Below are 111,419 nucleotides of genomic sequence, written 5' to 3' on the forward strand. Positions count from 1 at the left end.
ACGACGGCGTTCCTGAAGGGCCTGAAGCAGGTCGACGGGTGGCAGGACATGCCGCTGACCGAGGCCGCGCAGACGGTGCAGGTGTCGGCGTACCCCGACCACTACGCCCAGTGGGAGCAGCAGGCCGCCGACCTGGTGGCCGAGCACTGGAACAGCTGACACACCGACATTCACCACAAGGGGGATCGCTGGCCGGCACCCGACACGGGCGCCGGCCAGCGGCACATCTCCACCCGACATCGCCCCGCCCCCTGAGCCGATCCGGCTCGGGGGCGGCGCTGTCTGCGTACGCCAGTGGCGACGTCGCGGGCGCGGACGGTGACCGTCGGGTGGTGATCGGGGGCTCGGGTCGCGGCCGGGGTGCGGGCTGGCCTAGTGTGCGAGGGGTCGACGGTGTTCGGGCCGGGGGAGGGGGTGTCGCGGGTGGGTCTGCGGACCTTCATCGAGGGCTGGCCGGTCTACCGGCAGCTCACCGGCACCGACCCGCTGGGCCGGGGCGCCGCCGCGCAGTCGGCGCGCTCGGCCGGGCTGACGGCGCGCACCGAGACCGCCGACCGGATGGCCCGCTCGGTCTGCCCCTACTGCGCGGTCGGCTGCGGGCAGCGCGTGTACGTCAAGGACGAGCAGGTCACCCAGATCGAGGGCGACCCGGACAGCCCGATCTCCCGGGGCCGCCTCTGCCCGAAGGGCTCGGCCAGCAGGAGCCTGGTCACCAGCCCGCTGCGGCAGACGAAGGTCCGCTACCGGCGCCCCTACGGCACCGAGTGGGAGGACCTGGATCTCGACGTCGCGGTCGACATGATCGCCGACCGGATCCTCGCCGCCCGCGCCGAGACGTGGGAGGACGTCGACCCCCAGGGCCGGCCACTCAACCGCACGCTGGGGATCTCCAGCCTGGGCGGGGCGACGCTGGACAACGAGGAGAACTACCTCATCAAGAAGCTGTTCACGGCGATGGGGGCGCTCCAGATCGAGAACCAGGCGCGCATTTGACACTCCGCCACCGTCCCCGGTCTGGGGGCCAGCTTCGGTCGCGGTGGCGCGACGGACTTCCAGCAGGACGTCGCCAACGCTGACGTCATCGTCATCCAGGGCTCGAACATGGCCGAGGCCCACCCGGTGGGCTTCCAGTGGGTGATGGAGGCCAAGCGGCGCGGCGCCAGGGTGTTCCACGTCGACCCGCGGTTCACCCGCACCAGCGCGCTGGCCGACACCTACCTGCCGATCCGCGCGGGCTCCGACATCGCGCTGCTCGGCGGGGTGGTGCGGTACATCCTGGAGAACGAGCTGGACTTCCGGGAGTACGTGCTGGCCTACACGAACGCCGCGACGATCGTCAGCGACCAGTTCGTCGACGCCGAGGACGGCGACGGTTTCTTCTCCGGCTTCGACCCGGAGACCGGCAGCTACGTGCAGGACTCCTGGCAGTACGCGGGCCACGAGACCGACTCCGGCAGCGGGCACACCGCCAAGGATCGGGACAGCGCGGCCGGGCTGCTCCACGAGTCGCACGGCGCGCAGGTGAGCGGCCGGGTGGAGCGGGACGAGACGTTGCAGCATCCGCGCTGCGTTTACCAGATCCTCAGGCGGCACTTCGCCCGCTACACGCCGGAGATGGTGGAGCGGGTCTGCGGCATCCCGCAGGAGAGGTTCCTGGAGCTGGCCCGGGCGTGGGCGGAGAACTCCGGCCGCGAGCGCACCGGCGTGCTGATCTACTCGGTCGGGTGGACGCAGCACAGCGTCGGCGTGCAGTACATCCGCACCGGCGCGATCATCCAGCTGCTGCTGGGCAACATGGGCCGCCCCGGCGGGGGGATCCTGGCCCTGCGCGGGCACGCCAGCATCCAGGGCTCCACCGACATCCCGACGCTGTACAACCTGCTCCCCGGCTACCTGCCGATGCCGCGCGCCGAGCACACCACCTTCCCGCGGTGGGTGGACAGCTTCCGCCGCCCCGGCCAGAAGGGCTCCTGGGGCGACGCCGGCGCGTACGCGGCCAGCCTGCTCAAGGCGTACTGGGGGGACGCGGCGACGCCGGAGAACGACTTCTGCTATGGGTACCTGCCCCGGATGACGGGCGATCACGGGACGTACCAGCAGGTGCTGAACATGATCGACGGGAAGGTGAGGGGCTACTTCCTGCTCGGGCAGAACCCGGCGGTCGGCTCGGCGCACGGCCGCGCCCAGCGGCTGGGCATGGCGAACCTGGACTGGCTGGTGGTCCGCGACCTGTTCATGATCGAGAGCGCCACGTTCTGGCGCAACGGCCCGGAGGTGGCCGCGGGCGAGATCGTGCCGACCGAGTGCAGGACGGAGGTGTTCTTCCTGCCGGCCGCGTCGCACGTGGAGAAGGAGGGCACCTTCACCCAGACCCAGCGGCTGCTGCAGTGGCGGGAGAAGGCCGTCGACCCGCCGGGCGACGCCCGCTCCGAGCTGTGGTTCTTCTACCACCTGGGGCGCCGGCTGCGGGAGAAGCTGGCCGGCTCCGACCTGCCGCGTGACCGGGCGCTGCTCGACCTGGCCTGGGACTATCCCACGCACGGTCCGCACGCCGAGCCGAGCGCCGAGGCGGTGCTGCGCGAGATCAACGGGTACGACGTGGCGACGGGCCGTCCGCTGTCCACGTTCACCGAGGCCCGCGCCGACGGTTCGACCGCCGTCGGCTGCTGGATCTACTCCGGCGTGTACGCCGACGGCGTCAACCAGGCGGCCCGGCGCAAGCCTCGGCACGAGCAGGACTGGGTGGCCGCCGAGTGGGGCTGGGCCTGGCCGGCCAACCGGCGCACCCTCTACAACCGCGCCTCCGCCGACCCGCAGGGCCGGCCGTGGAGCGAGCGGAAGAAGTATGTCTGGTGGGACCCGGACGCCGGGGAGTGGACCGGCTACGACGTGCCGGACTTCGAGAAGACGAAGCCGCCGACGTACCGGCCGCCGGAGGGCGCGGCCGGCCCGGAGGGGATCGCCGGCGACGACCCGTTCGTCATGCAGGGCGACGGGAAGGGCTGGCTGTACGCGCCCAGCGGGGTGCTCGACGGTCCGCTGCCGACGCACTACGAGCCGGCCGAGTCGCCGGTGCGCAACCCGCTCTACCGCCAGCAGGCCAACCCCACCCGCAAGGTGTACGCGCACCCCGTGAACTCGGTGAACCCGAGCCCGCCGCAGGAGCACAGCGGAGTCTTCCCGTACGTGTTCACGGTCAGCCGGCTCACCGAGCACCACACGGCGGGCGGGATGAGCCGTACGGTGCGGACCCTGGCGGAGCTGCAACCGGAGATGTTCGTGGAGGTGTCGCCGGAGGTGGCGGCCGAGCGGGGCCTGGCGCACCTGGGTTGGGCGCACCTGGTCAGTGGGCGGGCGGTGATCGAGGCGAAGGTTCTGGTCACCGACCGGCTGGCCCCGCTGCGGGTGGACGGCCGGGTGATCCACCAGGTGTGGCTGCCGTACCACTTCGGGTTCGAGGGCCTGGTGACGGGCGACTCGGCCAACGACCTGTTCGGGATCACGCTGGACCCGAACGTGCTCATCCAGGAGAGCAAGGTCGGCACCTGCGACGTGCGCCCGGGGCGGCGGCCCACTGGGGCGGCCCTGCGGGATCTGGTGGCGGACTACCGGCGGCGGGCGGGTATCGTCCCCGGCCATCCGCCCTCGACCCTCACGCCGGGGGCGTTTCCGGCGCCGGCTCCCACCGACGGCGCCGGGGAGGACCGTGATGCTTCCTGACCCGAACAGCCTGTCCGGGCCGCTCGATCCCGCCCCGGACGCGGGCTGGGTCGACGCCCCGCCCCGGATGGGCTTCTTCACCGACACCAGCGTCTGCATCGGCTGCAAGGCGTGCGAGGTGGCCTGCAAGGAGTGGAACGACGTTCCCGGTTCGGGGCTGGACCTGCTCGGCATGTCGTACGACAACACCGGCGCGCTGACCGCGAACTCGTGGCGGCACGTGGCGTTCGTCGAGCAGCCCCGCCCGGCCGGGCACCGCGGGCCGCCGTTCGCCGGTGCGGCGACGGCCGGTCGGAGCGCCGGGCCGGAGTTCCTGGGCATGCCCGGGGCGCAGCCGCCGGGGCGGGCCGGTGGCGCGGAGGGGCGCAGCGATTTCCGCTGGCTGATGATGTCCGACGTCTGCAAGCACTGCACCCACGCGGCCTGCCTGGATGTCTGCCCCACCGGGGCGCTGTTCCGCACCGAGTTCGGCACGGTGGTGGTGCAGGAGGACATCTGCAACGGCTGCGGCTACTGCATCTCCGCCTGCCCCTACGGCGTCATCGACCAGCGCAAGGGCGACGGCCGGGCGTGGAAGTGCACGTTGTGCTACGACCGGATCGGCGCCGGGAAGATTCCCGCCTGCGCGCAGGCGTGCCCGACGGAGTCCATCCAGTACGGTCCCCTCGACGAGCTGCGGGAGCGGGCCGCCGCCCGGGTGGCGACCCTGCACGAGCGCGGCGTCACCGAGGCGCGGCTCTACGGGCACGACCCCGACGACGGGGTCGGCGGCGACGGCGCGTTCTTCCTGCTGCTCGACGAGCCCGAGGTGTACGGCCTGCCCCCGGACCCGGTGGTCACCACCCGGGACCTGCCGAGGATGTGGAAGCGGGCCGGCCTGGCGGCCCTGGCCATGGCGGCGGCGGCCGTCGCCGCGTTCGTCGGAGGTTCCTCTTGAGTCCGGACCGCCCGGTGGGCGACCTGTTCCGTCGCTTCCGCGATCGCCTCGACGCCGGCGTTCCCGGCGGACCGGCCGGCCCCGGCGATGTCGCTGGCGGCTCGGCAGGGGCGCCACCCGGCGGGTCCGGCGCGCCGGCGTCGACCCGTGCGCCCGGACGGAACCGGCGGCGGGGCGGCGGCCGGCGCGGCGGCGAGGAGCTGACCGTCCCGGAGGCCGAGTTCACCTCCTACTACGGCCGGCCGATCCTCAAGGCGCCGGTCTGGAAGTGGGACATCGCGGCGTACCTGTTCACCGGCGGGCTGGCCGCCGGCTCGTCGCTGCTCGCGGCGGGTGGGCAGCTCACCGGCCGTCCCGCGCTGCGGCGGGCCGGCCGGGTCACGTCGCTGGTGGCGGTGACCGCCAGCGCCGTCTTCCTGGTCAAGGACCTGGGGCGGCCGGCCCGGTTCCACCACATGCTGCGGGTGGCCAAGCCGACCTCGCCGATGTCCGTGGGCACCTGGATCCTCAGCGCGTTCGGCCCGGCCGCCGGGATCGCGGCGGTCGCCGAGGGCGCGGCGTGGCTGCCCGAGCGGGGGCCGCTCGGGCTCGCCCGTCGGCTGCTGCCGCCGGTGGGGCACGCCGCCGGGCTGGCCGCCGCGGCGACCGCGCCGGCGCTGGCCACGTACACCGGTGTGTTGCTGGCCGACACGGCCGTGCCGTCCTGGCACGAGGCGTATCCGGAGCTGCCGACCGTCTTCGCGGGCAGCGCGCTGGCCAGCGGCGCCGGCGTGGGGCTGATCGCCGCGCCGACCGCGCAGGCCGGCCCCGCCCGCCGGATGGCGGTGGCGGGCGCCGCCCTGGAACTGTTCGGCGCGCACCGGGTGGAGACCCGGCTCGGGCTGCTCAGCGAGCCCTACCGCACCGGGCGGCCCGGCCGGCTGCTGCGCGCCGGGCGGGCCCTGACCGCGGCCGGGGTGGCCGGCGCGCTGCTCGGCCGGCGCAGCTGGGCGGTCTCCGCCCTGTCCGGGGCGGCCCTGCTGGCCGCGTCGGTGGCCACCCGGTTCGGCATCTTCTACGGCGGCGTCGCCTCGGCGAAGGATCCGAAGTACACGGTGGTGCCGCAGCGGGAACGCCTCGACCGGCGGCGCGCCGCCGAGGGCTGACGCCCCACCGTTCACGCCCACCCGGCCTGTGGTTCACTGCTGCGTGGAGGCGTTCAGGCGGCTGGTGCCCCTCCCGGTCTTCAAAACCGGTGTGGCCCGGGACCCGGGTCAGGCGGGTTCGATTCCCGTCCGTCTCCGCCAAACTGCCGGAAGAGGGGGCATGGGGGACGTCGCAGCCGATCCGCGCCGGCGGGTGCCGCGCACCGACGCGCTGCTCGCCGACCCCCGGCTGACCGCGGCGGCGCAGACCCTCGGGCGGGACCGCGTCAAGGCCGCCGTGCGGCGGGCGCAGGAGCGGGCCCGCCGCGGCGAGATCACCCCCGATGCCGTATGCGACGCCGCGCTGGCCGCCCTGCCGGCGCCCGCGCCCCGGGCCGTGCTCAACGCCACCGGGGTGGTGCTGCACACCAACCTGGGCCGGGCCGCGCTGTCGCCCGCCGCCGTCGCGGCGGTCACCGCCGCCGCCGGACACACCGACGTCGAACTGGACCTGCGCACCGGCCGGCGGACCCGGCGCGGCCGCGACGCCCTCGACGCCCTCGCCGCCGCGGTGCCCGCCGCCGGCGCGGTGCACGTGGTCAACAACGGCGCCGCCGCGCTGGTGCTCGCCGCCACCGCGCTCGCCGCCGACGCCGAGATCGTGGTCAGCCGGGGCGAGCTGGTGGAGATCGGCGACGGGTTCCGCCTGCCCGAGCTGCTGGAGAGCACCGGCGCGCGGCTGCGTGAGGTGGGCACCACCAACCGCACCACGCTCGACGACTACGCCGCCGCGCTCGGCCCGCGGACCGGCTTCGTGTTGAAGGTGCACCCGTCGAACTTCCGGGTCACCGGCTTCACCTCGGCGGTGCCGGTGCGGCGGCTGGCCTCCCTCGGCGTGCCGGTGGTCGCCGACATCGGCTCGGGGCTGCTCGCCCCCGACCCGCTGCTGCCCGACGAGCCCGACGCGGCCGGCACCCTGCGGGCCGGGGCGGCCCTGGTCACCGCCAGCGGCGACAAGCTGCTCGGCGGGCCGCAGGCGGGGCTGCTGCTCGGTGCCGCCGACCTGGTCGAACGGCTGCGCCGGCACCCCCTCGCCCGGGCGCTGCGGGTGGACAAGCTGACCCTGGCCGCGCTCGCGGCCACCCTCGCCGACCCGGTCACGCCCACGCAGGCCGCGTTGCACGCCGACCCCGGCGCGCTGCGGGAGCGTACCGAGCGGCTGCGTGACGCCCTCGCGGCCGACGGGTGCAAGGCGGAGGTTGTGCCGGCCGGCGCGGTCGTCGGCGGCGGCGGCGCGCCGGGCGTGGAGCTGGACTCGTGGGCGCTGAGCCTGCCCGAGCGGTACGCGGAGCCGCTGCGCGTGGGTGACCCGCCCGTGCTCGGCCGGGTCGTCCGCGGGCGGCTGCTGCTGGACCTGCGCTGTGTGCCCGCCGACGCCGACGCCGCCGTCCGGGCCGCCGTGCTGCGGGTGTCGGGGGACGGCTGAGACGTGTTCGTGGTGGCCACCGCCGGGCACGTCGACCACGGCAAGTCGACCCTGGTCCGGGCGCTGACGGGGATGGAACCCGACCGGTGGGCGGAGGAGCGCCGCCGGGGCCTGACCATCGACCTCGGCTTCGCCTGGAGCACCATGCCGTCGGGCGGGACGGTCGCGTTCGTCGACGTGCCGGGGCACGAGCGCTTCGTGCCGAACATGCTCGCCGGCGTCGGCCCGGTGCCCGCCGCGCTGGTCGTGGTCGCCGCCGACGAGGGCTGGATGCCGCAGTCGGCCGAGCACCTGGCCGCGCTGCACGCGCTCGGAGTGTCGTACGGCCTGCTGGTGGTGACCCGCGCGGACCTGGCGGACCCGGGGCCGGCGGCGGCCCGGGCCCGGGCCGAGCTGGCGGCCACCTCCCTCGGCGCGGTCGACACGGTGGCGGTCAGCGCGGTGACCGGCGCCGGCCTGCCGGAGCTGCGCGCGGCTCTGGACCGGCTCGCTGCCCGGCTGCCCGCCCCGGCGGCGGACGCCCCGGTGCGGTTGTGGGTGGACCGCGCGTTCACCGTGCGCGGCGCCGGCACGGTGGTCACCGGCACCCTCGGCGCCGGCCGGCTACGGGTGGGCGACGAGCTGGAACTCGCCGCCACCGGCGAGCCGGTGCGGGTGCGTGGCCTGCACCGCCTCGGCGAGGCCCGGTCGGAGGTCACCGCGGTCGCCCGGGTGGCGGTGAACCTGCGCGGTACGCCCCGGGGCCGGGTCGGCCGCGGCGACGCCCTGCTCACCCCGGGCCGGTTCCACCGCACCGACCTGCTGGACGTCCGGCTGGCCGGCGACCCCGCGGCGGAGCTGCCCGCCACCCTGACCCTGCACGTCGGCGCGGCGGCGGTGCCCGCCCGGGTGCGGCCGCTGGGCGCGGACACCGTCCGGCTGCGGCTGGCCCGGCCGCTGCCGCTGCTGGTCGGCGACCGGGCGCTGCTGCGCGACCCGGGCCGGCACCACGTGGCCGGCGGCGTGACCGTGCTGGACGTCGCGCCGCCGCCACTGACCCGCCGGGGCGCGGCGGCTGCCCGCGCGGCCGTGCTGGCGACCGTGGACGGCCGGCCCGACCTGGCCGGCGAGCTGCGCCGCCGGGGCCTGGCCCGCGCCGCCGACCTGGTCCGCACCGGCGTCGAGGTGACCGGGCGGCCCGTCGTGGGGGACTGGCTGGCCGACCCGGAGCACTGGCGGCGGCTCGGCGCCCGGCTGGGCGGGGAGGTGGCCCGGCACGCCCGGGAGCACCCGCTGGAGCCGGGCGCCCCGGTGGAGCTGCTGCGGCAGCGCCTCGACCTGCCCGACCGGGCGCTGGTCGAGGCGCTGGTCCGGCCGCCGCTGCGGCTGCACGCCGGCCGGGTCACCGCGGCCGCCGCCGACGCGCTGCCGGAGCCGGTGGCCCGCGCCGTCGCCCGGCTCCGCGCCGAGTACGCCCACCGCCCGTTCCGGGCCCCCGAGGCCGAACGCCTGGCGGACCTGGGGCTGGGGCCCCGGGAGATCGGCGCGGCGGTGCGGGCCGGTGCACTGCTGCGGCTCGCCGAGAACGTGGTGCTGCTGCCCGGCGCGGTCGACGAGGCCGTGCGGGTGCTGGCCGGGCTGCCGCAGCCGTTCACGCTCAGCGCCGCCCGGCAGGCGTTGGACACGACCCGCCGCGTCGCCGTGCCGCTGCTGGAGCTGCTGGACCGCCGGGGCGCCACCCGGCGGCTGCCCGACGACGCCCGGGTCGTGGTCGCGGCCCCGTCCTGAAGCCGCCCCGGCGGGGCGGGCGGTCGCCTAGCGTGGCGCCATGGACCCTTCCGCGGTCTGGCGGGACAAGCAGCACAAATGGCGGATCGAGGCGTACCGGGCCCCGGACCTGCGCTTCGCGATCTTCGCGACGAACGGCACCACCGAGTCGGCGCCGCTGTGGCTGTTCGGGATGTCGGCGCTGGCGCGGTGGCTGATGACGCACAAGATCTCCCTCGACGACCTGGAGGTCGACTGACATGGGGGCACCGCTCGGGCAGCTCGCGCTGGTAGCCGTGCTGGTGCTCGTCAACGCGGCCCTGTCGGGCAGCGAGATGGCGCTCGTGACGCTGCGCGAGGGGCAGGTGCGGCAGCTGGGTCGGCGTAGCCGTTCCGGGGAGCGGCTGGCGCGGCTGGTCCGCGACCCCAACCGCTACCTGGCCACCATCCAGCTCGGCATCACCCTCGCCGGGTTCCTCGCCTCCGCCGCCGCCGCGGTCTCGCTGGCCGAGCCGCTGGTCGGGCCGCTGGGCTTCCTCGGCGAAGCCGCGCGGGGCGCCGCGGTCGTCCTGGTCACCGTGCTGCTCACCTTCGTCACCCTGGTCGTCGGCGAGCTGGCCCCGAAGCGGCTGGCGATGCAGCGCGCGGAGCGGTGGGGGCTGCTCAGCGCCGGCCCGCTGGACCTGCTGGCCCGGGTGTCCCGACCGGCGGTCTGGTTGCTGAGCAAGGCCACCGACGTGGTGGTGCGGCTCGCCGGCGGGGACCCGCGGGCCAGCCGTACGGAGATGACCGAGGAGGAGCTGCGGGAAATCGTGGTCAGCCAGCGGGGCCTGTCCGCGCAGCAGCGGGAGATCCTCACCGGCGCGTTCGACATCGCCGGCCGGACGCTGCGGGAGATCCTCGTCCCCCGGTTGGACGTGACCGTGCTCCCCGCGACCCTGCCCGCCGACGAGGGGCTGCGCCGGCTCGCCGCCGCCGGCCGGTCCCGTGCCCCCGTCGTCGGGCCCGGGGGGCTGGACGAGGTGCGCGGCGTGGTGCACATCCGGGACCTCGTCGCGGCGGGCGCGGCGGCGGTCGGCGACCGGGCGCGCCCGCCGCTGCTGCTGCCCGGCACCCTGCCGGTGTCCGACGCGCTGCGCCGGCTGCGGCTGTGCCACCAGCAGCTCGCCCTGGTCGTCGACGAGCACGGCGGGGTCGACGGCCTGGTGACCCTGGAGGACCTGCTGGCGGAGGTGGTGGGGGAGCTGTACGACGAGACCGACCGGGACGTGACCGGGGTGGCCCGGGAGCCGGACGGCTCGCTGCTGCTGCCCGGCGACTTCCCGTTGCACGACCTGGCCGATGTCGGGGTGCGGCTGCACTTCCGGCCGTCGCGGGAGTACACGACGGTGGCCGGGCTGGTGCTGGCCGGGCTGGGGCACCTGCCGACCGGGCCCGGGGAGACGGTGCATCTGCCGGGGCTGACCGTCGAGGTGGTGGAGGTGTCCGGCCGGACGATCCGCCGGGTCCGGCTGCGGGGCGTCGCCACCGGGGCGTGACCCGGGGCCGCCACGGTCGGGTGAACCCGGACGAACCGGCCACGCCGGGCGTGGGGCGGGCGTACCGTCCGGTACGTGAAGGACCGAGGGATGCGGACGTTCGTCACCGTGCTGGCCGGGCTCGCGGTGATCTACTTCGGCACCACCGGCCGCAGCGAGGAGGACGGTCGGGGCGTGTCGGGCGGGCTCGTGGTGCTCGCGCTGCTGGCGGCGCTGCTGGTGTGGAACCTGACGAAGCCGGGCGACAAGCCGGTCAAGTGAGCCTGCCTCACCGCCCGGCGGCGCGAGTGACCTCGCCGGCGGACTCCTCGCCGAGCGACACCCGCACCAGCGCCGAGGCGAGCCTGCCGAAGTCGGCCGGCTCGACCAGCCCGGCCAGCTTGTCCGGCGAGCGGGGCAGGCCGAGCCGCTCCGCGCCGGACAGGGCGCGGCGGTCGGCGTACGGGCGCAGGTCCGGCCAGACCACCTGTGCCTCGCGCAGGAAGATGTCGGCGCCGGTCGGGCCGATGCCGGGGAACTCGGTCAGCAGCCGGCGCAGCGCGGGCGGCTCGCCGTCGGCCTCGCGGTGCAGCCGGCGCAGGTCGCCCCGCCAGCGGTCCAGGCACAGCCGGGCGCCGGTGCCGAGCATCGTCGAGGTCCGCTCGTCGTAGCGGCGGTAGTGGCCCCGGCCCAGCGCGTCGACGCGGTCCTGCCAGCTTGCCGCCTCCATCGCCTGCGGGGTCCGGTAGCCGGCGGCGAACAGCTCCCGGGCGGCCGACACCGCGACGCAGGCCCGGATCCGGGTGCTCAGCAGCGTGGCGAGCACCAGCAACTGGTAGAGCGGGGCGGGCCGGTCGGCGAGCCGGATGCCCGCCTCCTCGGCGTACGTGGTGCCCCGCCGGTCCAGCAGGACCCGCGCCATCCTCCGGTCGTCGCCCATCCTCGGGGTGTACCCGCTGGGTGCCGGGTCAGCCCTGCGACCGTCCGCCCGGGCCGGCATGCCACCCACGGCGCCGGGTAACCGAGGTGGGACACGGTCGAACCCCGGAAGGAGAAGACCCGTGGTGAATCCGCAGCAGGAGGAACTGCGCCGCAACGACAAGGGCGCCACCAGCCAGTACAGCAAGGTCCCGAGCCCTGGCGGCCATCCGCGCAACCGAGGCTCGTCCGGCGGCGACGAGGGCCGGCCGGTGCCCCGGGGGCAGGTCTCCCCGTACGGCCCGGCGATGGAGCCGGTCGCCGACGACGAGAGCGCCCGGGGCTAACGACCGAGGCCCGACACGGGCGGCCGCAGCCGGTTCCAGGTGGCTGCGGCCGCCATGCCGTACGCGACGTGCGGCACGATGTCGGCGATCCAGTCCGACCGGCGCCAGCGGCGCGGGTCGGTCACCCCCAGCAGGGCCATCGACCCGTCGGACATCGTCATCACGCCGCCGCCGAGCACCCCGGTGGCCAGGGCCAGCGGCATCCGACGGCCTCGGGCCAGCACGGCGTAGCCGACGCCGGCCGCGATGCCCATCCCGTAGCCGAGCAGGGGCCCGAGGCCCGAGCGGCGATTCACCGCCCGGTCCTCGGGCCCCAGATCCACGTGCGCCGCCCCGGCCAGCCGCCCGGCGGTGGTCTCCGGGGTGCTGCTCGCCGGCCTCGCGCGCAGCACCATGTCCAGGTAGCTGACCACGTTCAGGGCGGCGCTGCCGACGGCGCCGGCGATCGCCCCATCGGCCAGGTGCGACGCCCTCACTTCGGGTCGCCCGGTTCACGCTCGCCCTTGGGACCGTAGACCCGCTCACCGCGGACGACGCCCCGCTGCCCGCGATCGGACTGCAGGATCCGGTTCGCCACGTCGTTCGCCTTGCGGTCCGACACCCGCCGTCCCGAATCGTCGATCACGTCACGGATGCGCGCCCGCTGCTTGTCGTACGCGTTGCTGCCCGGCCGTGGTCCTGGCATCACTGCCTCCTCCGGTCGTCCTCGCCGTTGGCGTACCGCGGTCGTCTACCCGCCTGCGGCGGGGCCAACCCGGCTCAGCGGGGCGCGTGGACGACGGCGACCGGGCAGTCGGCGTGGTGCAGCACGGACTGGCTCACCGAGCCGAGCAGCAGCCCCGTCAGTTCGCCGCGGCCCTGCCGGCCCACCACGAGCAGCTGGGCCCGCCGGGACGCCTCGGCGAGCACGGTGGTGGGGCGGCCCCGCACGGTCTCCCGGCTGACCGGCACGTCCGGCCACCGCTCGGTCAGCCCGGACAGCGACTCGGCCACCACCCGCTCCTCCTCGGAGCGCAGCTCGGTGTCGTCGTACACCAGGGGTTGCATGTCGCCCGGCGCGGTGGACGTCGGGTGCCGGTAGGCGTGCAGCGCGACCAGCGGGGCGTCGCGGACCGACGCCTCCTCGACGGCGAACTCCACGGCGAGCCGGGACGTCTCGGAGCCGTCGACCCCGACCACGACGGGGCCGTCCGGGCGGTCGGTGCCCCGGGCGACGAGCACGGGGCAGTCGGCGTGCGAGGCGACCTGCACCGCGACGGAGCCGACCACCAGGGCGGAGAACCCGCCGAGCCCCCGGTCGCCCAGCACGATCATCGCGGCGGCCGGCGACTCGCCGAGCAGCACCGCGGCGGCCTCCCCGTCGATGATCTCGCCGGAGACGCGTAGCCCGGGCACCGTCGCCTCGGCCTCGGTGGTCGCGGCGGCGACGAGCTGCTCCGCCTGGTGTCGCAGGCCGGCGCCGGGCGGGGCGGCGGCGGGCGCGTCCACCGGCACGCGCAGCAGCGGCCAGATGAACCCGTGCACGATCCGCAGCGGCCGGTTCCGGCGGGCCGCCTCGACGGCGGCCAGCCGTACGGCGCGCAGCGCCGCCTCCGAGCCGTCCACGCCGACGACCACCGCCGCGCCGTTCGCCGAGTTCACCGCCCACCTCCCGCCGGTTCCCGGCCAGTATCGCGGCCGGTGCCCGGTCGGCGAGGCGATACCGCCCAGGACGGCCGGTGGGTACGCTGTCGACGACCGCCGGGGAGGGAGCGTCGTCGATGGTGGAGCCGGACCAGCCGAGCACCGCGCGAATGATCGATTTCTGGCTCGGCGGGGAGCACCACTTCCCGGTCGACGTGGCGGCGGCCCGCGCCTTCGAGCAGGCGTACGGGCCCTGCGCGCCGGTCTTCCGGGAGCTGCGGGCCTTCCTGGGCCGGGCGGTCCGGGCGATGGTCGCGGAGGGCGTGGACAGCTTCCTGGTCTTCGGCGCGGGGGTGCCCACCATGGGCAACGTGCACGAGGTCGCCCCCGACGCCACCGTGCTCTACACCGACGTCGACCCGGTCACCATCCGCCTCGGCCAGCGGCTGCTCGCCGGCAGCGACCGGGCCGGCTACGGCTACGGCGACGCCACCGACATCGGCACGGTGGACCGCGCCCAGCTGCACCGGTTCGTGCCGGGGTGGGGGAGGAGGCCCGTCGGGGTGGTGTTCCTCGGCCTGGCCGCGTTCCTCGACGACGAGACCCTCGCGCGCACCCTCGACGAGCTCTACGAGGCGACGGCGCCGGGCAGCCTGCTGGCGGTCGACTTCGACACCGAGGAGCTGGCCGGCTACCCGGAGGCCCTCGCGATGATGGGTCCGGCGTTCCGGATGCGCCCGCCGGCCGCGTTCGCGCCGCTGCTCGGCCGCTGGACGCCCACCGCCGACGGCGTCGTGCCGATCACCCGGTGGCGTCCCGACGGCCCGCCGGCGCAGGTTCCGGACGCCTTCCACGGCGCGGTCGCCGTCCGCTCGGCCGGCTGACCGGCCCCGCCCGCCGTCCGCGCCGCCGCGAGGCCGCGCAGGGGCGGCAGCGTGCCGTCGGGTCGTCCGCCCGGGGCGGGTACGCCGCCCCCGCCGGCGTCGGGCCGCCCGGCCGCCCGGCGGCCGACGACACCTCCGTATGATGCTTGCCCTGCGGCAAGTATTTCCGGAGGATGATCGATGGTGGAGGCACCGGCCCAGGTCTCGCGTGCGTTGCGTGCGGCGCCGCCCGACCAGGTGGTGGAGGCGGCGGACCGGGCCATCCGGGCCGGCCTCGGCGCGTCCCGGACGGACGTGTTCATCGCCGACTACCGGATCAGCGGGCTGTGGCCGGTGCTGGACCCGGAGCTGCCCGACGGGGGCTTCCTCGCCTGCCGCAGCATGGCGCAGCGCTGCTTCAGCAGCCAGCAGCCGGTGACCGACGCCGACGACGAGGGGCGGTGCCGGCTCTACCTGCCGCTGTCGGTGTGGGGGGAGCGCCTCGGCGTGCTCCTGGTCGAGCTGCCGGCCCCGCTCGGCCCGGACACCGTCGACCGCGTCGCGGACATCGCCGGCGAGCTGGCGGTCGTCCTGCGGGCGGCGGACCGGGAGACCGACCGGTACCGCCGGGTGCGCCGGCGGGAGCGGCTCAGCATGGCCGCCGAGATGCAGTGGGAGCTGCTGCCGGGACGCAGCGTCAGCCACGGCGCGTTCGAGCTGGCCGGCCAGCTGGAGCCGGCGTACACGGTCGGCGGGGACCACTTCGACTGGTCGGTGGACGGTGACCGGCTCACGGCGACGGTGTTGAACGGCGCCGGCATCGGCCTCGCGGCGGCGCTGCTCACGGCGGTGACCGTGAACGCGCTGCGCAACGCCCGGCGCTCCGGGGGCAGCCTCGTCGAGCAGGCCGAGCTGGCCTCCGACACGGTCTTCTACCAGCATCGCGGGCGAAGGTACGTGGCCACGCTGCTGCTGGAACTGGACACCGTGACCGGTCGGGTGAGGGCGGTGGACGCCGGCTCCCCGCGCCTGCTGCGGCTGCGCGGCGGCACCGTCACGCCGATCACGCTGGAGCAGCAGCTGCCGCTGGGCATGTTCGCCGAGGCCCGCTACGACGTCCAGGAGTTCGACCTGGCGCCCGGGGACCGGATCTTCGTGGTCAGTGACGGCGTGTGGGCCGCCGATCCCGGCGACCGGGGGGCGTACGGCGAGCGGGCGATGGCGCGGGCGATGCGCGCCACGCGGCTGCAACCGCCGGCCGAGGCGGTTGGTACGGTGATGCGCGAACTGCACGCCTGGCATGCGGACGCGGATCTCCGCGACGACGCGGTCGTGGTCTGCCTGGACTGGCGTGGCACGGGTGGCCGGGGCGACGGGTGAGGCTCCTCGCCGCACCGGCCGGGCACGAGCGGGACGATCGCAGGGGACACCTGGTGGAGCGACCTCCGAATCTCGCCGCGGCGATCGACGCCGCCGCCGAGGCGCTCGTCGGTGTGCTCGACTCCGCCGCGTCCCGGCACCAGATGGCCGTCTCGCCGACGCAGTTGCGCGTGTTGTCGCTGATCAGCAGCCGGCCGGAGACCAACGTCAACGGCCTGGCCGAGTTGTTGGACGTCGTGCCGTCGTCGGCGAGCCGGCTCTGCGACCGGCTGGAGGCCACCGGCTTGCTGCGCCGGGTGGCCGACCCCCGGGACCGGCGGGAGGTGCGGCTGGTGCCGACCGCCGCCGCCGAGACGCTGCTGCGCGAGTTGAAGGAGCGCCGGCACCGGGCGGTGCAGGTGGTGCTGGACCGGATGCCGGGCCGGGTACAGCACGACCTGCTGCTGGCCCTGCGGGCGTTCGAGCAGGCCGCGACGGCGGAGCCGCAGTCGGACTCCTCGGTCCGTACCGCCTGACGACCTTCCCCGCGCGCCGCCCGTCCCGCCACCCAGCCGTCCGCTTCCCGCTAGTGTCCTAGGACGCCTTAGGGGTGGTGACTGCCCCGACGACACCCGGACAGCGTCGCCGGAACCGGATGCCTGAAACCCGGGAGGCGGCGACGGGCCCGATATAGTGGCAGCGCAGTCAGCCGGCCCGCGATCACGTTGATCGCGGGCCGAGTCAGGCGGCGGTCCCGTACGGGGATCGCAGGGGGTGCCGGCGCCAGCCGGCCCGACAGCGCGCACGGAACTCCGCGGTGCCCGTCCTCGGCCGGGCGGTCGGAGCGTGTGGCGGAGGAGGTTCGGTGTCGCGTCGGCCGGCTCGCTCGGAACACGCGGAGGCCAGCGCCGACACGAGCGCACCGGCAGCGGGCGACCGTGTCCTGACGCTGCCGAACCTGATCAGCTTCGTCCGGCTGCTGGGCGTCCCGCTCTTCCTCTATCTCCTGCTCGTCGCGCACGCCGACGTGGCCGCGATCGTGGTGCTGGCCGTCGGCGGCACGACGGACTGGGTGGACGGGTGGGTCGCGCGCCGGATGCGCCAGGTCAGCCGGCTGGGGGAGCTGCTCGACCCGGCCGCCGACCGCCTCTACATCCTCGCCACCCTGGTCGGGTTCACCGCCCGGGGCGTGGTGCCCTGGCAGTTCACCGCGGCGCTGCTGGCCCGGGAGCTGCTCCTGCTGGGGTCGCTGGCGGTGCTGCGGCGGTACGGGTACGGCCCGCCGCCGGTGCACTACGTCGGCAAGACCGCGACGTTCCTGTTGCTGGCCGCCTTCCCGGTCCTGCTGCTCGCCGCGGCGGTTCCCGGTGCCGAGGCGGTGGCCGGGCCGATCGGTTGGGGGCTGGCCTGGTGGGGCCTGGTGCTCTACTGGGTGGCCGGCGCGATGTACGTGGTGCAGGCGAGCCGGCTGGTCAGGGCCGTGCGCGCCGAGGGAGCGTCGGCATGACGACGCCGGGCGAGGGGCGGGGACGGTCCGACCGGGTGTACGCCCCGGACTTCCTCACCGAGTTGTTCCGCAACCCGTTGGATCCGGGGTATGCCGACGCGGCGGCCCGGCGCCGGGAGCGGCAGGCCCCGCCGGCGGGGTGGCGGCACTGGTCGGCGCGGTCGGTGAGCCTGGTCCTGGCGGTGGTGCTGGGGTTCCTGTTCGCGGTCGCATACCGGCAGACGTTGGAGGCCGAGCCGGGGCGCAGCCAGGCCCGCTCCGGCCTGGTGGCGCAGATCAAGCAGCGGGAGAGCGAGACCGACCGGTTGTCGGAGCGGGCGGACCAGTTGCGGGCGGAGGTGGCGCGGCAGCGGGCCGCGGCGCTGGGCGGCTCGGAGGCGGCGCGGCTGCGCACCCTGGAGGCGGGCACGGGCCTGGGGCGGGTGCGGGGTGACGGCGTGGTGGTGCGGTTGGCGGACGCGCCGCAGAATCCGGACGCGGTGACGGGCGCGGACGTCGGTCCGTCCCGGGTGATCTACAGCGATCTGCAGGGGGTCGCCAACGACCTGTGGGCCGCCGGCGCGGAGGCGATCTCGATCAACGGGCAGCGGTTGACGGCGACGTCGACGATCCGGTCGGCGGGGCAGGCGATCCTGGTGGACTTCCGGCCGGTGACGGGGCCGTACGAGGTGTCGGCGATCGGGCCGGGGTCGATGCGGGACCGGTACGAGGACAGTCGCAGCGCGTTGACGATGCGGAAGGTGGCGGAGGACACCGGGTTGTCGTTCGCGGTGCGGGAGGCGGAGGACCTCACCCTGCCGGCCGCTCCGGAGCCGCGGCTACGCTACGCGGAGCCTCCGGCGAGCGCGAGTCCGTCGCCGTCGGGGGCGGACCGTTCCGCCAGTTCTCAGCCGTCCGGTTCGAGGACGTCTCCCAGCCCCTCCGGAGGTGGTCGATGATCGCGGTGCTGGCGTTGCTCGCCGGTGTGGTCCTCGGGGTCTGGCTCGACCCCACGGTTCCCGCGGGTTTGCAGCCGTATCTGCCGATCGCGGTGGTGGCGGCGTTGGACGCGGTGTTCGGTGGGGTGCGGGCGAAGCTCGACCGGATCTTCGACGACAAGCAGTTCGTGGTGTCGTTCATCTCCAACGTGCTGGTGGCGGGTCTGATCGTGTATCTGGGTGACCAGCTCGGGGTGGGTGGTCAGTTGTCCACGGGTGTGGTTGTCGTGCTCGGGGTGCGGATCTTCGGGAACGTGGCGGCGATCCGCCGGCACCTGTTCCGGGCGTAGGTTTGTGGCGATGAGCAGCGAGGAGCACACGGAGACGGGCACGGGTTGGCCGCAGCCGGCGGGGCCGGGGCGGCCGTCGGGTCCGGCGGGGGAGCCGGATCCGCGGCCGGACGCGCCGGATCCGGACGAGTTGAGTCCGTTGGCGCCGGAGCGGGCGGAGCCGCCCGTGGCGGAGCCGGACCGGTTCGACGAGGGCGCGACGGTGGACCTGAGCCGGGCTGGCGGTGAGGGGTCGGGCGGGTCGTCGCCGGAGGCGCCGGCGGCCGCAGGGTCGCCGTGGCGGCGGGTGAGTTCGGCCGGGGTGATGATCGCGGTGCTGCTGGCTTTGCTGGGGTTCACGCTGGTGGTGCAGTTGAAGACGACGTCGACGGATCCGACGGTGGCGGCGACGCGGCAGGAGGACCTGGTCCGGATCCTGTACGACCTGAATTCGCGGGAGGTCCGGCTGCGGCAGGACATCGCGGCGCTGGAGGAGAGTCAGCGGCAGTTGCGTTCGGGTGAGCAGGGGCGGCAGGCGGCGTTGGACGAGGCGACGCGGCGGGCCGACGAGTTGGGCATTCTGGCGGGGACGTTGCCGGCGACGGGTCCGGGGTTGGCGGTGCGGTTCGAGGCTGGTGAGAAGCCGATCTCGGCGTCGCGGGTGTTGGACGCGGTGCAGGAGTTGCGGGGCGCCGGCGCGGAGGCGATGCAGATTTCCGGCGGTGACCGGGCGTCGGTGCGGATCATCGCGTCGACGTACTTTCTGGACGGGGAGAACGGGTCGTTGGTGGTGGACGGGCGTCGGTTGACGGGTCCGTTCACGATCACGGTGATCGGTGATCCGGCGACGATGCGTACGGCGTTGAACATTCCTGGCGGGGTGGTGGCGTCGGTGACGGGCGACGGCGGTAAGTTGATCGTTGAGGATCGTGAGGCTGCCGAGGTTTCGGCGCTGCACGCGCCGATCAAGCTGGAACACGCCCGTCCGGTCTCCTGACCGGCGCGGCTCGCACCGGTGGTGTCCGGTGCGTCGATGGTGAAGGACGCGTCTGGTGATTCCTGAGGATCTGCGGTATTCCGCCGAGCACGAGTGGGTGGCGGGTGACGGCGGCGGCCCGGTGCGGGTCGGCATCACCCACTTTGCGCAGGACGCCCTGGGTGACATCGTGTATGTCCAGCTGCCCGATGTCGGTGCGGTGGTGGCGGCGGGTGAGTCGTTGGGTGAGATCGAGTCGACGAAGAGTGTGTCGGAGATCTACGCCCCGCTCGGCGGTACGGTGGCGGCGCGCAACGAGGCGCTCGGCGACACCCCTGAGGTGATCAACACGGACCCGTACGGTGCGGGTTGGTTGGTGGAGATCACCCCGGACGATCCGGCGGCGGTCGAAGGGCTGCTGTCCGCGGACGCGTATCGTGAGCTCACCGAGAGCTGAGTGCGTCCCCTCCGGGCGTGGTGGTTGTGTCCGCGCGTCCGGTTGCCCTGCATTTCGGCGCTGGCTAGGCTCGCCCAGTCGACCGAGAACCCAATAGTTGAGCGTTGCGGAATTGCCTTTCCGGGCACGGGGAGCCAGCCGCCGGGTGTTCGAGTGCCCGGCGGCCAGACCCGCCATTACCCGACGCCGACCGAACAGATCCGTGAGGTGGTCCCATGACGCGCCCAGACGACGAGTTCCCCCCGCTCGACGTCACTTCGACGCTCAATCTCGGTTCGCTCGACGAAGTGCTGGAGGGGCCGGACACCGATGTGGTGCCGAGCCGGATGTCCGGTTCGTTGCCGCCGGGGATGGCGCTGCTGGTGGTTCGCCGGGGTCCGAACGCGGGTGCCCGGTTCCTTTTGGATCATGATGTGACGACGAGTGGCCGGCATCCGGACAGTGACATTTTCCTGGACGACGTGACGGTGTCGCGGCGGCACGCCGAGTTCCATCGTGACGGTGGGACGTTCACTGTGCGGGACGTGGGAAGCCTGAACGGCACGTACGTGAACCGGGAGCGGGTCGAGGCGGCCACGTTGAGCAACGGTGACGAGGTGCAGATCGGTAAGTTCCGGGTGGTGTTCATCGCCGGTCCGCGCCCGGAGGAGGAGGCCGGCCGGGGGTGAACGAGCCTGCGGCCTCCTCGCCGCCCGGGGCGGCGCGTGCCCGACCGTTGATGAGCATCGGTGAGGTGCTGGGTCAGCTGCGGGTGGATTTTCCGGACGTGACGATTTCGAAGTTGCGGTTTCTCGAGGCCGAGGGCCTGGTGGAGCCGCAGCGGACGGCGGCGGGTTACCGGAAGTACAGCTGGGACGATGTGGCGCGGTTGCGGTTCGTGCTGACCGCGCAGCGGGACCAGTATCTGCCTCTGCGGGTGATCCGTGATCAGTTGGCGCAGTGGGACGCGTCCGGGGAGTCGCCGGGTCGGCAGCGGCCGACGTTGGTGGCGGTGGGCCCGGGTGGCGAGGTGCCGGGGCGGGTGTCGGAGGAGCCGGCCGGGTCGCCGCAGGTGCGGCTCGGCCGTGCGGATCTGGTGGCGCGTAGTGGGATCGACGAGTCGACGTTGGGTGAGTTGGAGCGGCTCGGTGTGGTGGTGTCGGATCCGCCGGGTTGGTACGACGACGATGCGTTGATCATCGCGCGGGCGGTGGCGGGTCTGGCGGCGTACGGGTTGGAGCCGCGGCATCTGCGGGGTTACCGGACGGCGGCTGACCGGGAGGTCGGTTTGTTCGCGCAGTTGGTGGCGCCGTTGGCGCGGCAGAGCGATCCGGCGGCGCGGGCGCGGGCGGCGGAGACGGCGCGGGAGTTGGTGGCGTTGTCGCAGCAGTTGCACGCGGCGTTGGTGCGGGTGGGGTTGCGGTCGACGTTGGGTCGGTGATCCGGCCGGGGTCGTGGGGAAAGATCTGCCCCGGGAAGCGTGTCGTAGGCTTGCCGGGGTAACCCCTTTCTGGCGCGGGCGTGGTGCGGGTAGCGCATGGGACGGCCGTGTCGCGGTCCGTGTACCGTGCAGGGAAGGGCACGGTGCGGCGTAGGTGACAACGACACGGAGGCGGCGGTGCGCGAGCTGAGCGTGGTCGGAGTTCGGGTGGAGCTGCCCAGCAACCAGCCGATCGTCCTGCTCAGGGAGGTCGAGGGGGACCGCTATCTGCCGATCTGGATCGGCGCGGTCGAGGCGACGGCGATCGCTTACGAGCAGCAGGGGGTCAAGCCGGCCCGGCCGCTGACCCACGATCTTCTGCGGGACGTGTTGGCGGCGTTGAAGGCGCCGTTGCGGGCGGTGGAGATCACCGAGCTGAAGGAGAACGTCTTCTTCGCCGATCTGTTGATCGGTGACGGGGTGCGGGTGTCGGCCCGGCCGAGTGATTCCATCGCGTTGGCGTTGCGGGTCGGTGCGCCGATTCGTTGTGCGGAGGAGGTCCTCAGCGAGGCGGGGATCGTGATTCCCGACGAGCAGGAGGACGAGGTGGAGAAGTTCCGCGAGTTCCTGGAGCAGGTGCGTCCGGAGGACTTCGCCGGCTGAGTCCCGTGTCTTTCCGGGCGTCACGTTCGGTGATGTTCCGGCGCGGTGGGTGATCTTCGTTGTCGTGGCGCGGCGTGTCGCGCCGGTTCCTCCGGGGCAATCTCTGAAGGCGGCTATAGGGTTGCCGTGTCGAGGGGTGCACGTCCCGGAAACGACGTGTCACCGCACTGGCGGGGAGGTTGTCCGGATGCACGAGCCGCGAGATCCCGATCCGGGTACGGAGCTGGACGAGCCGGGTGTGACGTCGCCAGGGTTGGCGACTGAGGGTGACGACACCGTTGGTTATCGAGGTGTGACGGCCTGCCATGCGGTGGGGATCAGCTACCGCCAGTTGGATTACTGGGCGCGCACCGGGTTGGTGGTGCCGAGCGTGCGGGACGCGTCGGGGTCGGGCACGCAGCGGTTGTATTCGTTCCGGGACCTGGTGGTCCTGAAGGTGGTGAAGCGGCTGCTGGACGCCGGGGTGTCGTTGCAGAACATCCGGAAGGCGATCGAGGCGCTGCGGTCCCGTGGGGTGGCGGATCTGGCGGGCATCACGTTGATCTCCGACGGGACGACGGTGTATGAGTGCCGGTCGCCGGAGGAGGTGGTCGACCTGTTGCAGGGCGGCCAGGGGGTGTTCGGCATCGCGATCGGTGGGGCGTTCAAGGAAATCCAGGGTTCGCTGTCGCATCTGCCGGCGGAGCCCGCGACGTCGGTGCCGCCGTCGGCGCCGGCGGGGGATTCGGTGGGTGACGAGTTGGCGGCGCGCCGGGCCCGGCGCCGGGCGGGCTGAGCGCGGCGTCGGGGCGCATGCCGCTGACCTCTGGTCGGGTGGTGGCGTGCTCACGTGGCGATGTCCAGAGTGGCGTGCTTGCGGGGGCAAGCGTCGATTGTGGACGTTTTCGGCGTGAGTCGGACTGTTGACAGTCTTTGCGTGGCCGGGAATCCTATGTGCGGCGCGCGGCTTGCCGCGCGCATGTCACTGTCCGTGACATGCGCGGCGGCGGGTCGGTGAACCGTGCCAAGGGACGACGCAGAAGGCGACGACCGCGCCTGCCCGACGATCGGATTTGAACAAAGTGCAGACTGACTATCATGCCGCCGCGGTGTTGGTGGATGCCGATGGGCGTGTCGTGGACGGCGAGGGGTCGGGCTGCCCGGTGGCGCATGCTCCCCGGCCGCAGGCGCCGGTGGAGGACGTGACGGCGGAGGCCGTCGAGTTCCTGGGTCTCTACCACGCGGAGCGGCGGCTGCCGGACGTGGCCGCGCGGATCGCGGAGGTGCGGGAGGAAATCGCGCTGACCGGCACGTACCGGCACACCTCCGAGGAGCTGTCGTACGGGGCGAAGGTGGCGTGGCGGCAGTCGGTGCGCTGTGTGGGGCGGGTCCGGTGGGCCGGGTTGAAGGTCCGGGACCGGCGTGACGTGACGACGGTGGCGGGGATCGCGCAGGAGTTGGCGCAGCACCTTTCGGTGGCTGACAACGGTGGGCGGATCCAGTCGGTGATGACGGTGTTCGCGCCGGACCGGCCCGGGGTGGGTCCGCGGGCGCGGATCTGGAACGACCAGTTGATCCGCTACTGCGGTCATCGGACGGACGACGGGTCGGTGCTGGGTGATCCGGCGCAGGTGGCGATGACGGAGGCGGCGCGGCGTCTGGGGTGGCGTGCGCCGGCGGTGCCGGGGCGGTTCGACCTGCTGCCGTGGGTGATCGAGACGGCGTACGAGGATCCGACGCTGGTGGAGGTGCCGCGGGACCTGGTCCGCGAGGTTGCCCTGACGCATCCGGCGTACCCGTGGTTCGAGGAGTTGAGGCTGCGTTGGCACGCCCTGCCGGTGATCAGCAACATGCGCCTGCGGGTCGGTGGGGTGGACTACAGCTGTGCCCCGTTCAACGGGCACTACCTGAGTGACGAGATCGGCACCCGGAACATGGGTGACCGGGACCGGTACGACCAGTTGCTGCCGGTGGCGCGGGAGTTGGGGTTGGACACCTCGCGGGAGGACACCCTGTGGCGGGAGCACGCCGTGTTGGTGATCAACCAGGCGGTGTTGCACTCGTTCCGGGCGGCGGGGGTGCGGGTGTCCGATCCGCACACCGAGTCGGAGCTGTTCATGAAGTTCTGCGCGCAGGAGGAGCGGGCGGGCCGGCCGGTGCACGGTGACTGGTCGTGGCTCAACGGCAGTGTGGGGTGGGCGGCGTTGCACGCCGTGCACCACCGCTACTACGACACGCGGGTGCCGGATCCGAACCTGTGGCAGGGTGACCGCGCGTACGGGACGTCGGGTGTGGTGGGGCTGACCCTGCGGGAGCGTCACGACGCCGCCCGCCGGCAGGAGGGCTGAGGCATGGACGTCGCGGCGTTACGCCAGAGTTGGGCGCAGTTCTGCGTGGCTGGTCCGGAGGCGGCGAAGTACTTCTACGCCACGTTGTTCGTGATCGCGCCCGAGGCCCGCACGATGTTTCCGACGAACATGCAGTACCAGCAGGACAAGTTGCTCTCGGCGTTGGGGCACATCATCACCCACGTCGACGACGAGCGGGAGCTGACGGCGTTCGCGCAGCGGTTGGGGGCCGACCACCGCCGGTTCCGCGGCGAGGACCAGCAGGGTCGGGCGGTGCCGTTGGCGGAGTGGCACTACATCTGGGTCGGGCAGGCATTGCTGGCGACGCTGGAACGCTTCCTCGGGCCACGGTGGACGCCGGCCCTGCGTGCGGAGTGGGCCGCGGCGTACGAGCTGGTGGCGCGGTTGATGCTGACGGGGGCGGCGGAGGCGGAGCGGACGTCGCCGCCGTACTGGGAGGCGGAGGTGCAGCGGGTGCAGCGGCGGCGGGCCGACGTGTGCGTGTTCACGGTCCGCCCGAACTACCTGTGCGACTATCTGCCGGGGCAGTCGCTGCCGGTGCAGGTGCCGCAGTTGCGCATGTGGCGGTACCTGTCGCCGGCGAACGCGCCGCGCGCCGACGGGACGATCGAGTTCCACGTCCGGGCCGCGGGTCGGTTCTCCACGCATCTGGTGCGGAAGCTGCGCGAGGGCGACCAGTTGCTGTTGGGGTTGCCGGTAGGGGTTGCGTTGTCGTCGTACGACCGGTCGCCGCAGCTGCCGTTGCTGCTGGTGGCGGGCGGCACCGGGTTGGCGCCGTTGCGGGCGGTGGCGGAGGCGTTGCAGCAGGGGTCGGGGCGTACGACGACGCTGGTGGTGGGCGGTAAGACCCCCGACGACCTGTACGACGACCGGGCGTTGCGGGAGTTGGCGGCGACGCCGCCGGCGGGGTCGTGGGGCTCCGGTGCGGGCGGCGGGTGGTTGCGGTACGTGCCGACGGTGGAGAGCGGCTGGCAGTGGCAGGGTGAGGTGGGTACGGCCGGTCAGACCGCGGTGCGGTTGGGTCCGTGGCGGGACACCGACGTGTTGGTCTGCGGCAGTCCGGAGATGACCCGGGAGACGATCACCGCCCTGACGGTGTCCGGTGTGCCGCCGGAGCGGATCCTGGTGGAGAGTTACGACCAGTCTCTTTATCCACCTCTCGCGAGCGCGGCGGCCGCCGCGCCGCAGGACTTCAGTTGGACAGGTGTCCGATGAGCATCGATCATGGCGACCGGGTCTCCGCCGTCCCGACCGGCGAGCTAACGCGGGCGTTGGGCGCGCTGGAGGCCCGCCGCTTCCGGGGCAGCCAGTGGTTGTCCGCCGACGAGGTCGCCGGCCTGGCCCGGTCGGTCGACGAGCGGATGGCGTTGCTCGACGGTGAGGTGGATCGGCTGCGGCGGGAGAACGACGGGCTGGTGCGGCAGGTCGAGATGCTGCGTCACGGCGCGCTGCCCAGCACCGCCCCGCAGGGCCCGGACCCGCTGGTGGTCGAGTTGGCGGTACGGGCGCAGGACGAGGCGAACCGGACGATCAGCGAGGCCAGCACGGAGGGCGCGGAGATCATCGCCGATGCTCGGCGACAGGCCGACGAGATCCTCGCCGAGGCGCACCGGCGGGCGGGGTCGCTCGCCCCTCCGGGGGAGCCTCGGGGTGACGACCTGCGGGGGCGGGTGCGGGAGCTGGAGGACCGGCACGCGGCGTTGGTGGCGGCGGTGACGACGGCGCAGCAGCAGCTGAGCCAGTGGCAGGAGCACCTGTCGGCGCAGTCGGAGCAGTTGCGGGCCGACGCCTACGCCGCCGGGGCGGCCGGTGCGCGGCTGCGGGCGGTGCTCGACGGCTGACGCCGCGGCGGGCGGAGTGCGCCCGCGCCGGGTGGGGGTGCGTCGCGGCGGGCGTGCCGGGCGGGGGCGTGGCGGTCGGCGCCCCGATTTCGGCGCGCCGACCGGGTCCGGCGCGCCATCCGATTTCGGCCGGCGGGGCCCTGCGGCCGGTCAGCCGGCGGCGGAGGCGACGGCGTCGGCGATCGGGGTTTCCCCGCCGACCAGCTCCAGAATCTGCCCGGCGGTGCGGGGCTCGTAGAGCAGGGCGAGCAGCACGCGGGCGACGTCGGCGCGGGTGACCGCGCCCGGAGGCACGTGCCGGGCCAGGGTGATCCGCCCGGTGGGTTGGTCGTCGGTGAGTCGGCCGGGTCGCAGCACGGTCCAGTCGAGGTCGCGGCCGGTCAGGTCGTCCTCGGCAGCTTTCTTCGCCCGCAGGTACGCCGCGAACACCTCGTCGGTGCCGGCGGGCGGCTCGCCGTCCACGCCCATCGAGGAGACCAGCAGGTAGCGGCGGACGCCGGCGCGTTCGGCGGCGTCGGCGAGCAGCACGGCGGCGGCCCGGTCGACGGTGTCCTTGCGGGCGGCGCCGCTGCCGGGGCCGGCGCCGGCGGCGAAGACCACCGCGTCGGCGCCGGCGAGGTGGCCGGCGAGGTCCTCGACGCCGACGTGCTCGAGGTCGGCGACGACGGGGTGGGCGCCGGCGGCGGTCAGCGCGGCGGCGTGGTCGGGGTTGCGGATCAGACCGACGGCGGTGTCGCCGCGTCCGGCGAGTTCCCGGTGGGTCAGTTTGGCGATCTTGCCGTGGCCTCCGGCGATGACGACGCGCATACCTGCCAACCTAGTCGCCGCCCCGGCACGCCGCGGCGGGGTCGCGGGGTGTTCGCCGGGGCGCGGGTCGCTGAGGCAGCATGGACGGGTGACGGAGACGATCGACGCGCTGGCCGGCCTGGTGGCGGGCGGTGGTGTCGTGGTGTTGAGCGGGGCGGGCCTGTCGACCGAGTCGGGCATCCCGGACTACCGGGGGCCCAGTGGGGCGGCCCGTCGGCACACCCCGATGACCTATCAGGTGTTCACCCGGGACGCGCAGGCGCGGCGGCGTTACTGGGCGCGCAGCCACCTGGGGTGGCGGGTGATCGCGCGGGCGGCCCCGAACGACGGGCACCGGGCGGTGGCCCGGTTGCAGCGCGGCGGCCTGGTCGACGGGGTGATCACGCAGAACGTCGACGGGTTGCACACGGCGGCGGGCAGCCCGCGGGTGGTGGAGTTGCACGGTCGTCTCGACGAGGTGGTGTGCCTGGGGTGCGGCAACCAGACGTCCCGGGAGGAGCTGGACCGGCGGCTGCGGGAGGCGAACCCGGGGTTCGACGCGCGGGTCGCGGCGGTCAACCCGGACGGTGACGTGGATCTCGCCGACGACGAGGTGGCGCGGTTCCGGACGGTCGACTGCACGTTCTGCGGCACCGGGGTGCTCAAGCCCGACGTGGTGTTCTTCGGTGAGACGGTGCCGGCGCCGCGGGTGGCCCGCTGTTTCGACATGGTGCAGCGGGCGCGGCTGCTGCTGGTGCTGGGGTCGTCGTTGACGGTGATGTCGGGCCGCCGGTTCGTGCTGCGGGCGGCGAAGCTGGGCATCCCGGTGGTGATCGTCAACCAGGGGCCGACGCGGGGCGACGGGTATGCGGCGTTGACCCTCGACGCGCCGCTGGGCCGGTTGTTGCCGGCGCTGGCCGATCGGACGGTGGGGGTGCCTGCTGCCGGTGACGGGGGCGTGGCGCCGACCGGGTTGACCGCGGTGCGGTAGCCGACGGGTGCCCCGGTGACGGCGAAGGGCGCGGCGGCTACGCGTCCGGCGAGAGATGGGTGCGGGAGCGCGTCTTTGTGGGACGACCGGGCTCAGTCGAGCAGGCCGGCTTGATGGGCGAGGATCGCCGCCTGCACCCGGTTCGTGAGGCCCAGCTTCGTGAGGATCCGGCTGACGTGGGTCTTCGCCGTCGCCTCGCTCATGTAGAGCGTGGCGGCGATATCGATGTTCGACAGGCCGCCGCCGACGGCGACCAACACCTCTCGTTCCTTGTCCGTGAGCACGGTGAGCCGCCGCTCGGCGTCGCTGCGCCGGTCCGGTGCCGGCCCGGCGAACGTCCGCAGCAGTCTGCGGGTGACGCGTGGGGAGATCATCGCGTCGCCGCGCGCCGCACTGCGGACCGCGGCGAGCATGTCGCCGGCCGACGCATCCTTCAGCAGGAACCCGACGGCGCCGTTGCGGAGTGCGGTACGCACGTACTCGTCGAGGTCGAAGGTGGTGAGCACGACGACGTGTGGCGGCGGGTCGAGCCGTGCCATTCGCTCGGTCGCGGTCAGCCCGTCGCCTCGTGGCATCCGGATGTCCATGAGTACGACGTCGGGCCGCAGCATCCGTGCGACGTCGACGGCCTCGACGCCGTCGGACGCCTCGCCCGTCACCGTGATGTCGGGTGCCGCCTCCAGGATGGTGCGCAGCGTCGAACGCACCATCCACTCGTCGTCGACGATCAGCGTTCTGATCGGGGCGGTGTGGGTCGTCATCGCTGCTCGCTTCGGCAGGTCGGCACCTCGGCGGTCACCTCGAAGCCGCCGTCGGAGGTGGGGCCCGCGGTGAACTCGCCGCCGACGAGCCGCACCCGCTCTGCGAGCCCGAGCAGCCCGTGGCCGCCGACCGGCAGCGACGCATCCGTGACCGGCCGCCCCCGGCCGTTGCGGACCGACAGTCGCAGCAGGTGCGCAGTCTGCTGGACGCGTACGCGGGTCGGTGCTCCCGGCGCGTGTTTGTGCACGTTGGTGAGCGCCTCCTGGACGAATCGGTAGGCCGTGTGTTCCACGAGCAGCGGGGGCCGCTGCCCGGTCGGGTTCGCCACGTCGAGAGTCACGGGGGTGCCGATGCGCCGGGACTCCTCGATCAGGACGTCCAGGTCGGCGAGCCCCGGCTGTGGGGTGAGCGGGGCATCGTCGTCGTTGTGCAGGACCGCCACCAGGGCACGGAGTTCGGCGAGCGCGTCGCGCCCGGTCGCTCCGATCTGTTGTCCGATGGTGACCGCGTCCTCGCCGCCGGCCACCTGCAGGGCTGTGGCCTGCAGCACCATCAACGAGACCCGGTGGGTGACGACGTCGTGCATGTCACGGGCGATGTGGGCCCGTTCGTCGCTTCGGGCCCGGGCGATGCGCTGCTGCTGCTCGCGTTCGAGGCGTTCCGTCCGCTCCCGGATGCGTTGCACCAGCTCGTGCCGGGTGCCGACGTACATGCCCAGGAGCACCGGCGCGACACACACCGCCATGCTGATCGGAATCGCGCCGTCGGCGCCGGCGTGCCGCCAGATCGGCACGCCCACCAGGACGGTGGACGCCAGCGTGGCGGCGGCGACCCTGGGCCACGCGGTGATGCGTTCACCCAGCGTGTACAGCGCGACCACGACGGCCGTGTGGGCCGACACGAGAGCGTTGGCCAGCAGTGATCCCGCCAGCAGGATCAGCGGCAGCCTGCGCCGCCACCTGGTCAGCAGCCCCACTCCCACGGCGAGCGGGACGCCGAGCCACGGCGGTGGGATGCGGTCGTCGAGCCCGGCGAGCGTCGGGCCGAAGAAGTCGTTGGTGCCGAACCCGCCGGTCGCCGTGAACACCGCGACGAGGAGCGCCCCTGCCGTGTCGGTCACGGGACGGCGGCGGTACCAGGGCGTCGCCGGGTGCGGGTCGCGCGTACTCATCGTGCTGACAGGCTAGGCGCCGGCACCGGTGTGCGCGTCAGCAGAAAGTTGTACGCCACGCCGGCGAAACACCGCCGGTCCATCGATCGACTTTCCCGGATCGGCCGACGCCTCGCCACGGCACCGTTGGCGACGCTGGTCGCATGGTCATCCACGAACGGCTCGGCCGGTGGCTCAGCCCCACGAACCTGCAGTTCGCCTTCGGGATCTTCGCGCTCGTCGCGGGGGCCCTGGTCGCGCTGCGGCAGGACGCTCATCACCCTCTGTTCCAGACCGCCGGGACGGTCGGGTACGCGGTTGCCGCGGTGCTCTCCTTCGGGAGCTGGTTCGCGCTGCGCCGCGCCGCGACCGCCGCGGGCGCCCGACGGCTCCTGATCGTCTTCCACCTGCTCTTCATCCCCGCGCAGTTCCTGTTCCTGCTCGCCCACCAGATGCCGTGGCTGGGCATGCTGCTGTCGACGATGATCACGGTCGGGCTGAGACCGCGCTTCCCGCGGCTCGGGCGGACGTCTCGCAAGGTGTGGCTGACGCTGCACATCGGCATCGGCGTGGGCTGGCTGGGCGTCTCCCTCGGGATGCTCGCCCTGTCCGTGGTGGGGGTGACCACGGACCGGCACGAGGTACGGCATGGCGCCTACGTGCTCATGGACACGTTCAACGTCGCCCTGGCGATCCCGAGCGTCTTCCTGGCGATCATCACCGGCGCGGTGGTGTCGCTCGGCACGCCCTGGGGGCTGATCAAGCACCGGTGGGTCCTGGCCAAGCTGATCATCGCGCTCAGCCTTCCGGTCCTCGCCACGTTCGAGGGCCCGTGGATCGACGAACTGACGGCGCGCACCAAGGACCCCGCCGCCGAGCCCGGCCAGACCGGGATCCTGCTGGTCGGCGCCATGGCGTTGTTCCTCGCCCTGCTCTGGACCGCGACGATCCTGTCCGTCTTCAAGCCCGGCGGCAGGACACGCTGGGGGCGCAGGGAGAACACGAGAGGGCGGGACGCGCAGGCCGCGGTGACGGTGGGCAGTATTCCCTGCGCGGTGACCCGGACGTCACGAGGTCACCCCGTTCGTACCCATGATCGAGCTGACGGCCGAGGGGGCACACCGGCACCCGGTCCCACGCCGTGATCTACCCGTGCGTCTCGTGGGCTCGGGGCGCCCGGATCGTCCTCGACCTCTGACGCTCGTAGAGGGCGACCAGGCCGTCGATGTCGCCGGCGTTGGCGTGGGCGACGAAGAATCGGCCGAGGTCCTCCGGGTGGGTCGGGGGCTCGGGCATCGAAATCACACCTCCACAGCTCACCGTGATCATGCCGAGGGGGTACGACATCCATCGGCCGACCGGGCGCTGGTAGCGTTGACCATGCCGGTAGCACCCACGTGGGAGAGACCGCCCAGAGAGCACCTCGGGCGGCGCCGAAGGGGCAAATCCTCCCCGGAACCTCTCAGGCAAAAGGACCTCGTGGGCAGGCACTGTGGAGCGCTGTGCGGGCGTGACAGAGGGGGAGGCCGACCTGTCGACCTCGCCTCAGGAGAGCGCCACCCATGACCGCAGAGCAGTTCGCCGCCCGCCACATCGGCCCGGATCCGGCCGACGAGCGCCGGATGCTGGAGGCCGTCGGCTACGGCTCGATCGACGAGCTGATGGACGCGGCGATCCCCGAGGTGATCCGCTGGCACGGCACCCTGGACCTGCCGGAGCCGGCCACCGAGCACGACGCGCTCGCCGAGCTGCGGGCCCTCGCCGCCCGCAACACCGTGGCCGTGTCCATGATCGGCCTGGGCTACCACGGCACGCACACCCCGGCGGTGATCCGCCGCAACGTGCTGGAGAACCCGGCCTGGTACACGGCGTACACGCCGTACCAGCCGGAGATCAGCCAGGGTCGGCTGGAGGCGCTGCTGAACTTCCAGACGATGGTCACGGACCTGACGGGGCTGGCCACCGCGAACGCGTCGATGCTCGACGAGGGCACCGCGGCGGCGGAGGCGATGACCCTCGCCCGCCGCGCGTCGAAGAGCAGGAGCCCGGTGTACGTCGTCGACGCCGACACCCTGCCGCAGACCATCGCGGTGATCACCAGCCGGGCCGAGCCGCTCGGCATCGACGTGCGGGTGCTCGACGTCGAGCGCGAGGAGCTGCCGGCGGAGTTCTTCGGTCTGCACCTGCAGTACCCGGGGGCGTCCGGGGCGGTGCGCGACCAGGCGGGCCTGGTCGAGGCGGCGCACGCGGCCGGCGCGCTGGTCACCGTGGCGGCGGACCTGCTGGCCCTGGCGCTGCTGCGCCCGCCGGGGGAGATCGGCGCCGACATCGCCGCCGGCACCACCCAGCGGTTCGGCGTGCCGATGGGCTTCGGTGGGCCGCACGCCGGCTACCTGGCCGTGCGGGCGGGTCTGGAGCGGATGCTGCCCGGCCGCCTGGTCGGGGTGTCCCGCGACGCGGACGGCAACCCGGCGTACCGGCTGGCGTTGCAGACCCGCGAGCAGCACATCCGGCGGGAGAAGGCCACCAGCAACATCTGCACCGCGCAGGTGCTCCTCGCCGTGATGGCCGGCATGTATGCCGTGTACCACGGCCCGGACGGGCTGCGCGCGATCGCGGCGCGTACGCACCGGATGGCCGCGCGGCTCGCGGCCGGGCTGCGTGCCGGCGGGGTGAGCGTCGCGGACGTCGCGTTCTTCGACACCGTGACCGCGACCGTGCCCGGCCGGGCCGCCGAGGTCGTGGCGGCCGCGGCGGCGCGGGGGGTGAACCTGCGGCTGGTCGACGCCGACCGGGTCGGCGTGTCCTGCGACGAGACGACGACGCCGGCGCACCTGGCGGCGGTGTGGGCCGCGTTCGGCGTCGACACCGTCGCCGGCGACGTGGCCGCGGCGCTGCCCGCCGGGCTGGCCCGCACGTCGGACTTCCTCACCCACCCGGTGTTCCGCAGCCACCACTCCGAGACGGCGATGCTGCGCTACCTGCGGCGCCTGTCGGACTTCGACTACGCCCTGGACCGGGGGATGATCCCGCTCGGGTCGTGCACGATGAAGCTCAACGCCACCACCGAGATGGAGCCGGTGAGCTGGCCGGAGTTCGCGCACGTGCACCCGTTCGCGCCGCAGGCGCAGACGGCCGGCTACCGGGAGATGATCGCCCAGCTGGAGGCGTGGCTGGCGGAGGTGACCGGCTACGACGCGGTCAGCGTGCAGCCCAACGCCGGCTCGCAGGGTGAGCTGGCGGGTCTGCTGGCCATCCGGGCCTGGCACCGCAGCCGGGGGGAGGGCCACCGGGACGTGTGCCTGATTCCGTCGTCGGCGCACGGCACGAACGCGGCCAGCGCGGTGATGGCCGGGATGCGGGTCGTCGTGGTGGGCTGCGACGACGGCGGCAACGTCGACCTGGTCGACCTGGACGCGAAGATCGACAAGCACCGCGACGCGCTCGCCGCGATCATGGTGACGTACCCGTCGACGCACGGGGTGTACGAGACGGGCATCGCGTCGCTGTGCGCGAAGGTCCACGACGCCGGCGGTCAGGTGTACGTCGACGGGGCGAACCTCAACGCGTTGGTCGGGTTCGCCAAGCCGGGCCGGTTCGGGGCGGACGTGTCGCACCTGAACCTGCACAAGACGTTCTGCATCCCGCACGGCGGCGGTGGTCCCGGGGTGGGGCCGGTGGCGGTGCGGGCGCACCTGGCGCCGTTCCTGCCGGGCGACCCGCTGGGCGCGCACGTCGACGGCCGGCCCGCGATCTCGGCGGCGCGGTACGGGTCGGCGGGGATCCTGCCGATCCCGTGGGCGTACCTGCGGATGATGGGCGCGGCGGGGCTGGCGCGGGCGACCGGGGTGGCGGTGCTGGCGGCGAACTACGTGGCGGCACGGCTGCGCGGGCACTTCCCGGTGCTGTACACCGGCAACAAGGGCCTGGTGGCGCACGAGTGCATCCTCGACCTGCGGCCGCTGACGAAGGCGACCGGGGTGAGCGTGGACGACGTGGCGAAGCGGTTGATCGACTACGGGTTCCACGCGCCGACGATGTCGTTCCCGGTGGCGGGGACGCTGATGGTGGAGCCCACCGAGAGCGAGGACCTGGCCGAGCTGGACCGGTTCTGCGACGCGATGGTCGCCATCCGGGCGGAGATCGACAAGGTGGGTGCCGGGCAGTGGCCGGCGGGCGACAACCCCCTGGCGAACGCGCCGCACACGGCGGCGATGGTGGCCGGGGACGAGTGGCCGCACGCGTACCCGCGGTCGGTGGGGGCGTACCCGGCCGGGGTGGACCGGGCCGGGAAGTACTGGCCGCCGGTGCGGCGCATCGACGGCGCGTTCGGCGACCGGAACCTGGTGTGTTCCTGCCCGTCACCGGAAGCGTTCGAGAGCTGATGTCGCGGCGCGCCGGGGCGGTCGAGGTGCCGCCCCGGCGGATACGCCGACCTGGGCCGCGGCTGTCCCGACCGGGGGACTAGCCTGGGTCGACGCCACAAGACTGCGTGACGGAGAGTGACAGGTCAGGCGACGAGGGCGTGTCGGGCCGGGCCGCGGTGCGGGGCGATGGTCCTGCCGTCGGGGAGTAGTTCGCCGGTGTCCTCGAAGACGATGACACCGTTGCAGAGCAGGCTCCAGCCCTGCTCAGGGAAGCAGGCGAGGACGCGGGCGGCTTCCCGGTCGGTCGCTTCGGCGGAGGGGCAGGTGGGTTGGTGCTGGCACATCGGGTTCTCCGGACTGTGGGGGCACTGTGTCATGGTTCACATGACCAGTGACGCACAGTACCAAGCGAAAGTGGACGGCATCGAGCAGGTATGCGCGTCGTTTCCGGGAAATCCACTGAACGGATGAGGGAGGATAGGCCGGACGGCGTGGAAACGCTTTCACGGGCAGGGGTCGATGTGCCGGCGGCGCCGGTCGCCTGCCGCCGTACGCTCGTCGAGCGGGCCCGCTGGCAGTGGCGGCCCGCCGACGGCGGCGACCCGGCCGCGCTGGCGCAGGAGTTCCTGGCCGCGCACGGCCTGCCGCTGCACGACCTGGCCCGCCCCGCCGCCGGCCACGACCCCGCCGGCGCCTGCGGGGCCGCCCTCTACCTCTCCGCCGACGCCGGCGCGGTCCTCGCCGGCGCGCCGCCCGGCGCCGCCAGCCCCGCCCCCGCGCTGCCGGAGGTCGCCGTGGTCGTCTACGGCCACGGCCCGCCCGCCCCGCCGCCCGCCGCGGCGCCAGCCGCCGGCTGGTGGCTGGGCGACTGGGCGGAGAGCTGGACCCCGCGGCAGCACGCCGAGGCGGTGACCGCGGTCCGGGCCGCCATCGGCCGGGGCGACGTCTACCAGGTCAACCTCGTCGGGCACGCCGCCGCCCGGTACGCCGGCGACCCGCTGCCCGCCCTGGGCCGGCTCGCCGGGCTGCCCGGCGCCCGCTACGGCGGCACCCTCACCGGGGCGGGCTGGGCGATCGGCTGCGCGAGCCCGGAAACCCTGGTCGAGCTGACCGACGGGCGGCTGGTCACCCGACCGATCAAGGGCACCCGGCCCGCCTCCGCCGTCGGCCGCGCCGAGCTGCTCGCCTCGGCCAAGGAACGCGCCGAGCACGTGATGATCGTCGACCTGGAGCGCAACGACCTGGCGCGGGTCGCCCGCACCGGCAGCGTGCGGGTCGACGAGTTGTTCGCCGTACGCCGCTGGTGCGACCTGTGGCAGGCCGAGTCGACGGTGTCGGCGGCGGTCGCCGACGGGCTCGGCCTGGCCGACCTGCTGCGCGCGGTCTGCCCGGGCGGCTCGGTCACCGGCGCCCCGAAGCTCGCCGCGCTGGGCCGCGTCGCCGCCCTCGAGCCGGTCGGGCGGGGCGCGAGCATGGGGGCTCTCGGCTGGGTCGCCCCCGGGCGGATCGACCTGGGGTTGACCATCCGCACCGCCGCCGTCGACGCCGACCGCGTGCACGTCTGGGCGGGCGGGGGCATCACCTGGGGCAGCGACCCGGACGCCGAGGTCGCCGAGGCCGCCGCCAAGACCGGCCCCGTCCGCGCCGCGCTCGCCGGCGGCTGACCGCCGCCCGGCGCGCGCAGCGCCGGCCCGGAGGTCTCCTGACCTGACCGGTGGGGCGGGGTGTCAGCGGCGGTCGGCGAAGCCGTCCAGCGCCGCGACGACCCGCTCCGCCATGCCGTTCCTGCTGCCGTGCCCGGCGCGCTCCAGCAACTCCAGGCGCGCGTCCGGCCAGGACTGCGCCAGCAGCCACGGGATGTCCGCCGGGCTGCTGATGTCGAGTCGGCCGTGCAGCAGCACCCCGGGAAGGCCGGCCAGCCGCCCCACCTCGCGCAGCACCTGCTCCTCCGGCAGGAAGCAGTCGTGCCGCCAGTAGTGGGTGACCAGCCGGACCATCGCCATCCGGAACACCGGGTCGGCGTAGCGGGGGTCGGGCCGGTGACCGGGGGCGGTGGCGACGTGGCTGTCCTCCCAGGCGCACCAGTCGCGGGCGGCCCGGTCCCGCACCGCCGGGTCCGGGTCGGCCAGCAGCCGGGCGTACGCGTCGGCCAGGTCGCCGTCGCGGTCGGCCGGCGGCACGCCGTCGCGGAACCGGGCCCACTCGGCGGGGAACACCCGCCCCATGTCCCGGGTGATCCAGTCGATCTCCCGGCGGGTGCCGGCGGTGACGCTGAACAGCACCAGCTCGCTGACCCGCTCCGGGTGCCGCTGGGCGTACGCCAGGCCGAGGCAGGAACCCCAGGACGAGCCCAGCACCAGCCAGCGGTCCACCCCGACATGCTCGCGCAGCCGTTCGACGTCGGCGATCAGGTGGTCGGTGGTGTTGGTGGACAGGTCCACGGTGGGGTCGGCGGCGTGCGGGAGGCTGCGTCCGCAGCCGCGCTGGTCGAACAGGGTCACCCGGTAGCGGGCCGGGTCGAAGAAGGTCCGCCAGCTGGGCGAGCAGCCGGAGCCGGGACCGCCGTGCAGCACCACCGCGGGCTTGCCGTCGGGGTTGCCGCAGGTTTCCCAGTACACGAGCTGGCCGTCGCCGACGTCGAGCATCCCGTGCGCGTACGGCTCCGTCAGGGCATACCGCTGCGTCATCGCCTGTCCTCCCTCGTCCCACCAGATACAACAGCGCTGTTACATTAGCGGAGTGACTGACGTACCGGACCGGGAGGCCGTGGGCACGCTGCTGCGGCACGTCCTCGACGTGATCGACGGCGACGTCGCCGCGGTGTACGCCGAGCGGGGCCTGGCCGACTACCGGCCCCGGTTCTCGCCGCCGCTGCGGGTGCTGGTGGCCGACGGGCCGCTGCCCATCCGCGACCTGGCCCGCCGGGTGGGCGTCACCCATTCGGCGACCAGCCAGACCGTGGCCCAGATGGCCCGCGCCGGCCTGGTGGAGCTGACCCCGGGCGCGGACGCCCGGCAGCGCATCGTGCACCTGACCGACCGGGCCCGCGAGCTGCTGCCGGTGATCGAGGCGGAGTGGGCGGCGACGACCGCCGCGATGCGCGGGCTGGACGCCGAGCTGCCCGTGCCGCTGGCCGACCTGCTGCACGAGGTCCTCGCCGCGGTGCGCCGGCGGCCGATGCGGCAGCGCATCGCCGACGCGGGCCTGCCGCCGCCGGCCTGACCAGCCACCTCGCTCCCACCGCCGGTATGCCGGCACCGCTGCACGAGGAACTGCGGCAGTCTCCGCGCCGCCGACGGCACCCGGGCCGGGGCGGGCGGTCAGCGCTGCCGCAGCAGTGCCGTCGCCCGCTCGGCGGCCACCGCCACGAGGTGGCGCAACGCGTCGACGTCGACGTCCGGGCCGGGCGGCAGCAACGGCAGCGTCGGCGCTCCCACCGGCCCCGGTGGCGGCGGCAGGGGTGGCGTCGGGCGGGCGTACGCCTCGACGGCCGCCGTCCCCGCCGCGTCGGGACGCCCGGCGGGTGGCTCCGGCGCGACACGGGCCTGACCGGGTGACCCGGACGGCGGCGTCGACTCCGGCCGCGGCACGGTGCGGCCGGGAGCCGGCGCGGCGGCGAGCAGCTGCCGGGCGTCGCGGCCCCGGATCAGCAGCAGCAGGGCGGGGTCGGCGTCCAGCAGCCAGGACACCTGGTGGCACAGCGCGGCGGCGTGCCGGCACGGGTGGTCCCACTCCGGGCAGTCGCACTCCGGGGTGACCTCGCCCAGCGCGGGCAGCAGCCGCACCCCGGCCAGGTCCGCCAGGTCGCGGGGCAGCTGCCCCGCCAGCAGCGCCGCCTGGTGCCCGGCCCGGGCGGCCACCTCACCGGCCAGCAGGTCCCAGTCGTCTTCGGCCAGCGGCGCGACGCGCACCCGGGTGGCGTACGCCTGCTCGGTGTCGCCGTCGTGCACGGCGGCGGCGAGCCGACCGGGGCTGACGGTGATCGGGCCGACGTGCCCGGCGGCGGCCAGCCGGCGCCCGGCGCGCAGCGGCCCGACGTCGAGGGCGTCGGCCTCCCACGCCCGGTTCCACGCCGAGCCCCACCACGTGCGGGGGCGGCGGGCCCGGCCGGGCGGGAACGCGGTGAAGCCGCGCGGGGTCATCGGTTGCCGCCGAGGGTCACGAGTTCGGCCAGTTCGGTGTCGCTGAGCGCGGCCAGGGCCGCCGGCCCGGCGTCGAGGACGGCCTCGGCGAGTTCCCGCTTTCCGGCGAGCAGCGCGGCGATGCGGTCCTCGACGGTGCCCTCGGCGACGAGCCGGTGCACCTGCACGGGCCGGGTCTGCCCGATCCGGTACGCCCGGTCGGTGGCCTGGTCCTCCACGGCCGGGTTCCACCAGCGGTCGTAGTGCACGACGTGGTCGGCGCGGGTGAGGTTCAGGCCGGTGCCGGCGGCGCGCAGCGACAGCAGAAACACCGGGGCCTCGCCGGCGTCGAAGCGGCGGACCAGGTCGTCGCGGGTGGCGACGGGCAGCCCGCCGTGCAGCAGCAGCGCGCCGGCGCCCCGGTCGGTCAGGTGCCGGTGCAGCAGCCGGGCCATCGCCACGTACTGGGTGAACACGAGCACCGCGCCGCCGGCGGGCAGGATCGTGTCGAGCAGTTCGTCGAGCAGGTCGAGCTTGCCGGAGCGGCCGGCCAGCGGCGGCGCGGTCTGGCGCAGGTACTGGGCGGGGTGGTTGCAGATCTGCTTGAGCGCGGTGAGCAGCTTGACCACCAGCCCGTGCCGGGCGAAGCCGTCGGTGCCGGCGATCAGGTCGAGCAGTTCGGCGACGCACGCCTGGTAGAGGGCGGCCTGTTCGGCGGTGAGCGCGACGGGCTGGTCGGTCTCGGTCTTGCCGGGCAGCTCCGGGGCGATGCCGGGGTCGCTCTTGCGGCGGCGCAGCAGGAACGGCCCGACCAGCCGGGCCAGGTCCCGCCCGGCGTCGGGGTCGCGGTCGGTCTGCACCGGCTTGACCCAGCGGGCGCGGAACTCGGTGAGGGTGCCGAGCAGCCCGGGGGTGGTCCAGTCCAGGATCGCCCACAGGTCGGTGAGGTCGTTCTCCACGGGGGTGCCGGTCAGGGCGACCCGGGCGGCGGCGGGGATCGCGCGCAGCGCCGTCGCGGTCTCCGAGTGGGGGTTCTTCACGTGCTGTGCCTCGTCGGCGACGAGCAGCGGCCACCGCCGGGCGGCCAGCCGGGCCGCGTCGCGGCGCAGGGTGGCCCAGGTGGTGAGAACGAACCCGCCGTCGAGGTCGTCGAGGTGGCGGTCGGGGCCGTGGAAGCGGCGTACGGGGGTGTCGGGGGCGAAGCGCCGGATCTCCCGTTCCCAGTTGCCGAGCAGCGACGCGGGACACAGCACCAGGGTCGGGCCGGCGGTGGCGGGGTCGGCCTGCCGGTGCAGGTGCAGGGCGATGAGGGTGACGGTCTTGCCCAGCCCCATGTCGTCGGCGAGGCAGCCGCCGAGGCCGAGCGCGGTCAGCCGGGCCAGCCAGCGCAGCCCGTGCCGCTGGTAGTCGCGCAGGGTCGCGGCCAGCCCGGGCGGTGCGGGCACCGGGGGAGCGGTCCCGCCGTCGGCGAGCCGTCGCGCGGCGTCGGCCAGCCAGCCCTCGGTGGTCACGTCGACGCGTTGGCCGTCGACGTGTGTGGCGCCGGTCAGCGCGGCGCGCAGCGCGGGCATCGCGGCCAGTGTCCCGGCGTGCGGGTCGCGGGCGCGGCGGGCCAGCTCCGGGGGCACCAGCACCCACCGCTCGCGCAGCCGCACCACCGGCCGGTGCGCGTCGGCGAGCCGGGCCAGCTCGGCCGGGGTGAGCGGCGCGCCGTGCAGGCTCAGTCGCCAGTGCAGCGCCAGGTCGCCGGGCCCGGCGAGCAGCCCGGTTCCGGCGGCGCGGCGGGCCGGGGCGCGCAGCACGGCCGAGGCGGTGAGGTCGCGGTCGAGCCCCGCCGGCCAGTGCACGTCGATCCCGTCGCCGGCGAGGCGGGCGGCCGCGCCGGTGGCCAGGTCGACGACGTGGGCGTCGGTCAGCGCCAACGCGTCGGGCACGGCCGTGTCCAGCAGCCCGGCCAGGGGCGGCCACACCCGCGCGGCGTGTCGCAGGGCCAGCAGCGCGGCGTCGCGGGCGCCGGGCGGGAACCCGGGGACCGTGGCGTGCCACAGCGCGGCGGCGTCGGTGAGCAGCCCCGGCGCGGCGGCGCGGTGCACCTGCGCCACGAGCCGCCACGGTTCGTCGGGGGTGTCGTGGTGTTCCAGGCGCAGCGACAGCCGTACCGCCGCGTCGGCGTGGGCGGCGACCCGGGCGGCCCAGTCGCGCAGCCGCCCGACGGGTGTGGGTGTCGGCGCGGCCCACGCCCCGGTGGCGCCGTCGGCGCGGGGCAGGGTGTCGGCGACGGCGTCGAGGAAGTCACGCAGCAGCCGCGCCGGGTCGGGCAGCCAGGCGGGGGTGCGTCCGGGCACCGGCACCGCGCGGGCGGTGGCGGGCATCGCGGCGGCGAGCCGCGCCTGCCGGGCCTCGTCGTCGTCGGTGAGCGGCCCGACGCGCCAGGTGTCGTGCCCGGCGGGGGTCACCGCGGGCAGCAGCAGGCCGTGGGCGGCCAGGTGCAGGGCCTCCCGGGTGGCGGCGGCCCAGAACGCGGCCGCCGGGTCCGTGGCCCGCGCGGCGAGCAGCAGCGGTACGCCGGCCGCCAGCGACGCCCGTCGGGCGGGCACCGGGGTGGGGTGGCCGTGCGGGGGCGTCGCCAGGGTCACCCGGGCGGGTTCGCCGATCCCGTCGGGCGGTGGGCCGCCGTCGGGCGACCAGACGAGCAACGTCCCGGCGCGGGGCGGGTCGGCGGGGGTGAACGTGACGGCGTGGGAGCCGATCGTCACGGGCGTCCTTCCGGGTGCGGGTCGGCGGTCAGGTCCTCGGCGCGGCGCAGGTCGTCGCGGACGCGTTCGGCGGGGGTGAGGGGCACCACCGTGGCGGCGTCCAGTGCCTCGCGCGCCCGGCCGGCGTGGATCGGGATGGTCCGTTCGGTCACCGGCTGAGCGTGCGGTAGCGGTGCACCGCGAGGGGCAGGAACACGGCGATCAGCAGCAGCGGCCAGGCGACGGCGAGGGCGACGGCGTGCTGCGCGGCGAAGGACTCGCCGCCCCAGCCGGGGTTGCCGAACAGCTCCCGGCAGGCCGCGACGGTCGCCGACAGCGGGTTCCACTGCGCGACCGCCGCCAGCGGGCCGGGCATGGTGTCGGGGGCGACGAACGCGTTGGAGGTGAACCCGACGGGCCAGACCAGGATCTGCAGCACCACCACCGACTCGGGTCGGCGCAGCACCAGCGCCAGGTGGATGCCGACCCAGATCAGGGCGAAGCGCAGCAGCAGGAGCAGCCCGACGGCGGCCAGGGCCGCGGCGGTGCCGGCGCGCCACTGCCAGCCGACGGCGAGGCCGCAGGCCAGCATGACGGCCAGGCCGGCGGCGGAGTGCAGCAGGTCGGCGGCGGCCCGGCCGGTGACCACCGCCGAGGGCGCCATCGGCAGGGACCGGAACCGGTCGGTGACGCCGCGGGCGGTGTCGGTGGCCACGGCCGCGTACGTCGACTCGATGCCGAAGGCCATCGTCATGGCGAACATGCCGGGCAGCAGGAACTCCCGGTAGTCGCCGCCGCCGGGCACGCTCATCGCGCCGCCGAAGAGGTAGCCGAACATCAGCACCAGCAGTACGGGGAACAGCAGCCCGACGATCGCCTGCGCGGGTTGCCGGACCCAGTGCGCCAGCGCGCGGCCGGTGAGGGTGACGCCGTCGGCGACGGCCCAGCGCAGGCGGTTCGGCAGCGGGTGGACGGTCACGCTCATGCGGTCACCTTCTCCTCGGCGGGGCGGGCGGCGGGGGAGTCCTCACCGGTGAGCTTCAGGAACACCTCGTCGAGGGTGGGGCGGCGTACCGCGATGTCGGCGGCGGTCAGGCCGGCGTCGTCGAGCGCCCGCAGCACGGCGGCCAGCGCGGCGACGCGCCCGGAGACGGGCACGCTGACCCGCAGGGCCGCCGGGTCGACGTGCGGCCTCGCCGCGACGGCGGCACCGACGGCCCGCGCCGCCCGGTCCAGTTCGTCGGCGCGGGACAGCACCACGTCGACCCGGTCGCCGCCGAGCGCGGCCTTCAGCTCGTCGGGGGTGCCGTCGGCGATCACCCGGCCGGCGTCGACGACCCGGACGCTGTCGGCGAGCTGGTCGGCCTCCTCCAGGTACTGGGTGGTCAGCAGCACGGTGGTGCCGTCGGCGACGAGGCCCCGCACGGCGTCCCACACCTGCGCCCGGGCGCGCGGGTCGAGGCCGGTGGTGGGCTCGTCGAGGAACAGCACCGGCGGGTCGAGGACCAGGCTGGCCGCGAGGTCGAGGCGGCGGCGCATCCCGCCGGAGTACGTGCCGGCGGGCCGGTCGGCGGCGTCGGTCAGGTCGAAGCGGGCGAGCAGCTCGGTGGCCCGGACGCGGGCCCGCGCGCCACCGAGGTGGTGCAGCCGGCCGAAGAGCACCAGGTTCTGCCGGCCGCTGAGTACCTCGTCCACGGCGGCGTGCTGACCGACCAGCCCGATGCGGGCGCGCACCCGGTCGGGGTGTCGCCGCACGTCGGCGCCGGCCACCCGGGCGGTGCCGGCGTCGGGCCGCAGCAGGGTGGTCAGCACCCGCACCGCGGTGGTCTTGCCCGCGCCGTTGCGCCCGAGCAGCCCGCAGACCGTGCCGGCGGGCACCGTCAGGTCGAGGCCGGCGAGGGCCTCGGTGTCGCCGTAGCGCTTGCGTAGTCCCTCGGCCTCGATGGCCGGTCCGTCCCGGTGCATCCGTGCCCCCGTCCGCTCGTTCCGTACGCCGTACCGTACACCATACGGTACGGCGCACGGTAGAGTTCCGGGGCATGACGACCGAGTACAGCGGCACCGGCGACCCCGCGCGCAGCCTCGCCCTGCTCTGGCGCACCCGCGAACGCGCCAGCCGCAAGGGCCGGCCCGACCTGTCCGTGGACCGGATCGTCCGCGCCGCCATCGAGGTCGCCGACGCCGACGGGCTGGCCGCCCTGTCCATGCGCCGGGTCGCCGAACGCCTCGGCGTCGGCACCATGAGCCTCTACACGTACGTCCCCGGCAAGGGCGAGCTGCTCGACGTCATGCTCGACACCGTCTACGGCGAGACCGCCCGCCCCGACGACGTGCCCGGCGGCTGGCGCGGCCGCCTCGCACACATCGCCCGCGAGACCTGGGCGCTCTACCTGCGTCACCCCTGGCTGCTGCAGGTCGCCACCACCCGCCCCCCGCTCGGCCCCAACGTCATCGCCCGCTACGAGTACGAGCTGCGCGCCGTCGACGGCATCGGCCTGACCGACCTGGAGATGGACGCCGTCGTCACCCTCGTCTCCGGGTACGTCCACGGGGCCGTGCGCAGCGCCGTGGAGGCCGCCCAGGCCGCCGCGCACACCGGTATGACCGAGGAACAGTGGTGGCAGGCCCACGCCCCCTACCTGGAGAAGGCCCTCGACCCGCGCCGCTACCCCCTCGCGGCGCGGGTCGGCAGCGCCGCCGGTCAGGAGTACCAGGCCGCCGGCGACCCCGCCCGCGCGTTCGAGTTCGGCCTGGCCCGCATCCTCGACGGCGTCGAGGTGCTCGTGGCCGCCCGCCCGGGCGCCGCCGCCGGGGGCGACGACGGATAGCCTTGCCGGCATGACGATGCGACCCATCAGGATCATCGGCGACCCCGTGCTGCGCACCCCGAGCGAGCCGGTGACCAGCTTCGACGCCGAACTACGCGCCCTGGTCACCGACCTGATGGACACCCTGCTCGGCGCTCCTGGCCGCGCCGGCGTCGCCGCGCCCCAGATCGGCGTCAACGCGCAGGTGTTCGTCTACGACGCCGACGGCCACCGCGGCCACCTGGTCAACCCGACGCTGGAACTGTCGGAGGAGTTGCAGGACGACGACGAGGGCTGCCTGTCCGTCCCCGGGCTCTACTTCCCGACCCCCCGGGCGATGCACGCCACCGCCCACGGCTTCGACCAGCACGGCGAGCCGCTGACGATCTCCGGTAGTGGGTTCCTCGCCCGGGCCCTGCAGCACGAGACCGACCACCTGGCCGGCCGCCTGTACGTCGACACGCTGCGCGGGGACACCCGCCGCCGGGCGCTGCGCGAGATGCGCGCCGGCCGCTTCGACTCGCCCAGCCGCCGCAGCTGAACCGTTCAGACGCGGCGACCCGCCGCGCCTGAACGGCGTGGGCGTCCGCGACCCGGCGCGTACGCGAACGGCCGCCGGACCCCGACGGGGCCCGGCGGCCGGGACGTCACCCGCGGGGCACGACCCCGCGCGCGGCGGTCGTCACTTCGGCGGGGGAGCCACCAGGCACACCGCCGGCGACGAGGCGTTGCCCGCGTCGTCCACGCCGACGATCAGCGCGTCGCCGCGCAACGTCACCTTGTAGTCGATGTCGCCGGTGCCGTCCTTCACCCGCGACTGCGCACCCGGCGCCTGCACCAGCTTGATCTTCGTACCGGCCGGGAACGGCCCGAACCGCACGCTCGGGTCCGCCGCGTCACCGATGAACACCTGCACGGCCGTGTCCACCACGTCCGTCGACGTCAGCTCGTAGAACCCGTCCGGGTTGTACGAGCCGGGGATGGTGCCGCCGCTCGGGTTGTTCGTCGGCACGCACGCCGTCGCCGGCGCGGTGGTGTCCACCACCCGCATCACGGCGGTGTCGCCGCCGGTGTTGCCGGCCGCGTCGGTGGCCGTGCACGTCACCGTCGTCGCGCCCAGCGGGAACGTCGAGCCGGGCGGCGGCACGCAGGTCGGGGTCAGCGGACCGTCGACGTTGTCGGTCGCCGTCGCCGGGTAGTCGATCACCGCGCCGGCCGGGCTGGTCGCCTCCACCGTCCGGTCGTCGACGACGACGGTCGGCGGGGTGACGTCGTTGACCCGCACGCGGATCTGCTGCGTGAACGCCGGCCCGCCGGACAGGCCGTTGAGCAGGAAGTCCACCGTGCAGGTCAGCTCGGCGCCCTGCGCGGCGTCCGCCGCCACCGTGATCGTCTCGGCGAACGGCACGTCGGTGCCCGACTGCTGCGTCCGCGACGCCGCGTCGAAGCCCACCGACAGGCCCGCGTCGCACGACGTCACCGTCGGGGTGACCGTGACGTCCAGGTCCCGCAGGCCCGCCAGGATCGCGGCGGTCACCGTGTCGGGGGAGCTGCCCACCAGCTGCCCGCCGGTGGCCGACACCACCGCCGTGGCCTGCCCGGTCGCGTCCAGGCCGCCACCGCCACCGCTGACGTTCACCGCCAGCAGCCGCGCCTCGTCGGCCTGCAACGCAGCCGTCGCCTGCGCCAGGCTGCGCCCGTTGCTCGGGTCGTGGCTCGGCGCGTCACCCACCAGCACCACGATCCGGCTGCTGCCCGAACGGTAGCCGATCGCCCCCTCGGACACCTCGACCAGCGCGTTCACCCACGCCTCGGGGGTGTCCCCGCCGCCGCCGGCGGCCAGCCCGTTCACCGCGTTCTGCAGGGCCGTCGCGTCGTCGGTCAGGTCCTGCCGCACCTGGAACAGCTCCGCGCCGTCCCCGGTGTCCCGGTAGGAGGCCACCGCGAACTGCGCCGACGGCTGCGCCGCGCGCACGTCGGTGACGACCTGCTGCAGGTTGGTCCGTACGTTGGCGATCGCCCCGCCCATGCTGCCGGTCGTGTCGACCAGCAGCACCACGTCGGGCTTCGGCGGGATCGGCGGGGTGGACACCACCTTGCTGACGCCGATCGACGTGCCGGGGTCGGCGTCGCGGTCCACGAGGGCCGGGTTCACCCCGGGCGCCGCCGCCGCGGGTGTCGCCAGCGCGGTCACCACCGCCGTCACGCCGGCGAGCAGGCTCACCGTCCGTGTTCGCCGCCAGGGCACTGCTGCTGTTGCCATGCGTTGCTCCTTCAGCTCCGCCGCGCGTCGCACGCGCGACCTCTGCCGGGAGACGCTAGGGCCGGGACGGGCCCCCGCCGGTCCGACACCAGCAGCGCCCAGCGTCGGGTTCCCGACCCCCCTGGGCGGCCGAACATGCAGGTGAAAGACTTCTCACGTCGACCCTCGGCCGGTCGTCCGGGCCGCCGCGCCGGACGGTCGCACCGCCGCGCCGGCCGGCGCTCGCGCCGGGCCGCGCGGCCGGCGGTCGCCGGACGACCGGCCGTCACCGCCCGTGCGCGGTCAACGCGTACTCGCCGTAGTCGGCGACGCGGGTGAAGCCCAGGCGCTCGTAGAGCCGCACGGCCGGCCCGTTGTCCGCCTTCACGTTGAGCGTGACGTGCGTGACGCTGGTCAGCAGCCGCTCGCACAGCGCGGCCACCGCCGCCGCGGCCAGCCCGCGCCCCCGGGCCCGGGGATGGGTGGTCACGTTGCCCAACGCCGCCACCCGGTACGCCGTCGAGAACACGTGCACCCCGGCGACGGCCACCACCTCGCCGCCCTCGCGGATGCCCACGTACTGGCCGGTGTCCAGCATCCGCGGGTCGAACCAGTTGCCCGGGTAGGCGTCCGCGTACAGCCGGTGCAGCGCCGGCAGGTCCGTGGCGTCCAGCACCACCCCGGCGGGCGGGGTCGCGGCCAGCCGGGCCGGGTCGGTCAGCGCCATCTTGTGGTGCGGGCCGGCCGGCTCCATCCGGTACGCCCCGGCCAGCGCCGGCTCCAGGCCCGGGGACAGGTGCGCCCACAGCCGGGCCGGCAGCACCGGCGCCAGCTCCCGCAGCAGCGCCCCCAGCTCCGCGACCTGCGGCGGCGCCGCGAACGCCAGCAGGGTGGGCGGGTCGGCCCCGTGGTACAGCAACGCCACCTCCTCGCCCCGGCGGAACCAGGAGGTGTACGGCCAGAAGAAGTCGTCGAGGTCGCCGAGCTGGTAGGCGTGCAGCACCGGGTCGCGTCCCAGCAGCCCGGCGAGGACGGCCCGGTCGTGTTCGGCGCGCACCGGCATCCGCTGATGATCACACATCCGCTCGGGCGGTCCCACGGCCGGTGAGCCCCGTGGGGGCGGGGGCGCGGGTCAGCAGCCCGTGGGAGGCACGGCGGGGAGGTTCTCGTCCGCCCAGCGGGCCAGCGCGTCGAGGGCCGGCACCAGCGCGGCGCCCCGCTCGGTCAGCTCGTAGCTCACCCCCAGCGGCGGACCCTGCCGCACCGTCCGGCTGACCAGCCCGACCCGGACCAGCTCACCCAGCCGGTCGGACAGGACGGACTCGCTGATCCCGGGCAGGGCGCGACCCAGCTCGGCGAACCCGGCGGGGCCGTCGGCGAGGGTGCCCAGGAGCATGCCGTTCCACCGCTTGCCGAGGAACGCGAAGGCCCGGGTGATGCCCCCGTGGCACGCCCGACGCGCGCCGTCGACCTCCCGCTCGACCGTCATGGTCCCAGGATACGGCGGGGACCGACAGAACCAGGGACTACTAAAAAGCTAGCTGCTACTGTCGTCGTAGCCATCCAGTCCGTTTGCATGGAGACAACCCGATGACCGACGTCTTTTCGCCCCTGATCACCCTGGACCCCGAGGCCCAGGCGCAGCTGTTCACCGACGCCCGGACCGCCAACGCCTTCACCGACGAACCCGTCACCGACGAGCAGCTCCAGGCGATCTTCGAACTCGCCAAGTTCCCGCCCACCGCCGTCAACGCCCAGCCCCTGCGCATCCTCTTCGTCGGCCCGGGCGAGGCCCGCACGCGCCTGGTCACCCACATGAGCGAGGGCAACCAGGCCAAGACCAGCACCGCGCCCATGGTCGCCGTGCTCGCCGCCGACACCGACTTCCACGAGTTCATCCCGCAGGTGTTCCCGATCCGGCCGCAGCTTCGCGACGACCTCGCCGGCAATCCCGAGTCCCGCGAGCAGATGGCCCGCTTCAACGCCACCCTGCAGATCGGCTACTTCCTGCTCGCCGTCCGCGCCGCCGGCCTCGCCGCCGGCCCCATGGCCGGATTCGACGCCGCCGGCGTCGACCGGGAGTTCTTCACCGACTCCACCTGGAAGAGCCTGCTCGTGGTCAACATCGGCCGGCCCGCCGAGAACGCCTGGTTCCCGCGCCTGCCCCGCCTCGGCTACACCGACGTCGTCCGGCACGCCTGACACCACCCACCGGCGCCGAGGCCGGCCGTCGCACCCCCGGGATCCGCAGAAACTGGGGGCCGGCCTCGCACCGGGGGAGCGGTCAGGTCGACGCCACCCACTGGTCGTAACCGAGCTTGCCCACCAGCGCCAGCACCACCACCAACAACACGATCCGCACGAAGCCGGAGCCGCGCCGCAGCGCCATCCGCGCCCCGAGCGCGGCTCCGGCGATGTTGCACACCGCCATCGCCGCACCCAGCAGCCACCACACATGCCCGGTCGCCGCGAACACCACCAACGCCCCCAGGTTCGTGCCCGCGTTCACGATCTTCGCCATCGCCGAACCGTGCACGAAGTCCGCACCCACCAACGCGGTGAACGCCAACACCAGAAACGTCCCCGTACCCGGCCCGATCAACCCGTCGTACAGGGCGATCCCCACACCCGCCACCGCGACCACCGTGGCCACCCGCCACCGCGTCCGCCGCTCCGGCTGCGCCACCACCCCCAACCGGGGCCGCAGCACCACGAACACCGCCACCGACACCAGCACCGCCAACACCACCGGCCGGTACGCCGACGCCGGCACCGCCCCCGCCAGAGCCGCACCCAACCCGGCGCAACACACCGCCAACCCCGCCGACGGCCCCGCCACCGCCCAGTCGATCTTCGTACGCCGCGCGTACGTCACCGCCGCCGTCGTCGTACCCGCGATCGCCGCCAGCTTGTTCGTCCCCAACGCCGACGCCACCGGCATCCCCGGCGCCGCCACCAACAACGCCGGCAACAGCAACAACCCCCCACCCCCCACCACGGCATCGACCCAACCGGCCATGGCGGCCGCAGCGAGCAGGGTGGTCAGCGACAGGGGGTCCACGGGCCGCCATTCTTCCCACCGCCGCCCGCCCCACGAGACCCCTTGTGGCCAGCCTCACCAGCAGTCACGGCACAAAAGCCCGAGAACCTCCGCCGCCACCCCACACCCTCCGCGGAAGCGATCGCCGAGCTCACCAGCCTCCTCGCTCCCGGGACAAGCCGCAGCTGAGAACGGGGGTGGTGAACAGCGAAATGCCGCTTCACCACCCCCGGCTGCGACGGGCAAGGCTCAGGCCAGCATGTCCTCGATGAGGTCGGCGGCGCGCGCGGTGCCGCCCTCGGCCTGCGCGCCGACGCGCAGCAGTGCCGAACGGCGGGCGACCTGCGCGTCGGTGACCAGGCCGTTCAGGGCCGCCCGTAGGGTCTCGGCGGTGGCTTCGGGGGTGTCGATGCGGCGGGCCACGCCCAGTTCCACGAGCCGGTCGGCGTTCATGAACTGTTCGACGGCCTGCGGCACGGCGATCATGGGGACACCCGCCAGTAGTCCTTCGCCACAGCCGCCCATGCCAGCATGGGTGACGAAAGCGTCCGCCTGCTCCAGGATCGCACGCTGCGGAACCCAGGAGTGCACCTCGACGTTGGGCGGGATGTCGCCGAGTTCCCGCGGGTCGGTGTACTTGCCGATCTGAAGGACGACGTGCCAGCCGGGCAGGTTGCCGTAGGCCGCCAGGCACTGGCGGTAGAACTCCGGCTGACGGGTGTACGCCGACCCCAGGGAGATCAACAGCACGCGCTCCGCGCCCGCCGGGCGCGTCCAGCCGTCCGCGCCCGCACGTACGTCGAAGCAGGGCCCGACGAAGGTCACCCTGTCGGTGTCGACCCGGTCGCCGTGTGGCTGCATCGCCCGGGTGATCAGCGCAAGGACCCGCGGGGGGCGACCGGAGAAGGCGTCCACGTCGGTGGTGGACGCCCCGCAGTCGGCGAGCCACCGGGCGAACCTCGCCCGGTACGCGTCGGCACCCGGCAGTTGCCGCAGGTGTGCCACGACGTCCTGTTCGTAGCCGTCCCACGCCACGAACGTCGGAGACAGCTGCAGGACGGGCCGGTCCTGCGACTCGGCGAGGGCGCGCGCGGCGTAGGCGCCGATGTCGTACAGGTACAGGTCCGCCGGGTCGGGATCGTAGGCGGCGCGCAACTGGGGGAGCGCCTGGATGGCGTCGTCGAGGAAGAGACCCATCGCGGCAACGGGGTCGTCGGGCCAGTCGTTGTCGGCGACCGGCAGTTCGGACGTGCAGGGGACGAGTTCGGCGCCGGTGGCCGCGATCAGATCGGCCACCGCCGGGTCGTTGGCGTAGGTCACGCGGTGGCCCCGAGCCACGAGCTCGCGGATGACCTCAAGGCTTGGCAGGACGTGGCTGACGGCGGGGATGCCGACCATCGCGATGTGGGCGCGGCGACGGTACACGGAAGACACGGAAGCTCACTCATTTCAGGTCTACGGCGAAGAGGACACCGCAAGCCAGCGCGCCGACGTCTCCGGGAAAGGCCGGTCGTAGGGCGCACCTGGACATGCGAGCGGGAGCCGGGGCGCTGCCCCGACCCTGTCAGCCGTAGATCTGATGGAAGTACATGTCCGCCACCCTAGCCGCGCGTCACACGTGCGGAGTGTCCGGGGCGGCGACCTCCAGATCGGCGATGCTGCCCGACATGATCGTCCGCACGTGCGCGGTGATGTGCTCCGCGGGCCAGTCCCACCAGGCCACCGCCAGCAGCCGGGCGACGTCCTGGTCGTTGTAACGGGTGCGGATGAGGCGGGCCGGGTTACCGCCGACGATGCCGTAATCGGGTACGTCGCTGGTGACCACGGCGCCCGCGCCGACGATCGCGCCGTGTCCGATCCGTACGCCGGGCATGACCGTCGCGCCGTAACCGAACCAGACATCGTTGCCGACGACGGTGTCCCCTCGGCTCGGCAACCCGGTGAGCAGGTCGAAGTGTTCTGACCACGAGCCGCCCACGGTAGGGAAGGGGAAGGTCGAGGGGCCGTCCATCCGGTGGTTGGCACCGTTCATGATGAACCGGACTCCCGTGCCCAGCGCGCAGAACTTGCCGATGATCAGCTTCTCCGGCCCGTAGTGGTAGAGCACGTTGCGCGTCTCGAACGCGGTCGCATCATCCGGGTCGTCGTAGTAGGAGTACTCCCCGACCTCGATCAGCGGGGACCTCACCAGCGGCCGGAGCAGCACCACCCGCGGCTGCTCAGGCATCGGATGGAGGACCGTCGGGTCGGCAGGCACAGGCACGGGAAGCGACTCCCATCGGTTACGGGTCCGTGTCCGCTCCATGATCGCGGCACCACGCCGTCCCAGGACATCATTTACGCCGCGGCGTCCCCGAAGAAGAACACTCCAACTCGGCGTGCACCGATGCCTCTCGATGCATACGGCGCGGCTCGGCGCATCCGCCAAAACTCGACCGGCACCCCCAACCCCGCCGGACGCACCACCGTCACCGGCCCCGACGCCGACGCCGACGCAACCACACACCCACCGCACCCACCGCCACGAACAGCACCACCGAACACCACAGCACCTTCAACACCCGGCAACCCTCCCACGGCCACGTAGTGTGCAAACGTGCGCCTGGCCACCTTCAACCTGCTGCACGGCCGGTCCCTCACCGACGGCCTCGTCGACCCCGACCGGCTCACCGCCGCCGTCACCGCCCTCGACGCCGACGTCCTCGCCCTTCAGGAAGTCGACCGCGACCAGAGCCGCAGCGGCAAACTCGACCTCACCGCCATCGCCGCCCGCGCCCTCGGCGCCGACGAACACCGCTTCGCCGCCGCCGTCGTCGGCACCCCCGGCGAACAGTTCCGCCCCCTGCGCCACGACGACGACGGACACGGCGAACCCTGCTACGGCGTCGGCCTCGTCACCCGCCACCGCGTCCGCAGCTGGCAGGTCACCCGCCTGCGCCCCGCCCCCGTACGCTCACCCGTCTACGTCCCCGGGCCCGGCGGCGGCCTCACCCTCCTGCACGACGAACCCCGCGTCGTCCTCGCCGCCGTCCTCGACACCCCACACGGCCACCTCACCGTCGCCGCCACCCACCTGTCCTTCGTCCCCGGCTGGAACGCCCACCAACTCCGCCAGACCGTCCGCGCCCTACGCACCCTGCCCGCGCCCCGCATCCTCCTCGGCGACCTGAACCTCCCCGCCGGCCCCGCCCGACTCCTCACCGGCTGGCGCCCCCTGGGCCGCCGCCCCACCTACCCCGCCGGGCAACCCCGCGTGCAACTCGACCACATCCTCGCCGACCGCCACGGCATCGACCGGCTCCCGCCCGTCACCGCCGTACACACCCCCCTGTCCGCCATCTCCGACCACCGCCCCCTCCTGGTCGACCTCGGCTGACCACCTGTGGCAAGCTGAACCCGACGCGACTGGCGGCCAGGGGATGGCAACAACCATCGGGGAGCTCCACGAGCAGAGGTCGACCGCCTGGGCCTCCGCTGGCAGAGGAGCACCATGCCCACCGCCCGACTCCTGCCCGGCGCCCCCGTCGCCGAGCGCATCCTCACCGACGTCGCCGCCGGCGTGACCGCCCTACGCGCCGCCGGCATCACCCCCAGCCTCGCCACCATCCTCGTCGGCGACGACGACGCCAGCGCCGGCTACATCCGCATCAAACAGCGCCAGGCCGCCGAACTCGGCTTCGACTCACCCCACATCCACCTGCCCGCCACCGTCACCCAGGCCGACCTGCACCGCGCCATCGCCGACTTCAACACCGCACCCGACGTCCACGGCCTGCTCATCCAACACCCCATCCCCAGCCACCTCGACTACGACCGGGCCCTGCAGACCATGGACCCCGACCTCGACGTCGACGGCATGCACCCGCTCAACATGGGACGACTCGCCCTCGGCCTGCCCGGCCCGCTGCCCTGCACCCCCGCCGGCATCGAAGCCCTGCTCGCCTTCCACGACATCCCCGTCGCCGGCCGCGACGTCGTCATCCTCGGCCGCGGCGCCACCCTCGGCCGCCCCCTCGCCCTGCTGCTCACCCAGAAACGCCCCACCGCCAACGCCGCCGTCACCGTCGTCCACACCGGCGTCCCCGACTGGGCCACCCACACCCGCCGCGCCGACATCCTCATCGCCGCCGCCGGCGTCCCCGGCATCATCCAGCCCGAACACGTCCGCCCCGGCGCCACCGTCATCGGCGGCGGCGTCCGCTACGAAGGACGCCGCCTGCTGCCCGACGTCGACGAGACCTGCGCCGACGTCGCCGGCGCCATCACCCCCCGCGTCGGGGGAGTAGGCCCCACCACCGTCGCGATGCTCTTCCGTAACGCCCTCGACGCCGCCCGCCGCGCCACCGGCCAGGCCTGATGCCGTCCGGCCCGGCGACGAACGCCCTCGACGCCGGCCACCTCTGACATCGTCCGGCCCGGCGACGAACGCCCTCGACGCCGGGCCGGACACGACGGACCCCGGGTGGACCGGCCGCCGTAACCCCGGCCACCCGACCACCTCGGGCCGCACCCGGCACCGGCAGCCCGGTTCCCGGATCAGAACGCCGGGGGAGCGAAACGCTCGTCCCGCTCCACGCGGGCCGCGAACACCAGCTCGATGACCCCGCCGAGACCGGCGACCGCCCGCACGTGCCGGACGGTCACGCCCCCTCCCGCGCCGACGGAAGGACGAACCCGGCGAGGACCGCCGCACCCACGCAGGCAAGGGCATTCACCCACACCGCGACCCCGACCCCCTGCAGCACCACACCCGACGCACCGGCGGCGACCGCCGTCACCACCGACGACATCACCGGCACACCAAGAGTGATCCCGACCTGCTGACTCATCGTCGCCAGCCCGGTCGCCAAACCCTGCTCCTCGGGCGGCACCCCCGAGGTGGCCGTAACCATGAAACCGACGATCGCCACCAGATTCGCCACCCCACCGACGAACGTCGCCGCCAGCAACACCACCAGCCACACCCGATCGGCACCCAGGAACGCCAACGGCAACGTCGCCGCGGCCTGCACCGCGAACCCCACGACGATGGCCCGCTTGCCGCCGATCCGGGCGAGCAACCGAGGCGCCACCATTCCCCCCAACACGGTCCCGACCCCCAGCACCGCGAACGACAACCCCGCCGCGAGCGGCGAATAGCCCAGCACGTCCTGCAGGTAAAGGGTGAGCAGGAACACCAGCGACGTCTCCGTCGCGAACGCGAGCATCCCCGCCACGTTCCCCCAACCCACACCGCGGCGGGTCAGGACACGCACCGGAACGAGCGGCTCCGCCACCCGCCGCTCCACCATCCAGAACACCGCCAGCAACACCACCGCCGCCAGCAGCGACCCCCACGCCCGCGGATCACCCCACGACCGCCGCCCAGCCTCGGTGAGCCCGTACACCAGCGCCAGAAGACCACCGGTCACCGCCACCGCACCCGGCACGTCCAGCCGCGGCCGCCGCTGCGGCCGGCTCTCCGCGAGCACCGCCGGCGCGACCGCCAGCACCGCCACCGCGACCACGACGTTGATGAAGAACGTCCACCGCCAACTCCACAGATCCGTCAGCACACCGCCGAGGACGGCACCGGCGGTGAACCCGGCAGCCATCACCGCACCGTTGAGCCCGAGCGCCCGCTCACGCGCCGGCCCCTCCGGAAACGACGTCGTCAACAGCGACAGCGCCGCCGGCGTCACCGCCGCCGTCGCCAGACCCTGCACCACCCGCGCCGCCAACAACACCCCCGCGTCATTCGCCAGCCCACCGACCAGCGACGACACCCCGAGCGCCGCCACCCCCACCAGGAACAGCCGCCGCCGACCGAACAGGTCCGCAACCCGACCGAACAGCAGCGTGAACCCCGCCGCGCACAACGCGAACGCCGTCACCACCCACTGCAGCGCCCCCAACGACAGGCCCACGTCCCGACCGATCGCCGGCAACGCCACGTTCAGGATCGAGAAATCGACCGCCAACGTGAAACTCGCCGTCAACAACACCAGCAGCGCGAGCCGCTGCCGGCCCGCCCCACCCTCCTCGACCCGCACCGCATCGGCGACCGACGCCGCCTCGACATTCACCATGACCAGGCTTCCCTCTCCCCGGGCCGGCCCCATGCCGCCCGTCACCCGGACACGCTCGCCGACCACCCGGAAGCCAGCCAGACCCCTGACCCACGCAGCACCACGCCGCCTAGCACTCCCAGGGCCAGGCACGCCCCTGGCCGGGCCACCACGCCACCGGCAACAATGCAGGTATGAACACAGGGCGACCCTCCGGCGACCTCCCCGCATTCCTCCGGTCCCGCCGAGCCCGACTCACCCCCGAGGACGTCGGCATCACCTCCTACGGCCTCCGCCGCGTCCCCGGACTACGACGCGAAGAACTCGCCCAACTCGCCGGCATCAGCCCCACCTACTACATGCGCCTCGAGCAGGGCCAGAGCACCAACGCCTCCGACGCCGTCATCGACGCCCTCGCCCGCGCGCTGCGGCTCACCGCCGACGAACGCGCCCACCTCACCGACCTCGCCCGCCCGACCCGGGCCCGCCGCCGCCGTCCACCCCGCCCCGAACACGCCCGCGGCACCACCATCCGCCTGCTCGACGCCATGCCGACCGTCCCCGCCGTCGTCATGGGACGACGCACCGAGGTACTCGCCTGGAACCCGCTCGGGCACGCCCTGCTCGCCGGCCACCTCGACCCCACCGCACCCGCCCGACCCGCCGACCGACCCAACCTCACCCGCATGCTCTTCCTCGACCCGCACACCCGCGAACTCCACCGCGACTGGCACGAGGAAGCCTGCCGCGCCGTCGCATCCCTGCGCCTGGTCGCCGGCCGCCACGTCGACGACCCCACCCTCAACGAACTCGTCGGCGACCTCTGCGTCCGCAGCGACGAGTTCGCCGCCCTCTGGGCCAGCCATCCCGTCCACGGCTGCAGCACCGGACGCAAGCACCTGCACCACCCCGTCGTCGGCGACGTCGACGTCGACTTCGAGGTCCTCCACACCGCCGACGACACCGGGCAACGCCTCATCGCCCACGTCGCCGCCGACCCCCGCTCCGCCGCCGCACTGAGCCTGCTCGCCACCATCGAGGGCGGCGACCAACCCCGCCCCGGCCAGGACGACCGACACCACAGCGCCACCCGCTGACCCGCCTGTGGCGCTCACCGGCCCACGATCTGCTCCACCGTCGCCCACCACCCCGGCAGGAACGCCAACACCTCGTCCGCCCGCCGCCGCCGATCCGCCGCGGACGACACCCCCAGATCCGCCACCGCCGCCTCGAACGCCGGCGCCAACTCCACCCCCCGCTCCGGCGCGTCCACCGCCAGTACCGCATGACACCGCGCGTACGTCGCCACGATCCAGAACATCGCCTCCCGGTGACACCCCGCCGCCACCAACGCCGCACTGCCGTCCACCGCCACCACCCGCCCCGCCGGCGTGATGTCCGCACTGAAGAAGAACCGCGTCCGCGCCACCTGCGCCGCCACGTCGAACGTGCGCGCCAACCCCGCCAGATGCCCCGCCACGCGGTCCGCCGACACCCCACCGCCGTCCAAGAGGTCCAGCACCGCCACATGCCGGTCCACCAGGCCGTACGCCGCCAACACCTCCCGCGCCACCACGTACCGCCGCCGCACCGTCGGCTCCACCAACCCCGCCACCAGCGGCAATACCGCCGTCAACGACGTCGGGAACAACCACCCCGTCACCTGCTCGTGCAACGCCCCCGAGTCGCCCACGCCCCGCAACCCGGCCTCGATCCGCGCCCGCACCCCCGCACACCGCCGCCGCACCCACACCGCGTCGGCGAACCCCGCCGACACCCGCGCCCGCAACCACGCCAGCCGCCCCGTCGGATCCAGCAGCACCCCGTCGCCCCGGAAACACCCCGCGAACACGAACGAACCCAACACGTCCTCCGGCGACCCCAGGTCCTCCCACGTCACGAACGTGACCTCCAGCAGCACCCCACCCCAGCGGAACTTCCCCAACTTCTCCGCCGGCTCCGACCGCACCACCAGCACGTCCACGTCCGACCACGGCGGCACCACCTCGCCCGCCGCCATCCCCAGCACCGACCCGCTGAGCAGCGCGCCCTCCACACCGGGCTCCCGCGCCGCGTACGCCCGCACCCATGCCGCCGCGACCGCGCGCGCCGCACCCGCCCTCACGACCCCGCCCCCCGCTCCGCCGGGGCCAGCGCCGCCAACGCCCGGTTGGTACGGTTGGACCGCACCGCCTCCCGCTGCTGCCCGGCCGTCACCTCGATGTAGGTCTGTGACGACGCCAGCGACGCGTGCCCCAGCAGCCGCATGATCTCCGCCGCGCTCGCCCCGTCCTCCGCCAACCGCGTCGCGAACGTGTGCCGCAACGCGTGCAACCGCGCCCCGCGCGGCACCCGGTCGGTGATGCCGGCCCGCCGGTAGCAGGACTCCACCAGATACTGCAGTCCGCCCCGGCGCAGCGGCTCACCCCGGCGGTCCACCAGCAGCGGCGCGTCCGGCCGCACCGTCCGCGACCCGAACCGGCGGGCGCGGCTGTCCAGGTAGTCCACCAGCACCCGGTCCAGCTCCGGCTCGACCGGCACCACGCGTGGTCGCCCGCCCTTGCCGGCGACGTCGACGCGCCGCTCACCCGGGCGACCCGCCAGCGAACCCACCCGCAACGCCAGCAGTTCCGACAGCCGCAGCCCCGCGCACAGCGCCAACGCCAGCACCGCCACGTCCCGCTCCGGCCACGGGTCGCGCTGCCAGCCCTCCTGCCGCGCCACCGAGGCCAGCAGTTGCTCCGGGGTGTCCGCCCCACGCAGGGGCTTGGGCTGGGGGAGCGGCGCCCGGGGCCGCCCGACCGCCGGCATCGGGTTGCCGGCGACGACGCCGTCGGCGACCAGGAAGGAGAAGAAGCTGTTCCAGGTGGACCAGGCCCGGTGTACCGAGGCGGCCGCCCGGGGAGCGGCGAATCGGGCGAAGGCCGCCCGCATGACCCGGGGAGTGAGGGCGGTGAGCGGCAACTCGTCGAGGGGGAGGGGAGGGGCGGTCTCCTCGGCCGCCAACGCGGCGACAGTGCGCAGGTCCCGCCGGTACGCCTCCAGCGTGTGGGGGGAGGGCTTGCGGGTGGCGCGGGCGGTCAGGAACTCCTCGATCAATCGCAGTACCGATTCGTCCTGTTCGTCATGCATAAGGACCATTATGCATGAATTTCGTGTTCGCCGGCAACGGCGGGAAGAAGGGGGAGAGCGTGCAACGCTACGTGCTCACCGGCGCGCCCGGGGCGGGAAAGACGACGCTCGCCGACGCGCTACGACGTCGTGGGTGGAGCGTCGTCGCCGAGGCGGCCACCGACGTCATCGCCGCGGGGCAGGCGCGCGGCGATGACGAACCGTGGCGCGGGGTGGGCTTCGTCGACGCCGTGGCGCGGTTGCAGCGCGAACGGCGGGAGGCGGCCGGGTCGCGGGGGCCGGTGCAGGTCCACGACAGGTCTCCGCTGTGCACCCTGGCGCTCGCCCGGCACCTGGGCTGCCCCGTCGGGCCGACGCTCGCCGCCGAGGTGGAGCGGGTGCTCTGGGAGGGGGCCTACCAGCGTCCGGTGTTCCTCGTCGAGCCGCTCGGCTTCGTGACCCGCACCGCCGCCCGCCGGATCGACTACGCCGAGTCGCTGGCGTTCGCCCGTGTCCACGAGCAGGTCTACCGGGAGCACGGCCACGAACTCATCGCCGTCCCGCCCGCCCCGGTGGCGGCGCGGGTCGCGCTGGTGGAGGCGCACCTGCGGCGGCTCGCCGGCCTCCCGCAGGGTCCCGGCTGACGGGGGGCGGGGTCTCCGCGCGGCGCGCTCGTGTGCCCGATCGGTGGAAGGGGGTGGATTATGCAGGCGGATACCTGCATAATCGGCGAGGTGAGCGCAGAGGCGGGAGAGATGGACCAGGTCTTCAAGGCACTGGCCGACCCCACCCGACGGCTTCTGCTCGACCGCCTGCGGGAACACAACGGGCAGACGTTGCGGGAGCTCTGCGAGCGCCTCGACATGGCGCGCCAGTCGGCGACCCAGCACCTCGACGTCCTCGTCCGGGCCAATCTCGTCACCGTCGTACGGCGCGGACGCGAGCGGCTGCACTACCTGAACCCGACGCCGATCCACGAGATCGAGGAGCGCTGGATCTCGGGCTTCGAGAGGCGCCGCCTGCAAGTAATCAGTGCCATCAGGAACCAGGCAGAGGAGCACACCATGACCAACACGGCCACGGCCCCGCCGACCTACGTCTACGTCACGTACATCCGCGCCAGCGCCGAACAGGTGTGGCAGGCCCTGACAGACGCGGACCTGACGGCCTCCTACTGGGGACACGCCAACGTCTCCGACTGGCAGCCGGGGTCCACCTGGGAGCACCGGCGCGCCGACGGGTCAGGCGACCTCGACGCCGTCGGGCGAGTCGTCGAGGCCGAGGCGCCGGCACGCCTGGTGATCACCTTCGCGGCGCCGGGCGACGAGCCGCCCGCGGGCCCGTCGGTCGTCACGTTCCTCGTCGAGCCGCACCAGGACTTCGTCCGCCTCACCGTGACCCACGAGAATCTCACCGACCAGGAGATGCACACCGGGATCTCGCAGGGCTGGCCCGCCATCCTCGCGAATCTCAAGTCGCTGCTCGAGACCGGAGAGGCCCTTTCCTCGGCACCGTGGGAGATGTCGACGGACGCCTGAGACATCCTGGCCACGCCACCCCCGCCACCCGTTGCCGAAGGAGACCCTCGTGACCGCATCACCCCCGACCCCGCTCGTCGACAGTGTCGCGCTGTTCCAGCGGTCCGCCGACTACGCGCTCGGAGCCCTGTCGGCCGTCGGCGATGCCGACCTCGACCGGCCGACGCCGTGCGCCGGCTGGGACCTGCGGACGTTGGTGCTGCATCTCGCCGACGCCGCCGACGCCCTCACCGACTTCGCCGCCACGGGAGAACTGGTTCTTCCGGCGTCACCCCGAGCGGGCGGGGCCGACCCGGTGGCCGTCGCGCGGGAGCGCACCCAGCGCCTGCTCGACGCCGTGCGTGCGGCGGTGCACGGCGACGCGCAGCACCCCGCCCAGGCCGCGTGGGCGGGCGGTGCCGCGCGCGGCGGCGCGATCGAGTTCGCGGCGCACGGGTGGGACATTGCCACCGCCTGCGGCGCGGACCGGGAGATCCCCGCCGGGCTGGCCACCGAGCTTCTCGCGTTGTCCGCGTCGCTGGTCGGCGAGCAGGCCCGCCAGTCTCGGTTCGGCCCGCCCGTGTTGGTCCCGTCCGGCGCGGCCCCGGGCGACCGCCTCGTCGCCTTCCTCGGCCGGGATCCCGCCACACGTCCGTGAGGTTGCCCCCTGTGCCATGAGGGCGGGGCGTCGGGGAGGAGCGATATTCGGTCTACTTGACATAATGTGCATTATCGAACCAGGCTGTATCGGCGCGTGACCTCGTTGTTCTTCTCATTCCGTGTGCTGCGGCCAGTGGCCGTCCGGCCGCGCGTCTGGCCTACGCGTTGCCGGAGATTAGAGCGCAGCTCGCTGATCGCGGCGTGTTACATCTCGCCGGCCGTACCGTCGCGGGCCAAACCGAACATCGTCAGGCTCGCCTGTCACCGGTGCATGGGCTTCCAGCGAGAAGGGCGCGGCTGGGTCGCAGCGGCGCGGACCACGGTCGAGGAGATCGTCGCCAGTTCGGGCCGAGCCGGCATGAACAGGGTCGTGATGCCCAGCGTCTCGTTCATGGCCGCCAGCTGATACTCGCGCTCCGCGTCGACGGCGTTCCGTACGCCACGGATGATCACTCCGGCTCCGTGTTGCTGGCAGTAGGCCACGGTCAACCCGCTCCAGGCTGCGACTGTCACGTTCTCCCAGCCCGCCGGGAGAACGGCACGGATCTCCAGCGCGCGTTCCGCACCGGTCTTGGTAGGCCGCTTCTCATCGTTGACCGCGACCAGCACCGTTACCTGGTCGAACAAGCGCCGCGCCCGATCAACGAGATCCCGATGACCGTCAGTGAAGGGGTCGAACGTTCCGGGATAGACAGCTCGGGAGCTTCGGGGATCGCCCACAGGCATGTGAAGCACCGACACATGCTATCTGCCGTCCGGGTGGCTCACCTCGGCCGCACGGAACCGGGTGCTCCTGGTCCGGCGGTCGGACAGCGGCGAGTGGGCTTTCACGATCGGGCGCCTGGAGCCCGGCGAGCAGCCTCCCAGCGCTACCGATGCCGCGATCCGCTAGAAGTGGATCGATGCGCAGGTGGGCACCGCTCCCCCGTGTCCCAGCCCCGTACAGTCGGCTTCGCGTTGTCGTTGCGTCGTCGGCTGCGCCAACCAGGGCGAATGGGAGCGGTCAGAGTCCCGCCGCCCGACGATCGAGCGGTCGGAGTGGGTGATCACGATTCTGATGCGGGCCCGGCGCTGCGGAAGGTGCGACGGTAGGCGTCCGGCGGTACGCCGACGGTGCGGTTGAAGTGTCGGCGTAGCGTCGTGGCGGTTCCCATGCCAGCCGCCTCGGCGATGGCGTCGATGCTGTTGTCGGTGTTCTCCAGCAGCTCCTGGGCCCGACGGATCCGCTGTGTCGACAGCCACTGCAGCGGGGTGGTGCCTGTTGCCGACTTGAAGTGGCGGGCCAGGTTGCGCGAGCTCATGTTCGCCTGGCGGGCCAGGTCCTCCACGGTCAGCGGACGGTTCAGCCGTTCCATCGCCCAGGGGAAAAGGTCGGCGAGGGGGTGTCGGTCAGCTGCCGACGTAGGCCGCCAGGTGCTCGCCGGTGAGCGTGGTGCGGGCGGCGACGAGGGCGGCGGGTGTGCCCTCGAAGACGATCCGGCCGCCGTCGTGGCCGGCGCCGGGGCCGAGATCGATGATCCAGTCGGCGTGCGCCATGACCGCCTGGTGGTGCTCGACGACGATGACCGACTTGCCGGCGTCGACGAGCCGGTCGAGCAGGCCGAGCAGTTGCTCGACGTCGGCGAGGTGTAGACCGGTGGTCGGCTCGTCGAGGACGTAGACGTCACCCTTCTCGGCCATCTGCGTGGCCAGCTTGAGCCGCTGCCGCTCGCCGCCGGACAGCGTGGTGAGCGGCTGGCCGAGGGTGAGGTAGCCGAGCCCGACGTCCGCGAGCCGGTCGAGGATCTTGTGTGCGGCCGGCGTGCGCGCCGCGCCGTCGGAGAAGAACTCCTCGGCCTCGGTCACCGACATGGCGAGCACCTCGGCGATGTTCCGGCCGCCCAGCGTGTACTCCAGCACCGACGCCTGGAACCGCTTGCCCTCGCACTCCTCGCAGGTGGATTCGACGGTGGCCATGACGCCCAGGTCGGTGTAGATGACGCCGGCGCCGTTGCAGGCTGGGCAGGCGCCCTCGGAGTTGGAGCTGAACAGCGCCGGCTTCACGCCGTTGGCCTTCGCGAACGCCTTGCGGATCGGCTCGAGCGCTCCGGTGTACGTCGCCGGGTTGCTCCGTCGCGAGCCGCGGATCGCGCCCTGGTCGATCACGACCACGCCGTCGCGGCCGGCGACCGAGCCGTGGATCAGCGAGCTCTTGCCGGAGCCGGCGACGCCCGTGAGTACGCAGAGCACCCCGAGGGGGATGTCGACGTCCACGTCCTGGAGGTTGTGCGTCGATGCGCCGCGGATCTCCAGCGCGCCGGAGGACGGACGCACCGACTCCTTGAGGGTGGCCCGGTCGTCGAGGTGTCGCCCGGTGAGGGTGTCGCTGGCCCGCAGCCCTTCGACGGTGCCCTCGAACACCACCTCGCCGCCCTCGGTGCCGGCACGCGGGCCCAGGTCGACGACGTGGTCGGCGATTGCGATCACTTCCGGCTTGTGCTCCACGACCAGCACGGTGTTGCCCTTGTTGCGTAGCCGCAGCAGCAGGTCGTTCATCCGCTGGATGTCGTGGGGGTGCAGGCCGACGGTGGGCTCGTCGAAGACGTAGGTGACGTCGGTGAGCGATGAGCCGAGGTGTCGGATCATCTTGGTGCGCTGTGCCTCTCCCCCGGACAGGGTGCCCGACGGCCGGTCGAGCGAGAGGTATCCCAACCCGATTTCCGTGAAGGAGTCGAGGAGGTGTTGCAGTCCGGTGAGCAGCGGGACCACTGACGGTTCGTCGAGGTTCCGGACCCAGTCGGCGAGGTCGCTGATCTGCATGGAGCAGACGTCGGCGATGTTCTTTCCCTTGATTTTCGACGACCTGGCCTCCTGGCTGAGTCGGGTGCCGTCGCACTCGGGACAGGTCGTGAACGTCACTGCCCGCTCCACGAAGGCGCGGATGTGCGGCTGCAGCGCGTCGACGTCCTTGGCCAGGAACGATTTCTGGATCTTCGGGATCAGTCCCTCGTACGTCAGGTTGATCCCTTCGACCTTGATCTTGGTCGGCTCCTTGTAGAGGAGGTCGTGCAGTTCCTTCTTGGTGTACTTGCGGATCGGCTTGTCGGGGTCGAAGAAGCCGCAGCCGCGGAAGATGCGGCCGTACCAGCCGTCCATGGTGTAGCCGGGGATGGTGAGCGCGCCCTCGTTGAGCGACAGGCTGTCGTCGTACAGCGCCGTCAGGTCGAAGTCGGTGACCGAGCCCATGCCCTCGCAGCGCGGACACATGCCGCCGAGTCGGGTGAAGGTCGCCTTCTCGGTCTTCGTCTTGCCGGCACCGCGCTCGACGGTGATCGCACCGCTGGCCTTCACCGAGGGGACGTTGAACGAGTACGCGTTGGGCGAGCCGATGTGCGGCTTCCCGAGCCTGCTGAACAGGATGCGCAGCATCGCGTTGGCGTCCGTGGCGGTGCCGACGGTGGAGCGGGGGTTGGCGCCCATCCGCTCCTGGTCGACGATGATCGCGGTCGTCAGCCCGTCAAGTAGGTCGACCTCGGGCCGCGCCAGCGTCGGCATGAAGCCCTGTAGGAAGGCGCTGTAGGTCTCGTTGATCAGCCGCTGCGACTCGGCGGCGATCGTGTCGAACACGAGGGAGCTCTTGCCCGAGCCGGAGACGCCGGTGAACACCGTGAGCCGGCGCTTCGGGATCTCGACGGTGACGTCCTTGAGGTTGTTCACGCGCGCGCCGTGCACACGGATCAGGTCGTGGTTGTCGGCAACGTGCGGCGGTGTGTCCGTCCTCGGGGCCCTGCTCATCGTTACTCCATTTGTGGGGCGGGGCCGCCTTCGCGGTCTCCGTCGGCGTGGCTTGGCTCGATCTGGCCAGCTTCGGGGCAGTGTGTCTGGTTTTTCATCGTCGGCGCGGTCGCGGCGACGGTCCTTGTCTACCTGGTCGGCGGTGGCGGTCGGGGGTGGGGCGACGCCTGTCCGGTCGACGCTGGCGGGTTGCCCTCGGCGCAGGGGTCAAGCCTGCCACGCCGCTTCGGCCCGTGGCGGCTCCGGGTTCCGGCGCGGCGGTCGCGTCTGGCCGGGGCGTCGGACCTACCGGCGTCGGTCGCGCTGCGCGGGTGGCGGCTTGCGTTCGCCGGACGGCTCAGCGCACCTCGTTGATGCGGATCAGGTTGCCCGTGGGGTCGCGGAAGGCGCAGTCGCGGACGCCGTACGGCTGTGCGGTCGGCTCCTGGACGACGTCGGCGCCGCTGGCCTGCAGCCGCTCGAAGACGTCGTCGAGGTCGTCGGTGGCCAGGGTGATGGCGGTGTAGCTGCCCTTGGCGATCAGTTCGAGGATGGTGCGGCGCTCGTCGTCGGTGATGCCGGGGTCGGCGGCCGGCGGGTGCAGGACGATGGACGTGCCCGGCTGGTTGGCGGGACCGACCGTGATCCAGCGCATCCCGTCGTATCCGACGTCGTTGCGGACCTCGAAGCCGAGGGTGTCGCGGTAGAAGGCCAGGGCGGCGTCCGCGTCGGTGTGCGGAAGGAAGGCGTAGTGGATGGTGATGTTCATGGCGGTCAGGCTAGTTGCGGCTGCGTGACCTGCGCTTCTCGATTCCTGATCGGTCTGGTCACCTGTTTCGCGATGCACGGCGGCATCTCCGCGCTCGCGGGCGCTGTCCGGGCGCGATAGGTGCTGGGCGGCACGCCGACCAACTCGGTGAAGCGGGTGCTGAAGGTGCCCAGTGAGGAGCAGCCGACCGCGAAGCAGACCTCGGTGACGCTGAGGTCGCCACGACGCAGCAGCGCCATCGCGCGCTCGATGCGCCGCGTCATCAGATAGGCGTACGGCGACTCGCCGTACGCGGCGCGGAACTGGCGGCTGAGGTGTCCGGCCGACATGTTGACGCCGCGGGCGAGCGCCTCGACGTCCAGCGGCTGCGCGTACTCCCGGTCGATCCGGTCGCGGACGCGGCGCAGCCGCGTGAGGTCGCGCAGGCGCTGCTCCAGGTCCGGTCTGCTGGTCACATGCGGATCGTACGTCGCGGTCGACACGAGGTCCGTTGGGTGGGCGCGGTCGGTGCCGGGTTGTGGCAGGCGGGCGCGCCCGGGGGCGACGGCCGACGCCACGGGTGGGCGGTATGTGCCGATTGTGGCGGCCGCTCCCCTGCCGCCGTGTCGGTTTCCACCAAAGATCCGGCGGGGATGCGCCTCGATGTTGACCGCTTGGGATAGCGTGTCGTCGCTCTGTCTGGGGAGATCTCCAGAGTCCTTCGGGGGAAAGAAGCTGTCACGTGTCACTTTGGAAGAAGACCACTGTTCTGGCGGTCTCCGCGCTCACGGCACTCGCGGTGACTGCCTGCGGCTCGAAGCCCGGCTCGGACGCGCCGGCGCAGCCCAGCGTGCTGGAGCTGCTCGCCAGTGATCTCAAGGGTTCGTTGCAGAAGACGATCGATGCCACCGACAAGAGCGAGTCGGTGACGGTGACGATGCAGGGCACGGCGGGCGGCGAGAAGATCTCGGTGCAGGGCGTGGTCGATCTGGGAGACCCGGTCAAGGCCGAGATGACGACGGCGGGCCCGGACGGCAGCCCGACGGTCGTCCGGATGATCGGCAGCGTGGTCTACGTCGAGATCCCGGCGAAGGACCGCGCGAGCATCGGCGGGAAGCGCTGGATGAAGCTGGACCTGGCCGCGGCCGGCGAGCAGGCGGGGATGGACTTCACCAAGCAGTTCGAGGACATCGACCCGACCAAGCAGGTCAAGACGCTGCTCGCCACCGAGGGTGTCACGGTCGTCGGCGAGGAGACGGTGAACGGGGCGCGCACGGTCCACTACACCGTCACTGCTCCGGTGGCGACCTACCTGGGGCAGCTCGACGCCGAGCTGCGGTCGGGCGTCGAGCAGCAGTACGCCAAGCAGGGCGTCAAGGAGCTCACGATCGACCTCTGGGTCGACGAGCAGTACCGGCCGCGCCGGGCGAGCCTGGACATGGGCAAGATGGGCGACATGACGGTCGACTACACCGACTACGGCAAGGCGGCGAACGTCGAGACGCCGCCTGCGGCGGAGACCGCCGACTTCGCCGAGATGCTGCAGGGCCTGAAGGGCGCGTCTACCGGCAACTGACCAGAGCCAGGATGCTGCCCGGCCGGTGATCTCTCCGGCCGGGCAGTGCCGTCTCAAGAGGACGTCGTGTCAGCCCGGGCGCGGCCAGAGGGCGCACTCGTGGCGGTGTCCGGGGTCAGATGAGCACGCTCCATGTGACGGGGCCGACGAGGCCGTCGGCGACGAGGCCGCTGCGGCTCTGGAAGCCGCGTACGGCGTTGGCGGTGACCGAGCCGAAGGAGCCGTCGACGAGGAGGTTGGCGCCGCGGGCGTTGAGGGCGGTCTGGAGGCCGCGTACGAGGTCGCCGGAGTTGCCTTCCCGTAGGGGCAGGATGAGGGCGGTCCAGGTGATCGGGCCGACGAGGCCGTCGGCGTAGAGGCCGCGGCTGGTCTGGAACGACCTGACGGCGGAGGTGCAGGCCGGTCCGAAGACGCCGTCGACGACGACGGTGATGCCGCGGGCCCGCAGGAGGTACTGGATGGTGCGGGGCACCCATCCGGAGGCGCCCTGGCTGACGCTCGGGTAGCCGGTGCTGCCGACGGGGGCCGTCGCGCCGAGGGTGATGCCGCGGTTGGCGAGGAAGATCCGGGGGTCGGTGGAGGTCAGTCGGGGACGGTGGATCTCGAAGTGCAGGTGCGGGCCGCTGGAGTTGCCGGTGTTGCCCATGAGGCCGATCAGTTGTCCGCAGCTGACCCGCTGGCCGACGTCGACCAGGACGCGGTGGAGGTGGCCGTAGTAGGAGAAGTAGCTGTCGGCGTGGTTGAGGTGGACGCTGTTGCCGGTGCGTCCGGGCAGGGGCCCGCCGGTGGTGTCGCCCGGGTACGAGTTGGTCTTGATGTCGCGGACCGTGCCGTCGGCGGTGGCGTAGACGGGGGTGCCCTGGTTGTTGGCGACGTCCCAGCCGGTGTGGGTGGGGCGGCTGGGGGTCTTGTAGCCGGAGGTCAGGGTGCCGAGGGTGGGGTTGCTCCAGCCGGCGACGGCCGCCATGGCGGGGCTCGGCATACCGACGACGCCGATGCCGACGCCGGTGCCCAGTGCGGTGAGGAGGGTGCGGCGCCGGGCGGGCGTGTCGAGCAGGCGGCGTGTTCCCAGGTCGTCGCTCATCGGGTCTCCCCTGTTCGGGCCGTGGTGTCCGGGCACCCGGTCGAGTGATGGGCGTCGATCGTAAATGATCTGTATCGGCCGGGGCAATCAGTGAAACTTTCCTACCGATCGGGTGGCCGCGCCCCTGCGCGGACGCCTCCGCTCACGAGCCCGCGTCGACGAGCCGGGGACGGCGGGCGAGGACGAGGGTGGTGCGCAGGCGCAGCATGCGACGGCTACAGGCCACCGGCGACGCGTAGGACGGTGCCGGTGGTGTAGGTGGCGTCGGGGCCGAGGAGCCAGGCGATGGCGGCGGCGACCTCGTCGGGTTCGCCGGGGCGGCCGAGGGGGATGCGGTCGGCGGCGGTGTCGGGTCGGTCGGGTCGGCCGGACAGGGCGTGGATGTCGGTGCGGATGATGCCGGGGGCGACGGCGTTGACGCGGATGCCGCGGGGGGCGAGTTCCTTGGCGAGGCCGGTGGTGAGGGTGTCGGTGGCGGCCTTGACGGCGGCGTAGTGGACGTACTCGCCGGGGCTGCCGAGGGTGGCCGCGGCGGAGGAGACGTTGACGATGGCGGCGCCGCGACCCATCCGGCGGGCGGCCTGCTGGGCGCACAGGACGTAGCCGACGAGGTTGACGTCGACGACGTGGCGCAGGTCGGCCGGGTCGAGGTCGACGAAGGCGCCGATGGGGCTGGTGACGCCGGCGTTGTTGACCAGGCCGGTGATCGGGCCGAGGTCGGCGGCGGCGTCGAACAGGGCGGCGACCCGCTCGGGGTCGCGGGTGTCGGCGGGCACGGCGAGGCCGCGTACCCCGGTGGCGTGGAGGTCGGCGAGCACCTTGTCGGCGGCGTCGCGGTCACGGCGGTAGCCGAACACGACGTGGTGGCCGGCGTGGGCGAGGCGGCGGGCGGTGGCCGCGCCGATGCCGCGGCTGCCGCCGGTGATGACGGTGACGGGATTCAATGCGCCTCTCCCCTGCCGTGGCTGCTGGGCCGACGTTACCGCGACCGGCGCGCCTGCTGCGGGAGGGGAAGGTCACACGGGCGGTCGGTGGTGGGTGTGGGGGTGGGCGGCCCGGTCGCCGCATACGCTCGGCGCGACCCGGGTGACGACGGTGGAGGTGTGCGGTGGCGGGTGTGGGTGTCGGGGACGTGGTGGAGGACTTCACGCTGCCCGACGAGACGGGTACGCCACGGCGGCTGTCGGAGTTCCTGGCCGCCGGCCCGGTGGTGCTGTTCTTCTACCCGGCGGCGCTGACCCGCGGGTGCACGGCGGAGAGCTGCCACTTCCGGGACCTGGCGGCGGAGTTCGCGGCCGTGGGCGCGCAGCGGGTGGGCATCAGCCGGGACCCGGTGGCGAGGCAGGCGGAGTTCTCCCGGTTGCACGGGTTCGACTATCCGCTGCTGTCCGACCCGGACGGTGTGGTGGCGGACCGGTTCGGGGTGCGGCGGCGGCTGCCGCTGGGCGCGTTGGGCACGCGGCGGATGACGTTCGTGATCGGCACGGACCGGCGGGTGATCGGGGTGGTCCACAGTGAGCTGAACATGAACGCGCACGCCGACGCGGCGCTGCGGGCGCTGGGGGGTTGATCTCGCGCGTGTCGGGGCCGGCTGGTATCAAGGCAGGCGTCTGAACAGGTGTACGAGGGAAGAGGTTGCTGATGGGTGGCGCTGGCCAGGGGTTGTCCGACGAGGACGTGCGCACCATCCGGGAGGCGTTGGCGGCAGGGCGGAAACCGAAGGTGGTGTTCACCGCGTCGGCGGGCCAGATCGCCGGGCAGGTGGGGCAGGTGGTGGAGCTGACCGACCCGGCGGCGTCCGACGAGTTCGTGGTGGTCCGGTTCGGTCGCGACGAGTTGCCCTTCTCCCCCGCCGACGTGGCGGTGGCGCCGCGGGGCGTGGGCCGCAAGGTGGCGGAGCCGCAGCCGCAGCCGGAGCCCGAGCCGGCGCCGGCGGAGCCGGAGTTCGTGTTGGACCGGGCGCCGGTGCCGGCGCCGCGGGAGCAGCGGGAGGAGCCGAAGGTGGAGACGGCGGAGGCGAAGCCGGCGCGGCGGCCGGTGAAGGCGGCGAAGCCGAAGGGCCCAACGGGGCTGACGGTCACGCTGGCGTACGCCGACGGCGAGTGGACGGTCGCGGCGCAGCAGGGCAGCAAGTCCCTGGCGAAGCCGTACGTGGTCAAGCCGGCGGAGGCGCTGCGGATGGTGGCGCTGGTCGACGTGCCGGGGGTCCACGAGGCGGTGGAGCAGATCATGGCGGCGGAGCGTGCCGAGGCGGAGCAGCAGGCGGAGAAGCTGCGCGCGGAGCTGGCCGAGATCGAGGCGCGGCTGGCGGAGTTGCGCGAGGCCCACTGAGCGGCGGGCGCCGGCGGGGCGGGTGGCGGTGGCGCCGTCGGCCCGGCCGGCGCCCGGTCAGAGCGTCGCGGTCAGCCGCTCGACCACGGCGGCGGCGGGGCCGGTGGTGGCGTGCCGGTAGCCGGTGCCGGCCCACAGGTGCACCCGGTCCGCGTGCCCGGCCGCGGCCGCCGCCGCGCGCATGCCCCGGGTCAGGTGGTGCAGCTCCGGATAGCCGAGCGGCGCGACGGGCTCGTACCGGTCGATGAAGGCGTTGCGCAGCCCGCGCGCCGGCCGGCCGGTGAAGGCGCGGGTGAGCACGGTGCCGGTGCGGGCCGGGTCGGCCAGGGCGTCGCGATGGGTGCGGCTGGCCCCGCTCTCGTCGGTGCGTAGCAGCAACGTTCCGACGGCCACCGCGGTGGCGCCGGCGGCGACCAGGTCACGGACGTCGTCGGGGCCGGCGACGCCGCCGGCGGCCACCACCGGCAGCCCGGTGGCCCGGAGCACGTCGTGGACCAGGGGGCGGGTCGAGGTCGGCGGGGCCGGCCGGTGCGGGGTGTGGGTGCCGCTGTGCCCGCCGGCCTCGGTGCCCTGGGCCACCAGGCCGTCGACGCCCAGCTCGCGTGCGGCGAGCGCCTCGTCCACCGAGGTCACCGTGACCAGCACCCGGGTGCCGGCGCGGCGCAGCGCGGTCACCGCCGCCGGGTCGGGCAGACCGAAGGTGAAGCTGACCACCGGCACCGGGGCAGCCAGCAGCAGGTCGATCTTGTCCGGCCAGTGGTCGTCGTCGTGCACCAGCGGCGCGCCGGCCAGGTCGAGCCCGTACGGTGCGCCCTCGGCGGCGATCTGGTGGGCGTACCGGCGGAAGGTGGTCTCGTCGATGTCGCGGGCACCGGGCACGAACAGGTTCACCCCGTGCGGCGTCCCGGTGGCGCGCAGCTCGGCCAGCTCGGCGGTGACCGCCTCGGGGGTCTTGTAGCCGGCGGCGAGGAAGGCGAAGCCGCCGGCCGCGGCGACGGCGCGGACCAGGGCGCAGGTGGTGGCGCCCCCGGCGAGCGGGGCGGCGACGACCGGCGTCGCGCTGCCGAACAGGTTGGTCCACGCGTCGCCGGTCATCGCCTCACCCTAGTCCCGGGCCGGGTCAGTGCTGCGGGATGTGGGCCACTCCGATGCGCTTGCGGAACACCCAGTACGTCCAGCCCTGGTAGGCCAGCACGATCGGGGTGAACACCACCGCCACCCAGGTCATGATCTTCAGGGTGTAGGGGGTGGAGGCGGCGTTGGTGGCGGTCAGCGTCCCCGCCGCGTCCAGGGTGGACGGCAGCACGTTCGGGAACAGCGCCGCGAACAGCGTCGCCACGGCCAGGCCGATCGCCACGGCGGTGCCGGTGAACGCCCAGCCCTCCCGGCGTGCCCGGGCGGCGGCGAGACCGCCGAGCAGGGCCAGCGCCGCGCCGACGGCGAACACGACGGCGGCCGTGCTGGAGCGGATGGTCAGCGTCCAGGCCAGGAACGCCACGGCGAGCACGGCGGTGGCCACGCCCAGGCGCACCGCGAGCGCGCCGGCACGCTCGCGGATGTCGCCCACGGTCTTCAGCGCGAGGAACACCGCGCCGTGGGTGAGGAACAGCGCCGCGGTGGTCACGCCGCCGAGCAGGGCGTACGGGTTGAGCAGGTCGAGCAGGCCGCCGACGTACTCGTGGTCGGCGTCCAGCGGCACGCCGCGCAGGATGTTGGCGAACGCCACGCCCCACAGCACCGCCGGCACGAGCGAGCCGACGAAGATCGCCGTGTCCCAGCGCCGCTTCCAGGACGCCTCGGAGCGCTTGTGGCGGTACTCGAAGGCGACGCCGCGGGCGATCAGGGCCAGCAGGATCAGCAGCAGCGGCAGGTAGAAGCCGGAGAACAGGGTGGCGTACCACTCGGGGAAGGCGGCGAACATCGCGCCGCCGGCGGTGATCAGCCACACCTCGTTGCCGTCCCAGACCGGGCCGATGGTGTTGATCAGGACGCGGCGTTCCCGGTCGTTGCGGCCGAGCACGGGCAGCAGCATGCCGACGCCGAAGTCGAAGCCCTCCAGGATGAAGTACCCGGTGAACAGGACCGCGACGAGCAGAAACCAGATGGTGGTGAGTTCCACGGTGGGCTCCGGTGATCAGTAGGCGAAGGCGAGCGGGCGCTCGGCGTCGTCGTGGCTGTCGTCGATCTGGGGATCCGGGGTGAGGTCGGGCACGCCGGCCCTGGCGTAGCGCAGCAGCAGCTTGACCTCGATCACGGCGAGGGCGGCGTAGATCAGGGTGAAGGCGGTGAACGAGGTGAGCACCTCGGTCATCGACACGCTGCGGGACACGCCGTCGCGGGTGAGCATCTCGCCGAACACGATCCACGGCTGGCGGCCCATCTCGGTGAAGATCCAGCCGAAGGAGTTCGCCGCGAGGGGCAGCAGCGGCATGGCCAGGCCGGCGCGCAGCAGCCACTTGCTGGTCGGGGTGCGGCCCTTGCGCTGGCTCCAGAGCACCAGCAGCGCGATGGCGGCGGCGGCCAACCCGAAGGCGATCATGAAGCGGAAGCTCCAGTAGGTGACCGGGATGATCGGGGCGTAGTTGCCGGCGCCGTACTGGGTGGCGTACTGGGCCTGCAGGTCGTTGATGCCCTGGACGGTGCCGTTGGGGTCGCCGGTGCCGAGGAACGACAGCAGGTACGGGATCTTGAGGGCGAACAGCTCGCGGCTGCCGTCGAGGCTGCCGACGGTGAGCACGGAGAACGAGGCGGGCGACTCGGTGGTGTAGAGCCCTTCGGCGGCGGCCATCTTCATCGGCTGCACCTCGGTCATGATCTTGCCCTGGATGTCGCCGGTGATGATCACGCCGGCGGTGGCGACCAGGGTGACCCAGGAGCCGAACTTGGCGGCGAACCGGTAGGCCGGGGTGTCGGCCGAGTCGCGGTTGCGGATCAGGTGCCACAGCGCGACCGCGACCAGCAGTGAGCCGGCGACCAGGAACGCGCCGGCGATGGTGTGCGGGAAGGTGACCAGGGCGACCTTGTTGGTCAGCACCGCCATGAAGTCGGTCAGTTCGGCGCGGCCGGTGTCGGGGTTGATCCGGTAGCCGACCGGGTTCTGCATGAACGAGTTCGCCGCGAGGATGAAGTACGCGCTGAGGTTGCTGCCGATCGCGGCGGCCCAGATGGCGGCCAGGTGCAGCCGCTTGGGCAGCCGGTCCCAGCCGAAGATCCACAGGCCGATGAAGGTCGACTCCAGGAAGAACGCGACCAGCGCCTCGATGGCGAGCGGCGCGCCGAAGATGTCGCCGACGAAGCGGGAGTAGTCGCTCCAGTTCATGCCGAACTGGAACTCCTGCACGATGCCGGTGACCACGCCCATGGCGAAGTTGATCAGGAAGAGCTTGCCGTAGAACTTGGTGAGCTTCAGGTACTTCTCGTCGCCGGTGCGGTGCCACATCGTCTGCAGGATCGCCACCAGCACGGACAGGCCGATGGTCAGCGGTACGAAGAGAAAGTGGTAGACGGTGGTGACACCGAACTGCCAGCGGGCGACGTCCAACGCGTCCACCAGAAACCCCCAGCTGTGCATACTACGAGACGTAGTAAATACTACTTCTCGTCGTAGACGAATGGGCAGGGGCGGGGGTCCCTAACCGACCCGGGACCAATGACCCTGATCACCTCTGCCGAACGGCCCCGACGGTCGCCGCGCCGTCGGGGCCGAACCGACTCCCCCGCCCCCACCACCCGGCCCGCGCGTGCGACCATTGCCGGCTGATGGACACCGCCCACCCGACGTGGCAGCCCCCGCTGATCTGGCGCGCCGCGCAACTGCTCGCCCGCGCCGTCGTCGCGCTCGTGGCCCGCCTCGAGATCAGCGGGGACATACCCGAGACGCTGCGCCGGGGCCCGCTGATCCTGGCCGCCAACCACATCAGCCCGTTCGACCCGGTCGTTCTCGCCGCCGCCTGCCGGGCCCGGGGCGTCGCCCCCCGGATCATGGCCACCGGCGGGCTGTTCCGCACCCCCGTCATCGGCACCGCGATGCGCCGCGCCGGGCACATCCGCGTCGACCGGGGCACCAGCGCCGTACACCGGGCCCTCGACGACGCCGCCGCGGCCGTCGCCGGCGGCTCGGTGATCCTGGTCTACCCCGAGGGCCGCATCGGCGTGGACCCCGGCATGTGGCCCGAACGCGGCAAGACCGGCACGGCCCGCCTCGCCCTGGCCTGCGCCGCGCCGGTGATCCCGGTCGCCCAGTGGGGGTCGCACGAGGTGGTGCCCTACCGCGCCCCGAAGGGTCTGCTGCGCGGCGTCGCCCGCGCGATGTGGCGGCGCCCCGTGGTCCGGGTGCACTTCGGTGACCCGGTCAACCTGGGCGACGTCACGCCCGTCACGCCCGGCGCGGCCCGGCACGCCACCGACCGGATCATCGACGCCATCACCGACGGCCTCGTCCCGCTGCGGCCCGACGAGCCCGACCGGCCCCGCCACGTCGACCCCGGCCGCCCCGCCGACACCAGCCGCTCGCACCGCCGCCGCCCGACGTCCTGAACCCGAGTCTCGTCCCGGCCGCAGCCGGAGCGCGCGCCGCGCGCCGCCCGCCACCCCACGCGGCGGCCGCCTTGTCGTGCGAACCTGTCCTGCCACCTGAATCGTCACTCAGCGCACAGGCGGTCACTCCCACTGGAGGACCCCTGTCGGCCCCTTTGCTCTGCACCCATCGACGCACCGGCCACCGAGAGTGAGACCCGTGGACAGCGGCCAGCGCCAAGCCCCGGGGAGAACCCGCAGGCCAACGGGGTGGTGCGCATAGGGCTGCAGAGCAAAGGGGCAGAACCGGCACCCGCCCGGACCTGACGCCCCCGCACGCTGAGTAATCCATGCGGCGTGACAGCCTGTGAGCGAACGACCGGCGCGACCGTGGGTTCGGCGCACGCCCGTGGGCTTGCGCGGCGGCCGCCCCGGAAAGCGGTCCGCACCGGCGATCAACGGTCACGGGCTGGTCGCCGCGCGGCAACCGGAGACCGGCATACTGCGTCGCGTGCTGACCCGTCACCCCTACCTCGACGCCCCCGCGCCGCTGGCCTTCGCCCACCGCGGCGGCGCCGCCGAGGGCGACGAGAACACCGCCGCGGCGTTCGCCCGCGCGATCGGGCTCGGCTACCGGTACGTGGAGACCGACGTGCACGGCACCGCCGACGGCGTGGCGGTGGTCTTCCACGACGCCACCCTGACGCGGGTCACCGGCGAGCCGGGGCGCATCGCCGACCTGCGCTGGGCGGACCTGGCCTCGGTACGCGTCGGCGGCGCCGCCGTGGTGCCCCGCCTCGACGAGGTCCTCGACGCCTGGCCCGGGGTCCGGTTCAACATCGACGTCAAGGCCGACGGCGGCGTCGACCCGACCGTGGCCACGGTCGGGCGCGCCAACGCCGGCGACCGGGTGCTGCTCGCCTCGTTCAGCGACGCCCGGCTGGCCCGGCTGCGCGCCAGCACCGGGGGCCGGATCGCCACCAGCCTCGGCATGCGCGGGGTGGCCCGGCTGCGGATGGCCTCGCTGACCGGCCGGGCGCTGCGGCTGCCCCCGTCGGTCGTCGCCGCCCAGGTGCCGGTGCGCTACGGGAGGGTGCGTGTGGTGGACCGCCGGTTCCTGCGCTACGCCCACCGACTCGGCCTGCAGGTGCACGTTTGGACGATCGACGAACCTGCCGAGATGCACGAGTTACTTGATCTTGGTGTGGATGGCATCATGACCGATCACGTCGGCGTGCTGCGCGACGTCTACCGCAGCCGCGGCCACTGGGCCGCCTGAGCGCCGAAGGACCCCCGATGGCCGAGACCGCCACCCCCACGGTCGGCGACACCCCCGCCCCGGCGAGCACCCGCCGCGAACGCACCGGCTGGTACTTCTACGACTGGGCGATGTCCGCCTTCTCCACCACGGTGATCACCGTGTTCCTCGGCCCGTTCCTGACCACCGTCACCGAACTGGCCGCCGGCTGCGAACTCGGCGCCGACACCTGCACCGGGTACGTGTACCCGCTGGGCATCAAGGTCGCCGCCGGCTCGTACTTCCCGTACCTGGTGTCGTTGTCGGTGTTCCTCACCGTGTTCGTGCTGCCCGTCATCGGGGCGGTCGCCGACCGGTCGGCGCACAAGAAGCGGTTGCTCGCCGCGGCGGCCTTCACCGGCGCCGGCGCCACCGTCGGCATGCTCTTCGTCACCGGCGACCGGTACCTGCTCGGCGGGCTGCTGTTCCTCGTCGCCAACATCGCCTTCGGCGCCGGCGTCGTGGTCTACAACTCGTTCCTGCCGCAGCTCGGCGGCCCCGACGACCGCGACGGCATCTCCAGCCGCGGCTGGGCCCTCGGCTACCTCGGCGGCGGCCTGCTGCTGGCACTCAACCTGGTCGCGGTCAGCATGCTCGGCGAGGAGGGCAACCACCAGCGCACCCTCGACCTGGCCCGCTGGTCGATCGTGTCCGCCGGGCTGTGGTGGGCGGCGTTCACCCTGGTTCCGCTGCGCTGGCTGCGCGAACACCCCACCGCCGCCGCGCTGGCCGGCGGCAACCCGGTCACCGACGGGTTCCGGCAGCTCGGCCGCACCCTGCGGGAGATCAAGGCGTACCCGCTGACGCTGTTCTTCCTGCTCGCGTTCCTGATCTACAACGACGGCATCCAGACCGTCATCGCCCTGGCCAGCCAGTACGGCACCGAGGAGCTGAAGCTCGGCCAGAGCACCCTGATCGTGACCATCCTGCTGGTGCAGTTCCTCGCCTTCGGCGGCGCGCTGCTGCTCGGCGCGCTCGCCAAGCGCATCGGCGCCTGGAAGACCGTCCTGATCAGCCTGGTGCTGTGGACCGGAGTGATCCTCGGCGCGTTCCGGCTGCCCGCCGAGGCGCCGCTGCCGTTCATGGTTCTCGGCGCGGCCATCGGCCTGGTGCTCGGCGGCAGCCAGGCGCTGAGCCGGTCGCTGTTCAGCCAGCTCATCCCCGCCGGCAAGGAGGGCGAGTACTACGGCTTCTACGAGATCAGCGACAAGGGCACCAGTTGGCTCGGCCCGCTGGCCTTCGGCCTGGTGTTCCAGCTGACGTCCTCGTACCGGGTGGGCCTGGTCTCCCTGCTCATCTTCTTCGTCGTCGGGTTCCTGCTGCTGCTGGCCGTGCCGATCCGCCGCGCGATCGTCGCCGCCGGCAACACCCCGCCCCGGGTGCTGTGAGGCAGCGCGGACCGCACCAACCTGATCGGGGGACGTCGATCAGCTAGGCTGCCCGACCGTGACCGACCACGCCGCCGCCCCGACCTGTCTGGCGCGCCCGCCGCTGGGCCCCGACGACTCCCCCGCCGGGTGCGCCGCGGCGCGGGGCGTGGACGGGCGTCCGCTGCACGCCGCGGCGTTGAAGTTCTTCTGGGGGCCGATGGACTGCGGCAAGTCCACGATGGCGTTGCAGATGAACCACAACCACGCCCGGCAGGGCCGCCGTGGCCTGGTCACCACCCGCATCGACCGCTCGTTGGGCCCGCAGGTCACCACCCGCATCGGGCTGGCCCACGAGGCCGTCGAGGTCACCGACGACCTCGACCTGCGCACGCTGGTGCGCGACACGTGGGCCGAGGGGGTCCGCGTCGACTACCTCATCTGCGACGAGGCCTCCTTCTACAACCTCGAGCACATCGAGCAGATGGCCGAGCTGGTCGACAGCTACGACGTCGACGTGTACGCGTTCGGGCTGGCCACCGACTTCCGGTCCTGCCTGTTCCCGGCCGCGCAACGGCTGTTCGAACTCGCCGACGAGGTGGCCCGCATCCAGGTCGAGGTGCTCTGCTGGTGCGGCCGGGAAGGGCTGCTCAACGCCCGGGTGGTCGGCGGGCGGGTCGTCCGCGAGGGCGAACAGGTCGTCATCGGCGACACGGTGGACAGCGCCGAGGTGCGCTACCAGGTGCTGTGCCGGCGGCACTACCGGGCCGGCGAGCTCGGCCCGCGCCGCTGACCCGTCAGTACGGGTCGCCGCACACCCGCCAGTCGCCGCCCTCCCGCACCACCGACAGCTTCCGCTCCTCGGTCAGCCCGCTGTCGCGGGTCAGCCGCACCGTCACCGTGCCCTGCGGGCGGCCGCCGCGCGTCGCCACCGACACGTCGAGGATCTCGTAGCCGCTGACCACCGGCGGCGTGCGCAGCCAACTGGTGAACCCGATCGGGCTCCACCGGGAGCGCGCGTCGGCGCAGAGCCGGTCGTACGCGCCGTCGGTGTCGCCCGCGGCGACGGAGCGCAGGAACCCGTCGGCGGTCTCCCGCACCGGACCACTGGCCTGCGTGACCACCTGCACGTTCCAGGCGCCCAGCCCGGCCACCCCGACGCAGCACAGCAGCACGGCGACGCCCGCGAACACCAGCCCGGTGCGCATCGGGCGGCGCCGCCGGGCCGGCCGGCTCCACGGCTGCTCAGCGCCCACCCGTCGACCGTAGAGAACCGGTGGGGCCGCCCGCAGGAAAAGCCGGCCCGGCCCGGACGGGCGCCCCGTCGTCCCTCCGTCGGCGCGTGCCCCGCGAGCCCGCCGACGCGCCCACCGTCGGCGCGAGCTCGCCGACGCGCCCACCCGGAAGGGCCCGCTCCGCCGGGCCGCCTCACGGCTCGATGAGGCCGGCCCGGATGGCGTAGCGGGTCAACTCGAGCCGGTCCCGGAGGCCGAGCTTCTGCAGCAGGTTGGCCCGGTGCCGTTCGACGGTCTTGACGCTGATGAACAGCAGGCGGGCGATCTCCTTCGACGAGTGGCCCTCGGCGACGAGCTTGAGGATCTCCTCCTCCCGTTCGGTGATGGCCCGCGCCGGCAGGCTCTCGCCCCGGGCGGTGCGTTCCAGATAGGTGCGGATGAGGGCGTTGATCGCGCCGGGATAGAGGAACGGCTCGTCGCGTACGGCGGCGCGGCAGGCCTCCACCAGGTCACGGTCGGCGACGGACTTGAGCACGTAGCCGTTGGCACCGACCTTGAGGGCCTCGAAGAAGTACTGCTCGTTGTCGTACATCGTCAGGATGAGGATGCGCAGGTCCGGCTGCTGCCGGGACAGCTCCCGGGCCGCCTGCAGGCCGGTCATCCGGGGCATGGCGATGTCGAGGATGGCCAGGTCGGGGCGCTCGGCCTGGGCCAGGGCGACGGCCTCCGCGCCGTCGCCGGCCTCGGCCACGACCGTCAGGTCCGGTTCGCTGTCGAGGATGAGCCGGACCCCGCGGCGCACCAGGGCGTGGTCGTCGGCGAGCAGGATGCGGGTCGTCACGGCCGGCCGTCCCGGTCGGTCAGCGGCACCCGCAGCCGCACCTCGGTGCCGCCGGCCGGGCCGGGGGTCACGGCGAGCGGGGCGCCGATGAGCAGGGCCCGCTCGCGCATACCGCGGATGCCGGCGCCCTCGGCCGCGTCGCCGATGCCCCGGCCGTCGTCGCGGATACGCAGCTGCACGTGGCCCGGCTGAGCGGCCAGGGACACCTCGACGGTGGTGGCCCTGGCGTGCCGGACGGTGTTGGTGAGGGCCTCCTGGGCGACCCGGTAGATCACCAGTTCGGCCTCGCCGTCGAGGGCCGGCAGGTCCGCGCCGAGGTGCAGGCGCACGGCCAGCTCGGTGTGCCCGGTGACCTCCGTCACGAGCGCCTTCAGGGCGCTGATCAGGCCGAGTTCCTCCAGCACCCCGGGGCGTAGCCGGCGGGCGATGCGGCGGATCTCGTCGAGGCTGTCGCGGGTGGTCTCCTGCACCTGGGCGAGCTGCGCGCGAACCGGGGCGGGCGCGTGGCGGGCGACCTGTTTCAGTTCGAGCAGGACCGCGGTCAGCGTCTGGCCGACCTCGTCGTGCAGCTCCTGGGCGATACGGCGGCGCTCGGCCTCCTGGGCGGACAGGGCGGCGGCCGCGCTGGTCGCCCGTTCCGCCTCCAGACGGTCGATCATGGCGTTGAAGGCGCGGATCAGCTCCGCGATGCCGGCCTGCCCGGCCGGGACCGGGCGCGGCTCGGGCTGGAGCAGGTCGATGGTGGTCATGGCCCGGGTCAGGCGGCGCAGCGGCGCCAGGCCGACCCGCAGCAGCGCGGCGTTGGCGACCAGCATCGCGGCGAGGCCCACGGCCAGGACGACGGCCTCGGTGAGCAGCACCGGGGTGGAGACCGTGACCGGGCCGAGCAGCAGCAACGTGGCGGTCACGAGCACCGCCGCGTTGAGCAGGAAGATCCGCCAGAACAGCGACACGACGACGCCTCCCCTCCCCGGCCCTGGTGCCCCGCCGGCCCGCGCCGACATCGGCAAATTGTCCGCAGGCCGGCGGGCGGTCACGCTCCGCAGCGGTCCCCTCTTCATGATCCAGCCTGCCCGGCGGCGCGCGTGGTGTAAATGCGTGCCCGCACCCATTTAGCCGCCGCGAGCTGCCGCGACGTGCGCCGGGCGGGGCCGCCGGCGGGGCGACGGCGGCAAATGGGTGTCAGCCCCGATGTCGGCCCGCACCGGGCGAATGACCATGAAGACAGGCCCGGACGCCCGGGCCCCACTCCTGCGCACCCGGACGCACCGCCTGCCGGTGCGCTGCCCCGTTGCGCCGAACCCCTCCTGGGAGGACCCCGTGAACCGTCACCTGGTGCTGTCAGCACCCGTGCCACCGGAAGCCGCGATCCTCGCCTGTGGGCACCGGCCCACCAGCACGGAGAACGGCCCGCCGGGCGGGCGACCGTGAGCGTCTGGCCCGCCCTGGCCGCGACCGCCATCTTCGTGGTCGCGTTCGTGTTCATCGCCACAGAGAAGATCAACCGGGTCGCGGTGGTGCTGGGCGCCGCCGGCCTGATGGCCCTGCTCGGGCTCGTGCCCGGGTCGCACGTGTTCTACGAGCAGCACGCCGGCATCGACTGGGACGTCATCTTCCTGCTCCTCGGCATGATGATCATCGTCGGGGTGATCAAACAAACCGGGGTGTTCGAGTTCCTGGCGATCTGGGCGGCACAGCGCTCACGGGGGCGCCCGTACCGGCTGATGGTGCTGCTCATGGCGATCACCGCCGCCCTGTCGCCGTTCCTGGACAACGTCACCACCGTCATGCTGGTCGCCCCGATCACCATCTCGGTGTGCCGCCGGCTGGGCGTCCCCGCCGCGCCGTACCTGATCGCCGAGGTGCTCGCCTCCAACATCGCCGGCGCCGCGACCCTGATCGGCGACCCGCCCAACATCATCATCGGTAGCCGGGCCGGGCTGAGCTTCAACGACTTCCTGGTGCACATGGCGCCGGTCACGCTGCTGATGTTCCTCGCGTTCCTGGTGCTGGCGCGGGTCATGTTCCGCCGCTCGTTCGTGCACCACCCCGAACGGTTCGAGGCCGTACGTAAAATGGACGCCCGCGCCGCCATCACCGACCCGAGGATGCTGGTCCGCTGCCTGGTCGTGCTCGGCCTGGTGATGGCCGGGTTCATGCTGCACACGGTGATCCACGTCGACGTGGCCGTCGTCGCGCTGCTCGGCGCCGGGCTGATGGTCCTGGTGACCCGGGCGGACACGTCGGCCTACCTCGCCGAGGTCGAGTGGCCGACGCTGGTCTTCTTCACCGGGCTGTTCGTGATGGTCGCCGGCCTCACCGAGACCGGGGTGATCGGGCTGATCGGGGAATGGGCCAGCGACGCCGTCGGCGACAACTACCTCACGGCGGCCACCGGCCTGATCTTCGGCTCGGCGGTGCTCGGCGCGTTCTTCGACAACATCCCCTACACGGCGACCATGGCGCCGATCGTGGAGAACCTCGTCGCCGGCGCCCCGGATCCCGTCACCGGCGAGGCGCTGTGGTGGTCCTTCGCCCTCGGCGCCGACCTGGGCGGCAACGGCACGGCCGTGGCGGCCAGCGCCAACATCGTCGTGCTGGGCATCGCGGCCCGCGCCGGCGAGCCGATCAGCTTCTGGCAGTTCACCCGGTACGGCATCGTCACCACGGTGCTGACCACGGTGATCGCCTGGGGTTACGTGTGGCTGCGCTACTTCGCCGCGTAGCCGGCCCCCGGGGCGGGCGCGACGACGCGCCCGGGGCGGGCGCGAGGGGGTCGACGTGAACCTCGGCGAGCTGTACGTGACGCTGGCCGTCGGCACCGGCGTGGTCCTGGCCAGCGTCGGCGCGGCCCGGCTGGCCACCCGGCTGGGCATGCCGGTCCTGCTGGCGTACCTCGGCGTCGGCCTGCTGCTGGGCCAGGACGTCGCCGGCTTCCCCTTCGACGACGCGGCCCTGGCGCAGGCCCTGGGCCTGGCGGCGCTGGCGGTCATCCTGGTGGAGGGCGGCCTGACCACCAGGTTCAGCGACGTACGCGGCGTGCTGGCGCCCGCGTCGGTGCTGGCCACCGTCGGCGTGTTCGTCAGCGTCGCGGTCACCGCGGGGGCGGCGTACCTGCTGCTGGACGTCGACTGGCGGATGGCGCTGCTGCTGGGGGCGATCGTGTCGTCCACCGACGCGGCGGCGGTGTTCTCCGTCCTGCGGTCGGTGCCGCTGCCCCGACGACTGACAAGCCTGGTGGAGGCCGAATCGGGGCTCAACGACGCCCCGACGCTGATCCTGGTGCTCACCTTCAGCGCCGCCACCCTCGACACCGTCGCCCCCCTGCCGCTGATCGGCACGATGGCCTACCAGCTGGTCGCCGGCGGCGCGATCGGCGTGGTGACCGGGGCGGCCGGCGTGTGGCTGCTGCGGCGGCTGACCCTGCCGACCTCCGGCCTGAACCCCATCGCGACGGTCGCCTGCGGAGTGCTGGCGTTCGCGGTCGCCGGCCTGACCCAGACCAGCGGGTTCCTCGCCGCCTACCTGGCGGGGCTGGTGCTCGGCAACGCCGGACTGGCACACCGGCGAGCCACCCACTCGGTCGCCGAGGGGCTGGGCTGGATCGCCCAGATCGGCCTGTTCGTGATGCTCGGCCTGCTGGCCACGCCCAGCGAGCTGCCCGCCGCGATCGTCCCCGCGATCGTGGTCGGCACGGCCCTGCTGCTGCTCGCCCGGCCCGCGTCCGTGCTGGTCTCGCTGGCCGCGTTTCGCATCCCCCTGCGCGAACAGGCCTTCCTGTCGTGGGCCGGGCTCCGCGGCGCCGTGCCGATCGTGCTGGCCACCATTCCGGTCGTCGCGGGAACTCCGGGCAGCGAGCAGGTCTTCAACATCGTCTTCGTGCTCGTCGTGGTGTTCACGGTCATCCAGGCGCCCACGCTGCCCTGGCTGGCGCGCCGGCTCCGCCTCGCGTCGCGCGACGTCGGGCCCGACCTGCAGATCGAACTGGCGCCGCTGGACGCCATGGACGCCGACCTCATCCACGTCACCGTCGAGGCCGGCTCCCGCCTGCACGGCGTCTACCTGCCCGAGCTGCGGCTGCCGCCGCCCGCCGCGACCACCCTCGTCGTCCGCGGCGACGACACCTTCGTGCCCGACCACCACACCCGGCTACGCGTCGGGGACCAGATCGTCGTGCTCACCACCCCACCCGTACGCGACGCCACCGAACGGCGCCTGCGGGCCGTCGCGCGCGCCGGGCGGCTGGCCACCTGGTTCGGCGAGACCGGCCAGGCGCACACCGCACCGCCCCAGGACAGGAGGCAATGATGCAGATCGAACGTGTCCCGCTGCCCGGCATCGGCGTCGGCTACACCGTGCACACCCGCGAGGGGCAGTTGCTCGGGGTCATCTGCCACCGCGGCGGGCGACGCGACCTCGTCCTGTACGCGCCCGGCGATCCGGACACCGTCGAGCGGTCGCTGTCGCTCAGCCCCGCGGAGGCGCAGGAGGTGGCCGAGCTGCTGCACCCGGTCGCCACCGTCGACCACGTCACGCACCTGGAGCGGCACCCCGAGGCGATCAGCGTCGCCGAGCTGCCGGTCACGGCCGCGTCGCCCTACGACGGCCGGCCCCTGGCCGAGGCCGTCGCGCGTACCGGCGGTGTGACCGTCATCGCCGTGCTCCGCGCGGGCCGGACGATCACGGCACCCGGGGACCGGCACGTCCTCGCCCACGGCGACGTGCTGGTCGCGGCCGGAACCCAGGAGGGCATCGGCGCGCTGAGCCGCCTGCTCGCCCTCGCGGACCCGTAGACCGCCGCGAGGTGGGCGCGTACCTGACAGTGGATGTCAGGTACGCGCGGCAGACTGTCGGGCATGACAGTCACCGCCGACCTCGCCATGGTCAACCTCGACAGCCCCGACCCCGTCGCCCACGCCGCGTTCTGGCAGCGCGTCCTCGGTGGGGAGATCACCCACAGCCAGCCGGAGTACGCGATGGTCACCGCCGGGGGCGTGGCCGTGGGCTTCGGCCTGGTCGAGGGGTACCGGCCGCCGTCCTGGCCGGACGAGGACGCCGGCAAGCGCTACCACCTCGACCTGTACGTCGACGACCTCGCGCAGGCCGAGAAGGAGTTCGTCGCCGCCGGTGCCACGAAGCCGGACTTCCAGCCCGGCGGCGACCGGTGGGTGGTACTGACCGACCCGGCCGGGCAGCCGTTCTGCATCTGCCCCCGCCCGCAGGGCTGACCCAGTCCAGGCGGCGGCCACCCGCAGGGCGGCCGGGCCTTCCGTGCCCTCGTCCGACTGCGGCCCACGGCAGGCGCCCGGTGGTGCCGCGCGCGAAGAAAACGCCGCGCGGCACCACCGGGCGCGCGGACGTCGGTGTCAGCCGCGGCGGCGGGCCCGGGCCGCCCAGATGGCGTACGCGGGGTCGCGGTCGAGGTTGTGCCGGTCCCGGTCGTAGCGGCGGGTGGTGCGCGGGTCGGCGTGGCCCATCGCGTCCTGCACGTCCTCCAGCGGGACCCCCTCGGCCCGGGCGGTGGTGGCGAAGGCGTGCCGCAGCGAGTGCGGCGACAGCTTCGCCCAGGCCGCGATGCCGGCCGCCCGGGCCAGCCGGCGCACCAGCCGGAACACGGCGTGCCGGTCCAGCCGGGCCCCGGTCGCGGTGACCAGCAGCGGGCCGGTCAGCTCGTGCACCGCCACGCCCTGGGCGGCAGCCCGCTGGGCCAGGTACGCGTCGACCGCGTACGCGGTGCCGGGGGTCAGGGCGCGGCGGCGGGACTTGCCGCCCTTGCCGACGAACCGGACGCTGCGGTGGCCCCGCTCGGCGCCGAGGTCGGTCAGGTCGAGCGAGACCAGCTCCCCGACGCGCAGCCCGAGGTCGGCCAGCAGCGCGATCGCGGCACGGTTGCGGGCGGCGGTCGGCCCCGTGTCGGCCTCGGCGGCGGCGAGCAGCGCGTCCACCTCCTCCGGGCTGAGCCCCACGGTGGCGGAGTGGTCCCGGTCGATGCGGGGCCGGTCGGCGCCGGCGACCGGGTTGGCGTCCACGGCCCGCAGCTTGACCAGGAAGTCGTACCAGCTCGACAGGGCCGAGAGCCGGCGGGCGACCGTGGCCGGGGTGAGCGGCTTGCCGCTGCGCGCGGCCAGCGTCGCCTCCAGCCCCCGGGCGTACTCGTTGACGTGCAAAAAGTTCGCGTGCAGCGGGTCCAGCTCACGGGCGGCGCACCAGGCGAGCCACCCGGCGACGTCCCGCCGGTACGCGTCGCGGGTGTGCTCGGACAGCCGCCGGTTGCGCAGCCACGCCTCGGTGAAGTCGGTGGGCCCGACGGGCAGGGCTGGCGGGGGCGACTGGCGGGACCGCGCCGGGACGTTCGGGGACAGCATGTGAAAAAGGTTCCCAGCTCCGGCTGGCAAACGGGAGGAGGCGCGCCATACGTGATCGGCACCGCCGCCGGCTCGTCGACCATCCGCCAGCGCCGGCGGAAGCCGACCGCCTCGGCGAACCAGGCGCCGTTGCGTGGCCATCACGAGGGTGCCCCGGCACGGCTCGACCGCCCCCGGCGACCGGTCTGCCGCCGCCCGGGGGCGGTACGGTCGGGCGGTGCGCGCGAGTCGGCTGGTCTCCCTGCTGCTGCTCCTGCAGACCCGGGGTCGGATGACAGCCCCGGAGCTGGCCGAGGCCCTGGAGGTGTCGGTGCGCACCGTCTACCGGGACGTGGAGTCGCTCGGCGCCGCCGGGGTGCCGGTCTACGCCGATCGCGGCCCCGCCGGCGGTTACCGGCTGGTGGACGGCTACCGCACCCGCCTCACCGGGTTGACCGCCGGCGAGGCGGAGGCGCTGTCCCTGGCCGGCATGCCCGGCCCCGCCGCCGAGCTGGGCCTCGGGTCGGTGCTCGCCGCCGCCGAGCTGAAGCTGCGCGCCGCCCTGCCGGCGGAGCTGGCCGACCGGGGCGGCCGGATCCGGCAGCGGTTCCACCTCGACGCCCCCACCTGGTTCCGGGAGCCCGAACCCACGCCGCACCTGGCCGAGCTGGCCCGGGCGGTGTGGGAGGACCGGCGCGTCGAGGTGCGCTACCGACGGTGGAAGGCCCCGCGGGAGGTGACCCGGACGCTGGCTCCGCTGGGCGTGGTGCTCAAGGCCGGCCGCTGGTACCTGGTGGCCGACGCGGACGGGCAGGTGCGCACCTACCGGGTCGCGGCGGTCCTGGCGCTGACCGTCCTCGACGAACGGTTCGACCGCCCGGACGGCTTCGACCTGGCCCGCTGCTGGCAGGAGCACGCCGACCGGTACGAGCGCGGCGTGTACCGGGACGAGGCCCGGGTGCGGATAACGATGGCCGCGCTGGAGCTGGCGGCGCACGTCCTGCCGCCGGCGATGAGCCGGGCGGCGCGGGCGGCGGCCTCCGAGCCGGACCCGGCCGGCTGGGTGCACACGACGGTGCCGATCGAGTCGGTGAAGCACGGCCACGTGGAACTGCTCAAGCTCGGCGCGCAGGTGGAGGTGCTCGCGCCGGCCGAGCTGCGCGACCGGCTCACCGCCACCGCGCACGCCCTGGCCGCGCTCTATCCGCCCGCGGCGCGCCACCCGGCCTGTCCCGGGTCGTGACCCGGGGGCGGGGCGGCCGGCGCCGGCCGCCCCGCCCCCGGCGGATGCTCAGGCGTTGATCTGCTTGCGGCCGTTGCCGTCAGCGGTGGCGGTGATGGTGACGCGGCGGGGCTTGGCCCGCTCCGCCACCGGGATCCGCAGGGTCAGCACGCCGTTGTCGTAGCCGGCCTCGAGCCTGTCGGTGTCGAGGGTGTCGCCGAGGAACAGCCGCCGGGTGAAGGTGCCCATCGGGCGTTCGGCGGCGACGAGCTCGACGCTGTCGCCGGTGGGCCGGCGCCGCTCCGCCCGGACGGTCAGCACGTTGCGCTCCACCGTGCAGTCGATGCTGTCCGGGTCGACGCCGGGCAGGTCGAACGCCGCGTAGAACCAGTCACCGTCGCGGTAGGCGTCCAACGGCATGACCGCGGGGCGCGCGGCGGTGCCGAAGAAGTGCTCGGTGAGCCGGTCGATCTCACGGAACGGGTCGGTGCGCATCAACATGGTCCTGCCTCCTCGGTTCTCCTGGCCGAAGGTCCTAAGTTGAGTCCTAGTGACTCAACTTGCCACTTCTCTATTTAGCGCGTGGCGCTGCCGTCGTCAACTGGAGGACCTTCTCGAACCAGTGCTCGGCGTAGACGCCGTCGTTGTACGCCGAGATCTCCCGGTAGCCGTGCCGGGCGTACAGGGCGCGGGCCTCGACGAGGTCGCTGCGGGTGTCCAGCCGGATCCGGGCGACGCCGGCGGCGCGGGCCCGTTCCTCGACGGCGGCGAGCAGGAACGCGCCACCGCCGCGACCGCGGTGCGCGGGACGCACGTACACCCGGGTCAGCTCCGCCCAGTCCGGCCGGAACCGCAGCCCGGCGCAGGCGGCCGGGCGTCCGTCGCGGTGGGCGACGAGGAGGAACCCGGTGGGGGCGGTCAGGTCGTGGCTCGGGTCGTCGGCCATCGCCGCCGCGACCTCGCCCGGGCGGACCGGCCGGCCGTGGTAGCGGCGGACCATCTCCTCGTAGTACGCCTCGAGCAGGACCGCCGCGTCCGGGTGGTCGGGATGGGTCGGGGCCACGGTCCAGTCTGTCGTCGTCACCCGTCGATCATCACGGGCCGGGCAAGGGAATATCCGCCGCCACGGCGGGTGGTCCGGGGGCAGACGGTTCGCGGCGCGGACGATCAGCCGCCGATGCGCCAGTAGACGCCCTGCTCCCGGGCCAGCAACTGCTCGTCGACCAGGTACCGCCGCAGCGTCACGTGGTCGGAACCCCCGCCCTCGCACCACCGCCGCAGCACCTCGTCCACCGCCCGCTCCGGATAGCGCACCCCCGGCTCGAAGGACGTCGCGACGTGCGCCAGCAGCACCCGCCGCCGGCCGCGCTGCGCCGGCAGCCCGACCAGGGCGCCGTCGCGCAGGAACGTGCGCAGCACCCGGTCCGCGGGCTCCCCCGCCGGTCGGGGCTCCGCCGGCGTGCGGGCGGCCTCCCGCAGCCGGTCGGCGTCCACCCGCAGCTCGCCGTCGTCGTCGGCCACCAGGCACGCGTCGACGAGCCGCCGGACCGCGGTGACCACCTGCCGGGCGGGCAACCCGGTGCGCTCGGCCACCGCCGGGGCGTCGGCGTCGCCCAACACGATCGCCGCGAAGACCCGCCGTCGTACGTCGTCGGCGAGCGCTCCCGCCAGAGCCTGCGCTGTCATGCCGGTCACCCTGCCAGCCGGCGTACGCCCGCCGCCACGGCATTTCCGCCCGCTGGTCAGTCGCCCGGGGCCTCGGCGCGCAGCACGACCCGGCGCAGCAGGTCGGACAGCAGTCGCCGCTCGTCCGGGGCGAGGGCGGCCAGCAGCCGGTGCTCCTCGGCGCCGCCGACGTCCATGGCCCCCCGCCAGGCGGCCCGGCCCGCCTCGGTCAGCTCCACGTCGACCCGCCGCCGGTCGGTGGTGGACGGGATCCGGTGCACGAAGCCGCGCCGGACCAGCGCGTCGACGCGGGCGGTGACGGAGGCGGGAGCCATCGCCATGTCACGCGCCAGGTCCGACGGGGCGGCCCGGCCCCCTCGGCCGGCCAGGGCGTGCAGGGTGTCGTACTCGTGGCCCTGCAGGTCCAGGTCGACGAGGGTCCGCTCCTTGACCTCGCGCAGGTGCCGGGTGAGGAACTGCATCCGCGTCACCGCGCCTTCGACGTCGGGGTCGAGGGTCGGCAGGATCGGCAGCCAGCGCTCGACGTGGCGGTCGACGCGGTCGTGGTCGGTCATGGACCCACCCTATGTCGCCGCCAAAATATTCGTTGTCGAAAGATTCGACGTCGAAGTATGATGGTGCGGTGACTCATCCGCTCCGCGTACGCCCGTTCCGGCTGCTCTTCCTCGGCCGCACCGTCTCCGCCGTCGGCGACGCCGTCGTGCCCGCCGCCCTGGCCCTGGCCGTGCTCCGCGCGACCGGCTCGACCGGTGCCCTCGCCCTCGTGCTGGCCTGCGCGATGGTGCCCCGCCTGCTCCTGCTGCCCCTCGGCGGCGTGCTCGCCGACCGACTCGACGCCCGCCGCGTCGCGATCCTCGCCGACCTCGTACGCTGCCTCGCGCAACTCGTCGTCGGCCTCGAACTCCTCGGCCAGGCGTCGCTCGGCGTGATCGCGGTGGCCGCCGCCGTCGGCGGCGCCGCCGGCGCGTTCGCCCTGCCCACCGCCTCGCCCCTGGTCGCCGGCACCGTCGACGCGACGCAACGGCAACAGGCCAACGCGCTGATGGGCGTCACCGCCAACGCCAGCCGCCTCGCCGGGCCCGCCCTCGCGGGCGCGCTGATCTGGGCCGCCGGCCCCGGCTGGGCGTTCGTCCTCGACGCCGCGACGTTCGCGCTCAGCGCGCTGCTGCTCGCGGTCGTCCGGGTCCGCCACGTCCCGATGCCGAAACGAAGCATCCTCGCCGACCTGACCCACGGTTGGCGGGAGGTCCGCAGCCGCGACTGGTTCTGGACCAGCCTGCTCGGCCACGGCGTCTGGAACGGCGCCGCCGCCGTCCTGACGACCCTCGGCCCGGCGGTCGCCGTGGGACGCCTCGGCGGCGAGGGCGTCTGGGTGCTGATGCTCCAGGCCGGCGCGGTGGGCATGCTCGTCGGCTCGCTGCTCGCCGCCCGGATCCGCCCCCGCCGCCCGGTGCTGGTGGCCAACCTCGGCCTCGCCAGCTACGCCGCGCCGCTGGCCCTGCTCGCCGTCGCCGCCCCCGCCCCGCTGGTCGTCGTCGCCTACGGCGTCGCGCTGACCGCCCTCGGCTACCTCAACCCCGTGTGGGAGACCGTCGTGCAGGGGCAGTTCCCGCCCCACGTCCTCGCCCGCGTCACCTCGTACGACTGGCTGGTCTCCCTCGGCGCGATGCCGCTGGGTTACGCCCTCGCGCCGATCGCGGCGCGGGCCTGGGGCGAGGGCATGCCGCTGCTCACGGCGGGCGTGCTGGTCCTCGTCGCCTGCGCCGGCACCGCCGTCGTGCCCGGCGTACGACGACTCACCACGGCGCCACGCGACGGCGCCCTCGCGACCGCCGCGCGGTGAACGGTCACAGCGGGTGACCCGTCGTGGCGTCCACGTGGTCGGGGACCGGGTCGTGCCGGTCCCCGACGCTGGAGGTGCCCGACGGCTCGAACATCAGGATCGACGCGCCACCCGGCGACGACGGGCGGTGCTCCACCCCGCGCGGCACCACGTGCACCGCGCCCCGGGGCAGCACCACCTCCCGCTCGGCGCCGCCGTCGCCGTCGCGCAGGGCGATGCGCAGCTCTCCCTCCAGCACCAGGAAGAACTCGTCGGTGTCGTCGTGCGCGTGCCAGACGTGCTCGCCGGCGACCTTCGCGATCCGCACGTCGTAGTCGTTGACCCGGGTGACGACGCGCGGGCTCCACAGCTCGGTGAAGCTGGCGAGCGCGCTCGCCAGCCCGATCGGCTCGTTTCTCACCCGGTCATCCTCGCGGCGGCGGCGACTCCTGTCATCCCCCGACGTCGCCCGCCGGTCAGCGGCGGATCAACCCGCGGGCCCGGGCGGCGGCGACGGCGGCGGTACGGGAATCGACCCCGAGCTTGCCGTAGACGTGGACCAGGTGCGTCTTGACGGTGGCGTGGCTGACGTGCAGCCGCCTGCTGATCTGCTGGTTGGACAGCCCGTCGGCGACGAGCTGGAGGACCTCGGTCTCGCGACGGCTCAACGCGGTGCCCGGAGCGCGCATCCGGTCCATCAGCCGGTGGGCGACCGCCGGGGCGAGAGCCGACCTGCCGGCGGCGGCGGCGCGCACCGCCGCGGCGAGTTCCTCGGGCGGGGCGTCCTTGAGTAGATACCCCGACGCGCCGGCCTCGACCGCGGCGAGGATGTCGGCGTCCGTGTCGTACGTGGTCAGCACCAGCACGACCGGGCCGCCCGCCCGCGCGGTGATGGCGGCGGTGGCCTCGGCGCCGTGCATGCCCGCACCGAACTGCAGGTCCATCAGCACCACGTCCACCCGGTCCGGTTCGGCGAGCGCGACGGCCTGCTCGGCGGTGGCGGCCTCGGCGACCACCTCGAGGTCGGGTTCGGTGGCGAGGACGGCGCGCAGGCCGGCCCGGACGACCGGGTGGTCGTCGGCCAGCAGCAGCCGGATCGGATCGCTCATGCGCCCGCCGGTGCCCCGTCGCGCGGGTGGGCGAAGGCGACGGTCAGCGCGGTGCCCCGGCCGGGCGTCGACTCCACGGTCAGCGTGCCACCCAGCTCCTCGGCCCGCGCCCGCATCGCCGCCAGCCCGAACCCGCCGTCACCGCGACCGGCGACGGCGCCGGGGTCGAAGCCACTGCCGTCGTCGACCACGGCCAGGACGACGCCGTCCTTTTGGTATCGCAGCGTCACCTCGACGCGGGTGGCCCCGGCGTGGCGCACGGCGTTGGCCAACGCGGACTGGGCGATGCGCAGCAGCGCCACCTCATGCGGGGTGGGCAGACGCACCGCCGTCCCGTCGAGGTCACAGTCCACCGCCAGCCCAGAGCGGGCGGCGGTCGTGGCGCACAGCCGCCGCAGCGCCGCCGACAGCGAGCCGCCGTCGAGACCGGGCGGCGCCAGGGCACGCACGAACCGTCGGGCCTCCACCAGGTTGTCCTGCGCCGTCCGGCGGGCCTGCTCGACGTGGTCGCCGGCGACGTCCACCCGCTCCGGCAGGGCCCGCTGGGCGGCGCGCAGCAGCAGTTGGATGCTGGACAGCCCCTGCGCGAGGGTGTCGTGGATCTCGCGGGCCAGGCGTTCGCGTTCGGCCAGGACGCCGGCGGCGTGCTCGGCGGCGGCCAGCTCGCCGCGGGTGGCGGTCAGCTGCTCGATCAACCGCCGGCGGTGTTCGCTCTCCCGGTACAACGCCTGGTAGCCCAGCACCGTGCCGACGGAGACGGCGGCGCCGAGGACCGGCCCGAGCACCACGCCCGGTGTGACGGCCCCCTGGTGGGCGACCACACCACCCACCGCCGCCGCCGTCGTCGCCGCCACCGCGACGAGCCCCCACCGGACCGGCAGCAGGTGCAGGTGCAGCAGGAACAGGGGGAACGCGAGCCACACCCCGTCCGGGGTCAGGCCGAGCAGCACCAGCCACCCGACGGTCAGCGCCGCCAGCCACGCCGCCGCCGCGCGACGGGACCGGCGGACCGGCGGCAACGCGGCACCGACGGCGTAGCCGACGGCCAGCGCCGCCGACGCGGCGAGCACGGCGGCGCGGTGCGGGGCCTGCCCCGCCAGGGCACGTCCGGCGACCACCACGAGCAGACCCCCGACCAGCAGGTGCAGGCAGACGCGCAGCACGCGCAGCGGCCGGGTGAGCGATTCCGGGTTCACGATGACTCCAGGCTAGGGCGTGCACGGCCGCCGCCATCAACCAAAGGGTTGATCCTGACGTGCGCACTTCGACGCCACCGGCACGATCCGCAGCGCGATGCCGACCGGCGTGGATCGGGCGAGGGTTGGTGCCGGGCCGCCACCGCGGCCCCGCCCACCAACGGAAGGTTGCTGCGCTCGTGTTCGTCGCGTGGAGAGATCTGCGGTTCGCCAAGGGCCGGTTCGCCCTGATGGGAACGGTCGTGACGCTGATGACGCTGCTGGTCGTCCTGCTGTCCGGCCTGACCGCCGGGTTGGGCCGGGACAGCACCTCGGCCATCACCGACCTGCCCGCCGACCACCTGGTGTTCTCCGCTCCGGCCGACGGGCAGAAGCTCTCCTTCACCGAGTCGACCGTCACCCGGGAGCAGTGGCTGCGCTGGCGGGCCGTCCCGGGGGTGCGCAGCGCCAACCCACTCGGCATCACCACCACCAGGGTCAGCGCTGGCGACCGCACCGCCGCGCTGTCCGCGTTCGGCGTCGCGCCCGACTCGCACCTGGCCCCCGGCGCCGTCGCCGCCGGGCAGGCCGTGCTGTCCGAGGGGGCGGCCGAGGCCCTGGCCGCCCGGCCGGGCCAGGACGTGGTCGTCGGCGGTCGGCGACTGACCGTCGCCGCGGTGGCCGGCGACGCCTCCCACAGCCACACCCCGGTCATCTGGACCGACCTGGCCGACTGGCAGCACCTGGCCCCCGGCGCCGCCGACGACTCCGCCACCGTCATCGCGCTGACCACCGCCCCCGACGCCGACCTGGCCGACGCCGACCGGCAGCTGGACACCCGCACCGTGACCCGTACGGCGGCGCTGTCCGCGATCGGCTCGCACACCGCCGAGAACGGCTCGCTCCAGCTCATGCGCGGCATGCTGTTCGCGATCTCCGCCCTGGTCATCGGCGCGTTCTTCACCGTGTGGACCATCCAGCGCGGCCCCGACATCGCCGTGCTGAAGGCGCTCGGCGCCACCACCGGCCACCTGCTGCGCGACGCCCTCGGGCAGGCCCTGGCGCTGTTGCTCGCCGGCACGGCCGTCGGCACCGGGCTCGCCGTCGCGATCGGCGCCGCGGCGGCCGGCGCCGTGCCGTTCGCGCTCACCGCCGGATCCGTCCTGCTGCCGGCCGCCGTGACGATCACGCTCGGCGCGGCCGGCGCCGCCCTCTCCGTCCGCCGCATCACCTCCGTCGACCCGCTGACCGCCCTGGGGAGCGCCCGATGAGCCTCGACCTGTCCGACGTCACGCTGACCTACCCCGACGGGGACACCCGGCTGACCGCGCTCGACCACGTCAGCCTGAGCGTGCCGGCCGGCACCACCACCGCCGTCATCGGCCCGTCCGGATCCGGCAAGTCCAGCCTGCTGGCGGTGGCCGCCACCCTGATCACCCCCGACTCGGGCCGGGTCGTCATCGCCGGCACCGACACCACCGGCCTCAGCCGGCGCCAGACGACCGCCCTGCGACGCGCGAAGGTCGGAATCGTCTTCCAGCAGCCCAACCTCATCGCCTCGCTGACCGCCGCCGAACAGTTGCAGGTGATCGCCCACCTCAGCGGCGGTTCCCGCCGCGCCGGACGCGACCGCGCCGCCCGGTTGCTGGCCGCGGTAGGGCTGACCGGGCAGGCCGACCGCCGCCCGCACCAGCTCTCCGGCGGGCAACGCCAGCGGGTCAACATCGCCCGCGCCCTGATGAACGACCCGGCGGTGCTGCTCGTCGACGAGCCCACCAGCGCGCTGGACCACGAACGCGGCGCGGCGATCATCGACCTGCTCACCGAGCTCACCCGGCAGCGCGGCACCGCCACCGTCCTGGTCACCCACGACCGGGGGCACCTCGACCGCGTCGACAAAATCGCCGAGATGGTCGACGGCCGACTGCGCGTCCCGACGCGGACCTGACCCACCGCGGGAGGCCGGCGGACGCCCGCGGGATCCACCCCCAACGGGGCAGCGCGGGCCGGCCGTGCGGGGCGATGATGTGCGGATGGCCGATCCCGTCGCCGATGTCGCCGCCCGGACACCCCGCCGCGCGACGCCCGCGGACGACCGTCCCCGCCCACGTGGTCCCCAGGCCACCGGCCCCTGGGCGGTCGCGGCGGCCACGACGGCAGTGCTCCTTCTGCTCTCCGGCCGCTACGGCTACCACCGCGACGAGCTGTACTTCCTGCTCTGCGGCCAGCACCTCGACTGGGGCTACGTCGACCAGGGCCCCCTGGTCCCGGCGCTGGCCCGGCTGACGGACACGATCGCCCCGGGCAGCCTGGTGGCGCTGCGCACCCCGTCGGCGCTGATCGGCGGCGCGGCGGTCCTGCTGGTCGCCGCGATCGCCCGCGAGTTCGGCGCCGGGCGAGGCGCGCAGACCTACGCCGCGTTTCTCGCCGCGACCGCCGGCATCGTCCTCGCCGGCGGTCACCTGCTCAGCACCACCAGCGTCGACCTGCTGGTCTGGTTGGCGGCCGCGCTGGGCACGGTGCGGATGCTGCGCACCGGGGACAGCCGTTGGGCTCTTGGCGTCGGGCTCGCGCTCGGCGTCGGCATGCTCAACAAGCTGCTGCCGGCCCTGCTCGCCGTGGGCCTGCTGGCCGGGCTCCTGATCGCCGGGCCGCGGCCGCTGCTGCGCGACCGGTGGGTGCTCGCTGCCGCGGCCGTCTTCCTGCTGCTCGCCGCGCCGACCGTGGCATGGCAGGCGGCACACGGCTTCCCGCAGCTGTCGGTGGCCGCCTCGATCGCCGGCGGCGACAGCTCCTACAGTGGCCGGCTCGACGCGCTCGTCCTCCAGGTCGTCATCATCAGCCCCTTCACGGTGCCGATCTGGGTCGCCGGGCTGGTGACGCTGCTGCGCCGGCCGGCCTGGCGGGCTTACCGGGCCGTCGGGTGGGCCTGGCTGGTGGTGGTCGCCATCGTGCTGCTCGCCGGTGGCAAGGGCTACTACGACGCCCCGCTGCTGCTGGTGCTCACCGCCGCCGGGGCGATCGTCACCGCCGGCTGGGCCGCCCGGGGTCGCGTGCTGCCGCGCCGGGCCCTGCTGACCGTGGGCGCCGTGCTGACCGCTGTCAGCAGCGCGGTGCTGCTGCTGCCGGTCCTGCCCGCCGACCGGCTGCCCGGCTTCGTCGTCGCGGCCAACTACGACGCCGGCGAGACCATCGGCTGGCCCGCCTTCGCCGACTCGCTTGCCACCGTCCACCGTGGCCTCCCCGCCGACCAGCGGCAGCGGGCCGTCATCCTCACCGCCAACTACGGCGAGGCCGGCGCCGTGGCCCGGTACGGCCCGGCGCGCGACCTGCCGCCCGCCTACTCCGGCCACAACAGCATGGCCGCCTTCGGCCGCCCGCCGGAGACCGCGGACGTGGTGCTCGCGGTCGGGTTCACGCGGCCGGACCGGCTGCGCAGCTGGTTCTCCGAGGTCACCCTCGCCGGCCGGGTGGACCAGCGGGTCGAGGTCGACAACGACGAGAACGGCGGGCCGATCTGGGTCTGCCGCGGCCTGCGGCGTCCCTGGGCCGCGATCTGGGACACCGAGGTACGCCACCGCGGCTGACCGGCGACCGGGGCCCGCTCCGGCGACTCACGGCCCGTACGCCCGCGTCGGGCCCGCTCTGCGCCGCGCAACCGGGTAGGGCAGAGTGGCACCCGACGACCGAGGACGGCCCGACGGGCCGGGCGGAAGGATGGTGGCCGTGGAGGGTCCGACCGGGGTGGTGTTCCCCAAGACCGACGCGGGGCGCAGCACCTCCGCGCTCGGGCGGGCCGTCGTCGCCGACGCGCTGCGTGCCGTCGACGCGGTCGGCGCGCGCTCGGCCGAACACGAGACGAACTGGCGGCACGGATACCTCGGGCACTTCCGGCGGCTCGTCGAGGCCGGACTACTCTCCCGCGACGCCGCGGTCACCATCGCCCGGGACGGGCTCGCCGCGCTGCACCGCCGGATGACCGTGGTCCGCGCCGACGGCACCGAGATCGGCCTCGGCGAGGTGTTCACCACCGCCACCGACGTCGCGCCGCTGCACACCGCGACGGTCGCCGGCACCGGTGAGGTCGAGCGCGAGCTGTCCCTGCCGTACCGGGGCCAGCGGCTGCGCGGCGACGACCTGCGCCGCCGGCTCGACGCCTGGGTCACCGCCGGCGTCGTCGAGCCGTCCTGCGCCGAGGCCGTACGCGCCGTCATGGCGAACCCCGACTGGCTCGACCTGCGCGACCAGCGCATCGTGGTGCTCGGCGCGGGCGCCGAGATGGGCCCGCTGCCGTCCGTGCTGCGCTGGGGCGGCGACGTGATCGCCGTCGACCTGCCGCGGCCGGAGATCTGGCGGCGGCTGCTGCACACGACGCGCCGCTGCGGCGGCCGGCTCCACCTGCCCGTGCCCGCCGGGACCGGCCCCGACGACGAGGCGCTGGCCGCCCGCGCCGGCGCCGACCTGCTGCACAACCTCCCGCAGGTGGCCGACTGGCTGCTCGGCGTCGACGGCCGGCTCGTGCTCGGCAACTACGTCTACGCCGACGGCGCGACCAACGTCCGGGTCGCCACGGCCGTCGACGCGCTCACGCTGCGGCTGCAGGACCGTCGCGACGACGTGGCGCTCGCCTTCCTGGCCACCCCCACCGACGTCTTCGCCGTCCCCGGCGACGCGGTACGCCACGCCGAACGGGGCTACGCGGCGCGCGGGATCGTCCGCCGGTCGCTGCGGGTCGCCTCCGGGGGCAGGCTCCTGCACCGCAACTACCCGCCGGGCGTCGACCCTGGCGTCAACGACAGCCTCGTCCCCCAGCAGGGGCCCAACTACGCGCTGGCGAAGCGGCTGCAACGGTGGCGGGCGACGGTGGCCCGCGACGCCGGGTCGAGCGTGTCGTTCGCGGTGGCGCCGCCCACCCGCACCCGCTCGGTGCTGCGCAATCGGGCGCTGGCCGCCGCGTACGCGGGCGCGCACCGGTTCGGCATCGAGGTGTTCGAGCCGGCCACCAGCAACACGCTGATGGCCGCGCTGCTGGTGCACGCCCTGCGCACCGGCGGGCCGTCGCTGCCGCACCCGTGGCAGGACGAGGCGTACGCCGCGGCGCACGGCGGCCTGTGGCGGGTGCCGTACGCCCCGCGCAGCGCCCTGGGCCTCGCCGTCCTGCTGGGCTTCGGGGGCGCGCGCCCCTGACCGCTTCCCGCGGCGGCCCACCGCTCCTGGAACCGCGACCGCGAGCGGCGCGGGGAAATCACCCGATCCGGGTGATGCGGCCATGCCTCGCTCCCGGTCAGGGTGGGTACGCGGCTCATCCTGGCTCGGCACCACCGGAGGGAGGCGGACGTGGCGGATCCCACCACGAGCTTCTTTCAAGCGCTCGCCCGTCGCGGCCACGAAACCCTCGTCGAGGAAGCCACCGCGACCATGCGGTTCGACCTCACGCACGAGCACGGCGTCGACCGCTGGTTCGTGGCGATCGAACAGGGCGATGTCCACGTTTCGCGGGATGGGGGCGAGGCCGACTGTGTCTTCTACGGCAGCCGGGCCACCTTCGACCGGATCATCGATGGCCAGTTACAGATATACCCTGCGTGGTTGCGCAACGAGGTCAGAACGGAGGGCGATGTCCGGCTGTTCCGCATCTTCAATCGGCTCCTACCGGCACCGCCCGGAGCCCGTCACCCTCGGGATTTCGGCCGTGAGCGGAGACGTGCGGCATGAGCGACGGTCTCGTCCGGCTGCTGGACGGCAACACGTTCGTGGTCAGCGAGGAGACGGGCGACATCGACGCGTCCCCCACCTTCCCGACCGGTTTCTTCTCGTTCGACACGCGTTTCCTGTCGAAATGGATCCTGTCCATCAACGACGAGCGAGTCAAGGCGCTCACCGTCGAGGAGGTCGAATTCTTCGAGAGTCGAATGGTCGTCGTCCCGGCCCTCCCCAATCCGCTCGTCGACGTCGGTGTTTCGGCCGTTCGCGACCGCTCCATCGGTGGAAGCTTCACCGAGCGGCTGACGGTGATCAACCACGAACCCGAGCCCGTCGACCTACGGATCCGGATCGACGTCGAGAGCGACTTCGCCGACCTTTTCGAGATCAAGGACGTGCGGAACAAGTCCGGGACGTACTACACCCGGGTTGATGCCGGGTGCCTACGTCTCGGCTATCAGCGGGAGGGGTTCTGCCGGGAGACCCTGGTCTCGTCCACTGTGCCGGCCCGACTCGACGAGCAGGGGCTGACGTACCACGTTCGGCTCGGACCCCACGGTCAGTGGACCACCGAGCTGCACGTGCAGGCGCTGGGCCTGGGCGGGCGCGACCTTCGGGAGAGCCTGGAGGGCAGACCCGGTCGGGCCCGAGCGGAGATCCGGCAGGACCTGGCCGACTGGCTCGCGGAGGCACCCCGCCTCACCTGCGACTCCCCCACGTTGGCGATGACCTACCGGCGCAGCCTGGCCGACCTCTCCGCGCTGCGTTTCGCGCCGCTGACCGCCGGCGCACATGCCATCCCCGCCGCCGGCCTGCCGTGGTTCATGGCGATCTTCGGCCGGGACAGCATCCTCACCAGCATCCAGGCGCTGCCGTTCGCGCCCGACCTCGCCGCCACGACGCTACGCATGCTTGCCCTGAGGCAGGGTGTCGTCCTGCACGATTTCCGGGAGGAGGAACCGGGGAAGATCCTCCACGAGTTCCGGTACGGGGAGACGACCGCGTTCGAGGAGCAGCCCCATTCGCCGTACTACGGCAGCGCGGACGCGACGCCTCTCTACGTCATCCTGCTCGACGAGTACGAACGGTGGACCGGCGACTCCGCCACGGTTCGGCGTCTCGAACGTTCCGCGAGAGCCGCCCTGAACTGGATCGACGAGTACGGCGACATCATGGGCGACGGCTACGTCTGGTACCAGCGCCGCAACGAGCTCAACGGGCTGGAGAACCAGTGCTGGAAGGACTCCTGGGACTCGATCTCGTTCCGGGACGGCCGGCTGGCCGGCCTGCCCCGGGCGACGTGTGAACTACAGGGCTACGCCTACGACGCCAAGATCCGCGGCGCCCGCCTGGCCCGCCAGTTCTGGCACGACCCCGCGTACGCCGACCGCCTCGAACGACAGGCGGCCGAACTCAAGGAACGCTTCAACCGCGACTTCTGGGTCTCCGACGGCGAGTACTACGCCCTCGCCCTCGACGGCGACGGCCGCCAGGTCGACGCCCTCTCCTCCAACATCGGCCACCTCCTGTGGAGCGGCATCGTCGACGAATCCCGAGCTGGAAAGATCGCCGAACACCTGCTCGGCCCCCAACTGTTCTCCGGCTGGGGCGTACGCACCCTCGCGCAGGGGCAGGGACGCTACAACCCGATCGGCTACCACGTCGGCACCGTCTGGCCGTTCGACAACTCCTTCATCGCCTGGGGGCTACGCCGTTACGGCTTCCACCGGGAGGCCGGGCACATCGCCGAGGGAATCATCGACGCCGCGGAACACTTCGACGGGCGGCTGCCCGAGGCGTTCGGCGGCTACGAGCGGACGTTGACCAGATATCCCGTGCTGTACCCCACGGCGTGCAGCCCACAGGCGTGGTCCACCGGCGCCCCCCTGTTGCTGCTGCGCACCATGCTCGGCATGGAGCCACGCGGCGAGCACCTGGTGACCAGGCCGGCCGTGCCCCCGAGCATGGGCCGGATCGAACTGCTCCACATCCCCGGACGGTGGGGCAGAGCCGGTGCCCTCGGACGCGCCCACCCGAATTGACCCTGACCCGCGGCAGGGCGCCCGCCGGGCCGCCGCCGACGACAACGCCCGTGGCGCTGGTCGACACCCGCTACGTCGGGCTCACTCGACGCGCTGTCCGACACGCAGGACGCTCAGGTGACGGCGTGCTGCCCGGCGTCTACCGCTCTCGATCCAGGGCGGCGAGGCCAGACCACGCGCGGCGTGGGATGGTGACAGTCAGGGAGGCAGCGACATGTCCAGCGGGCAGTTGTACGACACCATCGGAGCCACTTACACCGTGACGCGGCGCACCGAGCCGCGGATCGCCGCAAGGATCTGGGCCGCGCTCGGCGATGCCCGGACGGTACTGAATGTCGGGGCCGGCACCGGCTCCTACGAGCCCCCTGACCGTGACGTCACCGCGGTGGAACCGTCGGCGCTCATGCGGGCGCAGCGCCCCGCCGGCGCAGCGCCGTGTGTGGCCGCCGCGGCGGATAGCCTCCCGTTCGAGGACCAGTCCTTCGACGCCGCGATGGCTGTTTCCACCGTTCACCACTGGCCGGACCCGATCGCCGGGCTGCGCGAGATGCGGCGCGTGGCCCGCCGCGTGGTGGTGTTCACGCATGACGCCAGTGACAGCGGATGGCGCCGCCGGTTCTGGCTCACCCGCGACTACCTACCCGAGGTCGCAGACCTTCTCGCCGGCCGACCTTCGCTGACCGAGCAGGCCCGCGCGATCGGAGCCCGCGTGGAGCCGGTGCTCATTCCGTGGGACTGCGCCGACGGCCTCTTCGAGGCCTACTGGCGTCGGCCCGAGGCATACCTGGATGATCACGTACGCCGCGGAGTATCGGTATGGGCCAGAGTCGGCACTGAGGCCGAGCAGCGGGCCGTGCGCAGCCTCCGTGCGGAACTTGTCTCAGGCCGGTGGGCCGAACGCAACCGCGACCTCGTCGCTCTCGACGCAGCAGAGCTCGGCCTTCGCCTGCTCGTAGCCTGAACCCCGCCGCAGACTGGCGGTCGGCTGGGTTTCGAGCCATGAGCGGGCTGCTGCACTGCAATGGCCGTCTTGCGTGGCACCTGCATCTGGCGGTCCTCGGGCGCCGATTCGGCGGTCTGGTGCTGCGCCTGTCGCTGCGCGGGTCCAGCCGCGGATGCGGCCGGGGGTGATGTCGGGGCCGAGGGCGGCGGCGATCTCGGCCGCCGTCCCCCCCAGTGCGTACCGCCCCGCCAGATCACGCTTCCATCGCTGGGCTCGATTCCGGCATGAGCGACGCGTCCCGTGCGAGGAGGTAGCGGGCAGCCGCCATGAGTGCCTCGGGCGAGTCCTGGAACGCGCCGAGGCCAACGTTGCACTCGGTGCAGAGCAGGCGGCGCACCCGCCGGGAGTCGGGGCAATGGTCCACGACGAGGCGGCACGGCTCTGAGTTCGGCGTCCCGTCAAGTCTTGGCCGGCCTCGGGACCTGACCCTCAGTTCGCTCCCGTGTTTGCCGCAGATGGCGCACCGGTAGTCCTGGGCCTCTGTTACACAAGAACAGTCATTATGATGTGCGCCCGGTTTGCCGGCCTTGTCCGCATGGATTATCGGATTGCCATTACCGATAATCCGGTAATCCGACGTGGGCGGCTTGCGTCGAGCGCAGGCGCTCAACCAGCCCTGTCAGTTCTCATTCGAGGTGGCCGCTTCTCAGTCAACTTGGCCGCAGGAGTGGCCACTTCCCCAGCGAAGTTCCGTACCCGCGACGCGCTGCTCGACGGCGTCATCGAGCGGATCACCCGCCGGCTCGGCGAACGCGTAGACGCCTTCACCGTCCGACCGCTCTCGCCTGCCGACCTGGAAGAAGCCCTGGTCACCGTCATGACCACGATGCTGACCGACGGCCGGCACGATCCGCTGGCCCTGTTCGAGCTGCACTTGGAGAGCACCCGCAATCCCCGCTTGCGGCACATGCTGACCGACGCTCTGCAGAGTCGACGCGATCTCATCATGAGTCAATGTCACGCCGCTGGGATCAAGATCAGCCAGGATGACGCCCTACTGCTCGAGATGAGCGTGCTGGGCATTGCATTTACTGCCCTGACCACCGGTGTTCCCGAATCTCCCGGAAGGCCGATTCGCGCTGCCGTACGAACCCTTCTAGCGTTCCGCGCCGGAAATTCGCCTACAAAATCGGGCAAGTGATTCGAGGATCTCGTCGGCGGTCTTGGTCCAGACGAACGGGCGTGGATCGCTGTTCCAGTCGGTGGTCCACGCCCGAATGTCGGCCTCGAGGCTCCGGACGCTCTTGTGGGCGCCGGATCTTCTGTTGCGTAGGGTAGCCGAACCAGCGTTCGACCTGGTTGATCCATGAGGATCCGGTCGGTGTGAAGTGCAGGTGGAAGCATGGGTGCCGGGCGAGCCAGGCGCGGATGGTCGCGGTCCCGGTCCGCCTCGGGAGCAGCCAGGATCAGACCGTCGACCGTGACCGGAACCAGCCGGACCGCCACGCCGGATTCGCCCTGCAACCGCCCTGGTCCGTTCGGAGTCGTGATCACGTGGCGGGGAAAGCGGGGGTGAGGAAGATCGGTACAGCGGTTAGCGGTAGGAATGATCTTGGTGTGAGGCGTGCCGCGGCGTAGTGAATCGACGTACGTTGTTGCGCTGTGCCCGTTGAGTTCTTGTCTGATGATCAGGTGGCCGCGTACGAGCGGTTCGTCGGTGAGCTGAGCCGTTCTGAGCTGGAAGGGTTCTTCCTGCTCGACGGCACCGCGTTGGATCTGATCGCGCACAAGCGCGCCGATCACCACAAGCTCGGCCTCGGTCTGCAGGTCGGAACGGTGCGATTCCTGGGACATTTCCTGACCGAGGACCCCCTCGATGTGCCGTGGTCGGCGGTGGAGTACGTGGCCAGCCAGTTGGAGATCGCGGATCCGTCGGTGGTGAAGCGGTACACCGAGCGGCAGCAGACGGCGTACGAGCATTCGTGGGAGATCCGGGCGGCGTACGGGTACCGCGACTTCGGCGACGCGGGGGTGCGCGAGTCGCTGGAGGAGTTCATGGGTGCGCGGGCGTGGATCCATGCCGAGGGCGCGGTGGCGTTGTTCGAGCAGACCAGGGCGTGGCTGCGGCGCGAGCGGGTGCTGCTGCCCGGGGTCAGCGTGCTGGCTCGGCTGGTGTCGAGCGTGCGTGAGGAAGCCGCCCAGCGTGCTTACCGGAGTTTGGCGCAGGCGGCGGCCGGTGCGGATGTCGAGTTGCCACTGCGATTGCGGGACCTGCTGGAGGTTCGCGAGGGTAAGAAGGTCTCCGAGTTGGAGCGGCTGCGTACGGCGTCACGTAGCGACTCCGGGCTGGCCATGTCGAGGGCGCTGGCCAGGGTGAGTGAGGTGCTGGCGATCGGCGCGGGCGCGGCGCAGGTGCAGGCGGTGCCGGTCAACCGGGTCGCCGCGTTGGCCCGGTACGGGTGGGCGGGGAAGGCGCCGCTGCTCAGGGGCCTGGCCGAGCCGCGTAAGACCGCCACGTTGCTGGCCACGGCCCGCCGGCTGGAGGCCGCGGCGGTCGACGATGCGTTGGATCTGTTCGACTCACTGATGGCGACCCGGCTGATCGGGCCGGCGCGGCGGGCGACTGACCGGGCTCGCCTGGAGGCAATGCCGCGGTTGGAGAAGGCGTCGGCCACGCTGATGGCGGTGGCTCGCACGGTGCTTGAGCTGCTGGACGGAGCCGAGGACCTCGGGCAGGTGTGGGCGGCGGTGGAGCGGGCCGCCGGGCCTCGTACGGCGGTAGCCGGGGCGGTGGCCACGGTGGCGGAGCTGGTGCCGGATCCGGATGCGTGGGAGGCAGACAACCGGCAGGCGATCGCTGCCCGGTACCGGGTGGTCCGCCCGTTCGTGCGGTTGCTGGCCGAGCAGCTGCCGCTGGGTGCGGCGCCGGCCGGCACGGATCTGCTGATCGAGGTGAAGGGCCGGCTGCCGGGGCTGCTGCGCCGCCGGGTGGATCAAAAGCCGCTGACCGAGGCGGATCTGAACATGGCGCTGGTGCCGCCGATGTGGCGGCGCGCGGTGCTGAACAATCCGACGCTCGACGGTGCTGCGGACCGCGACGCGTATGTGATGTGCCTGCTCACCGGACTGCACGCGGCGTTGCGTCGCCGCGACTTATTCGCTGATCCGTCGCTGCGCTGGGCCGACCCGCGCGCGAAACTGCTCGACGGCGTGGACTGGAACGCGGTGCGCGGCGAGGTACTGGCCGGCCTCGGCTTGACCGCTCCGGTCGAGCAGCACCTGGCCGAGTACACCGCGACGCTGGACGCCGGCTGGCGGCAGCTTACCCAGCGCATCGCCGAGGCCGGCCCGGACGCCAGCGTGCGGGTGGTGCCCGACGGAGAAACAGGCCGGATGCGGCTGTCGGTGCAGAGGCTGGAGAAGCTGGGCGACCCGCCCTCGCTGATCGACCTGCGTAAGCGGGTCGCCGCGATGATGCCGATTGTCGACCTGCCTGAGCTGCTGATGGACGTGCACTCCTGGACCGGCATGCTCGACGCCTACACCCACGTCGGTGGGCTGGCCACCCGCATGGACCAGCTGCCGGTGACCGTCGCGGCGCTGTTGGTCGCCGACGCCTGCAACGTCGGCCTGACCCCCGTGATCCACCCGGGAATTTCGGCGCTGACGCGGGACCGGCTCTCCCATGTTGACCAGAACTACATCCGAGCCGACACCCACGCCCGCCTGGTCGACTACCAGCAGTGCATCGGGATCACCGAGCTGTGGGGCGGTGGCCTGGTCGCCTCGGTCGACGGGCTGCGGTTCCGGGTACCGGTGCAGTCCATCCACGCTGCGCCCAGCCCGCGCTTCTTCGGCTACAAACGTGGCATCACCTGGCTCAACGCGGTCAACGACCGGTTCGCCGGTCTCGGCGCGATCATCATTACCGGCACTGTCCGCGACAGCCTCTACATCCTCGACACGCTGCTCAACCTCGACGCAGGCCCGAAGCCGGAGATGGTGGCAACCGACACCGCCAGCTACTCGGACATTGTCTTTGGCCTATTTCGGCTGCTGGGGTACCGGTTCTCCCCGCGCATCGCCGATGTGGGCGGCACCGGGTTCTGGCGCGCCGACATGCCCGGCCGACCGGCCGGCGACTACGGGCCGCTGAACGCGATCGCCCGCAACAAGGTCAACCTCGACCGGATCGTCACGCACTGGCCGGACATGCTGCGGGTGGCCGGCTCGCTGATCACCAACCAGGTCCGCGCCTACGACTTGCTGCGGATGCTGACCCGCGACGGCCATCCCACCCCACTCGGCCAAGCCCTGGCCGAGTACGGCCGCATCGCCAAGACCCTGCACCTCCTCGCGATGGTCGACCCGGTCGACGAAACGTACCGGCGCACCGTCACCAGGCAGCTGAACATCGGCGAGTCCCGCCACTCCCTGGCCCGCAAGATCCTGCACGGACACCGCGGCGACATCATGCAGCCCTACCGCGCCGGGCAGGAAGACCAACTCGGCGCGCTCGGACTCGTGCTCAACGCGGTCGTGCTCTTCAACACCCGCTACATCGACCTGGCCGTCACCGCGCTGCGTGCCCAGGACTACCCAGTCCGCGACGAGGACGCCGCCCGCTTGTCACCGCTCGGCTACGCGCACATCAACATGCTCGGGCGTTACACCTTCCCCGCCCCGTCGAGCGCACAGCGACTGAGGCCGCTACGCGATCCGGACACCGACGTGGGCTGATGCCAGCATGCCGCTGGATCTTGCCCGCGCCTCGAACTACGCCGACTGGGCGAGGGCGGAACGGCCAGCGATCCAAGCATCGGCGTCATCAGCCAGCGCGAGCTGCAGGCAGCGAGCCTGATGCGGGGCAAGAGCCGGCACCGCCTTGGGGTCGAACCAGCCGACGTCGACGGACTCGTCATCGTTGACGCGGGCGTCGCCACCGACGACCCGGCACCGCAATCCGATGGCCAGCCAATACACCTGGTCACCATTAGGCGCCACGGACAAGTCCAGCGCCTCGACGGAAAGCAGCCGCTCCACCGCCACCTCGACACCGGTCTCCTCGAACACTTCACGTACAGCCCCGGCAGCCGGCTGCTCACCCGGTTCCAGGCAACCGGTGACCAAAGCCCAATCGTCCGTGTCCGACCGACGAACCATGAGCACCCGGCTGTGCTCGTCCAGGACCACCGCGATCACGCCATTCAGCGGTAGCGGAGCATGACCGATGCTGGCACGTAACTTGACGACGAAGTCCGGTATGGCCATGCGAGGACCCTACAAATGTCTCGCCGGCGTGGTTCACCGGCCCACCAGTCCTGACCTTCCCTATGCGCCTCAGCGGAACCGTGGTCCGCTTCACCGCGACCGCGGGAAGCCCGAAATAGACGTGACGCTGACCGCCAGGTCGTAGATCTTGATGGCGTGAAGGCAGACGACATGAACGACGGCGAGAACTGGACCGGCGGCTTCTACGATCTGTACCTGATTCTCGTCGACAGGCTGGACCTCTACCTGCCACTCGGCGCTCTGGCCCGAGTTGACCGCAGAATCGGCGGCTACCCCTTCGACGAGCACAGCGGCGTGGAGTCGCTCTCATGGCGCGCCCCGCTCGACCGTTGGCTCGCCGACGTGGCAGCCGTCGTGCACGATGTGCCTCTGCAGCGTGCTCTGATCGGCTTCGAAGTAGACGAGGATGCCGACATAGCCGCCGACCGGCGGTATGCCGCCGTCCTCCTGCCGTCTCCCGAAGGCTTGGACTACCGTCCCGCTACCGCCTGACGCCGGCGTGGGCGTCACGGGAAGTAGACGACGTTTACGCTAACGACCATGATCGAGAGGCCTACGCGGGGCTGGCGACGTGAGGTGGCGACCCAGGAAGCAGCCGTTGCCGCCGGAGGCTTGGATCCGGTTGAGGCGTATGCCGCCGAGCTGTGGCCGGCGGACTTCACGACGGCGGTCGACGCCGTCTTGGACGCGTACGAGCACGACGCCGCGGCCTTGGACCCGACAGCGGATGAAGCGGTCTGGGCAGCCGTTGAGCGAGTTGTACTGGGGTTGAACGCTGCCGATGAGAGTCATGGCGCCATCGAGACCGGGGAACGGGAAGAGCTTGCCGAGTACATCGACGCCGTTCTGACGAATGCTGGCGTAGATGTCGCTGCCCTTACCGCCCGGCGCGGCCTCAGCCGGGCAGAGCTGACTGACTCCTGGCGAGACTGGTGATCGTCAGCTGCGCTGGCGACTCATGCGGTGTCGCCGAGCAGACGACGGGCCGTCTCCAAAGCGTCAGCGCCAGCGTGACCGGTGTCCGGCACGTCGGTGTCCGACAGGAAGGCCTCGATCGTGTCGAGGTGCTCGGGCTGTAAACCACGGTTAGCTAGAGGTGCGATCAGCAGAGCGCGGCCGGTCGCGACGAGTTCGTCGTATACCGGTCCGCTGGTAGGCACGGCGTCGTCGTCGGTCCAGATCAGCCGGTAGCCCTCGTCCAGGACGGCGCGCGCGGCGGCGAGTTTGGCAGCGGGTGCCGCGCTGTGACTGATCGGGTCGGTCCAGGCGCGTTCCAGCCGCGGCAGGGCGAACAGGCGCTCGACCTGGTCGGCGTCGGCGCACCAGGTGGAGCACCAGCGCAGGGTGACGCTTCCCGCATTGTGTAGGGCTCGGATGCGGGTGATCAGGGCCGGCGCCCAGCGAAGCCGGTACGGATGGCCGCCGCCGTAGGCGGTGCCGTTGCGAGGTGCGGCGCTCCAACCGGGTCGGGTGGCGTTGAGTACGCCGTCGACATCGAGCAGCCAGACCGGCCGGTTCACTGAGCTGCGCCTTTCGCGGTGACGGCTGTGGGCGCCGTGGTGCGTCCGGTGGCGGCGTCGGTGTGGATGTTGCGGTAGATAGTCATGGGGGTGACGCCGCACGATGAGGCGATCTCAGCCATGGTGAACTGGCGGCTGTCGTACATGCGCTGCGCCTTGTTGATCAGGGCGGGAGTCATCTTGGGTTTGCGGCCGCCGGTGCGGCCCCGCGCTCGGGCCGCAGTCAGGCCGGCGAGGGTGCGCTCCTTGATGAGGGCCGCCTCGTATTCGGCCATGAGGGCGAACATGCCGAAAACGAGTTTGCCGTGGGCGGTGGTGGTGTCGACGATGCCGTTGGTCAGCGACTTGACGCCGACGCCGCGTTCTTCGAGGGTGGCGACGATGTCGACCAGATCGCGTAGGTTGCGGCCGAGCCGGTCGATCTTCCAGATGATCAGGGTGTCGCCGGGGCGAAGGTCGTTCAGGCATGCCTGCCATTGAGGGCGCTCAGCCTTGGTTCCGGTGGCGACGTCTTTGTAGATCTTGAGGCAGCCCTCGCCGGCGAGGGCATCGAGCTGCAGTTGCGGATCTTGGTCGGCAGTGCTGACTCGGGCGTATCCGATCTTGTGTCCCACCTACCGACCCTATCGAAACTCGCGATCGGGGCGAAGTTGTGGTGCCTTGTTTTCGATATGCATTTTGATAGAAAGCCGTGCTGGGACGATGCCTGTCGGCGACTCGCCAGGCGAGGGTCTATCGGAAACGAACGTTTGAGTGAGACCTCCTCGCAAGATCATTCTCAGCGCTAACCGCTGTACCGGTCTTCCCCAACCCCGGAAAGGACTGGACGGGATGATGCTCGGCTTGTAGCTTGCAGTTGCCCGTGACGCCGCCCGAGGAGGTGAGACCCCATGAACGCTGTATCGATGTGGGTGCTCCCCCTTCCCGTCACGGTCGGGCGATTGACGTAGGTGCCGCCGGGAGCGCCTTGCCAACAAGGCACTCCCGAAGGGCAACACCGATGCACTCTTCGCAGTTCACCGCCGAGCCGTCGTCGACCGATACGGTCGAGCGCGACTCCACCGTGGGCGACGTCCCCGGACTCCCATCGCCGGGCGCCGGCGCCGATCGCGCGCCCCTCATGTTCGACGTGATCATTGCCGGGTGCGGGCCGACTGGTGCGGTGCTGGCCGCCGAACTGCGGCTGCACGACGTGCGGGTACTCGTCCTGGAGAAGGAAACCGAGCCCGTGTCGTTCGTCCGCATAGTCGGTCTGCATGTTCGCAGTGTCGAGCTGATGGCAATGCGCGGACTGCTGGAGCGCATTCTCGCACGCGGAAGACAGCGTCCGGCCGGCGGCTTCTTCGCCGCCATCAACAAACCCGCGCCCGAGGGCCTGGATTCCGCGCACGCCTATCTGCTGGGCATCCCGCAGCCGGTCATCGTTCACCTGCTCGAGGAGCATGCGATCGAACTGGGTGCGCAGGTCCGGCACGGTTGCGCGGTGGCCGACTTCGAGCAGGACGACGACGGTGTGACCGTCGAGCTGGCCGACGGGGAACAGCTGCGTTCGCGCTATCTCGTCGGCTGCGACGGCGGGCGCAGTACGGTGCGCAAACTGCTCGGCGTCGGCTTCCCCGGCGAGCCCTCGCGGACCGAGACGCTGATGGGCGAGATGGAAGTGGGGGTGCCGCAGGAGGAGATCGCCGCCAAGGTGACCGAAATCGGCGAGACCGACAAGCGATTCAGCCTCAGGTCTGCAGGTGTTGGGGTCTATCGCGTCGTGGTCCCTGCCGCGGGAGTCAGCGATCGTGCGGAACCGCCCACCCTCGAGGATTTCAGACAACAGCTGCGCGCCATCGCCGGAACCGATTTCGGCGTTCACTCCCCACGCTGGTTGTCCCGCTTCGGGGATGCCACCCGGCTAGCCGAACGTTATCGGGTCGGGCGGGTGTTGCTGGCCGGCGATGCGGCACACGTCCATCCACCCACCGGCGGACAGGGCCTCAACCTGGGCGTTCAGGACGCATTCAACCTCGGCTGGAAACTGGCCGCACAGATCCGCGGCTGGGCGCCGGAGACACTGCTGGACACCTACCAGGCCGAACGTCATCCGGTCGCCGAGGACGTGCTGGACAACACCCGCGCCCAGATGGAACTGTCGTCCACCGAACCGGGCCCGCAGGCCGTGCGCAGGCTGCTCACCGAACTGATGGACTTCGACGAGGTGAACCGCTATCTGATCGAGAAAATCACCGCGATCGGCATCCGCTACGACTTCGGCGAAGGCCCCGACCTGCTCGGCCGCCGCCTGCGCGACATCGACGTGAAACAGGGCCACCTCTACGGTCTGCTGCATCGCGGCCGCGGCCTGCTGCTGGACCGCACCGAACGCCTGACCGTCGGCGGCTGGTCGGACCGGGTCGATTACCTCGGCGATCCCACTGCGGGACTGGATGTTCCGTGCGTCCTGCTACGCCCCGACGGCCACGTCGCCTGGATCGGCGACGATCAGCAGGACCTGGACGACCACCTCTCCCGCTGGTTCGGTAAGCCCGCCAACTGATTACGCCTGCGCAACCGAAATGAAGCCGACGCTCCCGTCGGCTCTGCTGGGCTGCCGACGTGCGTTCGGTCATACCGCGTTCGAGGCCGCGCGTAATCGGCCTCGTGCAGGTAGGGAGAGGTCGTGTCACGAGCGAGCACCGGTCGGGTCCTTCGATCCGGCCGAGCGCCACGGCTACCGCGTCAACGATCCGGAACTGGTGGCAAGTCGGCCTGGCTCCGGGCGGGGTCCGGTCGGCAGCCGAGGTAGGCGTCCAGTGCTGCGGCACCGGTGAGCATGGCGCGGCTGCGGGCCGAGAGGCGGGCATGCCAGTCGCGCAGCATCGATTCAAGGGGCGCGACGCCTCCGGCGGAGCGGACTTGAACGATCAGCGGGGCGATCTGCTCCAGCAGGTAGCCGCCTCGTCTGAGCTGGTGGACGAGTAGGGCGTCACGCACGTCGGCCGCGCTGTAGACCCGGTAGCCCGTCTGCGGGTCGCGGCGCGGTTGCACCAAGCCGGCGCGTTCCCATTTACGCAGGGTGGCTGGGCGGATGCCCAGCCTCCCCGCCAGGGGCCCGACGAACGTGTCGCCGCGTTCCTGCGGTACGGGACTGAGGTCACGAAGCGCGGCTTCGACGGCCTGGAGGGTGCGGCGGTCGTCGAGAAGCTGGGCGTGACTTTCGTCGACGAGCCGCAGCGCGTCCTCGGTCGCGTCCCGGTTGATCGCCTGCATGATCGCCGTGGCGGTCTGGTGGCCGTGCCCGGCCACGAGGGCGAGGAACGCGCGCAGGGCGTGCGCGTGCAGTGACGTGTAGGTGCGGTAGCCGTGCGGGGTGCGTTCGGCGCCCGGAAGGATGCCGGCCGCCTCGTAGTTCC

Annotated in this window: 112 protein-coding genes, 1 tRNA gene, 2 pseudogenes and 2 riboswitches (1 of these 117 running past the window's edge); of the genes and pseudogenes, 64 read left to right on the forward strand and 51 right to left on the reverse strand. The window is 73.2% G+C overall.

Annotated elements, in window-relative coordinates:
* Positions 1–423 precede the first annotated feature (423 nt).
* The 9 genes from fdh to ACGF5G_RS11960 all read left to right on the forward strand — a co-directional run bounded on the left by fdh (position 424) and on the right by ACGF5G_RS11960 (position 10,812).
* Positions 424–3,720, forward strand: a complete 3,297-nt coding sequence (fdh, locus tag ACGF5G_RS11920; protein ID WP_393261710.1) for a formate dehydrogenase — start codon at positions 424–426, stop codon at positions 3,718–3,720.
* A complete protein-coding gene (locus ACGF5G_RS11925; RefSeq protein WP_393261713.1) occupies positions 3,710–4,657 on the forward strand; it encodes a 4Fe-4S dicluster domain-containing protein in 948 nt (315 codons plus the stop codon). Before fdh ends, ACGF5G_RS11925 begins: the two co-directional genes overlap by 11 nt.
* Positions 4,654–5,802 (forward strand): NrfD/PsrC family molybdoenzyme membrane anchor subunit, encoded by a 1,149-nt coding sequence (gene nrfD, locus ACGF5G_RS11930; RefSeq protein ID WP_393261715.1) that lies wholly within the window; start codon positions 4,654–4,656, stop codon positions 5,800–5,802. Before ACGF5G_RS11925 ends, nrfD begins: the two co-directional genes overlap by 4 nt.
* Before the next feature lie 45 nt (positions 5,803–5,847).
* Positions 5,848–5,943, forward strand: a tRNA-Sec gene (locus ACGF5G_RS11935).
* Between the two features lie 19 nt (positions 5,944–5,962).
* Positions 5,963–7,267 (forward strand): L-seryl-tRNA(Sec) selenium transferase, encoded by a 1,305-nt coding sequence (gene selA / locus ACGF5G_RS11940; RefSeq protein ID WP_393261718.1) that lies wholly within the window; start codon positions 5,963–5,965, stop codon positions 7,265–7,267.
* A 3-nt stretch (positions 7,268–7,270) separates the two neighbouring features.
* On the forward strand, positions 7,271–9,034 hold the full coding sequence (gene selB, locus ACGF5G_RS11945; protein WP_393261721.1) for a selenocysteine-specific translation elongation factor: 1,764 nt from the start codon (positions 7,271–7,273) through the stop codon (positions 9,032–9,034).
* 40 nt (positions 9,035–9,074) lie between these two features.
* Positions 9,075–9,272: a hypothetical protein gene (locus tag ACGF5G_RS11950; protein ID WP_350687479.1), complete on the forward strand. Its 198-nt coding sequence runs from the start codon at positions 9,075–9,077 to the stop codon at positions 9,270–9,272.
* Between the two features lies 1 nt (position 9,273).
* Complete coding sequence (locus tag ACGF5G_RS11955; protein WP_393261723.1) at positions 9,274–10,551, forward strand: hemolysin family protein; 1,278 nt, start codon at positions 9,274–9,276, stop codon at positions 10,549–10,551.
* A gap of 75 nt (positions 10,552–10,626) precedes the next feature.
* Positions 10,627–10,812, forward strand: coding sequence for a hypothetical protein (locus ACGF5G_RS11960; RefSeq protein WP_357697469.1), 186 nt, complete (start codon positions 10,627–10,629; stop codon positions 10,810–10,812).
* 7 nt (positions 10,813–10,819) lie between these two features.
* Here the strand turns inward: ACGF5G_RS11960 and ACGF5G_RS11965 are convergent, their stop codons facing one another.
* Complete coding sequence (locus tag ACGF5G_RS11965) at positions 10,820–11,470, reverse strand: hypothetical protein (RefSeq protein WP_357461887.1); 651 nt, start codon at positions 11,468–11,470, stop codon at positions 10,820–10,822.
* Between the two features lie 124 nt (positions 11,471–11,594).
* Here ACGF5G_RS11965 and ACGF5G_RS11970 point away from each other — a divergent pair, with 124 nt between their 5' ends.
* A complete protein-coding gene (locus tag ACGF5G_RS11970; protein ID WP_393261725.1) occupies positions 11,595–11,795 on the forward strand; it encodes a hypothetical protein in 201 nt (66 codons plus the stop codon).
* Here ACGF5G_RS11970 and ACGF5G_RS11975 read toward each other — a convergent pair.
* From ACGF5G_RS11975 to ACGF5G_RS11985, 3 genes are all read right to left on the reverse strand, one after another.
* Positions 11,792–12,271: a hypothetical protein gene (locus tag ACGF5G_RS11975; protein ID WP_393261727.1), complete on the reverse strand. Its 480-nt coding sequence runs from the start codon at positions 12,269–12,271 to the stop codon at positions 11,792–11,794. The two genes, ACGF5G_RS11970 and ACGF5G_RS11975, sit on opposite strands and share 4 nt — an antisense overlap.
* Positions 12,268–12,480 (reverse strand): phosphatidylethanolamine-binding protein, encoded by a 213-nt coding sequence (locus ACGF5G_RS11980; protein ID WP_350683982.1) that lies wholly within the window; start codon positions 12,478–12,480, stop codon positions 12,268–12,270. Before ACGF5G_RS11980 ends, ACGF5G_RS11975 begins: the two co-directional genes overlap by 4 nt.
* A 74-nt stretch (positions 12,481–12,554) precedes the next feature.
* Positions 12,555–13,436 carry a universal stress protein gene (locus tag ACGF5G_RS11985; protein WP_393261730.1) on the reverse strand — a complete coding sequence of 294 codons (882 nt, stop codon included), beginning with the start codon at positions 13,434–13,436 and terminating at the stop codon, positions 12,555–12,557.
* Between the two features lie 77 nt (positions 13,437–13,513).
* Here ACGF5G_RS11985 and ACGF5G_RS11990 point away from each other — a divergent pair, with 77 nt between their 5' ends.
* The 15 genes from ACGF5G_RS11990 to ACGF5G_RS12060 all read left to right on the forward strand — a co-directional run bounded on the left by ACGF5G_RS11990 (position 13,514) and on the right by ACGF5G_RS12060 (position 26,077).
* A complete protein-coding gene (locus tag ACGF5G_RS11990) occupies positions 13,514–14,302 on the forward strand; it encodes an SAM-dependent methyltransferase (RefSeq protein WP_393261732.1) in 789 nt (262 codons plus the stop codon).
* Positions 14,303–14,482: 180 nt separating this feature from the next.
* Positions 14,483–15,661: a PP2C family protein-serine/threonine phosphatase gene (locus ACGF5G_RS11995; protein ID WP_393261735.1), complete on the forward strand. Its 1,179-nt coding sequence runs from the start codon at positions 14,483–14,485 to the stop codon at positions 15,659–15,661.
* Between the two features lie 53 nt (positions 15,662–15,714).
* Complete coding sequence (locus ACGF5G_RS12000; protein ID WP_393261737.1) at positions 15,715–16,176, forward strand: MarR family transcriptional regulator; 462 nt, start codon at positions 15,715–15,717, stop codon at positions 16,174–16,176.
* Positions 16,177–16,505: 329 nt separating this feature from the next.
* Complete coding sequence (locus ACGF5G_RS12005) at positions 16,506–17,147, forward strand: CDP-alcohol phosphatidyltransferase family protein (RefSeq protein ID WP_393261740.1); 642 nt, start codon at positions 16,506–16,508, stop codon at positions 17,145–17,147.
* Positions 17,144–18,085, forward strand: coding sequence for a DUF881 domain-containing protein (locus tag ACGF5G_RS12010; protein ID WP_393261742.1), 942 nt, complete (start codon positions 17,144–17,146; stop codon positions 18,083–18,085). The genes ACGF5G_RS12005 and ACGF5G_RS12010 overlap by 4 nt, the downstream gene beginning before the upstream one ends.
* Positions 18,082–18,414 (forward strand): small basic family protein, encoded by a 333-nt coding sequence (locus tag ACGF5G_RS12015; RefSeq protein ID WP_091106953.1) that lies wholly within the window; start codon positions 18,082–18,084, stop codon positions 18,412–18,414. Before ACGF5G_RS12010 ends, ACGF5G_RS12015 begins: the two co-directional genes overlap by 4 nt.
* A 10-nt stretch (positions 18,415–18,424) precedes the next feature.
* Positions 18,425–19,390: a DUF881 domain-containing protein gene (locus ACGF5G_RS12020; protein WP_393261745.1), complete on the forward strand. Its 966-nt coding sequence runs from the start codon at positions 18,425–18,427 to the stop codon at positions 19,388–19,390.
* 55 nt (positions 19,391–19,445) lie between these two features.
* On the forward strand, positions 19,446–19,826 hold the full coding sequence (gcvH, locus tag ACGF5G_RS12025; protein WP_363707168.1) for a glycine cleavage system protein GcvH: 381 nt from the start codon (positions 19,446–19,448) through the stop codon (positions 19,824–19,826).
* A gap of 215 nt (positions 19,827–20,041) precedes the next feature.
* Positions 20,042–20,494: an FHA domain-containing protein gene (locus tag ACGF5G_RS12030; RefSeq protein WP_007071101.1), complete on the forward strand. Its 453-nt coding sequence runs from the start codon at positions 20,042–20,044 to the stop codon at positions 20,492–20,494.
* A 50-nt stretch (positions 20,495–20,544) separates the two neighbouring features.
* Entirely contained in the window at positions 20,545–21,246 is a 702-nt protein-coding gene (locus tag ACGF5G_RS12035; protein ID WP_350712558.1) for a MerR family transcriptional regulator, read from the forward strand.
* Positions 21,247–21,423: 177 nt separating this feature from the next.
* Positions 21,424–21,888: a bifunctional nuclease family protein gene (locus tag ACGF5G_RS12040; protein ID WP_131299495.1), complete on the forward strand. Its 465-nt coding sequence runs from the start codon at positions 21,424–21,426 to the stop codon at positions 21,886–21,888.
* A gap of 187 nt (positions 21,889–22,075) precedes the next feature.
* On the forward strand, positions 22,076–22,663 hold the full coding sequence (locus tag ACGF5G_RS12045) for a MerR family transcriptional regulator (protein ID WP_393261747.1): 588 nt from the start codon (positions 22,076–22,078) through the stop codon (positions 22,661–22,663).
* Positions 22,664–23,003: 340 nt separating this feature from the next.
* Positions 23,004–24,215 carry a nitric oxide synthase oxygenase gene (locus ACGF5G_RS12050; RefSeq protein ID WP_393262593.1) on the forward strand — a complete coding sequence of 404 codons (1,212 nt, stop codon included), beginning with the start codon at positions 23,004–23,006 and terminating at the stop codon, positions 24,213–24,215.
* A gap of 3 nt (positions 24,216–24,218) precedes the next feature.
* The gene (locus tag ACGF5G_RS12055; RefSeq protein WP_393261750.1) at positions 24,219–25,451 is read left to right on the forward strand and encodes a globin domain-containing protein; all 1,233 of its coding nucleotides are present in this window, start codon (positions 24,219–24,221) and stop codon (positions 25,449–25,451) included.
* Positions 25,448–26,077, forward strand: a complete 630-nt coding sequence (locus ACGF5G_RS12060; protein WP_393261752.1) for a hypothetical protein — start codon at positions 25,448–25,450, stop codon at positions 26,075–26,077. The genes ACGF5G_RS12055 and ACGF5G_RS12060 overlap by 4 nt, the downstream gene beginning before the upstream one ends.
* 150 nt (positions 26,078–26,227) lie before the next feature.
* Here the strand turns inward: ACGF5G_RS12060 and ACGF5G_RS12065 are convergent, their stop codons facing one another.
* Positions 26,228–26,884 (reverse strand): NAD(P)H-binding protein, encoded by a 657-nt coding sequence (locus ACGF5G_RS12065; RefSeq protein ID WP_393261755.1) that lies wholly within the window; start codon positions 26,882–26,884, stop codon positions 26,228–26,230.
* 88 nt (positions 26,885–26,972) lie between these two features.
* Between ACGF5G_RS12065 and ACGF5G_RS12070 the strand changes: the two genes are divergently transcribed.
* On the forward strand, positions 26,973–27,854 hold the full coding sequence (locus ACGF5G_RS12070; RefSeq protein ID WP_393261757.1) for an NAD-dependent protein deacetylase: 882 nt from the start codon (positions 26,973–26,975) through the stop codon (positions 27,852–27,854).
* A 92-nt stretch (positions 27,855–27,946) separates the two neighbouring features.
* Here the strand turns inward: ACGF5G_RS12070 and ACGF5G_RS12075 are convergent, their stop codons facing one another.
* Both ACGF5G_RS12075 and ACGF5G_RS12080 read right to left on the reverse strand, forming a co-directional pair.
* Entirely contained in the window at positions 27,947–28,615 is a 669-nt protein-coding gene (locus ACGF5G_RS12075) for a response regulator (protein ID WP_393261760.1), read from the reverse strand.
* Positions 28,612–29,787 carry a sensor histidine kinase gene (locus tag ACGF5G_RS12080; protein WP_393261763.1) on the reverse strand — a complete coding sequence of 392 codons (1,176 nt, stop codon included), beginning with the start codon at positions 29,785–29,787 and terminating at the stop codon, positions 28,612–28,614. Before ACGF5G_RS12080 ends, ACGF5G_RS12075 begins: the two co-directional genes overlap by 4 nt.
* A 143-nt stretch (positions 29,788–29,930) precedes the next feature.
* Here ACGF5G_RS12080 and ACGF5G_RS12085 point away from each other — a divergent pair, with 143 nt between their 5' ends.
* The gene (locus ACGF5G_RS12085) at positions 29,931–30,911 is read left to right on the forward strand and encodes a hypothetical protein (RefSeq protein WP_393261765.1); all 981 of its coding nucleotides are present in this window, start codon (positions 29,931–29,933) and stop codon (positions 30,909–30,911) included.
* A 1-nt stretch (position 30,912) separates the two neighbouring features.
* Here ACGF5G_RS12085 and ACGF5G_RS12090 read toward each other — a convergent pair whose 3' ends face one another.
* Positions 30,913–31,062 (reverse strand): hypothetical protein, encoded by a 150-nt coding sequence (locus tag ACGF5G_RS12090; RefSeq protein ID WP_393261767.1) that lies wholly within the window; start codon positions 31,060–31,062, stop codon positions 30,913–30,915.
* Between the two features lie 92 nt (positions 31,063–31,154).
* Positions 31,155–31,254, forward strand: a riboswitch (glycine riboswitch).
* A gap of 74 nt (positions 31,255–31,328) precedes the next feature.
* Between ACGF5G_RS12090 and gcvP the strand changes: the two genes are divergently transcribed.
* On the forward strand, positions 31,329–34,151 hold the full coding sequence (gene gcvP, locus ACGF5G_RS12095) for an aminomethyl-transferring glycine dehydrogenase (RefSeq protein ID WP_393261768.1): 2,823 nt from the start codon (positions 31,329–31,331) through the stop codon (positions 34,149–34,151).
* Between the two features lie 125 nt (positions 34,152–34,276).
* Here gcvP and ACGF5G_RS12100 read toward each other — a convergent pair whose 3' ends face one another.
* A complete protein-coding gene (locus ACGF5G_RS12100) occupies positions 34,277–34,477 on the reverse strand; it encodes a DUF5999 family protein (RefSeq protein WP_347669485.1) in 201 nt (66 codons plus the stop codon).
* A gap of 123 nt (positions 34,478–34,600) precedes the next feature.
* Here ACGF5G_RS12100 and ACGF5G_RS12105 point away from each other — a divergent pair, with 123 nt between their 5' ends.
* Entirely contained in the window at positions 34,601–35,797 is a 1,197-nt protein-coding gene (locus ACGF5G_RS12105) for a chorismate-binding protein (protein ID WP_393261770.1), read from the forward strand.
* 63 nt (positions 35,798–35,860) lie between these two features.
* Here the strand turns inward: ACGF5G_RS12105 and pip are convergent, their stop codons facing one another.
* Positions 35,861–36,820 carry a prolyl aminopeptidase gene (gene pip, locus ACGF5G_RS12110; protein WP_393261773.1) on the reverse strand — a complete coding sequence of 320 codons (960 nt, stop codon included), beginning with the start codon at positions 36,818–36,820 and terminating at the stop codon, positions 35,861–35,863.
* A gap of 52 nt (positions 36,821–36,872) precedes the next feature.
* Between pip and ACGF5G_RS12115 the strand changes: the two genes are divergently transcribed.
* Entirely contained in the window at positions 36,873–37,355 is a 483-nt protein-coding gene (locus ACGF5G_RS12115; RefSeq protein ID WP_393261776.1) for a MarR family winged helix-turn-helix transcriptional regulator, read from the forward strand.
* A 98-nt stretch (positions 37,356–37,453) separates the two neighbouring features.
* Here the strand turns inward: ACGF5G_RS12115 and ACGF5G_RS12120 are convergent, their stop codons facing one another.
* The 5 genes from ACGF5G_RS12120 to ACGF5G_RS12140 are packed head-to-tail and all read right to left on the reverse strand — an operon-like array spanning position 37,454 to position 42,954.
* Positions 37,454–38,275, reverse strand: coding sequence for an SWIM zinc finger family protein (locus tag ACGF5G_RS12120; protein WP_393261778.1), 822 nt, complete (start codon positions 38,273–38,275; stop codon positions 37,454–37,456).
* Complete coding sequence (locus tag ACGF5G_RS12125; RefSeq protein WP_393261779.1) at positions 38,272–41,010, reverse strand: DEAD/DEAH box helicase; 2,739 nt, start codon at positions 41,008–41,010, stop codon at positions 38,272–38,274. The genes ACGF5G_RS12120 and ACGF5G_RS12125 overlap by 4 nt, the downstream gene beginning before the upstream one ends.
* Positions 41,007–41,162, reverse strand: coding sequence for a hypothetical protein (locus ACGF5G_RS12130; protein ID WP_393261782.1), 156 nt, complete (start codon positions 41,160–41,162; stop codon positions 41,007–41,009). The genes ACGF5G_RS12125 and ACGF5G_RS12130 overlap by 4 nt, the downstream gene beginning before the upstream one ends.
* Entirely contained in the window at positions 41,159–41,974 is an 816-nt protein-coding gene (locus tag ACGF5G_RS12135; RefSeq protein ID WP_393261783.1) for an ABC transporter permease, read from the reverse strand. The genes ACGF5G_RS12130 and ACGF5G_RS12135 overlap by 4 nt, the downstream gene beginning before the upstream one ends.
* Positions 41,971–42,954: an ATP-binding cassette domain-containing protein gene (locus ACGF5G_RS12140; protein WP_393261786.1), complete on the reverse strand. Its 984-nt coding sequence runs from the start codon at positions 42,952–42,954 to the stop codon at positions 41,971–41,973. The genes ACGF5G_RS12135 and ACGF5G_RS12140 overlap by 4 nt, the downstream gene beginning before the upstream one ends.
* A gap of 74 nt (positions 42,955–43,028) precedes the next feature.
* On the opposite strand from ACGF5G_RS12140, the gene ACGF5G_RS12145 reads away from it, so the two are divergent.
* Positions 43,029–43,817: a TetR/AcrR family transcriptional regulator gene (locus ACGF5G_RS12145; protein WP_393261788.1), complete on the forward strand. Its 789-nt coding sequence runs from the start codon at positions 43,029–43,031 to the stop codon at positions 43,815–43,817.
* 10 nt (positions 43,818–43,827) lie between these two features.
* Entirely contained in the window at positions 43,828–44,337 is a 510-nt protein-coding gene (gene def / locus ACGF5G_RS12150) for a peptide deformylase (protein WP_393261791.1), read from the forward strand.
* A gap of 141 nt (positions 44,338–44,478) precedes the next feature.
* On the opposite strand, the gene ACGF5G_RS12155 is transcribed toward def, so the two are convergent.
* From ACGF5G_RS12155 to ACGF5G_RS12165, 3 genes are all read right to left on the reverse strand, one after another.
* Positions 44,479–46,059: a VWA domain-containing protein gene (locus tag ACGF5G_RS12155; protein ID WP_393261793.1), complete on the reverse strand. Its 1,581-nt coding sequence runs from the start codon at positions 46,057–46,059 to the stop codon at positions 44,479–44,481.
* A 265-nt stretch (positions 46,060–46,324) separates the two neighbouring features.
* A complete protein-coding gene (locus ACGF5G_RS12160) occupies positions 46,325–47,101 on the reverse strand; it encodes a GNAT family N-acetyltransferase (protein ID WP_393261795.1) in 777 nt (258 codons plus the stop codon).
* A 69-nt stretch (positions 47,102–47,170) separates the two neighbouring features.
* The gene (locus tag ACGF5G_RS12165; protein ID WP_393261796.1) at positions 47,171–47,527 is read right to left on the reverse strand and encodes a winged helix-turn-helix transcriptional regulator; all 357 of its coding nucleotides are present in this window, start codon (positions 47,525–47,527) and stop codon (positions 47,171–47,173) included.
* Between the two features lie 101 nt (positions 47,528–47,628).
* Between ACGF5G_RS12165 and ACGF5G_RS12170 the strand changes: the two genes are divergently transcribed.
* On the forward strand, positions 47,629–48,240 hold the full coding sequence (locus ACGF5G_RS12170) for a malonic semialdehyde reductase (protein WP_393261799.1): 612 nt from the start codon (positions 47,629–47,631) through the stop codon (positions 48,238–48,240).
* Positions 48,241–48,322: 82 nt separating this feature from the next.
* Here the strand turns inward: ACGF5G_RS12170 and ACGF5G_RS12175 are convergent, their stop codons facing one another.
* The 3 genes from ACGF5G_RS12175 to ACGF5G_RS12185 all read right to left on the reverse strand — a co-directional run bounded on the left by ACGF5G_RS12175 (position 48,323) and on the right by ACGF5G_RS12185 (position 51,341).
* Positions 48,323–49,099 carry a TSUP family transporter gene (locus ACGF5G_RS12175; protein ID WP_357461918.1) on the reverse strand — a complete coding sequence of 259 codons (777 nt, stop codon included), beginning with the start codon at positions 49,097–49,099 and terminating at the stop codon, positions 48,323–48,325.
* A gap of 228 nt (positions 49,100–49,327) precedes the next feature.
* Positions 49,328–50,476 (reverse strand): macrolide family glycosyltransferase, encoded by a 1,149-nt coding sequence (locus tag ACGF5G_RS12180; protein WP_393262595.1) that lies wholly within the window; start codon positions 50,474–50,476, stop codon positions 49,328–49,330.
* A 214-nt stretch (positions 50,477–50,690) separates the two neighbouring features.
* Positions 50,691–51,341, reverse strand: a complete 651-nt coding sequence (locus ACGF5G_RS12185) for a CatB-related O-acetyltransferase (protein ID WP_393261802.1) — start codon at positions 51,339–51,341, stop codon at positions 50,691–50,693.
* A gap of 333 nt (positions 51,342–51,674) precedes the next feature.
* On the opposite strand from ACGF5G_RS12185, the gene ACGF5G_RS12190 reads away from it, so the two are divergent.
* Together ACGF5G_RS12190 and ACGF5G_RS12195 are read left to right on the forward strand one after the other, a co-directional pair.
* Positions 51,675–52,454 (forward strand): endonuclease/exonuclease/phosphatase family protein, encoded by a 780-nt coding sequence (locus tag ACGF5G_RS12190; RefSeq protein ID WP_393261805.1) that lies wholly within the window; start codon positions 51,675–51,677, stop codon positions 52,452–52,454.
* A 15-nt stretch (positions 52,455–52,469) separates the two neighbouring features.
* Positions 52,470–52,554, forward strand: a riboswitch (ZMP/ZTP riboswitch).
* 14 nt (positions 52,555–52,568) lie between these two features.
* Positions 52,569–53,435 (forward strand): bifunctional 5,10-methylenetetrahydrofolate dehydrogenase/5,10-methenyltetrahydrofolate cyclohydrolase, encoded by an 867-nt coding sequence (locus ACGF5G_RS12195; RefSeq protein WP_393261806.1) that lies wholly within the window; start codon positions 52,569–52,571, stop codon positions 53,433–53,435.
* A gap of 283 nt (positions 53,436–53,718) precedes the next feature.
* On the opposite strand, the gene ACGF5G_RS12200 is transcribed toward ACGF5G_RS12195, so the two are convergent.
* The gene (locus tag ACGF5G_RS12200; protein ID WP_393261808.1) at positions 53,719–55,191 is read right to left on the reverse strand and encodes an MFS transporter; all 1,473 of its coding nucleotides are present in this window, start codon (positions 55,189–55,191) and stop codon (positions 53,719–53,721) included.
* Between the two features lie 128 nt (positions 55,192–55,319).
* Between ACGF5G_RS12200 and ACGF5G_RS12205 the strand changes: the two genes are divergently transcribed.
* On the forward strand, positions 55,320–56,222 hold the full coding sequence (locus ACGF5G_RS12205; RefSeq protein WP_393261810.1) for a helix-turn-helix domain-containing protein: 903 nt from the start codon (positions 55,320–55,322) through the stop codon (positions 56,220–56,222).
* A gap of 14 nt (positions 56,223–56,236) precedes the next feature.
* Here ACGF5G_RS12205 and ACGF5G_RS12210 read toward each other — a convergent pair whose 3' ends face one another.
* Both ACGF5G_RS12210 and ACGF5G_RS12215 read right to left on the reverse strand, forming a co-directional pair.
* The gene (locus ACGF5G_RS12210) at positions 56,237–57,250 is read right to left on the reverse strand and encodes a hypothetical protein (RefSeq protein ID WP_393261813.1); all 1,014 of its coding nucleotides are present in this window, start codon (positions 57,248–57,250) and stop codon (positions 56,237–56,239) included.
* Positions 57,247–58,257: a tyrosine-type recombinase/integrase gene (locus ACGF5G_RS12215; protein ID WP_393261815.1), complete on the reverse strand. Its 1,011-nt coding sequence runs from the start codon at positions 58,255–58,257 to the stop codon at positions 57,247–57,249. Before ACGF5G_RS12215 ends, ACGF5G_RS12210 begins: the two co-directional genes overlap by 4 nt.
* A 14-nt stretch (positions 58,258–58,271) precedes the next feature.
* Here ACGF5G_RS12215 and ACGF5G_RS12220 point away from each other — a divergent pair, with 14 nt between their 5' ends.
* From ACGF5G_RS12220 to ACGF5G_RS12230, 3 genes are all read left to right on the forward strand, one after another.
* Positions 58,272–58,880: an AAA family ATPase gene (locus ACGF5G_RS12220; protein ID WP_393261817.1), complete on the forward strand. Its 609-nt coding sequence runs from the start codon at positions 58,272–58,274 to the stop codon at positions 58,878–58,880.
* 90 nt (positions 58,881–58,970) lie between these two features.
* Complete coding sequence (locus ACGF5G_RS12225; RefSeq protein WP_393261820.1) at positions 58,971–59,774, forward strand: ArsR/SmtB family transcription factor; 804 nt, start codon at positions 58,971–58,973, stop codon at positions 59,772–59,774.
* Between the two features lie 49 nt (positions 59,775–59,823).
* Entirely contained in the window at positions 59,824–60,411 is a 588-nt protein-coding gene (locus ACGF5G_RS12230; protein WP_393261822.1) for a TIGR03086 family metal-binding protein, read from the forward strand.
* 263 nt (positions 60,412–60,674) lie between these two features.
* Here the strand turns inward: ACGF5G_RS12230 and coaD are convergent, their stop codons facing one another.
* The 5 genes from coaD to ACGF5G_RS12255 form a co-directional block, all read right to left on the reverse strand.
* On the reverse strand, positions 60,675–61,139 hold the full coding sequence (coaD, locus tag ACGF5G_RS12235) for a pantetheine-phosphate adenylyltransferase (protein WP_393262597.1): 465 nt from the start codon (positions 61,137–61,139) through the stop codon (positions 60,675–60,677).
* 320 nt (positions 61,140–61,459) lie between these two features.
* Positions 61,460–61,768: a helix-turn-helix domain-containing protein gene (locus ACGF5G_RS12240; protein ID WP_393261825.1), complete on the reverse strand. Its 309-nt coding sequence runs from the start codon at positions 61,766–61,768 to the stop codon at positions 61,460–61,462.
* 34 nt (positions 61,769–61,802) lie between these two features.
* A complete protein-coding gene (locus tag ACGF5G_RS12245; protein WP_393261827.1) occupies positions 61,803–64,187 on the reverse strand; it encodes an ATP-binding cassette domain-containing protein in 2,385 nt (794 codons plus the stop codon).
* A gap of 337 nt (positions 64,188–64,524) precedes the next feature.
* Positions 64,525–64,935, reverse strand: a complete 411-nt coding sequence (locus ACGF5G_RS12250) for a VOC family protein (RefSeq protein ID WP_393261830.1) — start codon at positions 64,933–64,935, stop codon at positions 64,525–64,527.
* Between the two features lie 5 nt (positions 64,936–64,940).
* A complete protein-coding gene (locus ACGF5G_RS12255; RefSeq protein WP_393261833.1) occupies positions 64,941–65,390 on the reverse strand; it encodes a helix-turn-helix transcriptional regulator in 450 nt (149 codons plus the stop codon).
* Between the two features lie 266 nt (positions 65,391–65,656).
* On the opposite strand from ACGF5G_RS12255, the gene ACGF5G_RS12260 reads away from it, so the two are divergent.
* The gene (locus ACGF5G_RS12260; RefSeq protein ID WP_393261835.1) at positions 65,657–66,490 is read left to right on the forward strand and encodes a hypothetical protein; all 834 of its coding nucleotides are present in this window, start codon (positions 65,657–65,659) and stop codon (positions 66,488–66,490) included.
* Between the two features lie 115 nt (positions 66,491–66,605).
* Here the strand turns inward: ACGF5G_RS12260 and ACGF5G_RS12265 are convergent, their stop codons facing one another.
* Positions 66,606–67,574: a peptidoglycan DD-metalloendopeptidase family protein gene (locus ACGF5G_RS12265; protein ID WP_393261837.1), complete on the reverse strand. Its 969-nt coding sequence runs from the start codon at positions 67,572–67,574 to the stop codon at positions 66,606–66,608.
* 215 nt (positions 67,575–67,789) lie between these two features.
* Complete coding sequence (locus ACGF5G_RS12270) at positions 67,790–68,518, reverse strand: SDR family NAD(P)-dependent oxidoreductase (RefSeq protein ID WP_393261839.1); 729 nt, start codon at positions 68,516–68,518, stop codon at positions 67,790–67,792.
* 164 nt (positions 68,519–68,682) lie between these two features.
* Here ACGF5G_RS12270 and ACGF5G_RS12275 point away from each other — a divergent pair, with 164 nt between their 5' ends.
* A complete protein-coding gene (locus ACGF5G_RS12275) occupies positions 68,683–69,144 on the forward strand; it encodes a peroxiredoxin (RefSeq protein ID WP_393261841.1) in 462 nt (153 codons plus the stop codon).
* Positions 69,145–69,215: 71 nt separating this feature from the next.
* Positions 69,216–69,905: a hypothetical protein gene (locus ACGF5G_RS12280; RefSeq protein ID WP_393261843.1), complete on the forward strand. Its 690-nt coding sequence runs from the start codon at positions 69,216–69,218 to the stop codon at positions 69,903–69,905.
* Positions 69,906–69,962: 57 nt separating this feature from the next.
* Here the strand turns inward: ACGF5G_RS12280 and ACGF5G_RS12285 are convergent, their stop codons facing one another.
* The 3 genes from ACGF5G_RS12285 to ACGF5G_RS12295 are packed head-to-tail and all read right to left on the reverse strand — an operon-like array spanning position 69,963 to position 73,455.
* Positions 69,963–71,000, reverse strand: a complete 1,038-nt coding sequence (locus tag ACGF5G_RS12285; RefSeq protein WP_393261846.1) for an NAD(P)H-dependent flavin oxidoreductase — start codon at positions 70,998–71,000, stop codon at positions 69,963–69,965.
* 25 nt (positions 71,001–71,025) lie between these two features.
* Positions 71,026–72,024, reverse strand: coding sequence for a cytochrome d ubiquinol oxidase subunit II (gene cydB / locus ACGF5G_RS12290; protein ID WP_393261847.1), 999 nt, complete (start codon positions 72,022–72,024; stop codon positions 71,026–71,028).
* Between the two features lie 15 nt (positions 72,025–72,039).
* The gene (locus tag ACGF5G_RS12295) at positions 72,040–73,455 is read right to left on the reverse strand and encodes a cytochrome ubiquinol oxidase subunit I (RefSeq protein WP_393261849.1); all 1,416 of its coding nucleotides are present in this window, start codon (positions 73,453–73,455) and stop codon (positions 72,040–72,042) included.
* A gap of 209 nt (positions 73,456–73,664) precedes the next feature.
* On the opposite strand from ACGF5G_RS12295, the gene ACGF5G_RS12300 reads away from it, so the two are divergent.
* The 4 genes from ACGF5G_RS12300 (at position 73,665) to ACGF5G_RS12315 (ending at position 77,877) form a co-directional block, all read left to right on the forward strand.
* A complete protein-coding gene (locus tag ACGF5G_RS12300; RefSeq protein WP_393261852.1) occupies positions 73,665–74,441 on the forward strand; it encodes a lysophospholipid acyltransferase family protein in 777 nt (258 codons plus the stop codon).
* Positions 74,442–74,931: 490 nt separating this feature from the next.
* Positions 74,932–75,699, forward strand: coding sequence for a glycerophosphodiester phosphodiesterase (locus tag ACGF5G_RS12305; protein WP_393261855.1), 768 nt, complete (start codon positions 74,932–74,934; stop codon positions 75,697–75,699).
* 17 nt (positions 75,700–75,716) lie between these two features.
* Positions 75,717–77,105, forward strand: coding sequence for an MFS transporter (locus ACGF5G_RS12310; RefSeq protein WP_393261857.1), 1,389 nt, complete (start codon positions 75,717–75,719; stop codon positions 77,103–77,105).
* A gap of 58 nt (positions 77,106–77,163) precedes the next feature.
* Entirely contained in the window at positions 77,164–77,877 is a 714-nt protein-coding gene (locus tag ACGF5G_RS12315; RefSeq protein WP_357697327.1) for a thymidine kinase, read from the forward strand.
* A gap of 4 nt (positions 77,878–77,881) precedes the next feature.
* Here ACGF5G_RS12315 and ACGF5G_RS12320 read toward each other — a convergent pair whose 3' ends face one another.
* The 3 genes from ACGF5G_RS12320 to ACGF5G_RS12330 form a co-directional block, all read right to left on the reverse strand.
* Complete coding sequence (locus tag ACGF5G_RS12320) at positions 77,882–78,340, reverse strand: hypothetical protein (protein ID WP_393261859.1); 459 nt, start codon at positions 78,338–78,340, stop codon at positions 77,882–77,884.
* 172 nt (positions 78,341–78,512) lie between these two features.
* A complete protein-coding gene (locus ACGF5G_RS12325; RefSeq protein WP_350705562.1) occupies positions 78,513–79,160 on the reverse strand; it encodes a response regulator transcription factor in 648 nt (215 codons plus the stop codon).
* Positions 79,157–80,113 (reverse strand): HAMP domain-containing sensor histidine kinase, encoded by a 957-nt coding sequence (locus tag ACGF5G_RS12330; protein ID WP_393261863.1) that lies wholly within the window; start codon positions 80,111–80,113, stop codon positions 79,157–79,159. The genes ACGF5G_RS12325 and ACGF5G_RS12330 overlap by 4 nt, the downstream gene beginning before the upstream one ends.
* Before the next feature lie 474 nt (positions 80,114–80,587).
* On the opposite strand from ACGF5G_RS12330, the gene ACGF5G_RS12335 reads away from it, so the two are divergent.
* The 4 genes from ACGF5G_RS12335 (at position 80,588) to ACGF5G_RS12350 (ending at position 84,388) form a co-directional block, all read left to right on the forward strand.
* A complete protein-coding gene (locus ACGF5G_RS12335) occupies positions 80,588–81,886 on the forward strand; it encodes an SLC13 family permease (protein ID WP_393261866.1) in 1,299 nt (432 codons plus the stop codon).
* 55 nt (positions 81,887–81,941) lie between these two features.
* Positions 81,942–83,468, forward strand: coding sequence for a potassium/proton antiporter (locus ACGF5G_RS12340; protein ID WP_393261869.1), 1,527 nt, complete (start codon positions 81,942–81,944; stop codon positions 83,466–83,468).
* Complete coding sequence (locus ACGF5G_RS12345) at positions 83,468–83,953, forward strand: cation:proton antiporter regulatory subunit (protein WP_393261872.1); 486 nt, start codon at positions 83,468–83,470, stop codon at positions 83,951–83,953. The genes ACGF5G_RS12340 and ACGF5G_RS12345 overlap by 1 nt, the downstream gene beginning before the upstream one ends.
* 63 nt (positions 83,954–84,016) lie before the next feature.
* The gene (locus ACGF5G_RS12350) at positions 84,017–84,388 is read left to right on the forward strand and encodes a VOC family protein (RefSeq protein ID WP_393261874.1); all 372 of its coding nucleotides are present in this window, start codon (positions 84,017–84,019) and stop codon (positions 84,386–84,388) included.
* 138 nt (positions 84,389–84,526) lie between these two features.
* On the opposite strand, the gene ACGF5G_RS12355 is transcribed toward ACGF5G_RS12350, so the two are convergent.
* Positions 84,527–85,525 (reverse strand): tyrosine-type recombinase/integrase, encoded by a 999-nt coding sequence (locus tag ACGF5G_RS12355; protein ID WP_393261877.1) that lies wholly within the window; start codon positions 85,523–85,525, stop codon positions 84,527–84,529.
* Positions 85,526–85,742: 217 nt separating this feature from the next.
* Between ACGF5G_RS12355 and ACGF5G_RS12360 the strand changes: the two genes are divergently transcribed.
* Complete coding sequence (locus ACGF5G_RS12360) at positions 85,743–86,747, forward strand: helix-turn-helix transcriptional regulator (RefSeq protein WP_393261880.1); 1,005 nt, start codon at positions 85,743–85,745, stop codon at positions 86,745–86,747.
* Positions 86,748–86,795: 48 nt separating this feature from the next.
* Here ACGF5G_RS12360 and ACGF5G_RS12365 read toward each other — a convergent pair whose 3' ends face one another.
* The 4 genes from ACGF5G_RS12365 to ACGF5G_RS12380 form a co-directional block, all read right to left on the reverse strand.
* Complete coding sequence (locus ACGF5G_RS12365; RefSeq protein ID WP_393261883.1) at positions 86,796–87,227, reverse strand: Hsp20/alpha crystallin family protein; 432 nt, start codon at positions 87,225–87,227, stop codon at positions 86,796–86,798.
* Between the two features lie 70 nt (positions 87,228–87,297).
* On the reverse strand, positions 87,298–87,810 hold the full coding sequence (locus ACGF5G_RS12370; protein ID WP_393261885.1) for a GNAT family N-acetyltransferase: 513 nt from the start codon (positions 87,808–87,810) through the stop codon (positions 87,298–87,300).
* A gap of 83 nt (positions 87,811–87,893) precedes the next feature.
* Positions 87,894–88,412 (reverse strand): DUF2087 domain-containing protein, encoded by a 519-nt coding sequence (locus ACGF5G_RS12375; RefSeq protein WP_393261888.1) that lies wholly within the window; start codon positions 88,410–88,412, stop codon positions 87,894–87,896.
* Positions 88,413–88,468: 56 nt separating this feature from the next.
* Complete coding sequence (locus tag ACGF5G_RS12380; protein ID WP_393261891.1) at positions 88,469–88,966, reverse strand: MarR family winged helix-turn-helix transcriptional regulator; 498 nt, start codon at positions 88,964–88,966, stop codon at positions 88,469–88,471.
* 68 nt (positions 88,967–89,034) lie between these two features.
* Between ACGF5G_RS12380 and ACGF5G_RS12385 the strand changes: the two genes are divergently transcribed.
* Positions 89,035–90,255 carry an MFS transporter gene (locus tag ACGF5G_RS12385; RefSeq protein WP_393261893.1) on the forward strand — a complete coding sequence of 407 codons (1,221 nt, stop codon included), beginning with the start codon at positions 89,035–89,037 and terminating at the stop codon, positions 90,253–90,255.
* Positions 90,256–90,259: 4 nt separating this feature from the next.
* Here the strand turns inward: ACGF5G_RS12385 and ACGF5G_RS12390 are convergent, their stop codons facing one another.
* The 3 genes from ACGF5G_RS12390 to ACGF5G_RS12400 are packed head-to-tail and all read right to left on the reverse strand — an operon-like array spanning position 90,260 to position 92,539.
* Positions 90,260–90,655, reverse strand: a complete 396-nt coding sequence (locus ACGF5G_RS12390; RefSeq protein ID WP_393261895.1) for a cupin domain-containing protein — start codon at positions 90,653–90,655, stop codon at positions 90,260–90,262.
* 55 nt (positions 90,656–90,710) lie between these two features.
* Positions 90,711–91,343: a response regulator gene (locus ACGF5G_RS12395; RefSeq protein WP_393261898.1), complete on the reverse strand. Its 633-nt coding sequence runs from the start codon at positions 91,341–91,343 to the stop codon at positions 90,711–90,713.
* A complete protein-coding gene (locus ACGF5G_RS12400; RefSeq protein ID WP_393261900.1) occupies positions 91,340–92,539 on the reverse strand; it encodes a sensor histidine kinase in 1,200 nt (399 codons plus the stop codon). Before ACGF5G_RS12400 ends, ACGF5G_RS12395 begins: the two co-directional genes overlap by 4 nt.
* Positions 92,540–92,718: 179 nt before the next feature.
* On the opposite strand from ACGF5G_RS12400, the gene ACGF5G_RS12405 reads away from it, so the two are divergent.
* The 7 genes and pseudogenes from ACGF5G_RS12405 to ACGF5G_RS12435 all read left to right on the forward strand — a co-directional run.
* Positions 92,719–93,789, forward strand: a complete 1,071-nt coding sequence (locus ACGF5G_RS12405) for an ABC transporter permease (RefSeq protein ID WP_393261901.1) — start codon at positions 92,719–92,721, stop codon at positions 93,787–93,789.
* Positions 93,786–94,466, forward strand: a complete 681-nt coding sequence (locus ACGF5G_RS12410) for an ABC transporter ATP-binding protein (protein WP_393261904.1) — start codon at positions 93,786–93,788, stop codon at positions 94,464–94,466. Before ACGF5G_RS12405 ends, ACGF5G_RS12410 begins: the two co-directional genes overlap by 4 nt.
* 85 nt (positions 94,467–94,551) lie before the next feature.
* The gene (locus ACGF5G_RS12415) at positions 94,552–96,105 is read left to right on the forward strand and encodes an ArnT family glycosyltransferase (protein ID WP_393261907.1); all 1,554 of its coding nucleotides are present in this window, start codon (positions 94,552–94,554) and stop codon (positions 96,103–96,105) included.
* 139 nt (positions 96,106–96,244) lie between these two features.
* On the forward strand, positions 96,245–97,705 hold the full coding sequence (locus ACGF5G_RS12420) for a hypothetical protein (protein WP_393261910.1): 1,461 nt from the start codon (positions 96,245–96,247) through the stop codon (positions 97,703–97,705).
* A gap of 150 nt (positions 97,706–97,855) precedes the next feature.
* Positions 97,856–98,233, forward strand: coding sequence for an SCP2 sterol-binding domain-containing protein (locus ACGF5G_RS12425; protein ID WP_393261912.1), 378 nt, complete (start codon positions 97,856–97,858; stop codon positions 98,231–98,233).
* Positions 98,230–100,263 carry a glycogen debranching N-terminal domain-containing protein gene (locus ACGF5G_RS12430; protein ID WP_393261915.1) on the forward strand — a complete coding sequence of 678 codons (2,034 nt, stop codon included), beginning with the start codon at positions 98,230–98,232 and terminating at the stop codon, positions 100,261–100,263. Before ACGF5G_RS12425 ends, ACGF5G_RS12430 begins: the two co-directional genes overlap by 4 nt.
* Before the next feature lie 226 nt (positions 100,264–100,489).
* Positions 100,490–101,224, forward strand: a pseudogene (locus ACGF5G_RS12435) (class I SAM-dependent methyltransferase); the annotation flags it as partial.
* 235 nt (positions 101,225–101,459) lie between these two features.
* On the opposite strand, the gene ACGF5G_RS12440 reads toward ACGF5G_RS12435, so the two are convergent.
* Positions 101,460–101,876 (reverse strand): endonuclease domain-containing protein, encoded by a 417-nt coding sequence (locus ACGF5G_RS12440; protein WP_393261919.1) that lies wholly within the window; start codon positions 101,874–101,876, stop codon positions 101,460–101,462.
* A 57-nt stretch (positions 101,877–101,933) separates the two neighbouring features.
* On the opposite strand from ACGF5G_RS12440, the gene ACGF5G_RS12445 reads away from it, so the two are divergent.
* Positions 101,934–102,407: a TetR/AcrR family transcriptional regulator gene (locus ACGF5G_RS12445; RefSeq protein WP_393261921.1), complete on the forward strand. Its 474-nt coding sequence runs from the start codon at positions 101,934–101,936 to the stop codon at positions 102,405–102,407.
* On the opposite strand, the pseudogene ACGF5G_RS12450 reads toward ACGF5G_RS12445, so the two are convergent.
* Positions 102,363–102,627: pseudogene (locus ACGF5G_RS12450) on the reverse strand (IS630 family transposase); the annotation flags it as partial. The gene ACGF5G_RS12445 and the pseudogene ACGF5G_RS12450 overlap by 45 nt on opposite strands.
* A 241-nt stretch (positions 102,628–102,868) precedes the next feature.
* Here ACGF5G_RS12450 and ACGF5G_RS12455 point away from each other — a divergent pair.
* Positions 102,869–105,946, forward strand: coding sequence for a Tn3 family transposase (locus ACGF5G_RS12455; RefSeq protein WP_393261923.1), 3,078 nt, complete (start codon positions 102,869–102,871; stop codon positions 105,944–105,946).
* Between the two features lie 36 nt (positions 105,947–105,982).
* On the opposite strand, the gene ACGF5G_RS12460 is transcribed toward ACGF5G_RS12455, so the two are convergent.
* Complete coding sequence (locus ACGF5G_RS12460; RefSeq protein ID WP_393261926.1) at positions 105,983–106,477, reverse strand: NUDIX domain-containing protein; 495 nt, start codon at positions 106,475–106,477, stop codon at positions 105,983–105,985.
* 156 nt (positions 106,478–106,633) lie between these two features.
* Here ACGF5G_RS12460 and ACGF5G_RS12465 point away from each other — a divergent pair, with 156 nt between their 5' ends.
* Together ACGF5G_RS12465 and ACGF5G_RS12470 are read left to right on the forward strand one after the other, a co-directional pair.
* Positions 106,634–106,990, forward strand: a complete 357-nt coding sequence (locus ACGF5G_RS12465; RefSeq protein ID WP_393261929.1) for a hypothetical protein — start codon at positions 106,634–106,636, stop codon at positions 106,988–106,990.
* A 48-nt stretch (positions 106,991–107,038) separates the two neighbouring features.
* A complete protein-coding gene (locus ACGF5G_RS12470; RefSeq protein WP_393261931.1) occupies positions 107,039–107,434 on the forward strand; it encodes a hypothetical protein in 396 nt (131 codons plus the stop codon).
* 20 nt (positions 107,435–107,454) lie between these two features.
* Here ACGF5G_RS12470 and ACGF5G_RS12475 read toward each other — a convergent pair whose 3' ends face one another.
* Together ACGF5G_RS12475 and ACGF5G_RS12480 are read right to left on the reverse strand one after the other, a co-directional pair.
* Positions 107,455–108,018 carry a hypothetical protein gene (locus tag ACGF5G_RS12475; RefSeq protein WP_393261934.1) on the reverse strand — a complete coding sequence of 188 codons (564 nt, stop codon included), beginning with the start codon at positions 108,016–108,018 and terminating at the stop codon, positions 107,455–107,457.
* Positions 108,015–108,632, reverse strand: coding sequence for a recombinase family protein (locus ACGF5G_RS12480; RefSeq protein WP_393261935.1), 618 nt, complete (start codon positions 108,630–108,632; stop codon positions 108,015–108,017). Before ACGF5G_RS12480 ends, ACGF5G_RS12475 begins: the two co-directional genes overlap by 4 nt.
* 506 nt (positions 108,633–109,138) lie before the next feature.
* Here ACGF5G_RS12480 and rox point away from each other — a divergent pair.
* A complete protein-coding gene (rox, locus tag ACGF5G_RS12485) occupies positions 109,139–110,563 on the forward strand; it encodes a rifampin monooxygenase (RefSeq protein WP_393262600.1) in 1,425 nt (474 codons plus the stop codon).
* A gap of 182 nt (positions 110,564–110,745) precedes the next feature.
* On the opposite strand, the gene ACGF5G_RS12490 is transcribed toward rox, so the two are convergent.
* Positions 110,746–111,419, reverse strand: partial view of a TioE family transcriptional regulator gene (locus tag ACGF5G_RS12490; protein WP_393262602.1) — the 3' portion only. The gene runs 103 nt beyond the window's last position; only the last 674 of its 777 coding nucleotides appear in the window; its start codon lies beyond the right edge, outside the window; it ends in the stop codon at positions 110,746–110,748.

The organism is Micromonospora sp. NPDC047730, from assembly GCF_043204765.1.
Lineage (GTDB): Bacteria > Actinomycetota > Actinomycetes > Mycobacteriales > Micromonosporaceae > Micromonospora.

Coding starts and splice junctions, on each gene's coding strand:
- ACGF5G_RS12120 (WP_393261778.1), bottom strand. CDS start 38,275: ATGACCCCGCGCGGCTTCACCGCGTTCCCGCCCGGCCGGGCCCGCCGC.
- ACGF5G_RS12170 (WP_393261799.1), top strand. CDS start 47,629: ATGACCGACGTCTTTTCGCCCCTGATCACCCTGGACCCCGAGGCCCAG.
- ACGF5G_RS12215 (WP_393261815.1), bottom strand. CDS start 58,257: ATGCATGACGAACAGGACGAATCGGTACTGCGATTGATCGAGGAGTTC.
- rox (WP_393262600.1), top strand. CDS start 109,139: ATGTTCGACGTGATCATTGCCGGGTGCGGGCCGACTGGTGCGGTGCTG.
- ACGF5G_RS12105 (WP_393261770.1), top strand. CDS start 34,601: ATGAGGGAGGATAGGCCGGACGGCGTGGAAACGCTTTCACGGGCAGGG.
- ACGF5G_RS12145 (WP_393261788.1), top strand. CDS start 43,029: ATGACGACCGAGTACAGCGGCACCGGCGACCCCGCGCGCAGCCTCGCC.
- ACGF5G_RS12350 (WP_393261874.1), top strand. CDS start 84,017: ATGACAGTCACCGCCGACCTCGCCATGGTCAACCTCGACAGCCCCGAC.
- def (WP_393261791.1), top strand. CDS start 43,828: ATGACGATGCGACCCATCAGGATCATCGGCGACCCCGTGCTGCGCACC.
- ACGF5G_RS12300 (WP_393261852.1), top strand. CDS start 73,665: ATGGACACCGCCCACCCGACGTGGCAGCCCCCGCTGATCTGGCGCGCC.
- ACGF5G_RS12140 (WP_393261786.1), bottom strand. CDS start 42,954: ATGCACCGGGACGGACCGGCCATCGAGGCCGAGGGACTACGCAAGCGC.
- ACGF5G_RS12310 (WP_393261857.1), top strand. CDS start 75,717: ATGGCCGAGACCGCCACCCCCACGGTCGGCGACACCCCCGCCCCGGCG.
- ACGF5G_RS11965 (WP_357461887.1), bottom strand. CDS start 11,470: ATGGGCGACGACCGGAGGATGGCGCGGGTCCTGCTGGACCGGCGGGGC.
- ACGF5G_RS12180 (WP_393262595.1), bottom strand. CDS start 50,476: ATGGTCGGCATCCCCGCCGTCAGCCACGTCCTGCCAAGCCTTGAGGTC.
- ACGF5G_RS12030 (WP_007071101.1), top strand. CDS start 20,042: ATGACGCGCCCAGACGACGAGTTCCCCCCGCTCGACGTCACTTCGACG.
- ACGF5G_RS12100 (WP_347669485.1), bottom strand. CDS start 34,477: ATGTGCCAGCACCAACCCACCTGCCCCTCCGCCGAAGCGACCGACCGG.
- ACGF5G_RS11995 (WP_393261735.1), top strand. CDS start 14,483: ATGGTGGAGGCACCGGCCCAGGTCTCGCGTGCGTTGCGTGCGGCGCCG.
- ACGF5G_RS12250 (WP_393261830.1), bottom strand. CDS start 64,935: ATGAACATCACCATCCACTACGCCTTCCTTCCGCACACCGACGCGGAC.
- ACGF5G_RS12065 (WP_393261755.1), bottom strand. CDS start 26,884: ATGCGCGTCGTCATCGCCGGAGGCCACGGCAAGATCGCCAAACTGACC.
- ACGF5G_RS12265 (WP_393261837.1), bottom strand. CDS start 67,574: ATGAGCGACGACCTGGGAACACGCCGCCTGCTCGACACGCCCGCCCGG.
- ACGF5G_RS12430 (WP_393261915.1), top strand. CDS start 98,230: ATGAGCGACGGTCTCGTCCGGCTGCTGGACGGCAACACGTTCGTGGTC.
- ACGF5G_RS12365 (WP_393261883.1), bottom strand. CDS start 87,227: ATGTTGATGCGCACCGACCCGTTCCGTGAGATCGACCGGCTCACCGAG.
- ACGF5G_RS12135 (WP_393261783.1), bottom strand. CDS start 41,974: ATGAGCGTGACCGTCCACCCGCTGCCGAACCGCCTGCGCTGGGCCGTC.
- ACGF5G_RS12085 (WP_393261765.1), top strand. CDS start 29,931: ATGGTCATCCACGAACGGCTCGGCCGGTGGCTCAGCCCCACGAACCTG.
- ACGF5G_RS12470 (WP_393261931.1), top strand. CDS start 107,039: ATGATCGAGAGGCCTACGCGGGGCTGGCGACGTGAGGTGGCGACCCAG.
- ACGF5G_RS12410 (WP_393261904.1), top strand. CDS start 93,786: ATGAGCCTCGACCTGTCCGACGTCACGCTGACCTACCCCGACGGGGAC.
- gcvP (WP_393261768.1), top strand. CDS start 31,329: ATGACCGCAGAGCAGTTCGCCGCCCGCCACATCGGCCCGGATCCGGCC.
- ACGF5G_RS12020 (WP_393261745.1), top strand. CDS start 18,425: ATGAGCAGCGAGGAGCACACGGAGACGGGCACGGGTTGGCCGCAGCCG.
- ACGF5G_RS11950 (WP_350687479.1), top strand. CDS start 9,075: ATGGACCCTTCCGCGGTCTGGCGGGACAAGCAGCACAAATGGCGGATC.
- ACGF5G_RS12355 (WP_393261877.1), bottom strand. CDS start 85,525: ATGCTGTCCCCGAACGTCCCGGCGCGGTCCCGCCAGTCGCCCCCGCCA.
- selA (WP_393261718.1), top strand. CDS start 5,963: ATGGGGGACGTCGCAGCCGATCCGCGCCGGCGGGTGCCGCGCACCGAC.
- ACGF5G_RS11955 (WP_393261723.1), top strand. CDS start 9,274: ATGGGGGCACCGCTCGGGCAGCTCGCGCTGGTAGCCGTGCTGGTGCTC.
- ACGF5G_RS12285 (WP_393261846.1), bottom strand. CDS start 71,000: ATGACCGGCGACGCGTGGACCAACCTGTTCGGCAGCGCGACGCCGGTC.
- ACGF5G_RS12055 (WP_393261750.1), top strand. CDS start 24,219: ATGGACGTCGCGGCGTTACGCCAGAGTTGGGCGCAGTTCTGCGTGGCT.
- ACGF5G_RS12195 (WP_393261806.1), top strand. CDS start 52,569: ATGCCCACCGCCCGACTCCTGCCCGGCGCCCCCGTCGCCGAGCGCATC.
- ACGF5G_RS12395 (WP_393261898.1), bottom strand. CDS start 91,343: ATGAGCGATCCGATCCGGCTGCTGCTGGCCGACGACCACCCGGTCGTC.
- ACGF5G_RS12160 (WP_393261795.1), bottom strand. CDS start 47,101: ATGCCGGTGCGCGCCGAACACGACCGGGCCGTCCTCGCCGGGCTGCTG.
- ACGF5G_RS12155 (WP_393261793.1), bottom strand. CDS start 46,059: ATGGCAACAGCAGCAGTGCCCTGGCGGCGAACACGGACGGTGAGCCTG.
- coaD (WP_393262597.1), bottom strand. CDS start 61,139: ATGCCTGTGGGCGATCCCCGAAGCTCCCGAGCTGTCTATCCCGGAACG.
- ACGF5G_RS12010 (WP_393261742.1), top strand. CDS start 17,144: ATGACGACGCCGGGCGAGGGGCGGGGACGGTCCGACCGGGTGTACGCC.
- ACGF5G_RS12245 (WP_393261827.1), bottom strand. CDS start 64,187: ATGAGCAGGGCCCCGAGGACGGACACACCGCCGCACGTTGCCGACAAC.
- ACGF5G_RS12080 (WP_393261763.1), bottom strand. CDS start 29,787: ATGAGTACGCGCGACCCGCACCCGGCGACGCCCTGGTACCGCCGCCGT.
- ACGF5G_RS12460 (WP_393261926.1), bottom strand. CDS start 106,477: ATGGCCATACCGGACTTCGTCGTCAAGTTACGTGCCAGCATCGGTCAT.
- ACGF5G_RS12280 (WP_393261843.1), top strand. CDS start 69,216: ATGGGTGGCGCTGGCCAGGGGTTGTCCGACGAGGACGTGCGCACCATC.
- ACGF5G_RS12060 (WP_393261752.1), top strand. CDS start 25,448: ATGAGCATCGATCATGGCGACCGGGTCTCCGCCGTCCCGACCGGCGAG.
- pip (WP_393261773.1), bottom strand. CDS start 36,820: ATGACGCAGCGGTATGCCCTGACGGAGCCGTACGCGCACGGGATGCTC.
- ACGF5G_RS12205 (WP_393261810.1), top strand. CDS start 55,320: ATGAACACAGGGCGACCCTCCGGCGACCTCCCCGCATTCCTCCGGTCC.
- ACGF5G_RS12345 (WP_393261872.1), top strand. CDS start 83,468: ATGCAGATCGAACGTGTCCCGCTGCCCGGCATCGGCGTCGGCTACACC.
- ACGF5G_RS12415 (WP_393261907.1), top strand. CDS start 94,552: ATGGCCGATCCCGTCGCCGATGTCGCCGCCCGGACACCCCGCCGCGCG.
- ACGF5G_RS12015 (WP_091106953.1), top strand. CDS start 18,082: ATGATCGCGGTGCTGGCGTTGCTCGCCGGTGTGGTCCTCGGGGTCTGG.
- ACGF5G_RS12375 (WP_393261888.1), bottom strand. CDS start 88,412: ATGACAGCGCAGGCTCTGGCGGGAGCGCTCGCCGACGACGTACGACGG.
- ACGF5G_RS12035 (WP_350712558.1), top strand. CDS start 20,545: ATGAGCATCGGTGAGGTGCTGGGTCAGCTGCGGGTGGATTTTCCGGAC.
- ACGF5G_RS12165 (WP_393261796.1), bottom strand. CDS start 47,527: ATGACGGTCGAGCGGGAGGTCGACGGCGCGCGTCGGGCGTGCCACGGG.
- ACGF5G_RS12240 (WP_393261825.1), bottom strand. CDS start 61,768: ATGGAACGGCTGAACCGTCCGCTGACCGTGGAGGACCTGGCCCGCCAG.
- ACGF5G_RS11980 (WP_350683982.1), bottom strand. CDS start 12,480: ATGCCAGGACCACGGCCGGGCAGCAACGCGTACGACAAGCAGCGGGCG.
- ACGF5G_RS12220 (WP_393261817.1), top strand. CDS start 58,272: ATGAATTTCGTGTTCGCCGGCAACGGCGGGAAGAAGGGGGAGAGCGTG.
- ACGF5G_RS11925 (WP_393261713.1), top strand. CDS start 3,710: ATGCTTCCTGACCCGAACAGCCTGTCCGGGCCGCTCGATCCCGCCCCG.
- ACGF5G_RS12075 (WP_393261760.1), bottom strand. CDS start 28,615: ATGACGACCCACACCGCCCCGATCAGAACGCTGATCGTCGACGACGAG.
- ACGF5G_RS12090 (WP_393261767.1), bottom strand. CDS start 31,062: ATGCCCGAGCCCCCGACCCACCCGGAGGACCTCGGCCGATTCTTCGTC.
- ACGF5G_RS12045 (WP_393261747.1), top strand. CDS start 22,076: ATGCACGAGCCGCGAGATCCCGATCCGGGTACGGAGCTGGACGAGCCG.
- ACGF5G_RS12380 (WP_393261891.1), bottom strand. CDS start 88,966: ATGACCGACCACGACCGCGTCGACCGCCACGTCGAGCGCTGGCTGCCG.